The following is a 112,824-nucleotide window of genomic DNA, read 5'->3' on the forward strand; positions in this document are numbered from 1 at the left end:
GCCGAGAAGGCGGGCCCGCTGCAGCGCTACGCCGCCACGATCCAGAGCCAGCGAGGCGACTACAACGGCAAGGTCCTCTCGATCCGTCAGGACGACCTGCGCACGCTTGCCGTCATCTACGACCAGTCCCCCTCGGTGCTGACCGAGCAGCTCATCAGCTGGGGTGTGCTCGACGCCGACGCACGGCGTGCGGTGCAGCACGAGGACGCCTGACCCTCGTCGGTCACCGACCGGGCCCGCACGGGCCCGTCCAGCACCTCTGCAGAAACGTGCCGCCGCCGCGGGCGGAACCCTTATGGGTCCCGCTCCGGCGGCGGTTTCGCTTTTCCGGGGCGGTGCAGCTCGCTGTTGGTTCGCCTGCCGGCGGTTCATCCGGCTCCACCGCTCGCGGCCCCCACTCCCCCCAAAAAAATGCGACCGGGCCCGGAGCGCAGTGCGCTCCGGGCCTGGTGACGGCCGTACGGCGGCGGGGCTACGCCCTGCGCAGCGACGGCTTGAGCTCCTTGAGACGGCCCAGCAGGCCGTTCACAAAGGCCGGGGAGTCATCGGTGGAGAACTCCTTGGCGAGCTGCACCGCCTCGTCGATCACCACCGCGTCCGGGACCTCGTCCTCCCAGATCAGCTCGTGGGCGCCGAGCCGCAGAATGTTGCGGTCCACCACGGGCATCCGGTCGAGCGTCCAGCCGACCGCATAGGTGGCGATGAGTTCGTCGATCCGGTCCGCGTGCTCCGCGTACCCCTCGACCAGCTGCATCGTGTACTCGTTGACCGGCGGCTGCCGGTCGTCGGTCCGGGCCAGCCGCATCCAGTCCGCGAGCACGGTCTGCACGGACGTACCGCGCTGGTCGGACTCGAACAGGATCTGGAAGGCCCGTTTGCGGGCCTTGTTCCGGGCCGCCACGGTTACTTGTTCACCCGGCCGAGGTAATCGCCGGAACGGGTGTCGACCTTGATCTTCTCACCGGAGGTGATGAAGAGCGGGACAGCGATCTCGTAGCCGGTCTCCAGCCGGGCCGGCTTGCTGCCGCCGGTGGAGCGGTCACCCTGCACACCGGGCTCGGTGTACTCGATCACGAGCTCGACCGAGGCCGGGAGCTCGATGTAGAGCGGGGCGCCCTCGTACATGGCGACGACGGCCTCGAAGCCCTCGAGCAGGAAGCGGGCGGCGTCGCCCACGACCTCCGGCGTGATCTGGATCTGGTCGTAGGTCTCCGTGTCCATGAACACGAAGTCGCTGCCGTCCTTGTACGAGAACTGCATGCCGCGCTTGTCGACGTTGGCCGTTTCGACCTTCACGCCGGCGTTGAAGGTCTTGTCGACCACCTTGCCGGAGAGCACGTGCTTCAGCTTGGTGCGGACGAAGGCAGGGCCCTTGCCGGGCTTGACGTGCTGGAACTCGACAACGGACCAGAGCTGGCCCCCGTCGAGCTTGAGCACCATGCCGTTCTTGAGGTCGTTCGTGGATGCCACGGTTGCGGAATCTCCTGGACTGAAGCTGGTGGAACCAAAGGTGCGCGCCAGAACCCCGGGGCTCAGAGCGCGAGCAGCTCTTTGGTCGTGATGGTGAGTAGCTCGGGTCCGCCGTCCGCCTCGGGGCGGACGACGAGCGTGTCGTCGATCCGGACACCGCCCCGGCCCGGGAGGTGGACCCCCGGTTCGACGGTGACCGGCACACAAGCGTCCAGTTTACCCATGGCCGCGGGCGACAGCTCAGGGTCCTCGCGGTTTTCCAGTCCCACACCGTGTCCGGTCGACGGGGCGAGGTGCTCACCGTAACCGGCATCGAGCAGCATCTGCCGGGCCGCGCGGTCGACCTCGCAGTACGCGGCGCCTGGCGCGAGCGCCTCCCGTCCGGCCCGCTGAGCGGCGAAGACGAGGTCGTACAGCTCGATCTGCCAGGTCGCGGGGGTGCTGCCGATGACGAACGTCCGGCCCAGCTCGCTGCGGTAGCCGCGGTAGTTCGCGCCGAGGCAGACGCAGAGGAAGTCGCCCTCCTCGACGCGCCGGTCGGTGGGCAGGTGCCCGGCAGCGCCGGCGTGCGGCCCGGTGGCGACGGAGGTGGGAAAGGCCGGGCCGTCGGCACCGTGGTCGACCAGCCGGCGCTCCAGCTCCAGTGCGAGGTGCCGCTCGGTGCGCCCCACCAGGATCGACTCCAGCAGCTCCCCCAGCGCCTGGTCGGCGATCTCCGCCCCGATCCGCAGACAGGCGATCTCCTCGTCGTCCTTGATCAGCCGCTGCTGCTCCACGGCGGTGCCCAGATCGGTCAGCCGGAGCCGGGGCGCCACCGCCGCCAGGGCGCGGTGCCGCGCCACGGTGAGGTGGTGCTCCTCCAGCGCGAGGCTCTCGGCGCCCGCCGCGGCGGCGAGCCGTGCGGCGGCGACGGCGGCGTCCTCGCCGGGGGCGGGGAGCACGAGCAGCCGCAGGTCCTCGGTGACGCGGCCCTCGGCAGGGTCACCGGAGGGCGTGTCCGGGCAGAGCAGCACGTCCTCGGCGGGGCCCAGGAGCAGCGCCGCGGCGTGCGGCGCCCCACCGGCGAGGTAGCGCACGTTGGGGGGACGGGAGACGAGCACGGCGGCCCGGCCGACAGCGCACCGGTCGCGCAGCTTCGAGCGCCTGGCCGCGTGCACATCCGACATGATTCGAGCGTACGAGGAGACGGCGGCCCCGGCCGCTCCGGTGCGTCCGGACGGGCGGCACGGGCCCGGCCGCTCATGCGGAGGGGCGGAGCGGGGCCGAGCCGGTCGGGGCTGAGGATGCGGAGCGCGGCGGAGGCGGCCGGGCGGCGGAGGCGGATCGGGGGCCGAGCCGGGCTGAGCGGCGGAGCCGTCCGGGCGGAGCGGGCCCGAGCACGGCGAGGCCGGCCCCGCGGAACGCCGGCAGGCGGCGCGGACCGTCACGTACGGGGCCGTGCACGCGGTGCCGTCCCCGGCCCGGCCCCCGTCCCGTGCCGGCGGTGTCCGGGCCGCACCGAGCCCGGGGAGGACGGACCGCCCCGCCCCCGCCGTGGGCTACCAGCTCGGCGGGCTGGCGAGGCTCCGGGACAGGACGTCGTCCAGCAGGCGGGCCGTCGTGTCCACGTCGAGCTGGGAGTTGTCGATGATGGGCAGTCCCGAGCCGTACCAGCCGGCCATCTTGCCGTGGATCATGGCCACCTCCTCGTCGGAGAGCCTGCGGTTGCCGCTGCGCTCGGCGTTCCGCTCCAGGACGATCTCCAGGCCCGGCAGCAGGACGACCGGCAGGAGCCCGGGCCCCACATGCCGCTTCCAGCCGCCGAGGCCCACCGTGGGGCGGTCCGGGAAGACCGCGTCGTCGAGGATGCAGGAGATGCCGTTGGCGAGGAAGTTCCGGGCCGCGAAGCCGCAGGTGCGGCGGGCGAGACGGTACTGCGCCTCGGAGTTGTCGTTCCATCCGGACTGCGGGTCGGCGAAGCCGGAGCGGACCCATTCACGGACGTCGTCGAGGCTGATGTGCGCGGTCGGCACCCGGCGGGTGTCCGCCCAGTGGCGGGCCACCGTCGTCTTCCCGGCGCCGGCCGGACCTATGAGGAGGACCGCGACGGGCGCATGGGTCACATCGGCGACGGCGCTGCCGGCCGCCGGGCCGGGTATCGGCACCGGGGCGCCGGCGGGGAGCCGGATGTGCCCGGTGCTCTCGGGCGGCGGCACGGAGGCGTGCCGGGCCGGTGCCTGCGGTACCGGAGCGGGGGCCGCGGGCGGCTGCGGGACGGGCCCGCCGCCCGGCCAGCCCGGCTGCGGACCGGGCGCCGGATGGGGCGGCCCCTGCTCGGGGTGGGCCTGGCCCGGGTGCGGAGCGCCCGGATGGTGCGCACCCGGGTGCACCGGCCCGGCCTGCTCAGGGCCCTGCCCCGGCGGAACCGGCCCCCAGCCGGAGGCGGCAGGCGGGTGGGATCCGTGGGGCGGCGGCAGCGGAGCCCCCATCGTGTGCTGCATCCGCTGACTCTCCGTCTCGTGCAGGCAACTGGCGCGTGGTCGAGCGGCCTTGCGGGCCGCCCGGCCGGAACGCCGGGCGCAGAGCACCCGTGGATCCGGCCGGACGGACCGTGAACTGGTCGCCGGTGCCCCCGGTTTCCACCGGAAGCATCAGAACCGTACCCTCCCCGGCCGCTCGCCGGGTGAACGGCCGGGCACCCACGGGAGTGCCCGGACCTGCGGGCCGTCCGCCGGAACGAGCTCCCGGCCGCCGGACGGACGTGCCGTCAGCCGGACACTTCCTCCGCCAGCGCGCGCAGCGCCAGCCGGTACGAGCCGATGCCGAAGCCCGCGACGGTTCCCGAGGCGACGGCCGCGACGACCGAGGTGTGCCGGAACTCCTCGCGCGCGTACGGGTTCGAGATGTGCACCTCGACGAGCGGGGCGGTGCGCTGCGCCGCCGCGTCCCGCATCGCGTACGAATAGTGCGTGAAGGCGCCGGGGTTGAGCACCACGGGGACCGAGCCGTCCGCGGCCTCGTGCAGCCACCGGACCATCTCGCCCTCGTCGTTGGTCTCCCGCACCTCGACCGCGAAGCCCAGCTCCTTGCCGAGCCGCGAGCACTCCTCGACCAGCCCGGCGTAGGAGGTGGCGCCGTAGACGTCGGGCTCGCGGGAGCCCAGCCGGCCCAGGTTCGGGCCGTTGAGCACCAGTACCCGCCGGGTCACTTGGAGACCTCCGCGTAGGCGGCGGCCAGGACGGCCGGGTCCGGGCCCTCCAGGACGGTCGGCTTGCCGAGGCCGTCGAGGACGATGAAGCGCAGCAGGTCGCCGCGGGACTTCTTGTCGACCTTCATGGTCTCCAGCAGCTTGGGCCACTGGTCGCCGCGGTAGGCCAGCGGCAGTCCGACGGACTCCAGGACGGTGCGGTGCCGGTCGGCCGTGGCGTCGTCCAGGCGTCCGGCGAGACGGCCCAGCTCGGCCGCGAACACCATGCCGATGGAGACCGCCGCGCCGTGCCGCCAGTTGTAGCGCTCGTTCTTCTCGATCGCGTGCGCCAGGGTGTGGCCGTAGTTGAGGATCTCCCGCAGGCCGGACTCCTTGAGGTCGGAGGAGACCACGTCGGCCTTGACCCGGATCGACCGCTCGATGAGCTCGGCGGCGTGCGGGCCTCCGGGCGTACGGGCCGCGGCCGGGTCCTCCTCGATCAGGTCCAGGATCACCGGATCCGCGATGAACCCGGCCTTGATGATCTCGGCGAGCCCGCTGATGTAGTCGTTGACGGGCAGCGAGTCGAGGCTGGCGAGGTCGCACAGCACGCCGGACGGCGGGTGGAAGGCGCCGACCAGGTTCTTGCCCTCGGCGGTGTTGATGCCGGTCTTGCCGCCGACGGCGGCGTCGACCATGCCCAGCACCGTGGTCGGCACGGCGACCCAGCGCACCCCGCGCAGCCAGGTGGCCGCGACGAAGCCCGCGAGGTCGGTGGTGGCCCCGCCGCCGACGCCGACGATCACATCGGTGCGGGTGAAGCCGGTCTGCCCGAGCGCCTTCCAGCAGTACGCGGCGACCTCGACGGTCTTGGACTCCTCGGCGTTGGGCAGCTGGATGGCGATGGCCTCGTAGCCCTGGTTCGCCAGATCCTCGCGCAGCGCCTCGCCGGTGGCCGCCAGCGCCTCGGGGTGCAGCACCGCGACCCGCTTGGCGCCCCGCCCGATGAGCCCGGGGAGCTCACCGAGCAGCTGACGGCCGACCAGCACCTCGTAGGGGTCCGTCCCCGCGGTGCCGCCGACCTGGATACGCGTGGGGGTCTCGCTCATGCCTTCTTCTCCTGGCTGGGGGTCCGGGGAGTGCCCTCCGCGGGCTGCCGCAACTCCAGTGCGTCGAGCACCGCTTCGGCGACCTCCTCGGGGGTGCGGTCGTCCGTGCCCACGACCACGCGGGCGACTTCGGTGTACAGCGGGCGGCGCCGCTCCATCAGCTCGCGCCAGGTCTGCCGCGGATTGACGGCGAGCAGCGGGCGGGGGGCGTTGAGACCGACGCGCTTGACGGCCTCGCTCACCCCCACGTCGAGGAAGACGACGGGCAGTCCGGTGAGCAGGGCGCGCGTGCCCTCGTCCAGGACGGCGCCGCCGCCCAGTGCGAGGACGCCGCGGTGTTCGGCCACGGCCGTGCCGACGGCCGTCCGCTCCAGCGCGCGGAAGTGCGGCTCTCCGCTGTCGATGAAGATCTCCGGGATGGCGCGGCCCGCGGTCCGCTCGATGTCGTCGTCGGTGTCGCGGTAGCCGAGGCCGAGCCGGTCCGCGAGGATCCGGCCGACGGTCGACTTCCCGACGCCCATGGGGCCGACCAGGACGACGGCCGGGCCCGGCGCCGCGGTCCCGCTCACCGGATCGCCAGGTGGTCGAGGAAGTTCTGGACATTGCGGCGGGTCTCGGTCACCGAGTCGCCGCCGAACTTCTCCGCCACCGCGTCGGCCAGGACCAGGGCCACCATCGCCTCGGCGACGATGCCCGCCGCCGGGACGGCGCAGACGTCCGAGCGCTGGTGGTGGGCCTGGGTGGCCTCACCGGTGGCGACGTCGACGGTGGCCAGCGCCCGCGGCACGGTGGCGATGGGCTTCATCGCCGCCCGGACCCGCAGCAGTTCGCCGGTGGTCAGGCCGCCCTCGGTGCCGCCGGAGCGGCCCGTGGTGCGCCGGATGCCGTCCTCGGTGCCGACGATCTCGTCGTGGGCCTGGGAGCCGGGGACGCGCGCCAGGTCGAAGCCGTCGCCGACCTCGACGCCCTTGATGGCCTGGATGCCCATCAGCGCGCCGGCCAGCCGGGCGTCGAGCCGGCGGTCCCAGTGCACGTGCGAGCCCAGGCCGACGGGAACGCCGTAGGCCAGCACCTCGACGACGCCGCCGAGGGTGTCACCGTCCTTGTGGGCCTGGTCGATCTCGGCGACCATCGCCTCGCTCGCGGCCGCGTCGAGGCAGCGCACCGGGTCGGCGTCCAGCTTCTCCACGTCGGCGGGGACCGGCAGCACGCCGTAGGGGGCCTTGGCCGCGGCCAGCTCCACGACATGGCTGACGATCTCGATGCCCGCGGTCTCCTTGAGGTAGGACCGGGCGACCGTGCCGAGGGCGACGCGGGCGGCGGTCTCCCGGGCGGAGGCCCGCTCCAGGATGGGCCGCGCCTCGTCGAAGCCGTACTTCTGCATGCCCGCCAGGTCGGCGTGGCCGGGACGGGGCCGGGTGAGCGGGGCGTTGCGGGCCAGCTCCGCGAGCTCGGCGGGGTCGACCGGGTCGGCCGCCATGACCTTCTCCCACTTGGGCCACTCGGTGTTGCCCACCATGACCGCGACCGGGGAACCGAGGGTGAGGCCGTGCCGGACACCGCCGATGAACGTGACCTCGTCGCGCTCGAACTTCATCCGCGCGCCGCGCCCATAGCCGAGCCGCCGCCGGGCCAGCGCGTCCGCCACCATCTCCGTGGTGATCGGTACGCCGGCGGGGAGACCCTCCAGTGTCGCGACGAGTGCGGGGCCGTGCGACTCCCCCGCGGTCAGCCAGCGCAACCTGCTCAACGATGCTCCTCATGCCCGTGCCTCGGTGTGCGGCGCGGCCGGGGGCGGCTCACCCAGCGTGGCTGGTGGTACCCGGTCCCCGGTACGCCACCTCCGATCCTCCCACGTCGGCGGCCCCGGGCCGGACGCCGGTCCACCAGGCGGACCACGGGTGACCACCGGCACGACCCGGCACCCGGGCCCCGGACGGAGGCGGAACGGTTCAGTCCCCGGGGGTCTCCGGCCGGGCGGCAAGGGCCTGCTCCCCGGCGGCGCGCATCGCGGCCAGCGGCGCCGGCACCTGGCCCGTCATCCGCTGGACCTGGAGAACGGCCTGGTGGACGAGGAGGTCCAGGCCGCCGACGACCTCGCCGCCGCGGGCCGACCAAGAAGCGGCGAGCGCGGTCGGCCAGGGCTCGTAGAGCACGTCGAACAGGGTGCCGGGACGGTCGGGTACGGCCGCGGCCAGGGCGTCGGTGGCACCGGCCGGGGTGGTGGCCACGACCAGCGGCGCACCGAGGCCCTCGGCCGCGCGGGACCAGTCCGCCGTCCGCAGGTCCACGCCCAGCCGCTCGCCCCAGCGCCGCATCTCGGCCGCCCGGGCCTCGCTGCGCACATACGCGGTGACCTCGCCGAGGCAGATCCGGGAGAGCGCCGCGAGCGCGGAGGAGGCGGTGGCTCCGGCGCCGAGCACCGACGCCCGCTCCACCTTCTCCACCCCGTGTTCGCGCAACGCCGCCAGCATGCCGGGGATGTCGGTGTTGTCGCCGTGCCGACGGCCGTCCGCGCCGAAGACCACCGTGTTGACGGCCTCGACGGAGGCGGCCGTCTCACTGATGTCGTCCAGCAGCGGGATGACCACCCGCTTGAGCGGCATGGTCAGGGACAGCCCGGCCCAGTCGCCCTCCGGGAGCTCGTCCAGGAAGGCGGCGAGCCCGAGCTCGGCCACCTCGAAGCGGTCGTACGTCCAGCCGTCGAGGCCCAGGGCCTCGTAGGCGGCACGGTGCAGGACCGGGGAGAGCGAGTGCGCGACCGGCGAGCCGAGGACCGCGGCGCGCCGGCCCGTCGGACGGTCAGCCACGGCCGGCCGCCTTGTCCTCGCGCCGGCTCTGGTTGAACTCCTCGACCAGCCGGTTGTGTTCCTCCAGTGTGCTGGCGAACTTCGTCTTCCCCTTGATGGCGACGAAGTAGTACCAGTCGCCGGACTCGGGGTTGAGCGCCGCGTTCAGGGCCTCGATCCCGGGGTTCCCGATCGGACCGGGCGTCAGACCCTTGTAGAAGTAGGTGTTGTACGGGTCGTCGTACCTGCGGAGCTCCGCGGGGTCCAGGTCGAGCTTGCTCTGGCCCTTCAGGTAGTTGTAGGTGGAGTCGAACTCCAGCCGCCCGTTGGTCTCGGTGTTGCCCGGCTTCAGCCGGTTGTAGACCACGCGCGACATCTTGCGGAAGTCGGCGTCGGTCTTGCCCTCGGCCTGGACCAGGCTGGCCACGGTGACGACGTCCAGCGGCGACTTGAGCCCCAGCTTCCGGGCGTCGCCCGCCAGGTCGTGCTTGGCGTACTCCTTCTTGGCGCGGCTCACCATCTGCCGCAGCACGTCCACCGGCTCGGTGCCCTCGGCCGCGCTGTACCGGGAGGGGTAGAGGAAGCCTTCGAGGGGGTCCTTGATGTCCGGGTCGTCGTCGGCCCACTCGGGGAGTCCGAGCTTGTCGGCCTGCTTCGCGGCGACCTTCTTGGTGGTACCGGCCGGCACGTCGAGCTTCTTGTCGACGGCCGCGTAGATCGCGGGGGCCCGGCTGCCCTCGGGGACGATGAGCGCGTTGAAGCTCGCCGGGTCCGTCATCATCTTCACGGCTTCGGAGCCGGACATCTTCTTGTGCAGCACGTAGACGCCGGGCTGGATGTGATTGCCCTTGGGGTTCCCCTCCTGCGCCTCGACGAAGGCGCCGGCGCTCTTCACGACACCCGCCTTCTGCAGGATGCCGCCCATCTCCTGGCCGAGCGCGCCCTCCGGGATCTCGACCTGCACCGTGCCGGTGCCCTGGCCCGAGTAGTCCGGTGCCGGGCCGAAGTGCTCCTGCCAGAAGTCGTAGCCCAGATAGCCGACGCCGCCGAGCACGCCCACCAGGATCACCCCGGTGAGCAGGCAGGCCGTCCCGCTGCGGCGTTTGGGACGGTCACGGCGGTCGGGGTCCTCGGAGTCCGCGTCACCGGGCTCGTCGTCGCCCTCGACGTACCGGCCCCGGCCGCGCTCCCGGCCCTCCTGCCCGGCGAAGAACGGGTGCTCCTCCCGCGGCTCGGGCGCCGGCTCGGCGTCCGGTCCGGGCTCCGCCGCGGTGTCCGGCCCCGGGCCGTCGGCTCGCTGGGGCTCCAGGGACTGGGTATCGAACGGCTGGGTCTCGTGCGGCTGTCCCGGGTACTGCTGAGGCCCGCCGTACTGCTCCTCCGGGTACGGCTGCCCGTCCGGGTACGGCCGGCCGGGGTGCCCCGGCTCCCCGTAGGGCGGCCGCCCCGGGTGACCGGGCTGCTGCGGTGGCGGGTAGGCGCCGGGAGTGCCGTAGAGATCGGGGCGCTCGCCCGGGTACGGGCCGGACGGCGCGGGGCCGTACGGGTCACCCTGGTCGCCGCCGTAGGCCATGCCCGTCGTCCGCGCCGGGTCCCACCCGTACTGCTGATCGCCGTACGGCTGCTGGGCGTACTGCTGCTGCCCCGCGCCCTGACCGTACTGCTGCGCGCCGTCGTCCCACTGCGGCTGCTGCTGGTAGTGCTGCCCGCCGTCGTACGGCCCCGGGGCACCGCCCTGGGGCTGCTGCCCGTTCCACCCGTCCCCGTACAGCGGGTCGTCGGGGTGCCAGGGTTCGGAGCCTGGGCCCCGGCCGTACTCAGTCATCGATCCCCTTGCGCCGCGAGACGGCTCCCGGTGCGCCTTCTGCGCGGGCGTCCGGTCCGCCTCTTATCCGTGGCGGCCATGGAGCGCCGCCGCGTCGCGCGGAACGTTACCGTATCGCGATCAGATGACCACTTCGACGCCCTCCCCCGGGGCCTCACCCGAGGTCCGCTCGGTCTCCAGCGCGTTCTGCAGGATGATCACGGCGGCGGCCTGGTCGACGACCTTGCGGCCCTTCTTGGAGCTGACGCCCGAGGCCCGGAGCCCCTGGGCGGCCGTCACCGTGGTCATCCGCTCGTCCACCAGGCGTACCGCCACCGGGGCGATCCGCCGCGCCAGGTCCTGGGCGAAGGCTCTGACCTTGGCGGCGGCCGGGCCCTCCCCGCCGCTGAGCGAACGGGGAAGGCCCACCACGACCTCGATCGGCTCGTACTCCTCTACGATCGCCGCGAGCCGCCGCTGGGCGGCCGGGATGTCGCGCCCCGGAACGGTCTCCACCGGGGTGGCGAGGACCCCGTCGGGGTCGCACGAGGCGACCCCGATCCGGGCGTCCCCGACATCGACGGCGATCCGCCGGCCGCGGCGCATGGCCCGAGTCTCCGTCATGCCGCTTCCGCCACCCGTCCCGTCAGGCCTTCTCGGCGACGAGGCGCTCGACGGCGGCCACGGCGTCGTCGACGGCGGCCGGGTTCTGCCCACCGCCCTGGGCCACGTCCGGCTTGCCGCCGCCTCCGCCGCCGAGCGTCTTGGCAGCGGTGCGGACCAGGTCGCCGGCCTTCAGACCGCGCTCGCGGGCGGCCTCGTTGGTGGCGATCACGGTCAGCGGGCGGCCGTTCGCCACGGTGAACAGGGCGACCACGGCCGGGCGGCCGCCGCTGATGCGCTGCCGCACGTCGAGGACGAGCTTGCGCAGGTCGTCCGCGCCGGTGCCGTCGGGCACCCGCCCGGCGGCCAGGGCCACGCCCCGGACGTCCTTGGCGCCCTCGGCGAGACCGGCGGCGGCCTGGAGGACCTTCTCCGCGCGGAACCGCTCGATCTCCTTCTCGGCGTCCTTGAGCTTGGCGAGCATCCCGGAGATCTTCTCCGGCAGCTCCTCCGGACGGCCCTTCACCAGGTCGGTGAGCCGGGAGACGACCGTGTGCTCGCGGGCGAGGAAGTTGTAGGCGTCGACGCCGACGAGGGCCTCGACCCGGCGCACACCGGAACCGATGGACGACTCACCGAGCAGCTTCACCAGCCCCAGCTGGGCGGTGTTGTGGACGTGGGTGCCGCCGCACAGCTCCTTGGAGAAGTCGCCGATGGTGACCACGCGGACGCGCTCGCCGTACTTCTCGCCGAACTCGGCGATGGCGCCCTGCTTCTTGGCGTCGGACATGCTCATCACCTCGGCGCTGACGTCGAGTTCGCGCGAGAGCACCTCGTTGATCCGCTGCTCGACATCGGTCAGGACGGTGCCGGGCACGGCGGCCGGCGAGCCGAAGTCGAAGCGGAAGCGGCCCGGGGCGTTCTCCGAACCGGCCTGCGCGGCGGTGGGCCCGAGGGCGTCCCGCAGCGCCTGGTGGGTGAGGTGGGTGGCGCTGTGGGCGCGGGCGATGGCCCGGCGGCGGGTGACGTCGATGTGGGCGTAGGCCGCGGAGCCGACCGTGACCTCGCCGACCTGGACGACGCCCTTGTGCACGCTGACGCCCGGCACCGGCTGCTGGACGTCGCGGATCTCCACCACGGCGCCCGTGTCCAGCTTGAGCCGCCCGGTGTCGGCCTGCTGGCCGCCGCCCTCGGCGTAGAACGGCGTGCGGTCCAGCACGACCTCGACCTCGTCGCCCTCGTGGGCGGCCGGGGAGGCGACGCCGTCCACCAGCAGGCCCACCACGGTGGACTCGCCCTCGGTGTCGGTGTAGCCGGTGAAGACGGTGGCACCGGAGCTGTCGGCCACCTCGCGGTAGGCGGACAGGTCGGCATGGCCCTGCTTCTTGGCCTTGGCGTCGGCCTTGGCGCGCTCCCGCTGCTCCTTCATCAGGCGCCGGAAGCCGTCCTCGTCCACGGTCAGGCCCTGCTCGGCGGCCATCTCCAGGGTGAGGTCGATCGGGAAGCCCCAGGTGTCGTGGAGCAGGAACGCCTTGTCGCCGGGGAGCACCGTGCCGCCCGCGGACTTGGTGTCGGAGACGGCGGTGTCCAGGATGTTGGTGCCGGTCTTGAGGGTCTTGAGGAAGGCGGCCTCCTCGCCCAGCGCGACCGTCTCGACGCGCTTGCGGTCCTCGAGAAGCTCCGGGTACTGCTCGCCCATGGTCCTGACGACCACGTCGACCAGCTCGCCGACGACCGGATCGGTGGCGCCCAGCAGACGCATGTTCCGGATGGCGCGGCGCATGATGCGGCGCAGGACGTAGCCGCGGCCCTCGTTGCCGGGGGTGACACCGTCGCCGATCAGCATCACGGAGGTGCGGATGTGGTCGGCGACGACGCGCAGCGACACGTCCGAGCCGTGGTCGTCGCCGTAGCGGACACCGGTGAGTTCGGTGGCCTTGTCCATGACCACGCGCAGGGTGTCGGTCTCGTACATGTTCCGCACGCCCTGCAGGATCATCGCCAGGCGCTCGAGGCCGAGGCCGGTGTCGATGTTCTTGCTGGGCAGCTCGCCGAGGATCGGGAAGCTGTCCTTGCCCGAGCCCTCGCCGCGCTCGTACTGCATGAAGACCAGGTTCCAGATCTCCACGTAGCGCTCGTCGTTGACGGCCGGGCCGCCCTCGACGCCGAACTCCGGGCCGCGGTCGTAGTTGATCTCGGAGCACGGTCCGCACGGGCCGGGCACGCCCATGGACCAGTAGTTCTCCTTCATCCCGAGCCGCTGGATGCGCTCGGCCGGGACGCCGATCACGTCGCGCCAGATCTGCTCGGCCTCGTCGTCGTCCCGGTAGACGGTGATCCACAGGCGCTCGGGGTCCAGGCCGTAGCCGCCGTCGGCCACCGAGGAGGTCAGCAGCTCCCAGGCGAACCTGATGGCGCCTTCCTTGAAGTAGTCGCCGAAGGAGAAGTTGCCGCACATCTGGAAGAACGTGCCGTGCCGGGTGGTCTTGCCGACCTCTTCGATGTCGGGCGTGCGGACACACTTCTGCACGCTCGTGGCGCGGTCGAAGGGGGGCTTCACCTCGCCCAGGAAGTAGGGCTTGAACGGCACCATGCCCGCCGGGACCAGCAGCAGCGTCGGGTCGTCCGCGATCAGCGACGCCGACGGCACGACGGTGTGCCCTCGCTGCTCGAAGAAGCGCAGCCAGCGGCGACGGATTTCAGCCGACTCCATCAGTGGTCCTCATTCCGGTTGTACGGGTTCTTCCGTCCCAGCGCCGCCGGCCGGCGGGGCGCGGGCAGTTCTCGGTGGTCGTCCCGGGACTCGATGCCCAGGGCGTCGTTCAGTTCGGTCTCGCGCTGCGCCATGCCGTCGCGGACATCGAGCGCGAACTCCTTGAGCCGGTGCCCCGCCTCGACGGCCTTGTCGGCCGCCTGGGCGGCGAGGCTCTCCGGAGTCAGGCTGCGGAGCTTGCGGTTGACCTTGGTGGTGGCCCACACGCCGGCGGCTGCGCCCGCGGTGAACCAGAAGGTGCGGCGGAACATATGCGTCAGGCCTTTCCGCCGCGGTTGCGCCGGCGCGCTCGCCGGGCCGACGGCACGGTGCGTCCTACGATCACGGTACGGCGGCTCTCCGGCGCCTGCGGATCCTTCCGGCCCATCGCCCGGCGCACGGCGTAGCCGAAGGAGGCGACCTTGACCAGCGGACCGCCGAAGGTGGATGCGACGGTCGAGGAGAGCGCCGAGGCGTTGGAGGTGACCTCCTGGACGTCGCTCGCGATGGCGTCGACCCGGTTGAGCTGGGTCTGCGCGGAGCGCACGGTCGCCGATGCCTCGCCGAGCAGCGGGACGGCCTGTTCGGAGACGTCCGCCACCAGTTTGGTGGTCGCTCTGAGCACCTGGGCGAGCCTCACCAGCACGACGGCGAGGAAGGACACCAGGATGGCCCAGAAGACGGCCACGAGGATCCCGGCCACCTCTCCACCGGACACAATGCACCGCTTCCCTGTTGGACGAATCCTGTGAACGATTCGGTCGCCGCCCGTCCCGGTCGCCCCCGGCCTGCGGGGACATGGGGCGGCAGATGTCGACCTTATCGCGCCGCACCCCCGGACCCGTACCGGGTTTACCCGCCGGTCGGACACCGGACGGCCCGGCCGATTGTACGGTCCGCACAGCTCCGAGTACGCTCCGTGTTCCATGCGACGCCCCTTGCGCCCCGGCAACGCCCTCGAACTCCCTCCCTCCCCCGGCAATCTCCCCGTCGAGCTGAACCGCTTCGTCGGCCGGAAGGCGGAACTGGCCGAACTCGGCCGTCGGCTGGACTGCTCCCGGCTGGTCACCGTCACGGGCGTGGGCGGGGTCGGGAAGACCCGCATCACCCTGCGCGCCGCGCACCTGATGCAGGAACGCTTCCTCGACGGGGCCTGGCTGGTGGACCTGTCCAGCCTGCACGAACCGGATCTGCTGGAGCACGCGTTCACCGAGGGGCTGGGCCTCGCCGACCATCTGGGGCGCCGGCCGCGCAGAGCGCTCGCCGAGCAACTGGCGGAACGGCGGCTGCTGATCGTCCTGGACGGCTTCGAGCACATCGTGGAGGAGTGCGCCTCCCTCGTCCGCGAGCTGCTGTGCCGGGTGCCCGGCCTGCAGGTGCTGGCGGCGGGCCGGCGGCTGCTCGGCCTGCCGGGCGAGCAGGCGGTCCCACTGTCCCCGATGCCCGCGCCGGCGCCGGCCCGCTCCCCCCGGGGGCCGCGGGCGCTCGTCGGGGACGCCGCGGTGCTGCTCGCCGACCGCGCCTCGGCGGTGCTGCCGGGATTCACGATCACCGACGACAACCGCTGGGCCGTGGCGGAGCTCTGCCACCGGCTCGACGGGATCCCGCTCGCGCTGGAGCTGGCCGCCGGACGGCTGCGCGCCCTCTCCGTGGATCAGCTGCTGCACCGGCTCGACGACCGCTTCCGGCTGCTCACCGGCGGCAGCCGCGGCGCGCTGCCCCGCCACCAGACGCTGCGGACGGCCATCGGCTGGAGCCATGAGCTGTGCACCCCCCGGGAGCGGCTGCTGTGGGCGCGGCTGTCGGTCTTCGCGGGCCACTTCGACCTGGAGGCCGTGGAATACGTCTGCTCGGGGCCGGACCTGCCCGCGGACGATGTGCTCGACGTGGTGACCGAGTTGGTGGCGCAGTCGGTGGTGGTGTGCGAGGACGCCCCGGGCGGCACCCCGCCCGCCGGAGACTCCGCGGGGGCGCACGTCCGCTACCGGATGCTGGACACCGTACGGGCCTACGGCGCGTGCTGGCTCGACGCGCTGGACGACACCGCCCGGATGCGGCGCCGGCACCGCGACTGGTACATGGGCCTGGCCACCTGGTGCGAACTGGACTGGTTCAGTCCGCGGCAGGCCGAGGTGGCCGCACGGATCGACACCGAGCTGCCCAATCTGCGGGTGGCCCTGGAGTTCAGCCTGGAGGGCGGCGAGGAGGCGCACATCGGGCAGTACCTCGCGGGCACCCTGTGGTTCTTCTGGATCGGCTGCGGCCGGCTCGCGGAGGGCCGGCACTGGCTGGACCGGGCGCTGGAGCTGGACGGCGACAACGACGAGGCACGGCTGAAGGCGCTGTGGGTCGCCGGCTACGTGGCGGTGCTGCAGGGCGACACGGTCGGGGCGATCGCGGCGCTCCGGGAGTGCAGCGAGGAGGCGGAGCGCGCCGGCAGCGCCCTGGCCGCGGCCTGCGCGCTGCACCGCACCGGCTGCCTTGCGCTGGTCTCCGACGACATGCCGCGCGCGGAACAGCTGATCCGCTCGGCGCTGGAGCGGTACCGGGAGATCGGCGAGCTGAACAGCAACGTCCTGACCGGGCAGGTCGAACTGGCCATGGCGCTGGCCTTCCAGGGCGACCTGTCCGGCGCGGTCGCGCTGTGCGAGAGCGTGCGGGAGATCTGCGAGGAGCACGGGGAGCGCTGGACGCTCTCCTACGCGCTGTACGTGCTGGGCTTCGCCGCCTGGACCCGGGGAGACGCCCGGGAGGCCCGCAAGCTGCTGGAGGAGTCCCTCGCCATCCATCACGCCTTCCACGACCTGGTCGGCACGGTGCTCACCTTGGAGCTGCTCGCGTTGCTCACCGCGTGCGAGGGCGCCCCGGAGGAGGCGGCCGTGCTGCAGGGGGCCGCCGGGCACCTCTGGCGGTCGGTGGGGCTGCCGCGGTTCGGCTCGCAGAGCTTCGACACCCCGCACCAGCTGTGCGAGCGGCGGACCCGCGAGGAGCTGGGCGGGGAGCGGTACGAGGAGTGCCTGCGCGAGGGGGCCCGGCTCGATCTGGACGGAGCCGCGCTGCGAGCGCTGCGGGGCGCGGGGCGCGCCGCGCCGCTGCCGGGACCGCGCGGTGAGCTGCCGACGGTGGAACCGGCCGCCACGCACGAACCCGCCGCCTCCCCCACCGCGAGCGGCGGGGAGACGGCGGGCTGAGTGGCGCCTACTGCGTCCGCGTCAGCGTGCGTAGTACTCGACGACCAGCTGCTCGTCGCAGATCACCGGGATCTCCTTGCGGTTCGGGTCCCGGTCGAGCCGGAAGGCGAGCGCCTTCAGGTTGACCTGCAGGTAACGGGGGGTCTCACCCTCCGTGTCGTAGCCGCCCTCGCGCGCAACCTGGAACGGGTGCTTCTCACGGCTGCGCTCGCGGACCATGACGACGTCGTCCGGGCTCACCCGGAAGGACGGCTTGTCGACCTTGCGGCCGTTGACCTCGATGTGGCCGTGAACGACCATCTGGCGGGCCTGGTAGATCGTGCGGGCGATTCCCGACCGCAGGACGAGCGCGTCCAGACGGCGCTCAAGCTCGATGATCAGGGCTTCGCCCGTCTTGCCTTCGACCTTCCGAGCGCGGTCGTAGGCACGGGCCATCTGACGCTCACTGATGTCGTACTGAGCGCGCAGACGCTGCTTCTCCAGCAGACGGACCTTGTAGTCACTGTTCTGCTTCCGCCCACGACCGTGCTCGCCGGGCGGGTAGGGACGGGCCTCGAAGTACTTGACTGCCTTCGGCGTCAGGGCGATGCCGAGTGCACGCGACTTCTTGACCTTGGGACGCGACTGGTTCACGTGAACCGAACCTCCGTGTAAGTTAGGTGAGGCTTACCTTAGCGGAGGAGAACGCATGTTTCGACCTGGGAGCCCCCTGCCCGGCACCGGCCGCGCTGCGGAATCAGCAGCGGACAGCGCTCGGGTGGGTCAGCCGCGCCCCTTGGACGACACCCGGCAGCCGACGGCTGCCGAGCGTGTACGAACCCTCGTGGAGTCGGACGCCTCGGCCGCATTGTGCATTCCGGGTGCGGACCTCGACGAACTGGGCGCCGCGGCGCCCGCAGCCCGTACCGTCACACCGGACGGAGACGTGCTGTTGCTGGTGCGTGGAGACTCCCCCACGGCTCGCGCCGCGGCCCACGCACAGGACGACGAGCTGACAGCAGTGATCGAAATTACTGATGTCGCGCCGGTCGCCGTACCCCATCGTATCCGGGGCCGCGGGTGGATTGCCGGGTGGCTGGCTCCTGTACCCGACGAAGAGCGCCCCGCGTGCGCGATGCTGCTGGCGAAACGGCACCCCGTGGGCGAGATCCTGGGCCTCGACGAAGCCCGGAAAAACGCTCTGACCAGCGATGATACCGTCCGGCCCGACTGGCTGCTGCTGCGGCTGGAGGTCGGTGAGGCATGTGTCGAAGACCTCTGGGGATCCGAGTCCGTCGAGCCGGACGATCTTGCCTCGGCGCACGCGGATCCGCTGGTCGGACACGAGACCGAACTGCTCCAGCACCTCGCCTCGGCCCACTCGGACCAGGTCCGCGGTCTGTGCACGCTGCTCGGGGACCGGATGTGCGGGGTCGGCGACCGGGCCGTACCGGTCTCCCTGGACCGCTTCGGGCTGCGGGTCCGCTTCACGGACGAGGACGACCACTCCTTCGACGCGCGCTTCGACTTCCCGGAGCCCGTGAGCGACGTCGTGGGGCTGCGCCGCGCGATGCACACGCTCTTCGAGGCGGCGCTCGAAAGCGAGTGACCGCCCGGGGCGGATCCGCCGGGGCAGGCACACGCTCTTCGAGGCGGCGCTCGAAAGCGAGTGACCGCCCGGGGCGGATCCGCCGGGGCAGTTCCGCGTGCCTGCCCGGAGCAGGTCCGCGGTGGCCACGCGGCGGCGGCCCGGGGTGGCTGCGCGGCAACGGCCCGGGGTGGCCACGCGGCGGCGGCCCGGGGTGGCTGCGCGGCAACGGCCCGGGGCGGCTGCCCGGCGCCGGGTGAGCGATGACGGATGAGCGGTGACCTTCACGGGCGCCGGGACACGGGGACGCCTCAGTCGCCGCCGGGGCCCGGGGGCGCCTCAGCCGGCCTCCTGGTCGCCTTGCGCGGTCGCCCGGCCGTCCCCGTCGGAGGCGCCACCACCCGGCTGCGAGGCGGGCTCCTGCGCGGCCTCGCGGCTCGGGGAGCCAGGCTCCCCCGCGGCCTCCCTGCCCGGTTCCTCCGCGGTCGCGGGGGCCGGCTCTTCGGTGAGCGACGACGCCGCCGGCTCAGGGGACGCATCCGGCCGGGAGCCGGGACGCGTCGGACCGGGGCCCTTTGACCCGGAGTCCACCGCCGCCCCCTGCTCCTGCTTCGGCGCCTTCGCGGGCCGCTCCGCCTGCTGCGGCGCCTTCACTACGGACTGCTGCGCCGCGGACTGCTGGGCCGCGGGCTGCTGGGCCGCGGGCTGCTGGGCCGGCTTCGCGGGCTGCCGCGGCGGGTCCGCCGGGCGCGGCTGCTCGCCGCGCAGCCGGCTGCGCACCCGCTCCGCGACGTCCGCGTACCGCGCCTCGGCGCCGTAGCGCGTCGGCTCGTAGTAGCGCTTGCCGTGCACCGCGTCGGGTGCGTACTGCTGGGCCGCGATACCGCCCGGCACATCGTGCGGGTACACATAGCCCTGGGCGTGGCCCAGCTTCTTGGCGCCCTGGTAGTGGCCGTCCCGCAGGTGCGCGGGCACCGGGCCCGCCAGTCCCGCCCGGACGTCCGCCAGGGCGGCGCCGATCGCCGTGGTGGCGGCGTTGGACTTCGGGGCCAGCGCGAGGGCGATGGTGGCGTGGCTGAGCGTGAGCGCGGCCTCCGGGAAGCCGATCATGGCCACCGCCTGCGCGGCGGCCACCGCGGTCTGCAGCGCCGTCGGGTCGGCCATCCCGATGTCCTCGCTGGCCGAGATCATCAGCCGCCGCGCGATGAACCGCGGGTCCTCCCCCGCCTCGATCATCCGCGCCAGGTAGTGCAGCGCGGCGTCCACGTCCGAGCCGCGGATGGACTTGATCAGCGCGCTGGCGACGTCGTAGTGCTGGTCGCCGTTGCGGTCGTACTTCACCGCCGCCCGGTCGACGGCTTCCTCCAGGGACTGCAGGGTGACCTCGTCCTCGCCCTTCGCGAGGGCGGAGCCGGCCCCGGCCTCCAGCGCTGTGAGCGCCCGCCGGGCGTCACCGCCCGCGATCCGCAGCAGATGTCCCTCGGCGTCCTCCGGGAGCCGCACCGCACCGCCCAGGCCGCGCTCGTCGGTGAGCGCCCGGTGGACGAGCCCGCGCAGGTCGTCGTCGGTGAGCGGCTCCAGGGTGAGCAGCAGCGAGCGGGACAGCAGCGGGGAGATGACCGAGAAGTACGGGTTCTCGGTGGTGGCGGCGATCAGGGTGACCCAGCGGTTCTCCACCGCGGGCAGCAGGGAGTCCTGCTGGGCCTTGCTGAAGCGGTGGATCTCGTCGAGGAAGAGGACGGTCTCCTTGCCGTATCCGCCCGAGGCGCGGCGCGCGCCGTCGATGACCGCCCGCACCTCCTTGACCCCGGCGGTGATCGCGGAGAGCTCCACGAAGCGCTTGTTGGTGGCCTGGCTGACGACGTAGGCGAGGGTCGTCTTACCGGTGCCGGGCGGCCCCCAGAGGATCACCGAGGACGGCCCCGCGGGCCCGCCGCCGCCCTCGCCGACGAGTCTGCGCAGCGGTGAGCCGGGCCGCAGCAGATGCTGCTGCCCGACGACTTCGTCGAGGGTGCGGGGACGCATCCGCACGGCCAGCGGGCTGCTGGCCGGATCCTTCTCTCGGCGGTCCTCTTCGGCGGCGGTGAACAGGTCGGGCTCCACGTCGGGAAGCCTATGACACCCCACTGACAGTGCCCCGGGCGCGGAGCCCGGGGCACTGTCAGTGAGATGTCACCGCCGGATCGAGCGGGGAACCGGCGGCGCGATGCCCGTAGCCGGTGGTCACCCGACGAAGACGCTCCACCAGCGGGTCAGGACGAGCATGCCGATGATGCCGATCCAGAGCACTGGCGGCACCCAGTGGAACTCCAGCAGGCCGTTGCGCAGGCCCTCCGGCGCCGGGAGGAACCGGTTTCGGATGTTGTGCAGCGTGACGTAGCAGAACATCACGATGGTGGCGACCCAGGCGAGGCAGCACCACACGCAGAGCGAGCCGATGACGTACAGCGACTGGTACTGCAGCCAGGTGCAGAATCCGACGCCGAAGAGCGTCCCGGCGTTCAGCCCGAGCCAGAACCAACGCGGGTAGCGGGCCCCCGCGACCAGCCCCATGCCGATGGCGATCACCATGCCGTAGGTGACCAGGCCGAGCATCGGGTTGGGGAAGCCGAAGGCCGAGGCCTGATCGCTCTCCATGATGCTGCCGCAGGAGACAATCGAGTTGAAGTTGCACCCGGGCTGGAACTCCGGGTTCTTCAAGAGCTCAATCTTGTCGAGCGTGACGACCCACGCCGCGAGCAGTCCGGCGGCGCCGGTGATCACCAGCAGCCAGGCGAGGGCGCGGCTGCTGCCGACCGCTCCCCCGCTGGGGTGCTCCGGGTCGTGCTCGTCGGTGGACACGTCGTCAACCACTGTCGTCGCCATATCGCCGTTCATCGCTCCCGAGGAATTGCGCCCTGCCGGACACGGCACATTGTGCCCCAATAAGGGCCGTCGGCGGACCGTCTCCACCGGACGAGGGACCCTGATCGGCCATCCTCGTCCGGTGGGCGTTCGACCGGCGTAAGAAAGCCCGTGTCAGGCCCGCCTGCCGCGCAGTTCGTCGACGATCCGGTCGGGCGCGACCGGCGACTGTTCGCCCGTCTCCAGGTCCTTCAGCTGGACGACGCCCTCGGCGAGGTCCCGCTCGCCCGCGACGACCGCGAAGCGCGCGCCCGAACGGTTCGCGGACTTCATCGCGTTCTTCAGGCCCTTGCCGCCGAAGGCGAAGTCCGTGGCGATCCCGGCCCGGCGCAGCTCGGTGACCACGCCGAACAGCGCGCGCCGAGCCTCTTCCCCGAGCGGCACCGCGAACACCTCGGTGGCGGAGGGCAGTTCCAGCTCCACGCCCTCGGCCCTGAGGGCCAGGACCGTGCGGTCGACGCCGAGCGCCCAGCCGACCGACGGGAGCGCCGGGCCGCCGATCATCTCGGAGAGGCCGTCGTAGCGGCCGCCGCCGCCGACCGCGGACTGCGAGCCGAGGCCGTCGTGGACGAACTCGAAGGTGGTGCGGGTGTAGTAGTCCAGGCCGCGCACCAGCTTGGGGTCGTCCTCGAAGGCGACGCCGGCCGCGGTCAGCAGCTCGCGCACCTGCTCGTGGTAGGCCTTGCAGGCCTCGCACAGGTGGTCGCGCATCATCGGCGCGCCCACGAGCTGCTTCTGGACGGCGTCCCGCTTGTCGTCGAGCACCCGCAGCGGGTTGATGTCGATCCGCTTGCGGGTGTCCTCGTCGAGGTCGAGGCCCCGCAGGAAGTCCTGGAGCGCGGCCCGGTAGACCGGACGGCACTCCTTGTCGCCCAGTGAGTTGAGCAGCAGGCGGAAGTTCTTCAGGCCCAGGGACCGGTAGGCGTCGACCGCGAGGATGATCAACTCGGCGTCGAGCGCGGGGTCCTCGGAGCCGATCGCCTCGGCGCCGACCTGGGAGAAGTGCCGGTAGCGCCCGGCCTGCGGCCGCTCGTAGCGGTAGTAGGAGCCGGAGTACCAGAGCTTGACCGGCAGGTTGCCCAGCCGGTGGAGGTTGTTCTCCAGCGCCGCGCGCAGCACGGAGGCGGTGCCCTCGGGGCGCAGCGCCAGCTGGTCACCGCCCTTGGTGGTGAGCGTGTACATCTCCTTGGTGACGATGTCGGTGGACTCGCCGACACCGCGGGAGAAGAGCTCCACGCTCTCGAAACCGGGGGTCTCGATGTAGCCGTACCCGGCGCGCCGCAGCGGTCCGGAGATCGCCTCGCGCACCGCGAGATAGGTCGCGGAGTCCGGCGGGATCAGGTCGTACGTGCCCTTGGGGGCCTGGAAGGTGGTCACGGGAGAAGTCTCGTCACATTCCTCGTCGCGGAGCGGCGCGGTCGGCGGCTCCGAGGCCGGCGGCCACATCCCGGAGGTACGGGTTGGTGGCGCGCTCGCGGCCGATGGTCGTCTGGGGGCCGTGGCCGGACAGCACCACGGTCGAGTCGTCGAGCGGCAGGCACACTCGGGCCAGCGAGTCGAGGATCTCGGCGTGGTCGCCACCGGGCAGGTCGGTGCGTCCGATGGAGCCGGCGAAGAGCAGATCGCCCGAGAAGAACACCGACGGGATGTCGTCGCTCTCGGGCATCCGGAAGGTCACCGACCCCTTGGTATGGCCGGGCGCATGCGCGACGCCGAACTCCAGCCCCGCGAGTTCGAGCTTCGCACCGTCGGTGAGCTCGTGCAGGTCGTCCGGTTCGCCCACGGTCAGGTCACCCATCAGCTGCATGCCGATGGAGCGTCCCAGAGCCTTCTCCGGGTCGCTCAGCATGTAGCGGTCATCGGGGTGGATCCAGGCGGGTACGTCGTGCGCGCCGCAGACCGGCACGACCGACGCGACGTGGTCGATGTGCCCATGGGTGAGCACCACGGCGACGGGCTTGAGACGGTGCTTCTTCAGTGCCTCTTCGACTCCGGGGGCCGCTTCGTGGCCCGGGTCGATGATCACGCACTCCTCGCCGGCGGCGGGGGCGACCAGGTAGCAGTTGGTCCCCCAGGCCCCGGCGGGGAACCCGGCAATGAGCACGATCGTCCTTAAAAGTCGTCCGGCACAAGAATCTGAGCAGTTCAGAGCCTACCGGCGACGGTCCCGCCACAGCGAACCCGTATACGGTACGGCTCGAGTGTCCGGGGGACATCAGACGAGACGGCTCAAGGGAGACCACCGGTGGCCACGAGGGACCAGCGGCGACGGCAACTCGCCCGGGAGAAGTTCGCACGGCAGCAGCAGCGGCGCGCCGAGCGGCACGGCAGGACACGGCGCCGGACCACGGTGCTGGTGGTGGGCCTCGCCGCCGTCCTCGCCGCGGGTGCGGCGGTGTACGCGAGCGTGGGGCTCAGCGGCGACGGGCGGGAGGACGCGGCCGCGCCGGCCCCCTCCGCCACGAGCAGGGCCCCGGACCCGTGCCGCAAGGCCGCGCCGGGCAAGCCGGGCACCCGGCAGTGGACGAAGGAGCCGGCGCTCTCCGTCGACCGTTCCGCCGGCTACACGATGGAGCTGCGGACGACCTGCGGGGACATCGAGGTCGCGCTGGACACGGCGAAGGCGCCGCACACCGTCAACTCGTTCAACTTCCTGGCGGGCCGGGGCTACTTCGACCACACCCGGTGCCACCGGCTGACCGAGGGCGGCATCTTCGTACTGCAGTGCGGCGATCCCCGGGGCACCGGCGAGGGCGGCCCCGGGTACACCATCCCGGACGAGAACCTGAAGGACTCCCGGCTCAAGGGCGGCGTCTATCCGGCCGGGACGGTCGCCATGGCGAACCGGTACCAGGCGGGGACCGGCAAGGGCCGGGACACCGGGGGCAGCCAGTTCTTCCTGGTGTACCGGGACAGTCAGTTGCCGCCGGACTACACGCCGTTCGGCAGGATCACCGGCGGCACGGACGTGCTGAAGAAGATCGCCGACGCGGGCGCGGCCCCGCCGGACGGCAACGACAACACCGCGCCCAACGCCACCGTCGTGATCGACAAGGCGGTCGTGCGGAAGTCCTGAGCCGGGCGACGGTGAAATTTCGGTCGCGCTGGGCGGACAGCCGGCCTGCGGGTCGCCTATGTTTGCGTATGGCAGGGTGCCTGCTCCGACGGCTGCCGCCCTGCCCCGCGAGGGCGGGAAATGAGCAGCGTGTCGGACCGGCTCGGGCGCGGCCCGGTCCGGGCCCCTCCTCCCCGAAGGGGGCGAGGAGGGAGAACTGTGGACGATGCCCACGGGCTGCGCGCCCGTGTCGGCATCATGTGGAGGAGGCGCTGTGAGCAGCGACCCGTGGGGCCGCGTCGATGAGACGGGGACCGTGTACGTGCGTACCGCCGAGGGCGAACAGGTCGTCGGATCGTGGCAGGCGGGGACTCCCGAGGAGGCCCTGGCCTACTTCGAGCGCAAGTACGACGGCCTGGTCGTCGAGATCGGCCTCCTCGAACGCCGGGTGCGGACCACCGACCTGTCGGCCAAGGACGCGACGACGGCGATCGACCATCTGCGGCAGCAGCTCGACGAGCACCATGTCGTCGGTGACCTGGACTCGCTGCGCAAGCGGCTCGACGCGCTGGTCGGCGAGGTCGAGAAGCGCCGTGAGGAGCGCAAGGCGGCCAAGGCGAAGCAGTCCGACGAGGCCCGGCACGCCAAGGAGGCGCTGGTCACCGAGGCCGAGGAGCTGGCCGCGAGCGACCACTGGCGGGCCGCGGGCGAGCGGCTGCGGGCCCTGGTCGACACCTGGAAGGGTCTGCCCCGGCTGGACCGGAAGACGGACGACGAGCTGTGGCACCGCTTCTCGCACGCCCGTTCGGCGTTCTCCAAGCGGCGGAAGGCGCACTTCGCGTCGCTGGACGCGCAGCGTGAGGAGGCCCGGAAGACCAAGGAGAAGCTGGTCACGGAGGCCGAGGCGCTGTCCGGCTCCACCGACTGGGGTCCGACGGCCGCCCGGTACCGCGATCTGATGTCGGAGTGGAAGGCCGCGGGCCGCGCCCAGCGCGAGGCCGAGGAGGACCTGTGGAACCGCTTCCGCGGGGCCCAGGACGTGTTCTTCCAGGCGCGCGGCGAGGTCTTCGCCGAGCGGGATGCCGAGCAGCGGGAGAACCTGACCCGTAAGGAGGAGCTGGCGGTCGAGGCCGAGAAGCTCCTTCCGGTCTCGGACCTGAAGGCGGCCCGTTCGGCCTTCCGTTCGATCAACGAGCGGTGGGAGGCCGTCGGTCATGTGCCGCGGGACGCCCGCCCGAAGATCGAGGGGCGGATGCACGCGGTCGAGCGCGCGATCCAGGAGGCCGAGGAGGCCGAGTGGCGGCGGACGAACCCGGAGGCGCGGGCCCGTGCCGCGGGTCTGACCGGGCAGCTCGAAGCGGCGGTCGACAAGCTGCGCTCGCAGATCGACGCGGCCCGTGCCGCGGGCAACAACGCCAAGGCCGACAAGCTGGCGAAGGAGCTCGAGGGCCGTCAGGCGCTGCTGGACCAGGCGCTCAAGGGCCTTGAGGAGTTCGGCGGCTGACCTTCCCGGTCCGCTGCGCGAAGCGGCCCCGGTGCTCGTCCGCACCGGGGCCGCTTCGTGTGGTCCACCGCTACGGCTTCGTGTCTGCTGCCGCTTCGGCTTCGTGTCTTCTGCCGCTACGAGGGCCGGCGGGCCGACGTCACACGGTAGACGTCGTAGACGCCCTCCACCCCGCGCACCGCCTTCAGCACATGGCCCAGGTGCTTGGGGTCGCCCATCTCGAAGGTGAAGCGGGAGGTCGCCACCCGGTCACGGGAGGTCTGGACGGCCGCGGACAGGATGTTGACGTGCTGGTCGGACAGCACGCGGGTGACGTCCGAGAGCAGCCGGGAGCGGTCCAGTGCCTCGACCTGGATGGCGACGAGGAAGACCGAGGACTGGGTGGGAGCCCATTCGACTTCGAGGATCCGCTCGGGCTGCTTGGAGAGCGAGTCGACGTTGACGCAGTCCTGGCGGTGCACCGAGACGCCGTTGCCACGGGTGACGAAGCCCATGATCGGGTCGCCGGGCACGGGGGTGCAGCAGCGGGCCAGCTTCACCCAGACGTCGTCGACGCCCTTGACGACGACACCCGGGTCGGCGCTGGAACGCCGCTTGGTGCGGCGCTGGATCGGCGGAGTGGTCTCGGCGATGTCCTCGTTGGCCGCGTCCTCGCCGCCGAGCGCCTGCACGAGCTTCTGCACGACGTTCTGCGCGGAGACGTGGTTCTCGCCGATGGCCGCGTAGAGCGAGGAGATGTCCGGGTAGCGCATCTCGTGCGCCAGGGTCACCAGCGAGTCGCCGGTGAGGATGCGCTGGATGGGCAGGTTCTGCTTGCGCATGGCCCGGACGATGGCGTCCTTGCCCTGCTCTATGGCCTCGTCGCGGCGCTCCTTGGAGAAGTGCGCGCGGATCTTGTTGCGGGCGCGGGGGGACTTGACGAAGCCGAGCCAGTCGCGGGACGGGCCGGCCCCGGCGGCCTTGGAGGTGAAGACCTCCACCAAGTCACCGTTGTCCAGGGTGGATTCGAGCGGCACCAGCCGTCCGTTGACCCGGGCGCCGATGGTGCGGTGGCCGACCTCGGTGTGCACGGCGTACGCGAAGTCGACGGGGGTGGCTCCGGCCGGCAGCGCTATGACGTCGCCCTTGGGCGTGAAGACGAAGACCTCGTTGCGGGAGAGGTCGAAGCGCAGCGACTCCAGGAACTCGCCCGGGTCCTCCGTCTCCTTCTGCCAGTCCAGCAACTGGCGCAGCCACGCCATGTCGTTGACGGTGTCCTGGCCACCGCCCTTGCCGGCGTTGCGCGGCACATCCGTGCGGACCTTGGAGGCGCCCGCGACGGCTTCCTGCTTGTACTTCCAGTGCGCGGCGATGCCGTACTCGGCGCGGCGGTGCATGTCGAAGGTGCGGATCTGGAGTTCGACGGGCTTGCCGCTGGGCCCGATGACCGTCGTGTGCAGCGACTGGTACATGTTGAACTTGGGCATCGCGATGTAGTCCTTGAACCGCCCGGGCACCGGGTTCCACCGTGCGTGGATGGTGCCGAGTGCCGCATAGCAGTCGCGGACGGTGTCGACGAGGACGCGGATGCCCACCAGGTCGTAGATCTCCGCGAAGTCCCGGCCGCGGACGATCATCTTCTGGTAGACGGAGTAGTAGTGCTTCGGCCGTCCGGTGACGGTGGCCTTGATGCGGGCGGCGCGCAGGTCGCCCTGCACCTGGTCGGTGACGACCGCAAGATACTCGTCCCGCTTGGGCGCCCGCTCGGCGACCAGCCGCACGATCTCGTCGTACATCTTGGGGTAGAGGATCGCGAAGGCGAGGTCCTCCAGCTCCCACTTGATGGTGTTCATGCCCAGCCGGTGCGCCAGCGGGGCGTAGATCTCCAGTGTCTCGCGGGCCTTCTTCTCCTGCTTCTCCCGCTTGAGGTAGCGCATGGTGCGCATGTTGTGCAGGCGGTCGGCGAGCTTGATGACCAGGACGCGCGGGTCCTTGGCCATGGCGACGACCATCTTGCGCACGGTCTCGGCCTGGGCGGCCTCGCCGAACTTGACCTTGTCGAGCTTGGTGACGCCGTCGACCAGCAGGGCGACCTGGTCACCGAAGTCGCGGCGCAGGGTGTCGAGCCCGTACTCGGTGTCCTCGACGGTGTCGTGCAGCAGGCCGGCCATCAGGGTCGCCGGGTCCATGCCGAGCTCGGCGAGGATCGTGGTGACGGCGAGCGGGTGGGTGATGTACGGGTCGCCGCTCTTGCGCTTCTGGCCGCGGTGCCAGCGCTCGGCCACCTGGTACGCCTTCTCGATCTGGCGCAGCGTGGTGGATTCGATCTTGGGGTCGTTGCTCCGGACGATCCGCAGCAGCGGCTCCAGGACCGGGTTGTACGGGCTGGAGCGCTGCACTCCGAGGCGGGCGAGCCGGGCGCGTACCCGGTTGGAGGAGGCGGAGCGGGGTGCCGGGCCGTTCTGCGGGGGCCGGGCCACGGACGCACCGGTGGTGCCCGGGGTGCCGGCCGGACGGTCGGCGGGGGCCTTCGGCCGGGACTCAGGGGTGGCCTTCACCGCGTCGGACGCCTTCTTGGCAGGCGTGTCTCCGGCCGCGGCCTCGGCCGAGGCCTTCTGCTGTCGCGCGGCTGGGGTTCCCTCCGGACTCCGTCCGGGGGAGAGCGGCTGGGCCTCGTCTGGCAAGAGCACTCCTCGTGATGGCCCTCCGTGCCGCAGGCGGACAGGGAGGGAGGTCCGGCCCCCCGATCAGGTCCGGACTGCCCATGGTATCGAGGACCCGCCGGGAACCGCGGGGCCGGGGCACGACGGAGGGGCGGGCCCCGGTCGTCGCCGGTGGCCCGCCCCTCGCGTACGCGGTGCCTCAGATGGTGATCAGGGCGTCCAGCGGAGCGCCCTGCAGGGCGGACTCGATGCGCCGGCGGCCGGCCAGGAAGCCCAGCTCCATGAGCACGGCCACCCCGGCGACCTGCGCCTTCGCCCGCCGGACGAGCTCCAGCGAGGCATGGCCGGTGCCACCGGTGGCGAGGACGTCGTCGATGACCATGACGCGGTCCTCGGGCGTCAGGTCCTCGGCGTGCACCTCGATCTCGGCGTTGCCGTACTCCAGCTCGTACGCCTGCGACAGGGTCGCCCCGGGCAGCTTGCCCGCCTTGCGGACGGGGACGAAGCCGAGGCCCGCCCGTATGGCCGCGGGGGCGGCGAGGATGAAGCCGCGCGCCTCCAGGCCCATGACCTTGGTGGCGCCGTTGCGGACGCAGAGCTCCGCGAGGGCCTCGGTCAGGGCGGAGAACGCCGCCGGATCGGCGAGGAGCGGGGTGATGTCCTTGAACATCACGCCCGGCTTCGGATAGTCCGGTACGTCCCTGATCCGGGAGAGCAGCAGCTCCCGCAGCTCCGGCGTGGCGCTCATCGGCGCCCGCCCGAGGGACGGTTCCGGCCGCCGCGGTCGCCGGACGCCGGCTGGGTGCGCTGGCCGACGACACCGGCGGCCTCGCCGGCCCCGTGCGCCTCGTCCTCCGCCAGTGCGTCCCCGCCCTTGGCGGCGGCCGCGGCGCGCTTGGCCCGCACCCGCTTGGCCAGGGCCTTCATCTTCGGGTCGCGCTCCTTGAGGTCGGCCACCAGCGGGGTCGCGATGAAGATCGAGGAGTACGCACCGGCCGCCAGACCGACGAACAGCGACAGCGAGATGTCGTTCAGCATGCCGGCGCCGAGGAAGCCGCCGCCGATGAAGAGCAGACCGGCCACCGGGAGCAGGGCCACGACCGTGGTGTTGATGGAACGGACCAGGGTGGCGTTGAGGCTGCGGTTGGCGATCTCGCTGTAGGTCCAGCGGGTCTGCTTGGTGATGCCCCTGCTGGCTTCCTTCAGACCGTCGAACACGACGACGGTGTCGTAGAGGGAGTAGCCGAGGATGGTGAGCAGACCGATGACGGTGCCCGGGGTGACCTCGAAGCCGACGAGGGCGTAGATGCCGACGGTGATCGTGAGGTCGTGGACCAGGGCGATGAGCGCGGCGACGGCCATGCGCCACTCGAAGGCGATGGCGAGATAGACCACCACCAGGGCCATGAAGATACCGAGGCCCAACCAGGCCTTGTTGGCGATCTGCTCGCCCCAGCTCGGTCCGACCAGTTCGGCGTTGATGGACTGCGAGGAGAGCTTGAAGTCCTTGGCCAGCTCCTCGCGGATCTGGTCGGACTTCTCGGTGCCGACGTCGGTGATCTGGATCCGCAGACCGCCGTTGCCCAGCTTCTGGACGATGGCGTCGTGGCCGGACGCCTTCTCCGCCTCCTCCTGGGCGTGGGCGGCGGAGACGGTGGTCTTCGGGGTGGTGAAGACCGCGCCGCCGGAGAACTCGATGCCCATGTTCAGACCACGCACCGCCAGGCCCACGATGGCCACGATGGTGATCAGGATGGAGACGCCGTACCAGATCTTGCGCTTGGCGACGAAGTCGTAGCCGACCTCACCGCGGTACAGCCTGGCGCCGATGTTGCCCAGTCGCGACATCTCACGCCTCCTTCGGGTGGTCGGTACGGGCGGCGGTGCGACGGCTGCGGCGCAACGGCGGCTTGGCGCCGAGGCGTTCCGGATCCAGACCGGACCAGGGGTGGCCGCTGGCGAAGAACTTGCGCTTGGCGAGGATCGTCATCAGCGGCTTGGTGAAGAGGAAGACCACGACGACGTCGAGCAGGGTGGTGAGACCCAGGGTGAACGCGAAGCCCTGCACCTTGCCGACCGTGACGGCGAACAGCACCGCGGCGGCGAGGAACGACACGAAGTCGGAGACCAGGATGGTGCGGCGGGCCCGGGGCCAGCCGCGCTCGACCGCGGGGCGGAGCGTCCGGCCCTCGCGGATCTCGTCCCGGATCCGTTCGAAGTACACGATGAACGAGTCGGCGGTGATACCGATCGCGACGATGGCGCCGCAGACGGCCGGGAGGTTCAGCGCGAAGCCGATGGCCGGGCCGAGCAGCGTCATGATCGTGTAGGTGAGGATCGCCGAGGCCAGGAGGCTCAGGATCGCGATCATCGACAGACCGCGGTAGTAGACCACCAGGTAGAGGACGACCAGGGCCAGACCGATGGCGCCGGCGATCAGACCCGCCTGCAGCTGCTCGCCGCCGAGCGCGGCGGAGACGGTGGTGACGCTGGATTCCTCGAACGTCAGCGGCAGCGCACCGTAGGAGAGGACGTTGGCCAGGTCCTCGGCGGTCTGCTGGGTGAAGCTGCCGGAGATCTCCGCGTTGCCGCCGGTGATGGACTGGCTGACGCTCGGCGCGGAGACGACCTGGCCGTCGAGCACGATGGCGAACTGGTTCTGCGGCATCTGCTGGCCGGCGAGCTTGCCGGTGGAGGCGGCGAACTGCTTCGAGCCCTTGTCGTTGAAGTCGAGCTGGACCAGCCAGCCGCTGCCCCGCTGGTTGTCGTAACCGGCCTTGGCGTCGGTGACTTCGGTGCCCGCGACGTCGGACGGGCCGAGGACGTACTTCTGCTTGCCGTCGTCGCTGCACGCGATGGTGGGCTCGGAGGCCTGGACGCCCTGTCCGGCCTGGGCGCGCTCCATGGGCTTGGTGCAGTCCACCGAGGCGAGCTTCTTCTGCAGCGCGGGCGGCACGTTCGCACCGGGCTGCGGCTGCGGCACCGGGGGCGTGGAGGGCTGGGGCTTGCCGGAGGGCTTGCCGGAAGGAGTGGCCTTCGGCGTGGCGTCGGCCTTCAGCGCGTCGGTGACGGCGCGGCCCTGGGTGGTCGGGCTCGCCGACGGGGACGCGGACTTCTCGGCCCCGTCACCGGTGGCGGGCTTGTCCCGGCCGGACGCCTTGTCCTTCGCGGAGGGGCTCGGAGTGGGGGCCGGGGTCTTCCCGCCGGGGGCGATCGTCAGCACGGGGCGGAAGAACAGCTGGGCGGTGGTGCCCACCTGCTTCCGGGCCTGCTTCTCGTTCGTTCCCCGGGGGATGTTGACGATGATGTTCTCTTTGCCCTGGGTCTGAACCTCGGACTCGGTGACGCCCAGGCCGTTGACACGGCGGTCGATGACATTGACCGCGGTGTTCATGTTGGTCTGGTTGATCGCGTTCTTCTGGCCCGGCTGGTTCTTCGCCGTGAGCGTGATGCTCGTGCCACCCGCGAGGTCGATGCCCAGACGCGGTGTGGTGTGCCCGGAGATGAACATGCCTCCGGTCAGCGCCACCATGGCGATCAGGATGAAGGCCAGGGCACGCCCCGGCCTGCCCTGGCCCCCGGAGGGCTTCCGGCCCTTCTTCGGTGCTGCCACCTTCTCGATTCTCCCTGTCCAACCGCCCCGCAGGTCATTCGCGGGCGGCCACGAAGTGTGTGTGGGGACGTACCCCCCGCCGGAGCCTAAACCGTCCGGGGGCCGCGTTGCGCGCACAGGAGGATGCCGCCCTCGGCGGGGCGGTTCCCCTGCGGGGCGCGGCGCGGCCCGCCGGAGGGCTTACTTCGCGTCGGCGTCGCCGTCCGCCTTGGTGTCCTTCGGCTCGCCCTGCTCGGCGTCCTGCGCCTTCGCGTCGGCGGCGTCGGACTTGCCCAGGTCGATCTTGGCCGAGTCGGCGCCGGTCGTGGCGGGCGCGTCACCGTCGGTCAGCGTGGAGGCGTCGTCCGGGACGAACGGGCCGTCGACCTTGAGGTCGCCCTCGGGCTCGATGCCGTGGACGATCCGGTTGTACTCGGCGTCCTCGAGGACCGCGCCGACGGAGTTCTTGGCGTAGACGGCGTGGACGCCGGGAGCGACCTCGAGGAGGACGGTGTCGTCGCCGACCTCCTTGACGGTGGCGTACATGCCGCCGATCGTGCGGACGCCGGTACCCGGCTGCATCTGGTCGCGCATCTGCGCGGCCTGGCGCTGCTTGTTCTTCGCCGACCGGGTCATCAGGAACATGGCCCCGATGAGCACGATGAACGGGAGGAGAGTCACGATATTCACGGGCCGGAAATCCTTCGCACGACCGCGCGCCTACGGCGGCCTGGTCTTCGGGGATGGTTTTCGCCGTCCGATCCGGACGGCATCGGCGGAGTCTAGGCGAGTCCGCACCGGTGGAACAACGCACAGCATGTCACCGGGGTTCCCCCCGCGGCGAGTCTCCGCGCCGTCACGGCGTGGTCACGCTCCGAACAACCCCTGCTGTCCCTGGCCGGCGCCGCCCTGCTGCGGCGGCGTCAGCCCGAGGTGCGCCCAGGCCGCGGGGGTCGCGACCCTGCCGCGGGGCGTCCGGGCGAGCAGCCCCTCGCGGACGAGGAACGGCTCGGCGACCTCCTCCACCGTCTCACGCTCCTCCCCCACCGCGACGGCGAGCGTGGACAGGCCGACGGGGCCTCCGCCGAACAGCTTGAGCAGGGCGGAGAGAACGGCGCGGTCGAGGCGGTCCAGGCCGCGGCCGTCGACCTCGTACACCCCGAGGGCCGCGGCGGCCACCTCCCGGGTCACCACGCCGTCCTCCTTGACCTGCGCGTAGTCCCGGACGCGGCGGAGCAGACGGTTGGCGATGCGGGGGGTGCCGCGGGACCGGCCGGCGATCTCCGCGGCTCCCTCGGGCTCTATGCCGACCTCCAGCAGCCGGGCGGAGCGGTGGATGACGCGCTCCAGTTCGACCGGCTCGTAGAACTCCATGTGGCCGGTGAAGCCGAAGCGGTCCCGCAGCGGGGGCGGCAGCAGCCCGGCCCGGGTGGTGGCGCCGACCAGGGTGAAGTGCGGCAGTTCGAGGGGGATGGCGGTGGCGCCCGGGCCCTTGCCGACGATCACGTCGACCCGGAAGTCCTCCATCGCCATGTAGAGCATCTCCTCGGCGGGGCGGGACATCCGGTGGATCTCGTCGAGGAACAGCACCTCCCCCTCGGTGAGCGAGGAGAGGATCGCGGCGAGGTCGCCCGCGTGCTGGATGGCGGGGCCGGAGGTGATGCGGATCGGGGCGCCCATCTCCGCGGCGATGATCATGGAGAGCGTCGTCTTGCCGAGGCCGGGGGCGCCGGAGAGCAGGACGTGGTCGGCGGTGGCGCCGCGCTGCCGGGCCGCCCGCAGCACCAGGTCGAGCTGTTCGCGGACCCGCTCCTGGCCGACGAACTCCGTCAGGTCCTTGGGCCGCAGCGCGGCCTCGATGGCCTGGTCCTCACCGTCGGCGACGGCCTCGACCAGTCGCTCCGGTGCCTCGGGGGTGGTGTCGTCCCAGTTCACTGCGGTTCGCCTCGCGATGTGGTTCGGATCTGTCGACGGTGGTCGGCGCACGGGTGCCAGGGGGCGCTCCGGTGAATCCTGCCGGGCTCGCGGCGCGCCCGGTGCTCCTGGGAGGTCTTCCCTGCACCGTAGGCCGCGCGCCGATCCGGCCTGATCCGCACGCCGGGCCCCTAGCGGCTGCGGTTGAGGGTCTGCAGGGCGGCGCGCAACAGCTGCGGCACGGGCGGGGCGGTTCCCTCGGCGGTGGCCGCCTCGGCCTGCGGGGCGACGGCGTCCACCGCTTCGTCCGCCTCGCGGGTGGCGTAGCCCAGGCCGATCAGCGCGGCGTGCAGCTGGTCGCGCCAGGAGGAGGTGACGGGGCTGCCCACGCCGCGGGCCGCGGCGGGGGCGCCTAGCGGCTCGCCGAGCCGGTCCTTGAGCTCCAGCAGCAGCCGCTGTGCACCCTTCTTACCGATGCCGGGCACCGCGGTGAGCGCCTTCTCGTCGCCGGTGGAGACGGCCCGGCGCAGCGCGTCCGGGGCATGCACGGCGAGCATCGCCTGGGCGAGGCGGGGGCCCACGCCGCTGGCGGTCTGCAGCAGTTCGAAGATCTGCCGGGCGTCGTCGTCCGGGAAGCCGTACAGCGTGAGGGAGTCCTCGCGGACCACCAACGAGGTGGCGATCCGGGCCTCCTGGCCGACGCGCAGTCCGGACAGGGTGTCCGGGGTGCACTGGACCACCATGCCGACGCCGCCGACCTCGACGACGGCGGAGTCCGGGGCGAGCGCGGCGACCGGGCCGCTGACGAAGGCGATCATCGGGTGGTGCCCTTCTGGGGTGCCCGGGACCGGAGGCCGGGGTGCTGGACGGAGGCGCGGCGGGCGGCCGCGTGCGCCTGCTGGAGGCGGTTGACGGCGGGAGCGCGCCAGATGTGGCAGATGGCGAGCGCCAGGGCGTCGGCGGCGTCGGCCGGCTTGGGCGGTGCGTCGAGCCGCAGCAGCCGGGTGACCATGGCCCCGACCTGTGCCTTGTCGGCCCGGCCGCTGCCGGTGACGGCGGCCTTGACCTCGCTGGGCGTGTGCAGGGCCACGGGCAGCCCGCGCCGGGACGCGCAGAGCATGGCGACCGCGCTGGCCTGGGCGGTGCCCATCACCGTCCGCACGTTGTGCTGGCTGAACACCCGCTCCACGGCGACGTATTCGGGGCGGTGCTCGTCCAGCCACTGCTCGATGCCCTGCTCGATGAGGACCAGGCGCTGCCCGATCTCGGCGTCGGCCGGGGTGCGGACCACACCGACGCCGAGCATCCGCAGCGGGCGGCCCGCAACGCCGTCGACGACGCCGATTCCGCACCTGGTCAGCCCCGGGTCCACGCCCAGCACCCGCATCGCGGCCCCTCCCCTCCGGCCGTCGCTCCCGGCCTCGTTCATGTGTTCCCGCAGGTTATCGGTCGGCTCGGACAACGGCCGCGCAACAACGCCGACGGGCCGACGGGGTGTGTCCCCGTCGGCCCGTCGCCGGATGCGGAAGTGACCGGCCGTCAGGCGTCGACCTTGGCCATGACGTCGTCGGACACATCGAAGTTGGCGAAGACGTTCTGCACGTCGTCGCTGTCCTCCAGCGCGTCGATCAGCTTGAAGATCTTGCGCGCGCCGTCCTCGTCGAGCTCGACCTGCATGGTCGGGACGAAGTTGGCGTCGGCCGAGTCGTAGTCGATCTCGGCGCCCTGGAGGGCGGTGCGGACCGCGACGAGGTCGGTGGCCTCGCTGATCACCTCGAAGCTCTCACCGAGGTCGTTGACCTCCTCGGCACCGGCGTCGAGGACCGCGCCGAGCACGTCGTCCTCGGCCAGCTCGCCCTTGGGGACGATCACGACGCCCTTGCGGTTGAAGAGGTAGGAGACGGAGCCCGGGTCGGCCATCGAACCGCCGTTGCGGGTCATGGCGACGCGGACGTCCGAGGCGGCCCGGTTGCGGTTGTCGGTGAGGCACTCGATGAGCACCGCGACACCGTTCGGCCCGTAGCCCTCGTACATGATCGTCTCGTAGTCGGCGCCGCCGGCCTCGAGGCCCGCTCCGCGCTTGACCGCGCTGTCGATGTTCTTGTTCGGGACCGAGCTCTTCTTCGCCTTCTGAATGGCGTCGTAGAGCGTGGGGTTGCCGTCCGGGTCACCGCCGCCGGTGCGGGCCGCGACCTCGATGTTCTTGATCAGCTTCGCGAAGAGCTTGCCGCGCTTGGCATCGATCACGGCCTTCTTGTGCTTCGTCGTAGCCCATTTAGAGTGGCCGGACATCCGCCTGTCTCCTTCACGTAACCCATGTTGAACGAACCCCTGTGATCCTACCGGGATCCGCTCGTCTCCTCGTGCGCGCCGCCCGCCGCGGCCGGGGCCGGACCGGGCGCCGCTCCGGGCAGGACAGCCCAGGCGCCGCGGACCACGTCAACGGAGCCTAGGCGCCGCGGACCATGTCAACGAACAGCCGGTGAACGCGGTGGTCGCCGGTGAGCTCCGGGTGGAAGGACGTGGCGAGCACCTGGCCCTGCCGCACGGCGACCATGTGGTCCTCGTGCGTGGCCAGCACCTCGACGTCGCCACCGACCGACTCCACCCAGGGCGCCCGGATGAAGACGCCCTCGACCGGGCCGCCGTCGACGCCGGTGAAGTCCACCGCGGCCTCGAACGACTCGTTCTGCCGCCCGAACGCGTTCCGGCGCACGATCATGTCGATGCCGCCGACGGTCTCCTGGTCCTCGCGGCCGTCCAGGATCTTGTTCGCCAGCATGATCATGCCGGCGCAGGTGCCGTACGTCGGCAGGCCCGCGCGCACCCGCTCGCGCAGCGGCTCCAGCACGCCGAAGGCGACCGCCAGCTTGGACATGGTGGTCGACTCGCCACCGGGGATCACCAGGCCGTCGACCTCGGCGAGTTCCTCGGCACGGCGGACGGGACGGGCCTGGGCGTCGGCCTCGGCGAGCGCCACGAGGTGCTCCCGGACGTCGCCCTGGAGGGCGAGGACGCCGATGACTGGGGTGGACACGGTGGGCCTCTCAAGCGATGCGTGGGGTGGACGGCCGATGGACGGCCCGCGGGCGCCGCGGGCCGTCCATCGGGGAGTCGGTGGGACCGCGGCGCGGCCGCGAACCGGCTGTCACCAACCGCGGTTGGCGTAGCGCTCCGTCTCGGGGAGGGTGTCGCAGTTGATGCCGACCATGGCCTCGCCCAGGCCGCGGGAGGCATCGGCGACGATCTTCGGGTCGTCGTAGAAGGTGGTGGCCTTCACGATCGCGGCGGCGCGCTTCGCCGGGTCGCCGGACTTGAAGATGCCGGAGCCGACGAAGACGCCCTCGGCGCCGAGCTGGCGCATCAGCGCGGCGTCGGCCGGGGTGGCGACGCCACCGGCGGAGAACAGCACGACCGGCAGCTTGCCCAGCTCCGCGACCTCCTTGACCAGCTCGTACGGGGCGCGCAGCTCCTTGGCGGCGGCGTACAGCTCGTTGTTGTCGTAGGCGCGCAGCCTGCCGATCTCGTTCTTGATCTGGCGGAGGTGGCGGACGGCCTCCACGACGTTGCCGGTGCCGGCCTCGCCCTTGGAGCGGATCATGGCCGCGCCCTCGGCGATGCGGCGCAGGGCCTCGCCCAGGTTGGTGGCACCACAGACGAACGGGGTGGTGAAGGCGAACTTGTCGCTGTGGTTGACCTCGTCGGCCGGGGTGAGGACCTCGGACTCGTCGATGTAGTCCACACCGAGCGCCTGGAGGATCTGGGCCTCGACGAAGTGGCCGATCCGGGACTTGGCCATCACCGGGATGGAGACGGCGTTGATGATGCCGTCGATCATGTCCGGGTCGGACATCCGGGCCACGCCGCCGTCCTTGCGGATGTCGGCGGGCACCCGCTCCAGGGCCATGACCGCCACGGCACCGGCGTCCTCGGCGATCTTCGCCTGCTCCGGCGTGACGACGTCCATGATCACGCCGCCCTTGAGCTGCTCGGCCATGCCGCGCTTGACGCGCGCGGTGCCGGTCTCGGGAGTCCCGCTGGAGGCGTTGGCGGACGTGCTGGTGGGCGTGGTGGACACGGTTTGACCTCACTCGATGACGAATGTGCGATGGGCCCATCGTAGGCCCGTTCGAACCCGCCTCGGACCGGCCATCCGGTTCCGGGCGGGCCGCCGCACTGCTGCACGGACGAGACAACCCTGCCGCGCGGGTCCGCGACAAGGGCCAATCGTCCGCCGGTGGCCCGCAGGGGCCGGGGGCGTGGCCGCGGTGGGGGTACGGGGCGGGCCCGGCGTGCGGCCGCCGGGCCGGTCAGCAGGGGCGGGCGTCCTTCGCGGACGGCCCCGCGCCGCTCAGGACGGGCGGTCCGCGAGGGCCGCCGGCGGCTCGTCGTCCATCTCGAAGGCCAGCGGGAACGGCGCGTGTCCGGCCAGCCGGAACCAGCGCACGGTGCGGTGCCGCCGCAGCGCCCGCGCGGCCCGTACGGCGTCGTTGTGGAAGCGCCGGGCCATCGGGACGCGGCGGACGGCGGCGGCCAGCTCCCCGGCCGCCTCCTCGCCACCCGGAGCCTCGCGTACCGCCTCGACCTGCTGGGTCTCCGCGAACACCGCCCGCAGCGCCTGGCTGAGCTCGCTCTCGGCGACCTCGCGGTGCTCCTCCTCCGCCTGGCGGGCGGAGTGCGCGGCCTCGTAGAGCACGATCGACGCGGCCGGGTCGAGCACCCCGGCCGTGGCCAGTTCCTGGGCCACCGAGGCGCGGCGCAGCAGTTGGGCGTCGAGCGCGGCCCGGGCGGCGTCGATCCGGGCGTGCAGCCGGTCGAGGCGGCCGGCCGTCCAGCTGAGGTAGACGCCGACGAGGAGCAGGGCGACTGCGATCCAGATCAAGGTGCTCACGCCGGGTCACAGTACCGGCCGCCACGGGGCGCAACCGCACGCGGCAGCCGGCCCTAGCACCCGGGGCGGGCCGAGCGACAGCGGATCGTGAGGTGCGGGCTCCGCCTCCGGGCCGCCGCGCACGCACGCGGGCTCCGCCTCCGGGCCGCCGCACACGCAAGCGGGCTCCGCCTCCGGGCACGCCGCGGCACGCACGCGCGCAGCAGCGGCCCGAACGGGGCGGCCGAGCCGCGGCGGATCCGCGGGGTGCGGACCCCCGGGCACCACCTCCGGGCACAGGACCGGCGGGGGCCGCGGGAACGGAGTCAGCCGCGGGCGAGCCCCAGCCGGGCGCGCAGCCCCGAGGTGCGGTCGTCGGCCGCCACCGAGGCCGCGCCGTCGGTCACCGTCTCGTAGACCGCCAGGATGTCCGCGCCGACCGTCCCCCAGTCGAACCGCCGGACGTGCCGGCTGCCCAGCTCGCGCAGCTCGGCCAGGCGTGCCGGGTCGCCCAGCAGCCGCACCGCGGTGCGGGCCAGCGCGTCCGCGTCCTCGTTGGTGAACAGCTCCCCGGCCTCTCCCCCGTCGAGCACCTGGGCGAACGCGTCCAGATCGCTGGCGAGCACCGGGGCGCCCGCGCTCATGGCCTCGACGAGAATGATCCCGAAGCTCTCGCCGCCGGTGTTCGGCGCCACGTAGAGGTCGACGCTGCGGAGCAGCCGCGCCTTGTCCTCGTCGCTGACCATGCCGAGGAACTCCACCCGGTCCCGGAACTCGGCGGGGAGCCCCGCGACGGCCTCCTCCTCGTCGCCCCGCCCGGCGACCAGCAGCCGGGTCTCCGGGCGTTCGGCGAGGATCCCGGGCAGCGCCCGCATCAACACCGGCAGGCCCTTGCGGGGTTCGTCGATCCGGCCGATGAAGCCGATCGTCCGGCCCTCGCCCGCGGCCGGCGCGGGCCCGTCGGTGTCGCCGTCGGCCTGCCGCGCGGCGGCGCGGGCGGTGTCGCCCTGCCATTCGGGCTTGGGCTCGGCGCCGGCGAAGAAGTCCACCTCGACGCCGTTGGGAATCACGACCGCGTCCCCGCCCAGGTGCTCGACGAGGGTCCGCCGGGCGTACTCGCTCACCGCGATGCGCGCGCTGATCTTCTCCAGCGCGGGCTGCAGGATCGGATACGCGGCGATCATGGCGCGGGAGCGCGGGTTCGAGGTGTGGAAGGTCGCCACGATCGGTCCCTGCGCAGCCCAGCAGGAGAGCAGCCCCAGCGACGGCGAGGTGGGCTCGTGGATGTGCAGCACCTCGAAGTCGCCGTCGTGCAGCCAGCGGCGCACCCGCGCGGCGGAGAGGAAGCCGAAGTTCAGCCGGGCCACGGAGCCGTTGTACGGCACCGGGACGGCCCGTCCGGCGGAGACGACGTACGGCGGCAGCGGCGTCTCGTCGTCCGCCGGGGCCAGGACGGACACCTCGTGGCCCAGCCGGATCAGGTGCTCGGCCAGGTCACGGATGTGGAACTGGACGCCGCCCGGTACGTCCCACGAGTACGGGCAGACGATGCCGATCCTCACGCTGTCTCCGTTCCGGTCTCTGCCGTTCCGGGGGCGGCCGTTCCGGGGGCCGCCGGGCGGTCGGTGCGGGGCTCGAGGTCCTTGATCCACAGCCGCTGGAGCATGTGCCAGTCCTCGGGGTGCTCGGCGATGCCCGCGGCGAACACATCGGCCAGGACCTGGGTCATCGTGGCGGTGCGCGAGGTGCGGTCGCCGCCCTCCGGCACCTCGACCGCCGGGTGGATGCGGCCGCGCATGACCGGCGTCCCGTCGTACCAGAGGGTGACGGGCAGCAGCAGCGCGCCGGTCTGCTGGGCGAGGATCGCGGGGCCGGCGGGCATCCGGGCCGCGTCGCCGAAGAACGCGACCTCGACGCCGGAGGCGGACAGGTCCCGGTCGGCGACCAGGCAGACCAGCCCGCCGGCGCGCAGCCGCCGGGCGAGGGTGCCGAACGCGCTGCCGCCGCTGTGCGGCAGCACCTCCATGCCCAGTCCCTCGCGGTAGGCGACGAACCGGTCGTAGAGCGTCGTGGGCTCCAGCCGCTCGGCGACCGTGGTGAAGGGCACCCCGAGCGCGGTGGTGACCCAGGCGCCGGCGAGGTCCCAGTTGGCCAGGTGGGGCAGCGCGAGTATCACCCCGCGGCCGCTCGCCAGCCCCTCCTCCAGCAGGTGCACGTCCTTGACCTCGAAGCCGCCCGCCACCCGCTCCTTGCTCCAGGCCGGCAGCCGGAAGGACTCCATCCAGTAGCGCAGGTATGAGCGCATACCGGCCCGGGACAGCTCCGCGAGGCGCTGCGGGCCCGCGTCCGGGACGACCCGGGCGAGGTTGGACTCCAGCCGCAGCACGCCCTTGCCGCGGCGCTTCCAGACGGTGTCGGCGATCCGCCGGCCGAGCGCCGTGGCCACCGGCTCCGGCAGGTGCTTGACCGTGCCCCAGCCGAGCCCGTACAGCGCGTCGGTGATCCGGTGCTTCATGTCGCCTCACTCCCCTGCGCGGCGGCCGCGCCGTCGGCCTCCGCGGCCTCGCGGCGCACGGTGACCATGCGCTGCCCGAGCGTGACCAGACTGCCCACGGCGACGATCCACAACGCGATCGGCAACAGGATGTCGATGTGCGGCACACCGAACGTGTGCAGCCCGGCGAGTCCGGCCGCGACCAGCGTGATCACCAGCCGTTCGGCCCGCTCCACCAGGCCGTTGACGTTCACCGGCAGGCCGATGCTCTCGCCCCGCGCCTTGGTGTAGGAGACGACCTGCCCGCTGGCCAGGCAGAAGATCGTGACGGCGCAGAGCATCAGGTCGTCCCCGCGGCCCGCGTACCAGAGCGCGAGCCCGCCGAAGATCGCGGCGTCCGCGACCCGGTCGAGCGTGGAGTCCAGGAAGGCACCCCACCGGCTCGACCTGCCCAACTGCCGGGCCATGTTGCCGTCCACCAGGTCCGAGAAGACGAACAGGGTGATCACAATGGTGCCCCAGAAGAGCTCTCCGCGGGGGAAGAAGACCAGGGCACCCGCCACCACGCCGGTGGTCCCGGCGAGGGTCACCGCGTCCGGACTGACCCCCAGGCGCAACAGCAGCGCGGCGAACGGTGTGAGAACACGCGTGAAAAACGCACGCGCGTACTTGTTCAGCATGGCCTTCCCGGAGGGTAGGGGGCGCCGCGCGGCCCCAGTGGCCACCGGTGACCCCATCGTAGCCAGGCCCGCACCGGCGCACTGCGGGGCACCCGCGCCCGCTGCCGCGGGTACGACGTATGGACGCATCGTGACGGGGGTGGAAAGCTCGAAGAACGCAACAGGTGCAGACCGGGAGGCGACGCACATGGGCGACAAGACGAACACCCACCCCGGGGCCGCCGGCAGGGCGGCGACGGCCGACCGGCCCTCCGCCATTCGGAATGTGGTGCTGGTCGGCCACAGCGGCTCCGGAAAGACGACGCTGGTGGAAGCCCTCGCCCTCGCGGCGGGCGCGGTGAACCGGGCGGGCCGGGTCGAGGACGGCAGCACACTCTCCGACTACGACGAGATCGAACACCGCCAGCAGCGTTCGGTACAGCTCTCCCTCGTTCCGGTGGAATGGGGCGGAGTCAAGATCAATATTCTGGACACCCCCGGATACGCCGATTTCGTCGGGGAGTTGAGGGCCGGTCTGCGGGCAGCGGACGCGGCCCTCTTCGTCGTCTCGGCGGCGGACGGCGTGGACGGCTCGACCCGCATGGTGTGGGAGGAGTGCGCCGCGGTGGGCATGCCGCGGGCGATCGTGGTGACCCACCTGGAGTCGGCGCGCGCCGACTTCGAGGGGATGACGGCGGTGTGCGGCCAGGCCTTCGGGGGCGATGACCCGGACGCGGTGCTGCCGCTCTACCTCCCGCTGCACGGCGCGGAGGGCCCGGACGGGCACGCGCCGGTGGCCGGACTGATCGGCCTGCTCTCGCAGCGGGTCTTCGACTACTCCTCGGGGGAACGGACCGAGCAGGCGCCGGACCCCGAGCACCTGCCGCTTATCGAGGAGGCCCGCAACCGGCTCATCGAGGGGATCATCGCCGAGAGCGAGGACGAGACCCTGATGGACCGCTACCTCGGCGGCGAGGAGATCGACGTCAAGACGCTGATCCAGGACCTGGAACGGGCGGTCGCCCGCGGGACGTTCTACCCGGTGCTGGCCGCCGCCCCCGCGGCCGAGGGCAGTCGGCAGGGCATCGGCACGGTGGAGCTCCTGGAGCTGATCACCGGCGGGTTCCCGACGCCACCGGAGCGCGAGGCCCCCGCCGTCACCACCCCCGACGGCGCGCCCCGGCCCGCCCTGACCTGCGATCCGGACGGGCCGCTGGCCGCGGAGGTGGTCCGGACCACCTCCGACCCCTACGTGGGCCGGATCAGTCTGGTCCGGGTGTTCTCCGGGACGCTGCGCCCCGACGAGACGGTGCATGTGTCCGGCCACGGCCTGGAGGACCGCGGCCACGAGGACCACGACGTGGACGAGCGCATCGGCGCGCTCTCCGCCCCGTTCGGCAAGCAGCAGCGGGTGCTGCCCCAGGCGATCGCGGGCGACCTGGCCTGTGTGGCGAAACTGAGCCGCGCCGAGACCGGCGACACCCTGTCGGCCAAGGACGATCCGCTGCTGATGGAGCCGTGGGTGATGCCCGACCCGCTGCTGCCGGTGGCGATCGAGGCGCACAGCAAGCCGGACGAGGACAAGCTCTCCCAGGGGCTGTCCCGGCTGGTCGCCGAGGACCCGACGATGCGGCTGGAGCAGAATCCCGACACCCACCAGGTGGTGCTGTGGTGCCTGGGCGAGGCGCATGTGGATGTGGCGCTGGAACGGCTGCGCAGCCGGTACGGCGTCCGGGTCGACGCCGTACCGCACCGGGTGTCGCTGCGCGAGACGTTCGGCGAACGGTCCGCCGGGCGCGGCCGGCACGTCAAACAGTCCGGCGGGCACGGGCAGTACGCGATCTGCGAGATCGAGGTGGAGCCGATGCCGGCGGGCTCCGGCATCGAGTTCGTGGACAAGGTCGTCGGCGGTGCCGTGCCGCGGCAATTCATCCCTTCGGTGGAGAAGGGTGTCCGGGCCCAGGCCCTCCGCGGGGTCGCCGCCGGGTACGAACTGGTGGACGTCCGGGTCACCCTGCTGGATGGCAAGGCGCACTCGGTCGACTCCTCCGACGCCGCTTTTCAGACGGCGGGCGCACTGGCGCTGCGCGAGGCGGCGGCCGAGGCCCACATCCATCTGCTGGAGCCGTACGCCGAGGTCAAGGTGCTGGTCGCGGACGAGTACGTCGGCCCGGTCATGAGCGACCTCTCGGGCCGCCGGGGCCGCGTGGTCGGCACCGAACAGGCCGGGGCGGGGCGCACCCTCGTCCGGGCCGAGATCCCCGAGATCGAGATCGGCCGGTACGCGGTGGACCTGCGGTCCCTGTCGCACGGCACCGGGCGGTTCGGCCGTGCGTACTCGCGGCACGAACCGATGCCGCCGCAGCTCGCCGCCAAGATCCGTGAACAGGCGGGATCCGGCGCATAGTTGCCCTGCCGCCCGCCTCAACTGCCGTGCGGCGGGCGGCTCACCGCGGATACGCTGAGATGCAGTTCAGAAGGTGTGCGGGGCGTTGCTGCCGGGAAGAGCCGCAGCAGCGGATACCGAGCGGTGTTGGGGGCGGTAGTGACAGAGGGCAGTTTCGACTTCAGTCCCGGGGCGCAGATCCCGCTGTCCGGCTCCGACGGGCAGACGGCGGCGACCAGCGCCCTGGCCTCCGCCGCGTACCGGGACAGCCCGGTCGCGGAGGTGCTGAAGGCGAACAACGAGTGGCACAAGTCCAAGATCACGGCGCCGAAACTGTCCCTGTTCGAGCCAAACCTCGGTGAGGCCTTCTCCCGTGCCGTCCAGGTGCGGATGCTGGGCGGCGCCCGGCCCGCGCTGATCCAGTCCTTCGGCACCGAACCGCAGGCCGTCGTCGAGCACTGCCTGGCCGCCAACCGCATCCGCAAGGAGCGCGACGCCCGGCTGACCGTGGTGATGGCGGTCTTCGGGCTGCTGTTCCTGCCGGGCATGCTGGTGTGGCTCTCCGCGTTCCAGCTGCGCCGGACGCTGTCCGGGGGGCAGAAGTCGGGTGCGGGGGCGCTGGGGAGCGTCGTGCTGGTGGCGGTGGGCGGCCTGGCCGTGATGCTGCTGCTGAAGCCGCCGATGACCGGCGCGCTCTCGCTCTACCTGCGGTTCGTCATGCTCGTCCCGGTGATCGGCTGGCTGGTGGCCAAGCGGATCTGCGAGAGCACCGCGAGGGACCTCCGGGAGCGCTGGGAGGGGCTGCTGTCGGGCGGCGGCATCGGGGCGAAGATCCCCGAGGCGGTGCCGGGCAACCCGAACGAGACCAGCGCCGAACGGCTCCGGCAGGGCCTGGCCATGCTGAGCGCCGAGCAGCGCAGCAACCTGGTCTTCTACGCCGGCCCCAAGGGGATACTCGGCATGGGCACCCGCTGGGGCAGCTGGCACCTGGCGGAGGAGCTGGTCTCCAGCGACCCCGACAAGGACATCAACCCGTTCCGCAGCTGGGACGTCATCCGCGCGGTCCACGACCAGCTGCGGCTGCTGGAGCGCGGACCGCTGCACACCGGCGGCTTCCCGACCCCCTCGGTGACGCACTGGGTGGTGTCGCCGATCGGGGAGAACGCCGGCGAGGTGTCCCGGCCGAACGGCGCGGAGACCGACCACTTCCAGATCAAGAGCGCCGAGATACAGCGCATCTGCAACGAACAGCAGTTCGGCAGCGGCAACCGGCACTACCTGGGCGTCCAGTTCGTCCTGTGGGACGGCCAGCTGGTGATCACCCTGCTGGTCACCGTCACCGTGCTGCACCACACGCTGCGGATCGAGGTGACGGGCCACGCGCTGGGGCCGGTGCACCCGCTGTTCACCACCAAGCCCGCGGCGAAGACCAAGGAGGTCTCCAAGAGCGTCAAGTTCTGGGAGACCCGGACGGTGAACCTGCCGCTGGTGGACCCCCGGGAGGTGGTGCGGCTCTCCGCGCGTGCCCCGCTCACCTGGTTCCCGTCGGTCCTCGACTACCTCGGCGGGAAGCTGTCGCTGCCGGAGCCGTTCGGCCTGCGGCACGCCTGGGCGGACCAGCCGTGGCGGCACCGCTTCATGGCCGACGACGCACTGCGCGCGGCCACCCCGGTGCTGCGGGTGGTGCACTCGGCGGCGCTCAAGGTGCTGGCGGAGAACGGCGTGGACACCGAGAACTTCGGCACCCGCTCGACCTTCCTCAGCGGCGCGGTGCAGGGCGCGGAGCCGCGGCAGGCCGACGTCTACAACGCGTAGCCGCCCGGCAGCGGCACGAAGAGCACGAGGGCCCGTGGGGAGCGATCCCCACGGGCCCTCGTGCTGCGGATTCGGACCCGTCCGCGGGTCGGCCCGTCGCCCGTTCAGGTGGCCGGCCAGGCCTCCGCCAGCATCCGGCGGGTGTCGGCGAGGAGCTGCGGCAGCACCTTGGTGTGGCCGACGACCGGCATGAAGTTGGTGTCCCCGCCCCAGCGCGGCACCACGTGCTGGTGCAGATGCGCGGCGATCCCGGCGCCGGCGACGGTGCCCTGGTTCATCCCGATGTTGAAGCCGTGGGCCCCGGACGCGGTGCGCAGCGCCCGCATGGCCGCCTTGGTGAACTCGCCGAGTTCGGCGGTCTCCGCGGCGTCGAGGTCGGTGTAGTCGGCGACGTGCCGGAACGGGACGACCATGAGGTGTCCGCCGTTGTACGGGTACAGGTTCAGCACCGCGTAGACGTGCTCGCCCCGGGCGAGGACGAGGCCGTCCTCGTCGGACTTCTCCGGGATGGTGCAGAACGGGCAGCCGTCCCCGGCGCCCGGCCCCGTCGGCTTGTTCTCCCCCTGGATGTAAGCCATCCGGTGGGGCGTCCAGAGGCGCTGGAACGCGTCCTGCGTCCCCACTCCGATCTGCTGTTCCGGCTCACTCGTCATGGTGTGCAGCATATGACTTCGCCCGTTCGCGGCGTGTCGCCGGGGCGGATGCCGCGGCCCCGGCCGGGATGCTGAACCGATGGACGACAACAGCCGGGTGCAGCGGTGGGAGCGGCACGCAGAGTTCCCGCTGCTCCTGGCATCCCTGCTGTACCTCACGGCGTACTCGGTGCATGTACTGGTCCCCGGCCTGTCACCGGGCTGGCACGACTTCTGGCTCTCGGTGACCGTCGGGACGTGGGTGGTCTTCGGCATCGACTACTTCGGCCGGCTGGCGCTCAGCAGCCGGCCCCGCCGGGACTTCGTCCGGCGCCGCTGGCTGGATCTGCTGGTGCTGCTGCTGCCGCTGCTGCGCCCGCTGCGGATGGTGTACGCCTACGCGGCGGCGCAGACCCGCCACCGGGAATCGCGCATGAGCCTGGAGGGCCAGGTCATGTCGCTGACCCTGCTGACCGCGCTGCTGCTGGGCTACTCCGCCAGCCTGGCCGTCTACCGGGTGGAGCGCCACGCCCCCGGGGCCACGATCACGACCTTCGGTGACGCGGTGTGGTGGGCCTGTGTGACGCTCTCCACCACCGGTTACGGCGACGCGGTGCCCGTGACGCCGCTCGGCAGGGTCGTGGCGGCCGTCCTGATGGCCGTCGGCGTCGGGCTGATCGGCGCGGTGGTCGGGGTGTTCTCCTCCTGGCTCGTGCAGAGCTACCGGGAGCGGGTGGAGGAGGCGCGCCGGCTCCCGGAGAGCAGCCCGCCCCCGGAGAGCGGCGGAACGGGTCCGGACTCCGGGGGCGGGCGCGGCTGATCAGACCTGGACGCGGTCCTCGACGGCCCGCAGGATCTCGGCGACGGCCTCGTCGACCGGCACGCCGTTCTTCTGCTCGCCGTTGCGGTAGCGGAAGGAGACCGCGCCCTTGGAGACGTCGTCGTCGCCCGCGATCAGCATGAACGGGACCTTCGACTTCTGGGCGTTGCGGATCTTCTTCTGCATCCGGTCGGAGGAGCCGTCCACCTCGATGCGGATGCCCTTGGCCCGGAGCTTGGCGGCGACCTCCTTCAGGTACGGGACGTGGTCGTCGCCGATCGGGATGCCGACGACCTGGACCGGGGCGAGCCAGGCCGGGAAGGCACCCGCGTAGTGCTCCAGCAGCACCGCGAAGAACCGCTCGATGGAGCCGAACAGCGCGCGGTGGATCATCACCGGACGCTGCCGGGAGCCGTCGGCGGCGGTGTACTCGAGGTCGAACCGGTCGGGCAGGTTGAAGTCGACCTGGATGGTGGACATCTGCCAGGTGCGGCCGATGGCGTCCTTCGCCTGGACGGAGATCTTCGGGCCGTAGAAGGCGGCGCCGCCCGGGTCCATGACCAGGTCCAGGCCCTGCTTCTCGGCGGCCTCGCGGAGCGCCTGGGTGGCCTGCTCCCAGTTCTCGTCCGAGCCGATGAACTTCTCCGGGTCCTTGGTGGAGAGCTCCAGGTAGAAGTCCTCCAGGCCGTAGTCGCGCAGCAGGTTCAGCACGAAGGTGAGCAGCGAGTCCAGCTCGTCCGCCATCTGCTCACGGGTGCAGTAGATGTGCGCGTCGTCCTGGGTGAAGCCGCGGGCCCGGGTCAGGCCGTGCACGACGCCCGACTTCTCGTAGCGGTAGACCGTGCCGAACTCGAAGAGCCGCAGCGGCAGTTCACGGTACGAGCGGCCCCGCGCGTCGAAGATCAGGTTGTGCATGGGGCAGTTCATGGGCTTGAGGTAGTAGTCCACGCCCTCGTCGAGCTGCATGGGCGGGTACATGCCGTCGGCGTACCAGTCCAGGTGGCCCGACTTCTCGAACAGCTTCCCCTTGGTGGCGTGCGGGGTGTAGACGAACTCGTAGTCCGCCTCCTCGTGCCGCTTGCGGGAGTAGTCCTCCATGACCCGGCGGATGATGCCGCCCTTGGGGTGGAAGACCGCGAGGCCGGAGCCGATGTCCTCGGGGATGGAGAAGAGGTCCAGCTCGGAGCCGAGCTTGCGGTGGTCGCGCTTCTCGGCCTCGGCGAGGAAGTCCAGGTGCGCCTTCAGCTCGTCCTTGGACGGCCAGGCGGTGCCGTAGATCCGCTGGAGCTGCTTGTTCTTCTCGCTGCCGCGCCAGTAGGCGGCGGCGGAGCGCATCAGCTTGAACGCCGGGACGAACCGGGTGGTCGGCAGGTGCGGACCGCGGCAGAGGTCCTTCCAGCACAGGTCGCCGGTCTTCGGGTCGAGGTTGTCGTACATGGTGAGCTCACCGGCGCCGACCTCGGCGGAAGCGCCCTCGGCGGCCTCGGCCGCGGAGCCCTTGAGGCCGATCAGCTCCAGCTTGTACGGCTCCTCGGCCAGCTCCTCGCGGGCGGCGTCGTCGGAGACGGCACGCCGCGCGAAGCGCTGCCCGCGCTTGACGATCTCCTGCATCTTCTTCTCGACGCGCTTGAGGTCGTCCGGCTGGAACGGCTGCTCGACGTCGAAGTCGTAGTAGAAGCCGTCCTTGATGGGCGGGCCGATGCCCAGCTTGGCCTCGGGGAAGAGCTCCTGCACGGCCTGCGCCATGACGTGCGCGGTGGAGTGCCGCAGGATGTTCAGGCCGTCCGGGGAGCCGATCAGCACCGGCTCGACCTCGTCGCCCTCGGCGACCTCGTACGCCAGGTCCTTGAGCCGGCCGCCCACCCGCGCCGCGACGATGCTGCGGTCGCCGCCCAGGAGTTCCGCCGCCGTGGTGCCCGTGGTCACCACGCGCTCTTCCCGCTCGGAATCGCGTTGGATGATCACACGGACGTCTGACACCGGTCTCTCCTGACTCATGGGGGGCGACAGCGGACGCTGCGCGCCCTGAATCGTACCGAGCCGGACGGGCCGACCGCTAAAGGGTGGCGCACCACCGGGCCGGGCACCGGCCCGGTGCGCCGGGGAGGCGCCGTCGCAGGCCGTAGCGTGGCGGCATGGCAATCGACTGGAACGAGCAACTGGTCGAGCAGCTCGACCTGCACTGGCGGAACCAGCTGCGCCCGCGCCTGGACGGGCTCTCCGACGACGAGTACTTCTGGGAGCCGGTCCCCGGTTGCTGGAGCGTGCGGCCCCGGGGCGAGAGCACGGCGCCGATCACCGCCGGCGCGGGCGACCTCACGATCGAATACGCCGTCCCCGAGCCCGATCCACCGCGGGTGACGACGGTCGCCTGGCGGCTGGCCCATCTGATCGTCGGGGTGTTCGGGGCGCGGGTCGCCTCGCACTTCGGCGGTCCGCCCGTGGACTACCGGAGCTTCACGTATGCGGCGACGGCCGAGGAGGCCCTCGCGCAGCTCGACACGGCGTACGCGGCGTGGACGGCGGGGGCTCGCCGCCTCGGCGAGGAGGAGCTGGCCCGGCCCTGCGGCCCGGCCGAGGGGCCGTACGCCGAGGTGCCGATGGCCACACTGGTGCTGCACATCAACCGCGAGGCCATCCATCACGGCGCGGAGATCGCGCTGCTGCGGGACCTCTACCGGCACCGGAAGTCGCAGATCTTCTGAGCGGCACGGCCGAGTGGCACGGCCTCGCCGTGGGCGGCGCTGCCGCGGCGGGGCCGTGCCGCTGCGCACCCACACGGTCCGCCCCAGCCGCCACGCCCGGCACCGTACGGCTCCGGCTGCGGCGGCGGCCCCGGGCTCCGGCTCGGGCTCGGGCTGGGATCCGGCTCTCGGGGCCCAGTCCCCGGCTCCGGGGCCGGCGTACTGACGGCCGCCCGGGCACGGCCGGGGAACGGGGTTGACTCCCCGGCCGCGGCTTCGCCGCACGGCGGCGGCGCCCTCGGGAGCGGACCCCTGTCGGCCGGCTCCCCGCCCGGGCCTCAGGCGTCAGTCGTCGCCTCCGCAGGCCTCCTCGAAGAAGCCGAGGTTCTCCTGCAGGGACTTCATCAGCCGGTCCCGCTCGGCCTCGTCCGCCGGGACGGGCACCACCCCCGAGGCCCCGGTGAGCCGGCGGAAGCCGCTGCGACTCTCCAGCCGTCCGCTGACCCGGACCGGCAGACCGATCAGGTGGGCCTGCCCGGCGATCCGGTACGCGTCCTCGTCGAGCACCACCCGGACCTGGGCGACATCGGCCCCGGCGAGCACCCGCAGCCTTACCGTGCCGGGCCCCGAGGGGGCCGAGCGGCGCATCCGTACCACCGCGCCGGTGACGCGCACCGGGACGGAGGGCTCGTCCCGGGCGTACCGCGCTCCGGCCTCGCGGAGCGCCGGCAGGTCCCCGGGGGAGAACTCCACCGGCTCGGGCCGGCGGGCGAAGCCCTCCGGCACACCGGCCGCGGGCGACCAGTCCAGCGTCACCCGCAGCCCCTCGGAGCCCCGGACGAGAGCCACGATCGACTCGGCCAGCTCGTGGCACATGCCCATCCCGACGGCCGCGTCGAAGGCCTCCATTCCGCCCGTCGCGCGCTGGTAGTCGGCCGCGTCACGGGCGGCCTGCAGGGCGCGCAGCAGGGTGGTGACGGTGGCCCGGCCGCCGCCGGCCGGTACGAACGCCGTGAGCCGGCGCCCGTCACCCGGGCCGGCCCCGACGAGCACCGGTTCCAGGGCCGCTTCGGCCTGCGCCCGGTGGCGCGCCCCGTGGTAGCCGGCCCGGCCGCGGGCGGCGAGCGCACCGGCGAGGAGCATCGCCCGGGCCCCGGCCCGCAGCCGCTCGTGGGCGGGCCACGGCGCGGCACCGCCGCCGCCCTCCGGCCCCTGGCGCCACCAGCGGATCTCGTCGCTGGGCACGGAGAGTCCGACGAGGACGTCGCGGGCGGAGGGGGCGGGGCTGCGGGACAGGGCGGTGAGGGCTTCGGCCAGCAGGTCGGCGCTGTCGGGGAAGGCGCGGTGCTCCGGCACCAGCAGGCTGGTGCCGGTACCGGGCCCGGGCGGCGTCCAGCGGCTGTAGCGGCCGGCCGCGCCGCCCCGCCGCCGCCAGCCGTGCCGGGCCAGCAGTGCGGCGAGGACGGCGGGGTCCAGCTGTTCGGGGTCGAGGGAGGCGCCGCCGGGCGGCGGTCCCCCGGCGTCCCCTTGCTGCGGTCGTACGGGCTCGTCGGCCGGCCGGTGCATCAAGGTCTCCCTCCCACCCCGACGCGGGTCATGATCTCGCAGAGCGCACGGTCGTCGAAGATCCGTGCGGTCGGGATCCGGACAGTGGTCCTGCGCCGGCCCGTCACGGGGTGGCCGGCGAGGTTGATCCAGTAGCAGCAGTGCCGCAGTTCGAGGCAGTCGTGGGAGGCGCGCAGCCACTCCTCGGGCCGTCGCGGCGCCAGCATCACGACGAGGATCTTGTGCACCGCCACCGGGGTGCGGGCCAGCTTCACCAGGTGGTCGTTGTCCAGGGTGAAGGAGAAGGCGGGCCCGGCCGGGCGCGGGGCCGTCTGATAGGTGCACTTGAGCTGCACCTTGATCGTCACTTCGTCGTCGACGGCATGGCCGGGGGCGCCGTGGCTGACGTGCCAGTCGATCCCGTTGTCCGGGAACGGCTGGGCGAGCGAGCACCCGGCCGCCGCCGCGACCGCGTGGAGGTATCCCACCTGCAGGGTCTCCATGCAGGCGGTCGTGGCGAGTGAACCGCGCAGCGGTGCGATCCGCTCCGGCAGCGGCCCCGACCCGTGAGCGGCACGGGATATGCCCCCGGGTTCGGGCTGGGCGAGCGCCATGTCCGAAGAGCCTTCCGGGCCTTGCCGGTCCCCTGTCCGAGCAGTGGGCCCGAGCAGCGGGCCGAGCAGCGGGCCGAGCAGTGGACCGAGCAGTGGACCGATATTTCCGAACGATCCGTCATATGTGTTGTCTCCGCCCGGCGTACGGAACAAACGGCCCGGGTATCACCCGGTCGGGTGGGGGCCGTTGTTCATCTGCCGGTGCTCATCGGCCGGGTTCGCGAGAGGAGTTGTGACATGCCGTGCTGGTTCGACGGACCACTCGCCGCGTTCGACACCGAGACCACCGGGGTCGACGTCGAGCACGACCGGATCGTCTCCGCGGCACTGGTGCTGCAGAGCGCGCCCGGCTCGATGCCGCTGGTGACCCGTTGGCTCGTCAATCCGGGTGTGCCGGTACCCGAGGGGGCCACGGCGGTGCACGGGCTGACCGACGACCATCTCCAGCGGCACGGCCGGTGGCCCGCGCCGGTGATGGAGGAGGTGGCGCGCGCCCTGGCGACCCAGTGCGCGGCCGGGACGCCGCTGGTGGTGATGAACGCCCCGTTCGATCTGACCCTGCTGGACCGGGAGTTGAAGCGGCACCGCGCCTCGTCGCTGGCCGGCTATCTGGGGGGCGCCTCGCTGTGCGTCCTGGACCCGCGGGTGCTCGACAAGCACCTGGACCGCTACCGCAAGGGCCGCCGGACGCTCACCGACCTGTGCGAGCACTACGGCGTGACCCTGACCGGCGCCCATGACGCGGCGGCCGACGCCGTGGCCGCACTGGAGGTCGTACGGACGGTGGGGCGCCGTTTCGCCGCACGGCTGGAACGGCTGAGCGCGGCCGAGATGCACGCCCGGCAGGCCGTCTGGCATGCGGCTCAGGCACGGGGGCTGCAGGAGTGGTTCGCACACAACGGCACACCCGAAGCGGTCGACCCGGCGTGGCCGCTGCGCCCCGCGATGCCCGCCGCGGCCTGAGCCGCCACGCCCGGACGCCGGACCGGGCGGCCCCCACCCGAGCGTTCGGCCACCCGCCCGGCGTGCGGAGCATGAGCGGCCAACGGTTCGACGGGCCTTCGGCGCATCTTCCGCCGAATCGAATGAACCGGACATTTCCGAACTCCGAGAGCCCCAGACCGGGAGCCCCGAGCCCGGGATCCACGGCAGACGCACCCGCGCATCAACGGCGAAGGCCGGGCCGCCTGTTGGCGTCCCGGCCTGCTGGGGGTGGGCGATACTGGGTTCGAACCAGTGACCTCTTCGGTGTGAACGAAGCGCTCTCCCACTGAGCTAATCGCCCCCTTGTGCCGTGAGCTGCGCTCTCGGCACGGCCTGAACAATACAGTGCTCGGGAGAGTTCGTTCAAACGGCATCCGCGGACAGCGGCGCAGGCCGGGGCGGTCCTCGACCTCCCGGCGCCCCGGCGCGCGCGGAGGGCGGAACGGACGCCCTCCCTCCACCGGATCCGTCGCCGGTGCGGCGCGGTACTCAGCCGGGGTGAGTACGGATACCCATGTCCCGGCCGGGACCGCGGCACCAGACTCGCCTGCCATGGACAATCCGTCACCCGCTGCCGCCCCGGACCCGCAGGGGAACCCGCTCGCGCCCGTCAGCCCGGCGGAGTCCGAACGGGCGGGCCTGGAGAACGAACTGCGCCGACTCGACCTCGCCCTGGCCCGGGTGGAGGGGGAACGCTCCCGGCTGCTCGCGCTCCGCGGCCAACTGCTGGCGCGGCTGCACCGGATGGGTCCGGTTCCGGCCTGGGGCGTTCCGGCCGCCGCGGGCCCGGCCCGTACGCGCGGCGAGACGCAGCCGCCGACGGTGCAGAACCTGCTGCTGGGGCTGGGCGGTGTGCTGCTCGCCATCGCGGTGACCGCCTTCACGGTCGTCAGCTGGGGGCACTTGGGCATCGGCGGCCGGTCCGCCGTCCTGGGCGCCCTGACGCTGACGGCGCTGGGCGCGCCGGCGCTGCTGCTGCGCCGGTCCCTGGCCTCGACCGCCGAGTCGGTGGCCTGCCTGGCGCTGGTGCTCCTGGCCCTGGACGCGTACGCGCTCCACCGGGTGGCGCTGCCCGGAACCGACGGGACCGGCTACACGGCCGTGGTGACCGGGGTGCTGGCGGCGGGCTGGGCGGCCTACGGCCGGTGGCTCGGCGGGCCCGCTGCCGGGCCCGCCGCCGGGCTCCGGCTGCCGTCCGCGGTCGCGGTCGCGCTGGCCCAGCTGCCGCTGCCGCTGTGGGCGGTGGCGGACGCCGGCCCGTTCGGCCTCGGTGCCGCCCTGCTGGCTACGGCGGCCCTCGACCTGGTGCTCGCGCGGCGCTTCCACGCCCCCGGGGCGCGGCCGGTCGCGGCCGTGTCCGGTGCGGTGACGGGCGGCGTGGGGGCGCTCCTGGCCGGCGCCCTGTCGGTCACCGCCCCCACCGCCGGTACCGCGGTGCGGGCCGCCGGGCTCCTGCTGGTGGGCGCGGCCCTGGGGCTGGGCGCGGCCTGGCGGCGCCCGTCCCCCGGTGCCGGATCCCGGGCAGCGGTGTGCCCGGCGGCGGCGAGCGGCCTGTGCGCGGTGGTGGCCACCGGCGGGGTGCTGCGGTTCGCACTGCCGGGGCAGTGGGCGGTCCTGGGTCCTGTGCTCGCAGCGGCCCTGCTGGCGTCGGCGGCCCGCGCGCTGCCGCGGCAGCGCGCGGTGGCGGCGGGGCTCACCGGTACCGCCGCCGCGGTGCACACGGCGGCGGTGCTCTGGACGCTGCCCGTGGTGGCCGCGGTCGCCCTCGGACCGCTGGGCAGGCTCGACCGGGTGTGGGCGGGCGCGCCGGAGGGGGCCCGGGCCGCGGTCGGCGGCGGATCCCCGTGGCAGGTCACACTCGCCGTCCCGACCGTGCTCGCGGCGGTCGCGGCCGTGGCCCTCGGAGTGCGCCGCGCGGTGGCGGCGGAGCCCCGGCGGGCGGCGCTGTCCGGCGCTGCGGTGGCACTGCTCGCTGCGGCGGGGACGGTGCTGCCGGTCGCCCTCGACCTGCCGTATCCGGTCGCGGTGGCGCTGCTCGTGGCCCAGGCCGCGGTGCTGCTGATCGCCTCGGCGACGCTCGGCCGCGTTCCCTCCGCGCCGGCCGCACTGGTCTGCGCGGTCGTCACCGGCCTCGTCGCCGTGGGCTGGGGGCTGGCGGACGAGTCGGTGACGCTCGGCGTGCTCGGCTCGCTGCTGGTCGCCCTCACGGCCGCCGCGGCGCCGCCCGGGCGTCCGCGGCAGCCGGTGACGGCGACCGCCGCGGTGGTGTGCGCGGCGGGGCTCTCCGTCGCCCTGGGCGCCGCGGCGGGGCTGCCGGCCCCTCGGACGGCGTTCGCCGTGCTGGGGGTGGCGGCCGTCGCCGCGGCCGTCGCAGCGCGGCTGCGCGCCCTCCCGGCGGGGCTGCCCGTGGAGTGCGCGGCCTACGCCACCGCGCTCCTGGCCGTCGGTCTCGCGGCGGGTGACGCGCCGGCCCTCGCCGCGGTCCTCGCGCTGGCCGGCCTGCTGACCGCCGGGACCGCACTGCGGCCGGACCGCCGCGCCGCCGCCCACGCGACCGCCGCGCTGCTGGTGTGCGCGACCTGGGTGCGGCTGGCGGCGTACGGCGTCGCGACCCCGGAGGCGTACGCGCTCCCGGTGACCGTCCCCGCGCTCGCCCTGGGGCTTCTCCGGCGCCGCCGGGACCCGTCGGTGTCCTCCTGGGCGGCGTACGGCCCCGGGCTGGCGGCGACGCTGCTGCCGAGCCTCGCCGCCGCCTGGAGCGACCCGCACTGGCTGCGCCCGCTGCTGCTGGGACTGGCCGCGCTGGGCGTCACCCTCGCCGGCGCGCGGTGGCGGCTCCGGGCGCCGCTGCTGCTCGGCGGGACGGTCCTGGGCCTGGTCGCACTGCACGAGCTGGCCCCGTACATCGTCCAGGTGGTCGACGCGCTCCCCCGCTGGCTGCCGCCCGCGGTCGCGGGCCTGCTGCTGCTCGCCGTCGGCGCGACGTACGAGCAGCGGCTGCGGGACGCCCGGCGCGTGCGGGACAGCCTGGGGCGGATGCGCTGACCGGTCCGCGCCTCCGGGTGGGCCGGACGGCCTGCCCGGAGGGCCCGGCAGCGAAAAGACCGAGGGCCCGAAGGCTTGAAGCCTTCGGACCCTCGGCCGGTGGTGGGCGATACTGGGTTCGAACCAGTGACCTCTTCGGTGTGAACGAAGCGCTCTCCCGCTGAGCTAATCGCCCGGGCGCAGAGGAAACATTACCGCATGTCAACGGATGCTCCTGACCACCCCGAGGTCAGCCGACGCTCACTGACCGACCTTCCACGGCATCTCGAAACCGAATTTCGAGACGTAGATCGCCACGCCGACCGCGATGATCGCCAGACCTATGGCGGTGAGTGCCATATTGCGTCGGCGCACCCGCGGATCGAGCGCCTTGTGCGCCGCCTCGGTCACTTTCCGTTTCGTCCAGCGCAGCACGAGCTGTGCCCAGACGAACTCGGTGGCCCAGATCGCCATGCCACCGAAGATCACCAGCCAGCCCGGACCGGGCAGCGGCAGCATGATCACGCCGCCTGCCACGACCGCCAGGCCGACCAGGAAAACACCCACCTGCCAGCTCAGATGCAGCGGCTTGGAGGCTTTGATGAACTGCGGCGCCCGGGAGCCGAGTGCCGGCTCCTCGTGCGCGCCGTCCACCTTCTCGACGTCCCCCTGCGTACCGTCCCCCGCAGCGCCGGCGTCCGCCGGGCCGGCGACCTTCCGTCGCTCGTCACTCTCCGCATTCATGCGGCCCAACCTACCCGACCGGAAAGCGTCACCGGAATGGGCGCTGAGGATGACACGCGACTCCGCCGTACGGGGTACCTGAACGGTCTCAAAACGGTCAGAGGGGTTTACAACGACACCGTAGGTGGCATGTCGATTTCGCCGACGTGCGAATCCCCGAGCGCACACTGAGCGAAAGGCCTTGGCGCTTATGAACACCACGGTCAGCTGCGAGCTGCACCTGCGCCTCGTTGTGTCGAGCGAATCCTCCCTGCCCGTTCCGGCGGGCCTGCGGTATGACACGGCCGATCCCTACGCCGTGCACGCCACCTTCCACACCGGAGCCGAGGAGACCGTCGAGTGGGTGTTCGCCCGCGACCTCCTCGCCGAGGGCCTGCACCGGCCCACCGGTACCGGCGATGTCCGGGTGTGGCCGTCCCGCAGTCACGGCCAGGGCGTGGTGTGCATCGCCCTGAGCTCCCCGGAGGGCGAAGCCTTGCTCGAGGCCCCGGCGCGGGCCCTGGAATCGTTCCTCAAGCGGACGGACGCAGCGGTGCCACCGGGCACCGAGCACCGTCACTTCGATCTCGACACCGAGCTCTCCCACATCCTGGCCGAAAGCTGAGCCGGCCTCCGTCCGAAAGGTGACGCAGGGAACCACCACCCGACACGCTCACCGCTCGTAGCCGTCCGACTCGGGGCGACGGCACGGGCCCGGAACACCGCAGGGCGCAGACACCGGCGCCTTCGTCGCGCGGCACACCGCGGCGAAGGCGCCGGTGCGCTGCGGGGCGATAGGGTCGGCCGATGTACGGGGCCGCCGACGCAGCCGCCCGACCACCGGCCAGGGAGCGACCGTGCTGATCAACCACGACACCCGGTGTGCCCTGGACGCCGTCGTCGACCTGGTGAACACCGCGCCGGAGGACGGCGGGCCCGACACTCTGGCCGACACCGCCGCGCTGCGCCGGTTCGTCGACGAGCACGACATCAGCGACGCGGGCGCCCTCGGGGAAGAGGATCTGGCGGCCGTGCGCGAGGTCCGCGACCGCTTCGCCGAGGTCTTCGCGGCCACCGACACCCACGGCACGGTGAAGCTGCTGAACGCGATGGTCGCCGCCGCGGGCACCACGCCCCGGCTCACCGACCACGACGGCTACGACTGGCATGTGCACTACTTCGCCCCCGGGGCCTCCCTGGCCGACCACCTCGCGGCGGACGGCGGCATGGCGCTGGCCTTCCTGGTGGTCGACGGCGAGCGGGAACGGCTGCGGCGCTGCGAGGCGCCGGACTGCCGGCGCGCGTTCGTGGACCTGTCGCGGAACCGGTCCCGCCGCTACTGCGACAGCCGCACCTGCGGCAACCGGCTGCATGTCGCCGCCTACCGGGCGCGGCGCCGGGAGGCCGGGGACTGACCCGGTCAGTTGAGGTCGTAGAGCGCCCCGAACAGCAGCAGCGTGCCGATCACTGTCAGGAACAGCATCAGGGGCGGCTGGGAGAGGGCGAAGAGGCAGCCGCGTGTCTCGGCGGCGGGGCTCCCGGCGGGCGGGGCCAGCGGGTCGGTGCCCGCGGAGGCGAGGTCGTCGTTCATCTCGCGCAGATGATGGCGCAGCCGCCCGACCCCATGAGCGCCAACACGCTCGTATGGGTGGGGAGTTCGTCAAATGCCGTGCTTTTTGAGGATGGCTTCGATATCGGCGAAGTCGTCCCCCTTCTTCGGCGCGGCCTTGCCGCCGGGGCGTGTCGCGGGGCGCCCGGAGCCCGGTGACGGGGCGGGTTCGACCGCTCCGGCGGACCGGGGGCGCGCGACGGCGTCGGGCTCCGCGGAGCCCTTGCGGCGCCGGCCGACGAGGCGGACGGTCACGAAGAGCACGGCCGACAGGGCCAGGACCGCGAAGCCCGCCCACACCTGGGGCTCGAAGACCAGGCCCGCGGCCCAGTCGCCGATGGCGGTGCCGATGTCGGCCAGCAGATCCGCCAGCCCGGCCATGGCCAGGCCCACCGGGATCAGCGCGAAGGCGGCGATCCGTGTCGCGCGGAGGAACCGGCGGCGGTACGCGGTGAGGATCGCGACGGCGAGACCCGCCGCGGACAGCGCCACACAGACGGTCGTGGTCAGCATCGTGTGCTCCCGCCGGACGTGACGATCATGTCCACTCCTCCCCGTGGAACGGCACCCCGACTCCATCGTGCACCGCCTGCCGAGGCCCGTGCCATGCCCCGGGGCCGGTCTCCGGGAGATCTCAGGGGTGCCGTCCGGCTTCCGGGGGACGGCTGCCCCTCAGGTCAGGCGGCGGGCCGCGGGGTGCCCGGTCCCGGGGCGGTTCCCGGCGCCGGTGCGTGCGCCGGGCCGGTTCCGGGCCCGTCCCGCCCTTCGCCGGACGCACGGCGCGGGCCTCCTCCCGGCCCTCCCCCGGTCCGCGGCTCCCCGAGGGCGCGGCTCCCCCGAGGGCGCGGCTTGCCGAGGCGCGGCTTGCCGAGGGCGCGGCTGACGGGCGGGGCCCGGTGACCCGGGTCCGGGGCGTCCGCCGTGGCTGGGAGACTGGCGTCATGAGCCTCACCACCCCCGCCCGCGCGACCCTCGACATCTGGTGCGAGCTGCAGTGCCCCGACTGCCGCACCGCCCTGGAGGACCTCCGGGCCCTCCGCGCCCGCTACGGCGACGCCCTGGAGGTGCGGCTGCGGCACTTCCCGCTGGAACGGCACAAGCACGCCTACGCCGCCGCACAGGCGGCCGAGGAGGCCGCCGAGCAGGGCAGCGGCTGGGCGTACATCGAGGCCGTCCTGGAGCGCACCGAGGAGCTGGCGCGCCGGGGCGAGCCGCTGCTCGTCGAGATCGCCGGCGAACTCGGCCTGGACGCCGAGGAGATGGACACCGCCCTGATCGACGGCCGCCACCTGCTGATCGTGGACGCCGACCAGGCGGAGGGGAAGGCGATCGGTGTCACCGGCACTCCGACGTATGTGATCGACGGCGAGCGGCTGGACGGCGGGAAGAGCCAGGACGGCCTGCGGGAGCGGATCGCGGAGATCGCCGACCGGCTGCTGGCCCGGCAGGGCTGACCGGCCCGGCAGGGCTGACCGGCCCGGCAGGGCTGACCGGCCCGGCCGGGCCGACAGGACAGGCCGGGCCGACAGGACAGGCCGGGCCGCCGCGTGGCGCCGACGGCCGGGTTCAGAGCAGCGTCTTGGCCAGGTGGTGGCCGGTCGGCGCGTAGCCGAGGGACTCGTAGAGCCGGAGCGCGGGGGTGTTGTCCACGAAGACGTTGAGCCCCAGCCGGGCGGCTCCGGCGGCCCGGCACTCCCGCTCGGCCAGCAGCATCAGGGAACGCCCGTGCCCCTGCCCGCGGTGCTCAGCGGCCACCTCGACGTCGAAGACGAAGGCATCCGTGCCGTCGGGCAGGCGCTCACCGAGCGAGAGCCAGAGGGTGCCCACTTCGGTGCCGCGGTGGGACAGGACGCGGACGACAGCACCGGCGGTGTCCAGGCCGTCCGGGAGCAGAGCGGCCTCGTCGGCCTCGGACTTGGCCCACGCCTGCTCCGCGGGCACGCCCCGCGCGATCCACTCCTCCGCGTAGCCGCGCTTCCCGGCCTCCCGCCAGGCCGGGTACTCCGCGGCGGACATCGGGCGGGCCGCGCTCCCCGCGGGGAGCGACGGCGGCCGTTCCGGGAGCTGCTTCGCCATGCCGCGGTTGCGCTCGGTGTAGCCCAGGGCGGCGGCCAGCGCGACGGCGGCCCCGGCACCAGCACCAGCACCAGCACCAGCACCAGCACCAGCGGGGACGCTCACCTCGGCCCGGCGGCAGCCCCAGCCGCGCAGCACCTCCTCGGCGGCGAGGGCGGCGACGGTGGCCCGGCCGCGCCGCCGGTCCGCCTCGTCGATCCGCAGCTCCCGGATCCGGCCGACGGACGGACCGAAGCGCTCGTCGGTGGAGAGGCGGACCGTGCCGACGGGACGCCCGTTGACGCACACCTCGTAGCCGCGGGCCCGCAGGCCGTCCGGACCGTGCTGTTCCGGCCCCGTGGGCCGCAGAGTGGTGGTCATGCGTGGGTTGTACCGGCTCGGCGCCGCGTCGTCATCCGATTTCCCCGAAGCCGCAGGCGGGACGGACCGGGACCGGCGGCGGGCGGGCCCGTCAGCGCGGGTCGAAGTCCGCGGCCGACCGCTCGTCGAAGATCCGCATGGCCTTGGCCGTCACCGGCCCCGGCGCGCCGGGCAGTTCGCGGTCGTCCACCCGGTGCACGGCCTGGACATCGCGGAGCGAGGACGTCAGGAAGACCTCGTCGGCCCGTTCCAGCACGTCCTGCGGCAGATCCCTCTCGGTGGCACCGGCCCAGTCCACGACGAGTGCCCGGGTGATACCCGCCAGCGGGCCGGCGGACAGCGGCGGGGTGTACAGCTCGCCGTCGAGCACGACGAAGACATTGGCGCCGGTGCCCTCGCAGAGCCGGCCCGCCGTGTTGGGCAGCAGCGCCTCGGAGGCGCCGTGCTCGCGGGCGCGGGCCAGGGCCACCACGTTCTCTCCGTAGGAGGTGGTCTTCAGGCCGGCCAGCGCGCCGCGTTCGTTGCGGGTCCAGGGCACGGTCACGACCGCGGTGGTGTCCGGCCGACGGGTCGTCTCCCCCAGCGCGACGACCAGCGTCGGCCCGCCGGTCCCCCGGTCCGAGCCGAGCGGCGACAGCCCGCCGGTGTAGGTGATCCGCAGCCGGCCGAGCGCCATCGGGTTGGCCGCCAGCACCGCCTCGCAGGCCCGGCGCACCTCGTCCCGGTCGGGGTCGGGCAGCCCGAGGCCGCGCGCGGAGCGGGCCAGCCGGTCGAGGTGGCGGGTGAGCGCGAAGGGGCGGCCCTCGACCGCCTTGATCGTCTCGAAGACGCCGTCCCCGACGGTCAGGCCGTGGTCGAAGACGGAGACCCGCGCCGAACCGGCGTCCTGCAGCTTTCCGTCGAGCCAGATCTTCACCGTACGATTCCTCCGGTTTCACGGTAAGCCCCCGACGCTACCGCGAGCAGCCGGGCGGCCTTCAGCTCGGTCTCCTCCCACTCTCTCTCAGGGTCGGAGCCCCAGGTGATCCCGGCTCCGGCACCGAACCGCAGCAGCGGGCCGCCGGGGGCCTCGCGGTCCACCCAGAAGGTCCGGATCCCCACGGCCAGCTCGGCGGTGCCGCGGTCGGCGTCCACCCAGCCGATGCCACCGCAGTACGGACCGCGGGGCGCGTTCTCCAGTGCCTCGATGATCCGCAGCGCGCTGCTCTTGGGGGCGCCGGTGACCGAGCCTGGCGGGAAGGCGGCCGCCAGCAGCTCCGGCCAGCCCGCGCCCTCGGCCAGCTCGCCCCGGACGGTGGAGACCAAGTGCACCAGGCCGGGGTGCTCCTCGACGGCGCAGAGTGCCGGGACGGTCACCGTGCCGGTGGCGCAGACGCGGCCCAGGTCGTTGCGGACCAGGTCCACGATCATCACGTTCTCGGCGCGGTCCTTCTCCAGCAGTTCGTCGGCGCTCCGCGCGGTGCCCTTGATGGGCCCGGACTCCACGGTCCGGCCGGAGCGGCGCAGGAAGAGCTCGGGCGAGGCGGTGGCGAGCTCCACGCCGTGCGCGGGCAGTCGGACCGTGCCCGCGTAGGGCGCCGGATTGCCGCGGGCCAGCAGCGCGGTCAGCGCGTCGACATCGGCCCCGGCCGGGTCGGGCAGCGGCGCGGACAGCACCCGGCAGAGGTTCGCCTGGTAGACCTCGCCGGCCGCTATGCACTCCCGTATCCGGTGGACCCCGGCCCGGTACGCGGTGCGGTCCAGGGAGGACGTCCAGTCGCCGGGCGCCGGACCGCTCCAGGCCCCGGGCACCACCTCGGGCACGGGTTCACGCCGTACGTCCGCGAACCGGGCGCAGATCAGGCGGCCCTCGAAGTCCGCGGTCACCGCCCAGAAACCGGCCGAGTCCAGAGCTGCGGGGTCGCTGGTGACGTCGCGCAGATCAGTGGCGACGAGAGAGCCGAAGCGAGCCAGAGGGGCGAGGTCGTACACGGCTGCGAGTCTATGGCGGGCGCCCCCGGCGTGCCCCGGGCGCGGTCAGTCGCGCGGTCCGGGCGGAGAGCAGCGCAGCACGCTGGGGAAACGGAATTTGAGCTGGCCCAGGAATCCGCTAGAGTTCAACACGTCGCCGGGACGCGGAAGCGCACCGGGGACAGCACCTCCCGGACACGTTCCGGGGGAGGCACCTGCGGACGTGGCTCAGTTGGTAGAGCATCACCTTGCCAAGGTGAGGGTCGCGAGTTCGAATCTCGTCGTCCGCTCGATGGGGGTCCTCGGACTCCCACGCTGGTGGAGTGGCCGAGAGGCGAGGCAACGGCCTGCAAAGCCGTCTACACGGGTTCAAATCCCGTCTCCACCTCGGACGATTAGCTCAGCGGGAGAGCGCTTCCCTGACACGGAAGAGGTCACTGGTTCAATCCCAGTATCGTCCACTGGGCCCGTAAGGGCCGCCTGCATCACCCGCGGTATCTTTCGATGCCGCACCCACCCGCGCGATTAGCTCAGCGGGAGAGCGCTTCCCTGACACGGAAGAGGTCACTGGTTCAATCCCAGTATCGCGCACGCATCACCTGCACCACCGAGGACGATTAGCTCAGCGGGAGAGCGCTTCCCTGACACGGAAGAGGTCACTGGTTCAATCCCAGTATCGTCCACGCATCACGCACAGAGGCCGAGGGCCGGAGCTTCGAGCTCCGGCCCTCGGCTGTTTGCCGTTGCCCCGGCCGCGTTGCGTGTCGCCCACCCGCGTCTCGTGAGGTGCGGCCGTACGCAGGGCCGGGGGCGCGTGGGTTCCTGTGGTGCGCAGGCTCCCGTGCTGGACAGACTCCTGTGGTGCGGATGTTCCGGGCGTAATTGACGTCCGGGGCTCGACCTGGACATCCCAGGCGCGTCCAGGGCCTACCGGGACATAGCGCTCAGGAGGAGAAGAGCATCCGGCCGAAGCTCTTGTGACCGTGATGACCATGGTGACCGTGGTGGCCGTGATGCCCGTGGTGCGGAGCGCCCCAGGCCGGAGCGGCCGGGGCCGGGTACGCCTGCGGCGGCGCCGGCGGGGGCGGGGCCTGCTGCGCCCACTGCGACTCCAGCCGGGTCAGCGACTCCAGCTCGCCGTAGTCGAGGAATATCCCCCGGCAGCCGCTGCACTGCTCGATCTGGACACCGTTGCGGTTGTACGTGTGCATCGGCGCACGGCACTTGGGACACTGCATCGTCGTTCAGCTCCTTGCCAGTCCATCGGACGTCGCCGGAAGTCTGCCCGGCGACGGCGACTTCACCCTACGGCGTGCGGTCGCACTCTCCACCGGGGAGCGCGAGGATCCGGGCGCAGGCGTCGACCAGGGCCTGTTCCACCTCGTCCGGGGCACGGCGCTCCCCGGCTGCCCTGACCAGCGCCAGCGCGGCGGACTGGACCGTCAGCGCGCGGGCGGGCACGTCGAGTTCCGGCCAGGGGTCGCCCTCGGGGCACACCGCGGGGCCACCACCGGCGCGGTAGGCGGTGAGGAACCGCTGCCAGACGTCGGGGGCGAGCAGTCCGGTGGCGTACCAGGCCGCGGGGCGGGCCAGGTCCCAGGCGGGGTCGCCGAGCCCGAGGTCGTCCACGTCGATCAGCAGCCACGGGCCGTCCGTTGCGGGGTGCCTGACGAGCTGCCCGAGGTGCAGATCACCGTGGCAGAGGAACCCGGTCCGAGGTGAGGCTCCCCGGGGCGGGGCGGCCTCGGCTCGGAGCGGGGCCGGCCCCGTTCGGGGCGGGGTGGCCCGGGGCGGTGCGGCTTCTGCACGGATCGGGTGCTCTTGGGGAGGGTGCGGTGCGGCACCGGCTCGGAGCGGGGCTGTCGGGGGCCGGGGCGGTGCAGCCTCGCCGTGAGCCCACGGCGGCAGTCCGGACGCGGCCCGCAGCACGGTGGCGGCGGCCGTTCCGGGGGCGCCGGCCGCGCGCAGCCGGCGCAGGGCCCTGGCCACCTTCGCCGGGCCGCGCATCGGCGGTATCGGGCCAGGCAGTTCGGCCACCGGTACGGAGTGCAGCCGGGCGAGGAGGGCCGCGGCCTCCTCCCAGGGCGCGGCGTCCGGGTCGTCCGGCGCCACGGGCGCCCCGAGCGGCCAGAGGCTGGCCGGGCGGCCGTCGGCGTCCAGCAGCCGGCCGTCACCGAGGGGCGCGAGGAGGATCCCGGCGAGCAGCGGGTCGCGGGCGACAGCGATCCGGGCGGCCAGGTCACCCCGGTCGCTGTCCGGGGCATGGGCTTTGGACACCACGGGGCCGACACGGACGACGGTGCCGTCGGGCCGGTCGGCGAGCACGACCGCCCGGCCGTCGGGCGAGGCCCCCCGCCCGAGCGCGGCCAGCCGGTCGGTCAGCGGCGTGCCCATGGTGTCCCCACTCCTTGTGGCCGGTGGACCCGCATGTACGGTGCAGATCCCCCAGCGGCCCCGGGGCGCATCGTACGGGCCGGACGCGCGCTGGACGGGGTATCGGCGGTCCTGGTCGGTCTCAGCCGCCCGGTGGGCGTTCACCACACGCAGGGGACGCAAAGCGCCCCGCCACCGTCCCTGCCGGCGGTGGGGCGCCTCGTCATTCCGCCCTCATCAGGCGTCGAATTCACCGTCGGCAACCCCCGCGACGAACGCCTGCCACTCCCCCGTGGAGAACGTCAGCGCCGGCCCACTGCGATCCTTGGTGTCGCGCGTCCTGACGGCCTCAGCCTCGATCAGCACCTCAACGCAGTTGGCGTTCTGGTTGCTGTAGCTCGACTTGAACCACTCACCATGCGTGCGATCAGACCTGTTCATGTTTCCCTGCCGTGTCGGAGATGAGGCGCCGTGACGCCTGCTCGTCGAGCGATGCTTTCCACATGTTGTCGAACGCAGCCTCGTAGCCCTGCACCTCATGGGGTTTGTCCAGATACAGACTCCCTGTGTAGCCGTCCGCATACACAGTCGGCGGCTCCGTGTCGGTGCCATCACCGTTCACAGGGAACCGAAGGACGACGAACGGCCCTGACACCACCCCGTGGTGCAGACCAGCAGCGAAGGGGACGACTCGGATCATGACATTGGGCAGCGTGGAGGCCTCGACCAGGTGAGCCAACTGCTCCGCCATGACCGACCGCCCTCCCACCGGGCGCAGAAGCACTGCCTCATTGAGCACCAAGCGCAACAACGGTGGCGATGTCCGGCGAGTGAGTAGCGTCTGCCGCTCGATCCGCAGGCGGACCATTCGCTCGATCTCTTCGTCAGTGTCCTGCTCGCCCGCATGAGCGCGGATGATCGCCCGGGCGTACCCCTCGGTTTGGAGCAGGCCAGGCACAAGTTCACTCTCATACGAGGCGAGGCCCGCCGCCGCTTCTTCCAAACCGATGTACAGGTCGAATCCCTCTGGGATCACATCACCATAGGCGTGCCACCAGCCCTTCGATTTCGTCTCCTTGGCGAGCCCCATCAGCGCTTCGGTGAGGTCCGTCGACGCCCCGTACGCCGCGCACATGGCCTTCACGTCCAGACTTCGCAAGGACGTTTGACCAGTCTCGATGCGCCACATCTTCGCCTCGGACCACTCGAGTTCACGGGCAGCGGCCCGCACCGTGAGACGGCTCTTGCTTCGTAGATCGCGTAAATACCGGCCCAGTTGGCGCCTTGGCACCGTAGAACCGGTTGAGTGTTCGACCACCTGCCACCCCTCCACTACCTCACCGTGAAGCACTCCCAACGCCCAAAATGAAAGCATCAGACCCCTACATTCGCAATGCATTCCACCATTTGGGTTACTCATTACGAATTCTCGAAATGAAGTCTTGCAGATTTCAGCACCCAAGCGTCAGGCTGAGCCATCAGATCGCTCTGCGCATCAACATCGCTACGCAGATGGTCTGTTGATGTCACGTCATGCCTGCGCAGGAACGCGCAGGAGGCAGGAGCGCCCGCACTATGGCCACGTCCCATGACCGGCTACCTACCGACCGGATCTCGCTTCCAACGGACCCGCCACCGCAGGTCCTCTACGCCAGCGAACCGGCATCCGTCGGCCACGCCCGTGATTACGCGCGCGAGGTCGTCGAGCACGCCTTACCCGGCATCGATGACGAGTTCGTCCGCGACGTGCAACTCGTTGTGTCCGAGCTGGTCACCAACGCCGTCCGGTACGGCACCGAGCCGGACGACTTCCTCGCCCTGGTCGTCACCGTGACGGCAGGCCGGGTCCGCATCGAGGTGCACGACCCGGTCCGCAGGCGACCGCACTTCAAGCGGGAGTCCGAGGAGCGGCAGCGCGGGCGCGGGATGTTCATCGTGGACCACCTCGCGAAGTGGGGCGTGGACGACCGTCCGTTCGGCAAGGTCGTCTGGGCCGAGGTGAGCAGATGATCAGCCTGGCGCAACCGATGCCGAGCCGATCGCATGACAGCCGATGGGCCCGGGTCCCCTACGTTGTCGTCCCGCTGCGGCAGGCCCGACTCCGGTGTCTTGTCCCGAGCCACACCAGTGACCTGTTCAGGCAGGTCACAGGCCCGGACGGCGCGATGCCCGGACGGCTCCCCAGCCGTCCGGGCATTCGTGCCGTCCGTCGCACCCCCGTCCCCACGGGGCTGTTGACCGGATGCCTTACCGGGCCGCTCTCCCGGGAAGACGGAGCGCCGTTCAGCGCCCCAGGGCTCCGGCCATGGACGACGCCTGAGTGACGACGGCCTCCCAGCCGCCGAAGGTGACCGCCAGGAGCATCGCGAGGGGCAGCACCATGGCCGCGGCGACCAGGGGGTGACGCGTGCCGGACCTGCGGACGCCGATGGTGGCGACTGCCTTGAGTCCCCGCGACCGGCCGATGGTCCGTCCTGCCATGTCCGCCATTGCCCCCGCCTCCTGTGGTCTGTGGGGCGGCGGACGTCTGACCTCGGGGGACGAGTGATCCGTCCGCCGCTTGTGATCAACATTAGGGCCGCATCGGCTCGGGGTCGTCATGCCCTCGTACTGATTGCCGGGCATCCCCGAGGATGACGGTCAACCCGCCGGGATACTCCGCAGGGTGGAGATGCGCCCTCGCATGCAGGGGTTATCCCGGCCGGGTCCGGCGTCCGTGCGGGTCCCGCACCGGGCGTTCGGGCGCTCTCCGCCGGGGCGCTCCCCCGTGCGGCACCGGCCCCTCTCCCCGACCGTACCGGGGCGGCCGTCGGGGCGGGCGAGCAGCGGTGCGGCCCGACCGTGTGCGGCCGTCCCGCCCCTGCCGGGGCCGGGCGGCCGTTCGGGTACGGGGCAGAGGCCACGCACCTCCTGGACGGGTGGACGGGAGGTGACATCGCTCACGCGCCCCTCCCCCGGCCGCGGCGCGCCCCGGCTGCCGCGGGTGCGCCGGTGGATCCGTCCGCCGTCGCTCCGGCGGAGGACTCGGGCCCCGGGAGGCCGCCCGGCATGGGTCCTTCACCGTCTCAACTGGCCTGTCACAAAAGGAAGTTGATCTTCCGTGCGGCCCCGGCGGGGGCGGGCCGGGCCTTGTCCCGACCGCTCGTTCCGGATTCCTGTCCGGTACTGACACTCCGTCTGACGACGCATGCGCGGCCTATGAGCACACCGGGCCGTCAATCCGTAAGCTGTGCCACGTCAGACGGACGGGCAGCGGAGTGGGGCCTCCCCACCAGAGGTAGGGGGCGGGTTCTCCCCACCGGAGGTAGCGGTGGGGCACCCCCACCGGAGGCAGAGGTGGGGCACCCCCACCGGAGGCAGAGGTGGGGGCATCCCCACCGGAGGTAGGCGTGGGGTATCCCCACCGGAGGTAGGGGACGGACATGGCGATGATGCGGCTCCGGCGCGAGGACCCGCGTGTCGTCGGCTCGTTCAGGCTGCACCGGCGGCTGGGTGCCGGCGGGATGGGCGTGGTCTACCTCGGCTCGGACCGGCGCGGTCAGCGGGTGGCGCTGAAGGTGATCCGGCCGGACCTGGCGGAGGATCAGGAGTTCCGGTCGCGGTTCGCCCGTGAGGTGTCGGCGGCCCGGCGCATCCGCGGCGGCTGCACCGCCCGGCTCGTGGCGGCCGACCTGGACGCCGACCGGCCCTGGTTCGCCACCCAGTACGTACCGGGCCCTTCGCTGCACGACAAGGTCGGCGAGGACGGTCCGCTCTCCGCGGCCCGGACCGCATCCATCGGCGCCGCGCTGTCGGAGGGGCTGGTGGCGGTGCACGAGGCGGGAGTTGTCCACCGCGACCTCAAGCCGTCGAACATCCTGCTCTCCCCCAAGGGCCCCCGCATCATCGACTTCGGTATCGCCTGGGCGACCGGAGCCAGCACGCTCACCCATGTGGGCACCGCCGTCGGCTCCCCCGGCTTCCTCGCCCCGGAGCAGGTGCGGGGCGCGGCCGTCACCCCGGCGACCGATGTCTTCGCCCTGGGCGCGACGCTCGCCTACTGCGCGACGGCGGATTCGCCGTTCGGGCAGGGCAGTTCGGAAGTGATGCTCTACCGGGTGGTGCACGAGGAGCCGCAGCTGCACGGTGTGCCCGACGCGCTGGCGCCGCTGATCCAGGCGTGCCTGGCGAAGAACCCGGAGGAGCGGCCGACCACGCTGCAGCTGTCGATGCGGCTCAAGGAGATCGCGACGCGCGAGGCCCACGGCCGGGACCCGGAACGAGCGCCGGTGGCTCTCGCCGACGACTACCCGCGGCAGCGCGCGGAGCGGCGACCGGCGGTGGGGCAGGGCTCCCGCGACCGCTCCACGCGCCCCTTGCCGCCGCGGACCGGTCCCCAGTCCGGACCGCACTCGGGACCGCACTCCGGGCGGCGCACGCCGCCGCCGCGCAACGGAACCCGCCCCAGCGGCCGGAGGCCTGCGCGCCCCACGGGGCCGGGACGCCGTCCCGGACCGGACCGGCGGCTGCTGCGGCAGCGGCTCATCGTGTTCGTCACGGTGACCCTGCTGGTGGCACTGGGCATCGCGGCGGCACAGGGGTGCCAGGGTCCGGCGCGGAGCCTGGGGCTGATCGACCGGCCGGGGCAGAGCACCCTGCGCTGATCCGGGTGCGGTTGCGCGGCGCCTGCCGCCACGGACCCCGATGCTGCCGACGCGTGCCGTCGGCAGCAGGCTCGGTCGGTTCTCTCAGGGAAGGTGCCGCCACCACGACGACCAGGGCGTCCGGCCGTCAGGGCGCACCCGGGCCGCCTCCGGGCCGTCTCAGTCCCGCGGCCGGCCGGTGGCGACGGCGTAGAACGCGACGGCGGCCGCGGCGCCCACATTGAGTGAGTCGACGCCGTGGGCCATCGGGATCCGGACCCATTCGTCCGCGGCGACCAGCGCCTGGGTGGACAGCCCGTCGCCCTCGGCGCCCAGCATCAGGGCCACCCGGTCCAGCCGGTGCGGAGCGGTCTCGTCGATGGCGGAGGCCTTCGGGTCCGGGGTCAGGGCGAGCAGGGAGTACCCGGCTTCGCGCACCGACTCCAGGCCGCGCGGCCAGTTCTCCAGCCGGGCGTAGGGGACGGAGAAGACGGCGCCCATCGAGACCTTGACCGACCGCCGGTAGAGCGGATCGGCGCAGTCCGGGGAGAGGAGCACCGCGTCCATCCCCAGCGCGGCGGCGCTGCGGAATATGGCCCCGATGTTGGTGTGGTCGTTGACGGATTCCAGCACGACGACCCGGCGGGCCCCGGCCAGCAGTTCGTCGGCGGTGGGCAGCGGCTTGCGCTGCATGGAGGCCAGGGCGCCGCGGTGCACGTGGTAGCCCGTGACCTGTTCGGCGAGTTCGGGGCTGACCGCGTAGACGGGCGCCGGGACCTCGTCGATCACATCCCGCATCACGTCGACCCACTTGGCCGACAGCAGCATGGAGCGCATCTCGTACCCGGCGTGGCGTGCGCGCCGGATCACCTTCTCGCCCTCCGCGATGAACAGGCCTTCCGCGGGCTCCCGCTTCCGCCGGAGTTCGACGTCCGTCAGGCCCGTGTAGTCGCGCAGCCGGGGATCGCCCGGGTCGTCGACCGTGATGAGATCAGCCACAGGGTGATCCTGCCTTGTCCCGACCGCGGTGCCAACGGTGGGGGGTCACGCGCGCCCGGCCGGGCCGACGCCGACGACATCGCCCACGACCACGACGGCCGGCGGCCGGATGCCCTCGGCCCGCACCTTCGCGGCGACGTCGGCCAGGGTGCCGTCCACCCGCCGCTGGGCGGCCGTGGTGCCCTCCTGGATGACGGCGACCGGGGTGTCCGCGGGCCGGCCGTGCTCGACGAGCGCGGCGGCGATGGACTCGATGCGTTCGACGGCCATCAGCAGCACCAGGGTGCCCCGCAGCCGGGCGAGGGCCTGCCAGTCGACGAGCGAGCGCGGGTCGTCCGGGGCGACGTGTCCGCTGGCCACGGTGAACTCATGGGCCACACCGCGGTGCGTGACCGGGATCCCGGCGGCGGCGGGGACGCTGATGGAGCTGGAGATGCCCGGCACGACGGTGCACGGAATCCCGGCCTCCGCCAGTGCCTCGGCCTCCTCCATGCCGCGGCCGAAGACGAACGGGTCCCCGCCCTTCAGCCGGACGACGGCCTTTCCGGCCTTGGCGTGCTCGATGAGCGCGTTGTTGATGGCCTCCTGGGCCATGAACCGGCCGTACGGGATCTTCGCCGCGTCGATCACCTCGACGTGCGGCGGGAGTTCGTCGAGCAGGTCCCGCGGGCCCAGCCGGTCGGCGATCACCACGTCCGCCTCGGCGAGCAGCCGCCGTCCGCGCACGGTGATCAGGTCCGGGTCGCCGGGGCCGCCGCCGACGAGCGCGACGCCGGAGCTGTGCGCCCGGTGGTGCGGGGCGGCGAGCGTGCCGTCGCGCAGGCCCTCGACCACGGCGTCGCGCACCGCGGCCGACCGGCGCGGGTCGCGGCCGGTGAGCACCGCGACGGTCACGCCCTCGCTGCGGCCGGTGGCCGGGGTCCAGGCCGTGGCGGCCTCGGCGTCGTCGCTGCGGACGCACCAGATGCGGCGGGCCTCCGCCTCGGCGGACGCCGTGGCGTTGGCCTCGGGGTCGTCGGTGGTGATCACCACGTACCAGGCCTCCGCGAGGTCGCCCTCGAGGTAGCGCCGCCGCTCCCAGCGCAGTTCGCCGGCCTCGGCCATCGCCTCCACCGACGGGGTGGCGGACGGCGAGACCAGCAGCACGTCCGCTCCGGCGGCGAGCAGTCCCGGCAGCCGCCGCTGGGCCACCTCGCCGGCGCCGAGCACGACGACGCGGCGTCCGGCGAGACGCAGTCCGACTGGGTAGGCGGTGGCGGCGTTCTCGGTCATGGCGGTGGGGCTCCTCATACGGGGAGAAGGGAGTGGCGCCGCTGCGACCCTGGAGCGGCGGAAAGGGGTGCCCTGCTGCGGACACCCTACGGGGCGACTCCGCCCGCGGCACAGGAGATCATCGCAGGCCCGGGGCCCGCGACGGCGGCCGGGTGCCCGTCCGGGGCTTCTCGGCGCCGGGCGGGGCGGCGGAGGGGCCGACACCGGTACGGGGCGGCGGCGTTCCGGTGACGGGACCGAGCGGAGACCCGGCAGGGGCGCGGGGGCAGGTCTCCGAGCAGGGTGGAGCCGAGTCGGGGCAGCGCCGAGGTGAGCCCGAGAGCCGCAAGCTCTTGATCTTGGCGGGTGTGGTGGCCGGTCAGCTCAACGCAGGCCGGCGGCCGGGAGTGCGTCGACGCGGACGGGGCCGACCGTTCCGCTCCCCGTTGTGGTGGTCGCATTCGACCCCGGCTGTCAGCAAACCCTGTCATCAGCCGTCATTGGATTCGATGGGATCGGCGCCTCCGCCGGGCCCGGGAAAGTCCCGGGTTCATTGGATGCCCGCCGCGCCTGTCGTCATTCATTCCTTGACGACTTCAATGACGCGGAGACCGAAGACCGGCGGATCCAGGTTGGGCAGGGCCGGGTCGGATGGTCCGGGCACGGACGAGTCTTCCTCCGGCGTCACGGCGGCGAACGGGGTGAGAATTCACCGATCCGTTCTCTGTGTCGGCCGCGACCGACGGCGGCGTGGTGCTGCGGTCCCGAGACGGGCCGTCGGCACAGGTCGGGCAGCGGTGGACCGGTCGGGGGCTTGGCCTATTCCGCGCTCGCCTCCTCGGTCGGGTCGCCGGACGAAGCGACCAGATGCCCTGGCAGTGAGCTCGACGGCGCCGGCCGCCTCGCCGGACCTTCCGCCTTCCCGAGCACGGCAGAACATCGCCGGCATCCGAGGGCGGGCTCGCCCATAAGGCAGAAGGGCATCCGGAGCGCAATCAGCGATATACGGAATGGCGGAATGCATGATACGCCACAGGGTCAGCCGTCATGGATTCCGTCACAGGGCCATGACTTCACCAAGTAAGTCAAGACTTATCTTGAGGGCACTTCGACCGTATGGTGTGGCTCGAATCGAAGGAGCCCCCTGTTGTCGAAAATGAATGATCCCGCTGTGCGTGCGCTTGAATCGGAGCGGGATTATGTGTCCTCCTTGTATGAGTTGCTCACCGAGCGGCTTTCCGAGGCGCGAGAAAACCGAGCGAGTGTGCTGAAGGCCCCGGCGGACGGCGCCGGTGAGGCATACGAGAGAGAAAACGCCGCCGAGCGTCTGGCCAAGGAAATCGGCCGGCTGGAGGGTGCCGAAAAGGGGCTGGTCTTCGGGCGCATCGACTGGACGGATGGTACGGCCCTGCGCATCGGGCGGATCGGACTGCACACGGAGGAGGACGACCTGCCTCTGCTCGTGGACTGGCGCGCGAACGCGGCGCGGCCCTTCTACGAGGCGACACCGGTCCACCCCATGGACCTGCGGCGGCGCCGGCACCTGCGCCTCGAGGAGCGCACGGTCATCTCGGTGAGCGACGAACTGCTGGACGGGACCGCCCCGACCGACGAGGACGTCGTGGGGGACGGCCCGTTGACCGAGGCTCTGTCGGCGCGGCGTACGGGCAGGATGCACGCGGCCGTCGCGACGCTGCAGGCCGAGCAGGACGAGATCGTCCGCTCCGCCCACCGCGGGGTGACCGTGGTGCAGGGCGGGCCCGGCACCGGCAAGACGGTGGTCGCCCTGCACCGGGCGGCCTATGTCCTGTACGCGTTCCCGCGCGCCGCGGAGGAGGGTGTCCTGGTGGTGGGCCCGAACGCCCGGTTCCTCGACTACATCTCCCAGGTCCTTCCCTCACTCGGGGAGAACGACGTCGTTCTGGCGACCTGCCGGGAACTGGCCGGAGTGTCCACGGACACGGTGGACCCGTTCGATACGGCGCGCCTCAAGGGCGGCTCCGACCTCGCCGACGCCTTGGCCGGCCTGCTGCGCGTCCACCAAGCCCCCGCGGGTGACTTCACCGTGCGGGTCGGACAGGAACCGGTTCACCTCTCCGGCGAGGAAGTCGCCACGGCACGCGACACCGCCGTGGCAGCCGCACCGGGGCACAACCCCGCGCGCCGGGTGTTCAAAGAGCTCCTGGTCGACGCCGTCACCGACGCGATGCAACGGGACATGGGCGACCTCGTGGAGCAGATCGACGTCGATGCCGAAAAAATGACGGGCATGAACCTCGACCGGTTCACGGGAGTCGCACAGCGCCGTGCCGAAGGTGCGGCCGACCCGGGTCCGGTCCACGAGCTGGACCTGGACGCCATCCGGGCCGATCTCCTCGACGACGCCGGCGTCGACCGAGCGGTCGAGGTGTTGTGGCCGCGGCTGGTACCCGGTGACCTCGTGAAGGCGCTCCTGACGAACGCCCGCGCTCTCGCCGAGCGCCTCCCCCGCCTGACCGCGCAGGAGCGGTCCCTTCTGCTGCGCGGTCCGGACGCCCCGTGGACCGATGCCGATGTGCCGTTGCTGGACGAGGCGGCGAGCCTGGTCGACGGTCCCCCCGAGCGGACGTACGGACACGTCGTCGTCGACGAGGCGCAGGAACTGACCGCCATGCAGTGGCGGATGATCGTCCGCCGCTGCCCGGCAAGGGCGATGACGCTGGTGGGCGACTTCGCCCAGGCAGGCCCGGTCGCGACAGCACGCGACTGGAAGGAAGCACTGAGCCCCCACGTCGGACCGCGGTTCGCACTGCACCACCTGACCGTCAGCTACCGCACCACGCAGGAGATCCTGGAGAGCGTCCGGGATCTGCTCACGCGGATCGCTCCGGACCAGAAGCCCACACGGTCACTGCGAAGCGGTGAGAGCCCTCGCACCGTGACCACACCTCCGGACGGGTTGGTCACCGCCGTCGTTCAGGAACTCCGCGGCCAGAGCGCCGCGCACCCGGGCGAGCTTCTGGGAGTGATCTGCGCGGACACCAGGGTGAGCGAGCTGACAGCCCAGGGCATCGCTCACCACGCACGCATCGTGCCGGCGTCCGAAGCGCGCGGCCTGGAATTCGACGGGGTCGTCGTCATGGACCCCGAGGAAATCATCACGGCCCGCCCCGGTGGGGAAAGGGACTTGTACGTGGCCCTGACCCGAGCCACCAAGCGCCTCTGCACCATCACCGTCCAGCCCGCCTGACGACCTCGGCGCCCGCGCGGTGGGTCCGAGCCGGGGCGGAGGATATTTCGGGCCGGGGCGAGGGCGGTTGCGGTGGCGGCCTGTGCCGACGTCGCCTCCGCTCGGCCCGTCGCACGCTTCGGAGCCCGACGGACTCTTCGGCCCCGAGGACCGTTCCGGCGGCTGGGGAGCGCCCGGTGGCCGCTCCCCCGCCGCCGGTGCGGCTACGCCTTCTCCGTGACGCCGGCCGCGTCGAAGGTCGCCACCTCGTGCATCGCCCGTGCGGCGCTCTGCACCAGGGGCAGCGCCAGCAGCGCGCCCGTGCCCTCGCCCAGCCGCAGGTCGAGATCGACCAGCGGCCGCAGCCCGAGCTTGGTCAGCGCCGCGACGTGGCCCGGCTCGGCACTCCGGTGGCCGGCGATGCAGGCCGCCAGCACCTCCGGCGCGATGGCCCGGGCCACCAGGGCCGCGGCGCCGGCGCTGACGCCGTCCAGGATGACGGGCGTGCGCAGGGAGGCGGCGCCCAGCAGCAGGCCGACGATCGCCGCGTGCTCCAGGCCGCCGATCGCGGCCAGCACACCGACCGGGTCGGACGGGTCCGGCTGGTGCAGTTCCAGGGCCCGCCGGACGACGTCGACCTTCCGGGCGTGCGTCTCGTCGTTGATACCGGTGCCCCGGCCGGTGACCTCACCGGCGTCCACGCCGGTGTAGACGGAGATGAGCGCGGCGGAGACGGTGGTGTTCGCGATGCCCATCTCGCCGGTCAGCAGGGCCTTGTTGCCGGCCGCGACCAGGTCACGGGCGGTCTCGATGCCGACCTCCATGGCGCGCAGCACGTCCTCGCGGGACAGCGCCGGCCCGGCGGTGAAGTCGTCCGTACCGGCCCGCACCTTGCGCGGCAGCAGCCCCGGGGTCTTCGGCAGCTCACCGGCGACGCCGACGTCCACCACGCACACCTCGGCCCCCACCTGATTCGCGAAGGCGTTGCAGACGGCGCCTCCGCCCAGGAAGTTGGCGACCATCTGCGCGGTGACCTCCTGCGGCCACGGGGTGACGCCCTGGGCGTGCACACCGTGGTCGCCGGCGAAGATCGCCACGGCCGCGGGCTCCGGAATCGGCGGCGGGCACTGCCGGGACAGGCCGCTGAGCTGCGCGGAGATGATCTCCAGCATGCCGAGGGCGCCCGCGGGCTTGGTCATCCGCTTCTGCCGCTCCCACGCCTCGCCCAGGGCCTTGGCGTCGAGCGGACGGATGCCCTGGAGCGTCTCGGCGAGCAGGTCGTGCGGGTCCTCCCCGGGGAGGGCGCGGCGGCCGTACGTCTCCTCGTGGACGACCCAGGACAGCGGGCGGCGCTTGGACCAGCCCGCCTGCAGCAGTTCGGGCTCGTCGGGGAACTCGTCGACGTAGCCGACGCACAGGTAGGCGACGACCTCCAGGTGCTCCGGGAGGCCGAGCGTGCGGACCATCTCCCGCTCGTCGAAGAAGCTCACCCAGCCCACGCCCAGGCCCTCGGCGCGTGCCGCAAGCCAGAGGTTCTCCACGGCGAGCGCGGAGGAGTAGGGGGCCATCTGGGGCTGTGTGTGGCGGCCCAGGGTGTGGCGGCCGCCGCGGGTCGGGTCCGCGGTGACGACGATGTTGACCGGGGTCTCGAGGATCGCCTCGATCTTCAGTTCCTTGAACTGCTTCGCCCGTCCCTTGGGAAGGGACTTCGCATAGGCCTCCCGCTGACGGACGGCCAGTTCGTGCATGGCCTGCCGGGTCTCGGCGGACCGGATGACCACGAAGTCCCAGGGCTGGGAGTGTCCGACGCTGGGCGCGGTGTGCGCGGCTTCGAGGACGCGCAGCAGGACGTCGTGCGGGACCGGGTCGGTGCGGAATCCGTTGCGGATGTCGCGGCGCTCGCGCATGACCCGGAGCACGGCCTCGCGCTCGGCCTCGTCGTATCCGGCCGCGGCGGTTCCGGGCATGACGGCGAGGTCGTCCACGGCCTCCGGGGTGTCGTCGGATCCCTCGGTCACGCTCTCCGCCTCCGCCTCCGGCTCCGCGGCGTCCGGCGCCGGTCCCGCGGAGTTCGCGCCCGATGCGTCGGAATCCGGCGCCGGGTCCGCGTCGTTCACGGGCGTCCCGGCATCGTCGGCGGGCGTTCCGGCCTCGTCGGCCGTTCCGGCGTCGTCGGCGGCCGGGGTGCCGGTGGGCTGGTCCGCGGTCGGCTCGGCGGTCGGTTCGGCTGCCCGGGCCGGGTCCGCCGGGGTCTGCTCCGTGGGCTGCTCCTCCTGGGCCGCGGCAGCGGCCGGTGTCCCGGAATCCGGCTCCGCGGCAGCGGCCGGTTCCGCGTCGGCATCCGGCTCCGCGGCGGGGTCCGGCACCGCCTCGGCGGCGGCCTGATCGGTCTCAGTCCCGGGGGCAGGGGCCTGCTCGGGCTCGGCCTCCGGCGCTTCGGTCCCGCTGACCGCCTCCGCACCGGCCGCAGCCGCGGCCTCCGGCGAGGCGTCCGCCGTGGTCTCCGCCGTGGCGTCCGCAGCGGCCTCGGCCGGCTCCGGCTCCACCGCGGCCTCGGCGTCGGCGCCCGATGCGGCGTCCGCCTCGGCTCCGGCCTCGGCCTCGGATGCGGGGTCCGCCGTGGGTGCGGGATCCGCCCCCGGGGCCGACTGCGGCCGGACGAGCGCGTCGGCCAGCACGAATCCCTGCCCGACGGTTCCCTGTCCGGCCGTTCCCTGTCCGGCCGTGGGTACGGCGTCGGCGGCCTCGGACGCCCGGTCCTCGGCCGTCGCCTCCCCCGGCACCGGCGCGCCGTCGGACTGCGGGTCGGCATCGCCCTCGCCCACCGGCGCCTGCGGGGGCGCCGCGGCGTCCGGGGCCGTCGCCCCGTCGTCGCCTCCGGAGGTCCCACCTTCCGGAATGCCCCCCTCCGCACCGTCGGACGGCACGGCTGCCTCCGCACCGGCCGCTGCGGCCTGCGGGTCGTCGGAGCCCCCCGGGCCTGCCGGGGCCGCGGACTCGGCGCCGGGCAGCCCCTCCGGGGCCTCGACAGCCGGGCTCTCCGTGGCGGGCTCGGCCGCGCCCGGAGCGGGCTGCTCACCGGACGGCGCGCCCGCGGCGGGCTCGGCTCCGGGAGTTGCCGACACCTCGGGCGCCGGGACGGTCCCGGGCGCCGCCAGGGCCTCGGCCGCCGTCGGGAGTTCCGCCCCGGGGCCGGGCTCCCCGGCCGCGGGGGCCGGACCGGCCGCGTCCACCGGGGTCCCGGCGGGCGGGGTGGCCGTACCCGGCTGAGCCTCCGCCGTGGCGGCGGCCTGTGCCGCGCCGGCCTGCGGGGAGTCCGCCGCGGGCCCCTCCCAGGGCGTGTGCTGCGACGGGATCTCGCCGAGCTGCGGGCCGGGCAGTGACGCCGCGGGCTGCTCCGCGTAGAGCGGTACGGAGGGAGCGTCCTCACGCGGGACGTCCAGGTACTCCGGCCCCACCGTGGCGGGCCCGGCCGTGCGCGGCGCCGGCGCCCCGGCCGGTCCGCGGTCGGCGAGGGAGCGGACGACCCCGCCGGAGGTCTCGGGAACCGGAGGTCCCATGTGGAGCGGCCGCCGGGAGGGCGTGGCCGGAGCCGTCGGAGCGGCGGAGGAGGAGGCGGAAGGGGCGGACTGCGGGGAGGCCGGGTGCGGGATCCGCACCGAGCCGTAGTCGACCGAGCCGGTGTCGCGGCCGCCGGTCTCGTGCGTGCCGGACCGGTCCGCCGCGGCCTCCGAGTGCTGCCCGGCCAGGCCGTGCGCCCCGGGCTGCGGGGGGATTCCGGCCGGATGTATCGCGGGGTCGTACCCGCCCTGGTCCGGCATCCCGGCGCCGTGGTGGGGCTGGTGCGGCTGCGCCTGGTGCGGCAGGTGCACCTGCGGCGGGACCTGTCCGGCGAAGGAGGGGTCACCGTGCTGCGCGGGGTCCGCGTAGACCGAGTGCTCGGTCTGCACGGAGTGTTCGGCCTGCATGGAATGCCCGGTCTGCCCGGGATGAGGGGTGTGGACCCCGTAGTCCGGCGCGCCCGGGTAGGGGACCTGCGGCGGCTGGTCGCTCCAGGCGCCCTGCGCCCCGGGCATCAGCAGTTCGTCGTCCCCGGCGCCGGTGCGGCCGGGGTAGGCGTACGCGTCGGGGCCCGGCATGGGACCCGGCTGTTCCGACGGGCCGGCACCCGCGGGGGCGGAGGGAGTCGCATACTGCGGCATCTCCTGCTGTCCGCCTGCGTTCTCCGGCAGTCCCTCGCCCGGGACCTGGCCGGTGTCAGTCATGCGTACCCCTCGCCCATTGGTAGTGATCCTTCCCACCGCTCGTCCGGCGCGCCCGACCACGGCGCGGCGACCGCCCGTAGGGACAACGAGCGTATGCGCAGCGCGGCACGTCGCGCGTCCCCCGATCGTCGTACCCGCTCACCTCAAACCGGGGGTGTTTTCGGGACATTGGCGAACGAAGCGCCGAACGCCGCGCGGCAGTACAACGGTCCGCCAGCCTACCCCGCGCGGGCAGGTCCACAGGTCAGGGGGCGAATGCCGGAAGACCGGCTCAGAGCCGGGGAATGCGGTGGCCGCACAGCAGGAAGGCGACCGCGCGCTCCCGTTCGGACCACGCCGAGGGGCCCGACGTGTCCAACTCCACAGACTGGATCAGGGCGCATTCCACCGCGTATCCCGCATCGGAGAGCGCGCGGCCGATGGCCTCCGCGGCGTCCCGGGTCGGGGCGTGGGCGACGATCCGTTCCGGCCGCCGCGCGGCACACGCCGCGACGACGGGTGCTCCCCCGCCGCCGACCCGGACGACGTCCGGCTCGGGGAGGTCCTCCAGGATCTGCGGTGCCACACCGTGCACCAGCTCGAGTTGGACGCCGAAGCGGCGGGCCACGGCGGCGGTGCGGCCGCAGGCGTCGGGGTCCCGGTCGACGGCGATGACGGCGGCGCCGAGGCGGGCGGCCTCGACGGCGGCCGCGCCGCTGCCCGACCCGATGTCCCAGAGCAGATCGCCGACGCGGGGCCCGAGCCGTGCCAGTTGAGCGGCTCTGAGCTGCGGGGACTCCCCTTCGCCGAGTTCGACGGAGCCGTAGTCGTAGGAGGGCAGGGCCCAGCCGCGCACCGCGGGCGGGGGCACCGGGTCCCGGCCGGCTATCCAGCCGCCGCCCTGGCCGGCCGCGCCGGGCACGAGCCGGGAGCCGCCGATGGAGATGACGACGTTGGGGTCGCGCCAGGTGTGGTCGGGGACCTTGTCGGAGGTGAGGACGGTGACCTGTTCCCGGTCGGTGCCGAGTTCCTCGCAGATGACGAAGGTGCGGTGCACCCGGCCGAGCAGCAGAGCGAGTTCGGCGGGGCCGGCGCCGGGTGAGGTGAGGACGGCGACCTTGGTGTGGGCCCGGCAGACGTTGACCGCGCGGCGCAGGTCCCGGCCGTGGGCGACGACCACCTGGGCGTCGTCCCAGGGCATGCCGGCCCGCGCGAAGGCGGCGGCCACGGAGGAGACCGCCGGGACGACCTCGACCTCGAGCCCGTACTCGGGGGTGCGCAGGGTGCGGACGACGCCGAAGAAGCCGGGGTCCCCGTCGGCGAGGACGACCGCGCTGCCCCGGTGGGCGGCGATCCGGCGGGCCGCGAGGCCGACACTGCCCAGCCGGATGCGTTCGGCCGTGGGCGGCACTTCCGGCAGCGCCAAGTGGTGCGCGGCTCCGGCCACCAGCGTGGCCGCGCCGAGCGCGGAGCGGGCAGCGGTGGTCAGCGGCGAGCCGTCCCATCCGATCACCGTGACCCGGTCGGACATCGTCGTCAGTCTCCTGGGAGGTCTCAGGTGGTGCCCGCGGGTGTGCGAGCGGGGCACCCGGGGTGCGGGGGTTCGCCCCGGGGCTGCACAGTACCGGGCAGGTCCAGGCCTGTGCGCTGCGGGTGTGCGGCTCGACGCGCGGGGGCGGGCCCGCCGGCGGGGCCGCCGTCCGGGTCCGGGCTCTCAGTTCCAGTCGGGGTACGCGGGGTAGCCGCTCGCGTCCGTCAGAGCGCCCGAGAGGTCTTCCAGGTCCTCCGGCAGGAGGCTCCACACGATCAGGTCGGTGCGCATGTCCGTCCAGCTGCCGTCCGTACCGTTTTCCACCTTGCTGCGGCATATACCCGCGTTGCGCAGTACGCCCTCGCTGATGCAGCCGATCCTCTGGGCGACCTGCTGGGAGGCGGTGTTGTCGGCGGCGGTGCGCAGTTCCATCCGCTCGAACTTCTGGTCCCGGAACAGCCAGAGCGCGACGGCCTGCATCGACTCGCAGGCGTAGCCCTCGCCGCGGGCCCAGGGGGCGGTGATGTAGCCGGCCTCGGTGGACAGGCAGTGCCAGTCGGTGTTCCGCAGGTTCACGGTGCCGACGAGCCGCTGGGTGAGGAACTCGGTGACGGCGAAGACGACACCGCGGCCCTCGGTGCGCTGGGCGGGGGCGAGGCGGGTGGCCCAGTCGCGGGCGTCGGTGGCGGTGTACGGCTGGGGGACGGGCGTCCAGGCGGTCACCAGTTCGTCGTTCATCATGTCCGTGAGCGCGGGCACGTCCGCTTCCTCGAACGGGCGCAGCACCAGCCGTTCGGTGCTGATGGTGATGTCCGGGAAGGTGGATGTCATGCGCCGCTCCGTAGCCAGGGACCTGCCAGAAAGCCCAGCATGCAGCATCGGCCTGCGAAAACGCAGCCTGGGGGTCATCTCGCAGGGTGGGAACGGGAGATGACGGAGTGCCGGGAGTGGCCGAAAGCGATGGTTCCGCACTCCCGGCCGGGGGTGCGGAACCATCGCCTCACTGTTCGAACGGCAGCCGTGTCCGGGGGCCGGGGCGCGGTGTCCGTATCCGGTCCGACACCCCGGCGTCACCTCGGTGTTCGGGGACGACCGGATGTTCCGGTTCGGCCGGGTGCCGTCCGGAGCCGACCAGCGCGGGGGCCGGGCCTGCGGGTTCCGGTACCGGCAGTCCGCCGGGGGTGTACGGAGAACCGTCGGGGCCGGGTGCGGAATCCCGTCGGGGACGCCGCCACCCGGCCCCGGCGGGGTCCGGCCGGACGGGGAATCAGAACGACGCGGTGACGGAGCCGTCGTACTTGTCCTCGATGAACTTCTTGACCTCGGGGCTGGTGAGGAGCTTGGCGAGCTTCTTCACCCGCGGGTCCTTCTCGTTGCCCTTCTTCACGGCCAGGAAGTTGCCGTAGGGGTTGTTCTTGGGCGACTCCAGGACCAGCGCGTCCTTGGCCGGCTTGAGCTTCGCGTCGATGGCGTAGTTGCCGTTGATCACCGAGGCGTCGACATCGTCGAGGGAGCGGGGCAGCTGGGCGGCCTCCAGCTCCTTGAACTTCAGCTTCTTGGGGTTCTTCGCGATGTCCCGCGGGGTGGCCTCGTTGCCGGCGCCCTTCTTGAGCTCGATGATGCCGTTGGCGTCCAGCAGCTTCAGCGCGCGGGCCTCGTTGACGGTGTCGTTGGGTATGGCGACGGTGGCGCCGCTCCGCAGGCCGTCGGCCTTCTTCACCTTGTGCGAGTACAGGCCCAGGGGCTCCAGGTGCACGGTGACGACGGGCACGATGGTGGTGCCCTTCTTCTTGTTGAAGTCGTCGAGGTAGGGCTGGTTCTGGAAGTAGTTGGCGTCGACCGAGCCGTCCTGGGTGGCGGTGTTCGGCGTCACGTAGTCGGTGAAGGGCTGCACCTCGAGTTCGAGGTTCGCCTTCTTCGCCAGGTGGGTCTTGACGTAGTCCAGGATCTCCGCGTGGGGGACCTGGCTCGCGGCGACCTTGAGCGGGGCGTTCGCGTCGGCCTTGGCGGAGCCGGATCCGGTTCCGCAGGCGGAGAGCCCCAGGGTGAGGGCTCCCGCGGCGAGGACGGACGTTGCGATCTTGGCAGTGTTACGCACGAAAAGTGCCTTTCTCCATGGGTGGTACGCCCTGCTGGGGGTGGTGCAGGGAGATCAGGGGTTGAGGGTCGTCGCGCCCGGCGCGGGCCGGCTGAGGATCCGCCACCGGGTGGCCGCCGAGACCGACCGGCCGCGCTTGGACAGGCGGCGAGCGGCCAGGTCACCGGTCAGCTGGACCGCGGTCACGATCACGACCAGGACGCCGACGGTGATGAGCATCAGGTCCGTCTCGAACCGCTGGTAGCCGTAGCGGATGGCCACGTCGCCCAGGCCGCCGGCGCCGACGGCCCCGGCCATCGCCGAGTAGCCGATGAGGGCGATGACGGTGGTGGTGAGCCCGGCGACGACGGAGGGCAGCGACTCCGGCAGCAGGGCCTTGCGGACGACGGTCCAGGTGCTGCCGCCCATCGCCTGGACGGCCTCGACCAGCCCGTGGTCGACCTCGCGCACGGAGGTCTCGACGAGCCGTGCGAAGAACGGGATCGCGCCGACGGCGAGGGAGACGATCGCCGCCTCCGGGCCGATGGTGGTGCCGACGATCGAGCGGGTGAAGGGGATCAGCGCGACCATGAGGATGATGAACGGCAGCGAGCGGCCGATGTTCACGACCACGCCGACGACCTTGTTCACCACGATGTTCTGCAGCAGTCCGCCACGGTCGGTCAGGACCAGCAGCACGCCGAGCGGCAGCCCGCCGACGACCGCGAGCAGGGTGGACCAGCCGACCATGTAGAGGGTGTCCCAACAGGCCTGCGACAGCAGGGGCTGCATCTCCGGCCAGGTCACTTGGCGCCCTCCTTGGCGAGCTCGACGGCGGCCTCGGGGCCGGCGACGTCCACTTGCAGTCCGTGTTCGCGCAGGAAGCCGATCGGGACGACGTTCTCCTCGAAGCGTCCGGGCAGTTCGATGCGCATCCGGCCCACCTGCCGGCCGCCGACGGTGTCCATGGCGGCGCCGAGGATGGAGATGTCGATGTTGTAGGTGCGCGAGAGCTGCGAGATCACCGGCTGGGTGGCGGCCTCGCCGTGGAAGGTGAGGTCGACGACCGTACGGTCCGGGCCGGAGGCCTCACCGCCGACGGGGAACAGCTCGTCCGCCAGCTCGGAGCCGGGGGTGGCGAGGATGTCGGAGACGGTGCCCGACTCCACGATCCGGCCGCCCTTCATCAGCGCGGCGGAGTCGCAGACCGACTTGATCACGTCCATCTCGTGCGTGATGAGCAGCACGGTGAGGCCGAGCTGCCGGTTGAGGTCGCGCAGCAGCTGCAGGATCGAGCGGGTGGTCTCGGGGTCGAGCGCCGAGGTGGCCTCGTCGGAGAGCAGCACCTTCGGGTCGCCGGCCAGGGCGCGGGCGATGCCGACGCGCTGCTTCTGGCCGCCGGAGAGCTGCGCCGGGTAGGCCTTGGCCTTGTCGGCGAGGCCGACCAGGTCGAGCAGTTCCAGGGCCTTGCGCGAGCGCTCCCGCCCGGAGACACCGAGGATCTCCAACGGCAGTTCCACATTGTCCTGCACGGTACGCGAGGACAGCAGGTTGAAGTGCTGGAAGACCATGCCGATGTGGCTGCGCGCCTGGCGCAGTGCGGCGCCCGCGCGGCTGCCGCCGGGGAGGATCCCGGGGCCGCGGCCGGTGAGGGCGGTGAGGTCCCGGCCGTCCACGGTGACCGTGCCGGAGCTGGGGCGCTCCAGCAGGTTCACACAGCGGATGAGGGTGGACTTGCCGGCGCCGCTCCGGCCCACGACGCCGTACACCTCGCCCTCGCGGACGTGCAGGTCGACGCCGTCCAGGGCGGTGACCTCACGGCCTCGTGAGCGGTAGACCTTGGTCAGGCCCGTTGTGGTGATCACAGGGGGTTTCCATTGCTTCGAGTGCGCGGCGGGATCGCCACCGGGCACGGGGGCATTCGTCTCGGGGCGCGTCACGGTGCGGGGGGGGTGGTCCGGACGGGCCGGAGGGAACGTGACGCGGGAGGACGCGGTCCGCAACGTCAGTGCGTGCGGAGCAGCGGGGCTCTCTCCTGCCGGATCGGGCAGGGGGAAGCGGTCTCGCTTCGGGGCGCGAGGCTCAGGCGGGGGCCCTCAGCGGTCACACATTCGACACAGGCAACGAGCACCGGGCGTCGTCATCGCCTCGGTCGCAGGGGTGCGGCAGCTCGTCGTGGTCATGCGGGCCAGTAAAGCAGACACCTGTGCGGGCCGATCAAATGCGTCCACATGGCGGACGCATTTGATCACCCTTTGAAACATCGCAGCTCAGAGGCGTACGGAGAGCTCGATTCCGGAGTCCGTGGGACGTGCGGAGACCGCGGAGAGGTCGGTGACGAGCGTGTCCGCGCGCAGTTCCGCGGGCTCGTGTGTGGTGGCCAGCGCCACGGTGTGCATCCCGGCGGCGCGGCCCGCGGCCAGCCCGGCCGGAGCGTCCTCGAAGACGACGCAGCGCTCCGGAGCGGCGCCCAGCTTCTCCGCGGCGAGCAGGAACGGCTCCGGGTCCGGCTTCCCGCGGGTGATGTCGTCGGCCGCGACGAGCAGCGGCGGACGGATCCCGGCCTCGGCCAGCCGCGCCTCGGCGAGCCGGCGGGTGGCGGAGGTGACGACGGCCCAGCCGCCGTCGGGCAGCGAGGAGAGCAGGTCCCGGGTGCCGGGGAGGATCACGACGCCGCCGCGCGCGTCCTCGACCTCCAGCTGCTCGATCCGGGCCAGCGCCCCGGGGATCCGCTCCGCGGGCAGCAGATCGGCGATGATCTCGGCCGCGGGGCGGCCGTGCAGCGGGATCCGGGCGAACTCCTCGGCGGATATGCCGTGCTCCCGTGCCCAGCGGGTCCAGCACCGCAGCACCGACTCCATCGAGGAGATCAGGGTTCCGTCCATGTCGAACAGCAGCGCGTCAGCGGAGATCTTCATGGGGCGGGAGCCTACGTTCCGGTTCCGGGGGCGCGCGCAGCCGGGCGTTTCGGGCGCATTAGAGTCGTCCCATGCTTGTCAACCGCTTGACCGCGCGCGCCCGGGGGCCGCGCCGCTCCACGGTGAGGTCCCGGTGATCGACGCGCTGACGATCGTGGTCGGCGGGACCGCGCTCGCCCTCGCCGCGTGGTGCGGATTCGCCTTCCACCGTGACCAGCCGACCAAGGACTGGCACTTCATCGGCATGGCCGTGGTGACCCTGCTCGTCGTCGTCCAGCTCGCCGTCGGTCTCGTGCGGTTGGCAGGCGGGGAGAAGCCGCACGAGGGCACCGCCATCTTCGTCGCGTATCTGCTGGGCGCCGCCGCCGCCGTGCCCGCGGCCGGATTCCTCTCACTGTCCGAACGGACCCGGTGGGGGTCGGCGACGGTGTCGGCCGGTGCCGTGGTCCTGGCCGTGCTCGAGGTGCGGCTGTTCGACATCTGGGGAGGCTCCGGTGCCTGAGTCCGCCGCGTCACGTGAGTCCACCACCGCGCCGGAGTCCGCCGCGGCACGCGAGTCCGCCGCTGCCCAGGAGCCCGCCGCCCAGGAGTCCACTGCGGCGCCGGACTCCGCGACCGCGCGGGAGTCCGTCGTCGGTCCCCGCGGCCCGGCGGACAGTGGGCCGGAACCGGCCCCCGGAATCCGCGCCGGGCGGCTCGGTGAAGGACCCGGCCGGCTGCTGGTGCTGCTCTACGGCGTCTTCACGGTGGGCGCCACGTCCCGTTCCGTGGTCCAGATGCTCATGAAGTTCGACGAGGCGCCGCTGGCGTACGTGCTCTCGGCCGTCGCCGCGCTGGTCTACGCGTTCATCCTGGTCTCGCTGGTCCGGGGCGGCGAGCGGGCCCGCCGGCTGGCGATGGTGTGCTGTGCCGCCGAACTCATCGGCGTCCTCACCGTGGGCACCTGGACCCTGGCCGAGCCGTCGGCGTTCCCGGACGCCACCGTCTGGTCCGACTACGGCATGGGCTATCTCTTCCTGCCGCTGGTGCTGCCGGTGACCGGACTCCTCTGGCTGCGCCGGGCCCGCCGGGCGTGACCGCCCGACGGGCCCGTGCCCATGCCCATGCCCATGCCCGGGCCCGGGGAACGCTCAGGCGCTGGCGACGAGGTCCGGTACCACATCCTTTTCCAGGGTGACCGTCTTCTCCAGGGTGACCATGCTCAGCTTCCGGGAGATCTGCTCGGTGGAGACGGGCGCGTAGCCGCAACGGCGGTAGAGCCGCAGATTCCCCTCGCTGCGGTGGCCGGTGAGGAGCCGGTACCGCTTGGCCTCCAGTTCCCCGGAGAGCCGCTGCTCGATCGCCCGGAGCAGCCGTCCGCCCAGACCGTGGCGCTGCATCCGCGGATGCACGATCAGATGGGCGATGCCCGCCGTGCCGTCCCCGTCGACCGTGCCGCGCACCGAGCCGACGACCTCCTCGCCGAGCCGGGCCACGAGCACGCAGCCCCGGCCCAGTTCGGCCCGCAGGGCGTCCAGGGACTGGGTCAGGGGTTCGAGGGTGTAGTCGCCGTAAAGTGCCGCCTCGCTCTGGTAGCAGAGGTACTGGAGCTTGAGAATCTGCTCGGCGTCGTGCTCGGTCGCCGCAGAGATGGTCACGCTCATGCCCATGTGCGCATGCCTCCCCTAGTCGGTCCGTCCGGGCGCGATGAGGGTGGTTGGCCGCGCCCGGGCCGTTGGCCCTTCCGTGGAGCCGCCGTGGGGTGCACGCCGCCTCCGTGGCGCCGGTCGGCTAACGCTCCTTTCCCCGAAGTTCGGGAGCCGCAACCTCCGCCAGGAGCATTCTGCGCAAACATCCAAGGCATCGGGAACGCGTCGGCCCCAAACTCCCTTGTGAGATACCCAACTCACCTGCGACTTCGCGGTACGTGGGGTCTTTCGGCGACAACATCGCAGCCAGCAGCCCCGGGCAGCGCCCGGGGAGCCGGGCCACGGCCGTACGCACCGCCCGGCATGTCTCGGCCACCAGCACTCGGTCCTCGACCCCGGGGGACGGGTCCGCCGCCCGCTCCACGGCGGGCCCGCCGGTGCCGGCGACCCGGTGTCCGGCGGGAGCGGCCGCCCCGTACGGGACCTCGTGCAGCGCCCGTCGCCGGGCGAGCCGTCCCTCGGTGCGCACGGCGGCCCGCAGCCACGCGGCCGGGGCGGCGGGCGGCCCGGCCTGCCGGCTGCGCTCCAGCAGCCGTACCCAGACGCTCTGTTCGAGATCCGCCGGCTCGACTCCGGTGCCGTACGCCTCGGCCGCGGCCTCGGCGGCGAGCAGCGGGCGCAGGGCGATGAGCAGATCGCTGGATGTCATACCGGGCGGGACATCCGGGGCGTGCGCGCCGGTTTCACCGCGCGGACCGGCTCACCCGTCCGTGTCGGGGCCCGGTGTCGTACGCAGGGCTTCCAGGGGACGGTCACGTTCCGGCGAGGGGCGGCTGTTCCGGGAGAGACCGGAGGAAGGCGCACCGCCACCGGGCCCCGAGGACAGCGCGGTCCTCGGGGCCCGGTTCCGGTGGTGACCGGTTCCGGTGGTGACCGGTGGCCGTGGTGACCGGTGGCCGTGGTGACCGGTGGCCGTGGTGACCGGTGGCCGTGGTGACCGGTGCCGGATGGTGACGTCCGACGCGGCGGGTGACCTCCGGCAGGGTGCCGGGCCACGGGCGCCGAGGGCCCGCGGACCGGGGCGGCAACCGGATTCCGGTTGTCCCCGGTGGCCCCCGCCGCCCCGTGGCGCCCGTCGGCACTGCCCCCCGGGTCAGCTCTTGCCGAGGAAGGCGTCCCGGGCGAGCAGCGCCGTGTCGCAGTTGTCGGAGAAGATGCCGTCGATCCCGGTCTCGAAGTACCGCTTGAACGCCCCGAACGCGTCCCCGTAGGCGTTGGGGTCCGTGCCGCGCCGGAAGTCGGCGGGCAGGAAGCTGTTCTCGTTGCGCATGGTGTACGGGTGCAGCAGCAGCCCGGCCGCGTGCGCGTCCTTGACCAGCGTCGTCTCCTTGCCGAGGTTGCCCTTGGCGTCCTGAGGAATGATCAGGTTCAGCCAGGGGCCGATGCCGTCGGTGAAGCCGGCCATCCACTTCAGGCCCTCGGGCTTGACCAGGTCGGCGACGGTGCGGGGGTCGCCCGCCTCGACGAAGTCGTACGGCCGGGTGTCCGCGGCGTCCAGCAGCACGATGCTCGGGGTGGACACCAGCTTGCGCAGCCGCTGGATGCTGCTCGGCTCGAAGGACTGCAGGAAGGTCGGCGAGTCCTTCCGGTGCCGGCCGTGCGCCCGGAGCAGCTTGGCGAGCCGCTCCTCCAGACCGAGGCCCAGCTTCCGGAAGTAGGTGGGGTGCTTGGTCTCGACGTAGAGCCACACCGGCCGGCCGCGGCGCCGGCCCTGCTCGTCGGCCCAGCGAAGGACCTCCTGGAAGGTCGGTACGGCCCAGCGTCCGTCGTAGAGGGTGTTGTGCTGGCGCGTCTTGGGGATGCGCTCCTTGGCGCGCAGGGTCTTCAGCTCGGCGAGGGTGAAGTCCTCGGTGAACCACCCGGTGAGGCTCTTGCCGTCGACCTTCTTGGTCGCCTTGCGCGAGGCGAACTCGGGGTGGTCGGCGACATCCGTGGTGGCGGTGATGTCGTTCTCGTGCCGGCAGACGAGGTGCCCGTCCTTGGTGGGCACCAGGTCCTGCTCGATGATGTCCGCCCCCAGGTCCAGCGCGAGCTGGTACGAGCCGAGGGTGTGCTCCGGACGGTAGCCGCTGGCGCCCCGGTGGCCGATGACCGTGGGCACCGGGAGACCGCGGACGCCGCGGTCCGTCGCCCGTCCGTCGGCCGCGGCGGTCCCGGCTCCGCCCAGAACGGCCGCTCCCGCGCCGAGGGCCGCGACCCCCAGGAGGGCGCGCCGCCCCGGCTGCATCTCCTGCTGCATGAGCACTCCTCGATGTGATCGGCTGCGATCAAGTCCTTACGGAAAAACTTCGGATGATCGTATGCGGCACCGCACTTCGCAGGGGAGGCACCCCGCAGAACGCAGGAGTAACAGACGTCAACAACACGTATCAGTCGGGTGAACCCGACGTGCGATCGTGGTTGACCCGCGAGTATCGTCCTCACCTGCGCACTCGTACGGTGAACTGGTTCCCCGTGGGTGCACCAGCCGACCACCACGACCGGAGGGCCCGTTGTCCCGCATCATGCTCAAGGCGTTTCTCGGATTGCTCATGCGCGTCCTGTTCCGCCCGAAGGTCGAGGGCATGGAGCACATCCCGGAGTCGGGTCCGGTGATCCTCGCCGGCAACCACGTCACCTTCATCGACTCCATGTTCCTGGCCCTCACCGTGAAGCGGCAGGTCTTCTTCATCGGCAAGGACGAGTACGTCAAGGGCAAGGGCGTCAAGGGCCGGCTGATGGCGTGGTTCTTCACCACCTCCGGCATGATCCCGGTCGACCGGGACGGCGGGCGCGGCGGCGTCGCGGCGCTGATGACCGGCCGCCGGGTCCTGGAGGAGGGCAAGGTCTTCGGCATCTACCCGGAGGGCACCCGCTCCCCCGACGGCCGCCTCTACCGCGGCCGGACGGGCGTCTCCCGGCTGGCGCTGATGACCGGTGCCCCGGTGGTCCCGTTCGCGATGATCGGCATGGACAAGGTGCAGCCCGGCGGCAAGGGCCTGCCCCGGATCAGCCCGGTGACCGTCCGCTTCGGCGAGCCGCTGGACTTCGCCCGCTACGACGGCATGGACCGCGACCGCTATGTGCTGCGGGCCGTGACCGACGAGGTGATGAGCGAGGTCATGCGGCTGTCGGGCCAGGAGTACGTGGACATCTACGCCACCAAGGCGAAGGCCGCGTAGCCTCCGCGCGCGGCAGCCGGAGCGCCGACGGCCCGTCAGGGCCCGTCCCGACTCCGCGCCGCGGTCCCGGCCGCGGCACCGACACCTGACCGGCCCCCGCCCGAGGCGGGGGCCTCGTCGTGTACGGACCCGTGTCGCACTCCGGCCCGCGTCGCATACCGGCCGGGGCACGCACCTCGCCGCCCGGCGCACCGGCCGCCCCGTCGTATCCCGGCGCCGGCCCCGCCCCACGGCGGGGCGGCCGCTCCCCTACTCCTCGGCGCCCTTGCGGGTGCCGGCGATGCGCTGTGCGTAGTGCTGCACGATCTGGGTCTCCGCGTCCTGCAGATACGCGGCCAGCAGCTGCTCCGCCTTGACCGGGTTGCCGGTGCGGAGGGCGCCGAGGATCTGCCGGTTGCGTGCCAGGTACGGCTCGTGGAAGCTGCGCTGGTTGTCCATCATGTGGAAGACCAGGCGCAGTTCGGCCAGGATGCCCTGCATCAGCTCGTCGGTGCGCGGGCTGTTGGCGAGGGCCACCAGGTCGCGGTGGAAGTGGATGTTGGCGGTGCCCAGGTCGAGCCAGGACCCGGCCTCGGCGGCCCGCTCCCCCTCGGCGACGGCGGCCTCGGCCGCCTTGAGCTGGTACGGCGGGGCACCCAGGTTCCGGATCACCGCGCACTCCACGAGCGTGCGCACCCGGAAGATGTCGACGACTTCCTTGACCGCCGGGATCCGGACGAAGACACCCCGGTTGAGTTCGTGGGTGAGCAGCCGCTCGTGGGTGAGCAGCCGGAACGCCTCGCGGAGGGTGTTGCGGGAGATGCCCAGGGCTCCGCCGATGGCCTCCTCGGAGAGCTTGCTGCCCGGTGGCAGAAGACCTTCGGCGATCCGCGTCCGCAGGATGTCCGCCACGCGTTCGGCGGTGCTGGTGCGGCCCAGCAGGGCACGGTCACCGGCGAGCGCCGCCGGATCGACCTCGGTTCCCACGGTCTGTTCCTCTCGGAGAGGGCCCATTCGTCACCGGTGCGGTCCACACCGCTCCGCTGCGCATTCTAGGTGGCCCGGGTGAGAACAAGGCAACAGACTTCTTGTCGGATCGTTCAACGATAACTACCATGAGATGCGGCTGCCGACCACGGCGGCATCCTCACCTCGCGCCCGACCCCGGGCCGGTGACCTGCCAGCCGTTACAGCCCGGCGGACCGGTACCGGGCCCGGGCCGCCTCCGGACCGCACCGCGGACCGACGGCGGCACCCCGGGCAACGGCCGTGTCCTTCCGAGAGGCCGTGCCCTTCCGAGAGCAGAGGAACGTGATGACCGCTATCGCCGCCCCCGGAGCACTCACGCCGGAACGGGCCCGCGCCCTCTTCCGGGACGGCGCGGCCGCGCCCACCACTGGCTGGTCGACCGGGTACACGCAGGTCAACCTGGTCTCCCTCCCCCAGGACTGGGCGGACGAGTTCCTGCTGTTCTGCCGGCGCAACCCCACCGCCTGCCCGGTCCTCGACGTCACGGACCCGGGAGGCCACTCCACACCGCTCGCGCCCGGAGCCGACCTGCGCACCGATCTGCCGCGCTACCGCGTCTGGGAGCACGGCGAACTCGTCGACGAGCCGGACCGGGTCGTGGACCGGTGGCGGCCGGACCTGGTCACCTTCCTCATCGGGTGCAGCTTCACCTTCGAGTCGGCGCTGGCCGAGGCGGGGGTGCCGCTGCGCCATGTGGAACAGGGGCGGAACGTCCCGATGTTCCGGACCACGGTGGAGTGCCGTCCGGCGGGGCGGCTGCGCGGCCCGATGGTGGTCAGCATGCGGCCGGTGCCCGCGGATCTGGTGGACACCGCGGTCCGCGCGACCGCGCTGATGCCCGGGGTGCACGGTGCCCCGGTGCACACCGGCGACCCGGCGGCCCTGGGCATCGACGCCCTGGACCGGCCGCACTTCGGCGATCCGGTCTCCGCCGCGCCGGGCGACGTCCCGGTCTTCTGGGGCTGCGGGGTCACCCCGCAGGCCGTACTGATGGCCTCCCGCCCGCCGTTCGCCATCACTCACGCACCCGGGTACATGTTCATCACCGACGCACGGGACACGGACTACCGCATAGCGTGACCGGTCGTGAGGACCGGTCCGAGACCCTCGGGAGAACGAAAAGCGATGTCAGGCACAGTCGTCGACCTCAACGCCGACCTGGGTGAGAACTTCGGACGGTGGACTCTCACCGACGACGCGGCCCTGCTGTCGATCGTCAGCAGCGCCAATGTCGCCACCGGGTTCCACGCGGGCGATCCCAGCACCATCCGGCGGGTCTGCGATCTCGCCGCAGAGCGCGGCGTACGCATCGGGGCCCAGGTCTCCTACCGGGATCTGGCCGGGTTCGGCCGGCGGGCGATGGACGTGCCGCCGGACGAGCTCGCCGACGAGATCACCTACCAGATCGGCGCCCTCCAGGTGTTCGCCCGGGCCGCCGGTGCGGACGTCGTCTACGTCAAGCCGCACGGCGCGCTGTACAACCGGGTCGTCACCGACCGGGAGCAGGCAGCCGCCGTCGTCGCGGGGATGCGGCACGCCGATCCGACGCTGCCGGTGCTCGGCCTGCCCGGCTCGGCCCTGCACGCCGCCGCGGAGGAGGCGGGCCTGCGGACCTTCGCCGAGGCGTTCGTCGACCGGGCCTACACCGCCGAGGGCACCCTGGTGTCCCGGCGGCAGCCGGGGGCCGTCGTCACCGATCCGGACCGGATCACCGCGACGGCGCTCTCCCTGGCCCTCGACGGCAGGACGAGCGCCCTCGACGGGACCGATGTCGCGGTCCGGGCCCGGTCCCTGTGCGTGCACGGGGACACCCCCGGAGCCGTCGCCCTCACCCGCCGGGTCCGGCAGGCGCTGGAGGAGGCCGGGGTCAGGGTGGAGGCCTTCGCATGAGGGTGATCCCGGTCGGGGAGGACTCGCTGCTGGTCGACCTCGATGGCGCGGAGCAGGCGCAGGCGCTGTACGCGGAGCTGCGGCGGCGCGGCGCGGAGGGAGAGCTGACCGGCGTCCGGGAGATCGTGCCCGCCGCGCAGACGGTGCTGCTCCGGGGCGTCGACGCCCCGGACGGGCTCGCGGCCGAGCTCCCGCGGTGGCAGGTACCGCCGCTGACCCTGGACGAGGGCCCGCTGGTGGAGATCCCCGTGCGCTACGACGGTGCGGACCTCGCCACCGTCGCCGCGCTGTGGGGGGTGGCGCCGGAGGAGGTGCCGGAGGTGCACGCGAGCCATGAACACCGGGTCGCCTTCTGCGGGTTCGCGCCAGGCTTCGGCTACATGACCGGGCTTCCCGAGCAGTACCACGTGCCCCGTCGGGACACCCCGCGCACCTCCGTCCCCGCCGGGTCCGTCGCCCTCGCGGGGCCGTACACCAGCGTCTATCCCAGCTCCTCCCCCGGCGGCTGGCAGTTGATCGGCACCACCGGGCTCCGGCTGTGGGACGTCAGCCGTGACCCGGCGGCGCTGCTGACGCCCGGTACCCGGGTGCGGTTCGTCCCGGAGGACCCGGCGCGGCCGGGTGCGGAATCCGGGGCCGCGCGGTCGCCCGCGCGGACTGCGGGGCCGTCATGACGGGGGCCGGGCTCGACGTTCTCCGGGCGGGTGCCCTCACCACCGTCCAGGACTTGGGGCGCTTCGGTCACGCGGCCCTCGGAGTGCCGCGGTCCGGCGCCCTGGACCAGCCCGCGCACCGGCTCGCCAACCGGCTGGTGGGCAACGACCCCGGGGCGGCGACCCTGGAGACGACCATGACCGGGGTCGCCCTGCGCACCACCCGTCCCGTCATGGCCGCCGTGACCGGGGCTCCGGCGCCGGTACGGGTCGACGGCCGGCCGGTGCCCTGGGCGGCTCCGGTGCGGCTGCCGGCCGGAGCGGTGCTGGAGGTCGGCGCCGCGTCGGCGGGGCTGCGCAGCTATGTGGCGGTCAGCGGCGGCATCGCGGTGGAACCGGTGCTGGGCAGCAGGTCCACCGATCTGCTCTCCGGTACCGGCCCGCCGCCGCTCGCGGACGGGGACACCCTGCCCCTGGGCGGGCCGTTCGGGCATCCCGTCCCCGCCGACATCGCCCTGTGGCAGGCGCCGCCGCGTGAGCTGGTGCTGCCGGTCCTGCCGGGGCCGCGCGACGACTGGTTCACCCCGGCCGCGTGGCACACCTTCACCTCGGTGCGCTTCACCGTCTCCTCGCGCAGCAACCGGATCGGGCTGCGCACCGAGGGGCCGGCGCTGGAACGGGCGCGGCCCGGCGAACTCCCCAGCGAGGGCATGGTGCTGGGCGCGGTCCAGGTGCCGCCCGACGGCAAGCCCGTGGTCTTTCTCGCCGATTGCCCGACGACCGGCGGCTATCCGGTCATCGGGGTGGTTCCCGAGGCGCATCTCGCCGCCGCCGCGCAGGCCGTACCGGGGTTGCCCGTGCGCTTCGTGACGGCGTCACGGCGCCGGCCGTCGGCCGCGCCCCGAACGGCGTCCGCTGCGGCGGGGCGGGGCTGAGGGGACCGGACCGAGGGGACCCCGACGACGCAACAGACATGAGGCCCGGGGGCCACGGGTGAGACCGCGGCCCACCGGGCCGGTGGATTTCTCCGGCCGGTGGATTTCTCCGGCCGGTGATTCCTCCGGTGCGGCGCCGACTCCCCGGCTCAGCACGGGATTTCAGCACACGTTGTCGCGTGCCGTGTCATGTCGCACGCCGTCGCAGACCTTCCGTGGACGGAAGGCCTGCGACGTGCCTGCGGTGGGAGGCGCCGGCCCCGGTGAGGAGTCCGAGCGGGCTCCGGCTCCTACGCTTCGAGTTCCTGGCCCCGGGTCTCGGGCAGGCCCAGCAGGGCCACCAGCGCGATCACATAGCCGATCGCTCCGTAGACCAGGGCACCGCCCACCCCCGCGCTGCCCGCGGAGAATCCGACGGCCGTGGGGAAGAACGCGCCGACCGCGCGGCCCACGTTGTACGTGAAGCTCTGCCCGGTGCCGCGGACCGTGCCGGGGTACAGCTCGGCGAGGAAGGAGCCGAAGCCGGAGAAGATGGCCGACGAGCAGAAGCCCAGCGGGAACCCGAGGAACAGCAGCAGGGTGTTGGAGCCCGCGGGGATGTTGATGTAGGCCATCAGCAGACCCGCGCTGAGGACCGCGAACAGCGCGAAGGACTTCTTGCGGCCCAGGAAGTCGGTGACGTACCCGCCGGTCAGATAGCCGCAGAACGCACCGGTGATGAGCAGGAAGAGGTAGCTGCCGGTGCCGACGACCGTGAGGCCCCGCTCGGCCTTGAGGTAGGTCGGCAGCCAGGTGGCGATGGTGTAGTACCCGCCCTGGACACCGGTGGCGAGGAGCGAGGCGAAGAACGTCTTGCGGGCCAGGTCGCCCTGGAAGATCGCCGACAGCGGGAGGCGGGTCTTCTCCTTGGCCAGGCGCTCGGCCACCGCGGGGGCGTCCTTGACGTTGCGGCGCAGGTAGAGCAGCAGCAGGGCCGGCAGCGCGCCGGTGAAGAACATGACCCGCCAGGCGAGATCGGGCGCGACGGTGTCCATCACGACCGTCGAGACGATGACGGCGAGGCCCCAGCCGACCGCCCAGGAGCTCTGGATGAAGGCCAGCACCCTGCCCCGGTATCGCGCTCGGGCGTACTCCGCCACCAGGACCGCGCCGGCCGCCCATTCACCGCCGAAGCCGAGCCCCTGGAAGGCCCGGCAGACCAGCAGCATCGGGTAGTTGACCGCGAAGCCGCACAGCACGGTGAAGACGGCGTAGGTGCCCACCGTGATCATCAGCGTCCGGACCCGGCCGACCCGGTCGATCAGGACCCCGGCGAGGATGCCGCCGAACGCGGACACCAGCAGGGTGACCGTGGTCAGCAGGCCCGTCTGCGCCTGTGTGAGGCCGAAGTAGGCCGCGATGGCGACCATGCTCAGCGGCAGCACCTGGAAGTCGTAGGAGTCCAGGGCGAATCCGCCGAAGGCCCCCTTGAAGGCGCGTCGGCCCTGGGGCGTGAAGGACCGGTACCACCCGAGGCGGCCGGTCACCTCGTCGGCGACGGGCGGGGAGCTGGTGGGTGTGGCTGTCACAGGGCACCTCACAGGGGAAGGACGGCAGTCCAGGACGGATGCCGCGCCGCGCCGACGAACGGACGGAGCGGACGCCGTGGCCCCGCCGACGCGGGACACCGGCGGCGGGCCGTCGACATGCATCCTGGCATGGGAGACAACGTAGATATCGTTGAACGATCCCTCAAGAGTTCGGGAGAGATTTCCTCGGCATCGGTTGTGTCACGGCCTCCGCAACGCGCCGGAAACGGGGAGCGCCCAGCCGGGGCCGACGAAGCCCCCGCGACGACCGGCACGGCGTCCGACCTGGCCCTTTGCGGCGCGGGAGAGGACGGGCGGCCCGAGTGGAAACGGCCCCGGCCGCCCCTCGATGCCTTGAGGGGCGGCCGGGGCCGCACTCCGTTTCCCGACTCCTGCTTCCCGACTCCCGCCGCCTGCGCAGCGAGCTCGGCACCCTCGGCGGGACGGTGCCGTCAGACCTCCGCTCCGGCGGCCGGAGCGGCTTCCGGCTCGTGGCCGTCGCCCTCGGTCGCGTCCCGCTCGCCGTCCTCGAGCTTCTGGCCCCGCAGCAGGAACCAGGCCGCCGCGGCGGTCGCCAGGAGCACCACGGCGCCGAGGCCGGCGGCGATCCGCAGTCCGTCGACGAAGGCCTCCTGCGCCGACGACAGCAGCGCACTCCGCACACCGCCCGGCAGCCCCGCGGCCACCTCCACGGCGCCGCCCAGCGACTCGTGGGCCGTGGCCGACACGGTCTCCGGCACCCCCGCCGGGGCGGTGAAGCCGCGGTAGACGCCGGTGACCACCGAGCCGAGGAGCGCGATCCCCAGGGCCGCGCCGAGCTCGTACGCCGTCTCGGAGACGGCCGACGCCGCGCCCGCCTGCTCCTTGGGCACGCTGGAGAGGATCACGTCCGCGGTGACGGTGAAGGAGAAGCCCGCACCGATGCCCACCACCAGCAGCGCCGCGCCGAGCATCGGGTAGCCCGCCCGCACGTCCAGCAGGGTCAGCACGGCGAGCGCGAGGCCCACCGCGGCCAGCCCGCCCGCGACCACGATCCGCACCGAGAAGCGCCGGGCGAGGGTTCCGGCGACGAGTCCCGCGGACACCGCTCCCACCGCGGCGGGCAGTTCGGCGAGCCCAGCCTCCAACGGCCCCCGCATCTGCACGAGCTGGAAGAACTGCGAGAGGAAGAAGACCAGACCGGAGAGGCCCAGGACGGTGAGCAGGTCCGCCAGCACCGCGCCGGAGAATCCCCGGTTCCGGAAGAGCCGCATGTCCAGCAGCGGCGCACGGAGGGTGAGCTGGCGCCGGGCGAACACCACCAGGGCCAGGACCCCGACGAGCCCCGCGGCCACACCGTCCCAGCGGAGCCCGTGGGCCGCCAGCTCCTTGACGCAGTACACGACGCCGACCATGCCGACGAGGGACAGCGCGACACTGAGCAGGTCCCAGGGGCCGGGGTCGGGGTTCCGGGACTCGGGCAGCAGCTTGGCTCCGACCAGCACCAGGACGGCCATCACCGGAAGGTTGATCAGGAAGACCGAGCCCCACCAGAAGTGCTCCAGCAGGAATCCGCCGACCACCGGCCCGACGGCCGCGCCCGCGGACGCCATGGCGCCCCAGATGCCGACGGCGAGGCTGCGCTCCCGGGGGTCCGGGAAGAGGTTGCGGATCAGCGCCAGGGTCGCCGGCATCAGCGTCGCGCCGGCGACGCCCATGAGGCCCCGGGCCACGATCATCATCTCGGGCGAGGTGGCGTACGCGGCCAGCGCCGAGAGCCCGCCGAACGCCACCGCACCGATCAGCAGCAGCTTCTTGCGCCCGACCCGGTCGCCGAGGCTGCCCATGGAGACCAGGAGTCCGGCGATGACGAAGGAGTAGACGTCCCCGATCCACAGCAACTGGGTGCCGGACGGGCGGAGGTCCTCGCTGAGGAACGGCGTGGCCAGACCCAGGACGGTCGCGTCGACCGCCACCAGCAGCACGGCAAGCACCAGGACGGCGAGCGCGATCCAGCGTCCGGGCGCTCCGCCCGGTATCGCGCCTCCCCCTCGCTTCCGGCCGGTCGTACCCGAGGCCGACAGACGCTCGGCGGTCTCGCTGCTCACTGCTCCACTCTCCGAATCATTCCGCCGAGCAGGAGCTCGGCGACCAGGTAACCGGCGTCCTTGGACGCCACTCTGCCCTCCTGGACGGTCCAGGCCGAGGCGGCGATCAGGGCGTAGAGCGCCTCGGTCAGCCAGGCGGGGGTCAGGTCGATACGGAACAGGCCCTGCTCCTGCCCGCGCCGGAAGAGGGCGCCGACCCGCTCGTCGATCCGGTTCCAGCCCTCGTCCATGAGCTCGGGCTCGAACAGCTGGTTCTCGCTGTAGAGGAAGGCCAGGAATCCGGAGACCGGAACGGCCTCCGCGACGAGCCGGCGCACCGCCTCGACCGGGTCCCCCTCCTCGATCCGGGCCGCCGTCACACAGGCCTCCACCTGCCGCACACCGAGCCCGCCGAGCGCCTTGACCAGGGCGTCCCGCCCGGCGAAGTGCCGGTGGAGGGTGGCCCGGCTGATGCCGGCGGCCTTGGCGATCTCGTCCATGGAGGCGGTCGCCTTGCGGCTGAGGAGGGCGGCAGCGTCCCGCAGCACCCGTTCACGATCGACTGACATGAGACAACTCTAACCCGAATGAGACATCATTGTCTCACTCGATACTCAAAAGGCTCCGATGAGGCAGCAGTGTGTGACGTTCGGCTGACGGAAGGTGCCGTCGGGGCGGCGCATGAGGCCGCAGCTCTCACGGCCGGGCGCAACCTCAGGTGATGACGTGCGGAGGCGTCCGCAGGTTGCCCGGGGCCCGTCGTCAGGTACGAGCGCGCGGCCGGGCGGAGGTCGTCGCCGCGCTTCGGCCCGGCGCCGGCGGGGACGACCGGTATCCGGCAGGGGCGCCCCCGGAACTCCTCCGAGCACCGGGCACCACCGCGGCGGGCTTCCGCCTCAGCCGAGGACTTCGAGCGGAGCGGCGGCGAGTTCGGCCGGAGCGCCCTCGTGGACGCGGCGGCCGGCGCCGGGGATCAGGTCCACGGCAGCCGGGACCGGTGCCGCCAGTACGCGGCGGGCTCGTCCGAGATCCCGGCGAGCGCGGCGATGTCGCCGTCGTCCAGCCGGAGTTCGGCGGCGGCGAGGTTGGAGGCGAGCTGGCCGGGGGTGGCCGCGCCGGACAGGACGGTTCCGGCCCACGGCTCGTGCAGCACCGCCGCCAGCGCCACCGTGTCGCACCCCACCCCCTGCCGCTCGGCGATGCGGGTCACCTCGGACGGCGCAACCTCGGGTGCGGCCAGCCGGCCGTTGGCCATGGACTCCTTGACGATGACGTGGAGGCCCGCGTCCCGCGCCTCGGCGAGCGCCGGGCCGGCTGAGCTCTCCAGCACGTTGTAGGTGGACTGCACGCTGCGGAAGAGCCGTTCGCCGTCCACCGTCACCTCCAGGGCCGCGCGGATCGCGTCGGCCTGGGCGGGTCCGCTGGTGGACAGGCCGACCGTGACGCCCTCCGCCGCCAGGCGGGCCAGGCGCTCATGGAGTCCGCGGTCGGTCAGGGCCGGGCTCTCCGGCGTGACGGAGTGGATCTGGTACACGTCGAGCCGGTCCCCCAGGACCGCCCGGGTCTCGGCGTACTGGCGGTCGAACGCCGCCGCGCTGTGGTCCTTGACCTCGTGCACCTCGGCGTCGGTGCGCCAGTCGGCGGTGTAGGTGTAGCCCCACTTGCTGCCGACCACCACGTCCCGGACATCGGGGCGACGGCGCAGCCAGTCGGCGAGGAACTCCTCGGACCGGCCGTAGGAGCGCGCCGCGTCGTAATAGCGCACGCCGCGGGCGTACGCGGCGTCCAGCAGGGCGTGGGTGTGCTCGCGCAGGGCGTCGACCGTGCGCTCCGCCGGAAGGTCGCGGTCGCGCCCGAGGTTGATGTACCCGGGCCGGCCCACGGCGGCGAGGCCGAGTCCGATACGGGCCGTCGGCGCGGTCTCTCCCGCACCTCCGGCACGGCGGGCGAATGCCATTCCGGCTCCCTGACGTGCTGTCCGACGGTGGGTTCGCCCGTCACGTTAACCGATGGCGGCGCCCTCCCCCGCAGGTGGCGGGCCGTTCCGCGGGGTCGCAGCAGGAGCGGGGAACCCGGGCGCGGGCGCCCGAGTGGCGCCGCTCGGGGGCGACTCCGCCCCGGCGCCGCACCTCCCACGCGGCGATATTCCGAAGCGCTGCGCGACCGAGCCGCCGAGCCGCGCGACCGACGCCGTCGAGGGGAGGGAGCCGGCCGGTGGTGGCACCGGCCCCCTGGTGCGTGATGTCCCGGATGGTCACACTGCACCCCGGAGCGCTCGCAAAAATCACGTGTGGTAGGCGTTCGCCCCATGAGACGCTGGCGGCCGGTCCGCCACGGACGGTCGCCGGGCGTTCCACCGGGGCCGACGGCACGGCGCGGACGGCCACTCGGCTCTCGCGGCTGGGGAGTTCGGCGCCCGCCGCCGACGAACCTCGCCGTCGATGAGCGGTGACGCCCGGCAGAAGAAAGGGCTTTCCGTTGTCATTGCGATGCGCTCGCTATTTCCGCACCGAATTCGATCGCGCAACGCGCCCCTTTCCCGGAGCATGGTGCGCCACCGACGGAAAGACTCTCAGCCTTTTCGATTCGCACCATGCGCAGGGGCGTCACGCACCATGCCCGGACCCCTCGGGAAGAAATGGAGAAGCCCCCGGAAGGCCCTCGATCCCGGGCCGTCCAGGAGGCTTCATTTCCCCCTCGCCATGCGGCTTGTCACGAAAGGCCGCCCACCCCGTCGGTGAGTCGGCAGCCCTGCCACACCTCACGTCCTCAGCACCGGCCCGCCGAGCATTCGACCGCTCTGCAGAGCCATGGCCTGCACCGACGCCCCGGCGAGCGCGGCGAACGACGCGTGGTGGTCATCGGCCGCCGCCGCGGCCGCCGGGAACAGTGCCCGCGCCGCCGCACCCCCGGACAGCCCGCCTCTCAGCAGCCGCGCAACGGCCGTGCGACCGAAAAGCCTTTCCATGACTCCCCCTTCGAGAATTCCCTGAACAGTGACCGTGTATCCCGTCCTCATTACTGTCTCCCCCCCATACATGACGACTCCGGCAACGGACACACTTCTCCCCCGTCCGCACCGGACACGGGCGTTGGCATTCCGCCCGTGGCGCTGCCGTGCTCAACTGGTATTCACTCTAAGGGGAGGCACTGACAATGGGCCCCCCAATTCCGCGGGCGGCGGGCTCGGGGGGCTGTGCGTGCGGGTGACCGGGCGGCGACATGCCCGGAATGGGGAGGGGGCGCAAGCAGCACCGCCGTGGTCCGCCCGGAGTCGTGGGCGGACCGGACGGAGGCGGGCCGTCCGGGCTGAGCGGGTCTCTGACCAGGCAATTCCGCGCGGAGCAACGGTCCGTGGGGGTACCGGGGCGCACAGCACCCCGGCCGGAGCGGAGCCCTCCGGGGCAGGTCCGGAAGTGCCGTGCGGACCGTGCGTAACAGAACAGGAACAGAAGAGAACGGACGGGCGGGAGCACGAGCAGCCGGCCCGGCGAAAGACGTACGGGAGGGTGCCGCGCAGAACGCCGCGCGGTCCGGAACCGGTGGACGGAACGGGCCCCGTTCCGGGCGGTCGTACCGCTCGGAACGGGGCCCTGCGGCCGTCACCGGCCGCGTGACGCGGCCGGTCAGCCCTTGGCCGCGGCCCACTCCTGCTGCCGGGTCAGATCGGCCTTGACCTCGGCGAGTTGTGCGGCCACCGCCGACGGCGCCGTGCCGCCGCGGCCGCTGCGCGCGGCGAGCGCGCCCGGCACATTGAGCACCGTGCGGACCTCGGGCGTCAGGTGCGGGGAGATCCCGGCGAACTGTTCGTCCGTCAGCTGGTCGAGCTCGATGCCGTGCGCCTCGCACTCCTTGACGCACTCACCCGCGACCTCGTGCGCCACCCGGAACGGCACGCCCTGCCGGACCAGCCACTCGGCGATGTCCGTGGCGAGGGAGAAGCCCGCGGGCGCCAGTTCCTCCATGCGCTCCCGGTTGACGGTGAGCGTGGCCATCATGCCGGTGAACGCGGGGAGCAGCACCTCGAGGGTGTCGCAGGAGTCGAAGACCGGCTCCTTGTCCTCCTGGAGGTCGCGGTTGTAGGCGAGCGGCAGCGCCTTGAGCGTGGCCAGCAGACCGGTGAGATTGCCGATCAGGCGGCCGGACTTGCCACGCGCCAGCTCGGCGATGTCCGGGTTCTTCTTCTGCGGCATGATCGACGACCCGGTGGAGAAGGCGTCGTGGAGGGTGACGAAGGAGAACTCCTTCGTGTTCCAGATGATGATCTCCTCGGCGATCTTCGAGAGATCGATGCCGATCATGGCGGTGATGAAGGCGAACTCGGCGACGAAGTCCCGGGACGCGGTGCCGTCGATGGAGTTCCCGGCGGAGCCGCGCTCGAAGCCCAGGTCGGCGGCGACGGCCTCCGGGTCGAGACCGAGCGAGGACCCGGCGAGGGCGCCCGACCCGTAGGGCGACACCGCGGTGCGCTCGTCCCACTGCCGCAGCCGCTCGGCGTCCCGGCCCAGCGCCTGGACGTGCGCGAGGACGTGGTGGGCGAAGAGCACCGGCTGGGCGTGCTGGAGGTGGGTGCGGCCGGGCATGGCGACGTCCGGGTGGGCCTCGGCCAGGCCGATCAGCGCCGCCTGGAGGTCGGCGACCAGGCCGCCGATGATCCGGGCGTGGTCGCGGAGGTACATCCGGAAGAGGGTCGCGACCTGGTCGTTGCGGGAGCGGCCGGCGCGGAGCTTGCCGCCGAGGTCGGGGCCGAGCCGCTCCAGCAGGCCGCGCTCCAGGGCGGTGTGCACGTCCTCGTCGGCGATGGTTCCGGTGAACGAGCCGTCGGCGACATCGGCTTCGAGCCGGTCGAGCCCGGCGAGCATGCGCTCCAGCTCGTCGGCGGTCAGCAGCCCGGCCTTGTGCAGCACCCGGGCGTGCGCCCGCGACCCGGCGATGTCGTACGGGGCGAGCCGCCAGTCGAAGTGGACGGACGCCGACAGCTTGGCCAGGGCCTCGGCGGGTCCGTCGGCGAACCGGCCGCCCCAGAGCCGGACGTCACCGGACGCCTTCTCCTGCGACTCCTGCGACTGCGCGCCGTTGCTCAACTCTCTGCTCCTCGTGGCTGGGATAGACGCCCGCCTCCCCACCGGGGGCGGGGAGGCGGGCGGTGGTACGGACGGTACCGCGGGGCGGCGTGGATCCCCGTCAGGCCAGGTCGCGCTTGGCGGCGATCTTCGAAGAGAGACCGAAGATGTCGATGAAGCCCTGCGCCTTGGACTGGTCGAAGGTGTCGCCCGAGTCGTAGGTGGCCAGGTTGAAGTCGTACAGCGACTCCTCGGAGCGCCGGCCGGTGACGACGGCCCGGCCGCCGTGCAGGGTCATCCGGATCTCGCCCGACACATGGGCGTTGGCCTCGGCGATGAACCCGTCCAGCGCGCGCTTCAGGGGCGAGAACCACAGGCCGTCGTAGACGAGCTCGCTCCACCGCTGCTCGACCTGCCGCTTGTAGCGGGCCAGCTCGCGCTCGACGGTGACGTTCTCCAGCTCCTGGTGGGCGGTGATCAGCGCGATCGCGCCCGGGGCCTCGTAGATCTCCCGGGACTTGATGCCCACGAGCCGGTCCTCGACCATGTCGATCCGGCCGATGCCCTGGGCGCCCGCCCGCTCGTTGAGCTGCTGGATCGCCTGGAGGACGGTGACCGGCTTGCCGTCGATGGCGACCGGGACACCCGCCTGGAAGGTGATGATCACCTCGTCGGCCTCGCGGGGCGTGGCCGGGTTCTGGGTGTACTCGTAGACGTCCTCGATCGGCGCGTTCCAGATGTCCTCCAGGAAGCCCGTCTCGACGGCGCGCCCGAAGACGTTCTGGTCGATGGAGTACGGGGACTTCTTGGTGGTGGCGATCGGGAGGTTCTTCTGCTCGCAGAAGGCGATGGCCTTGTCCCGGGTCATCGCGTAGTCCCGGACCGGGGCGATGCACTTCAGGTCGGGCGCGAGGGAGGAGATGCCGGCCTCGAACCGCACCTGGTCGTTGCCCTTGCCGGTGCAGCCGTGGGCCACGATCGAGGCGTTGTGCTTGTGCGCGGCGGCGACGAGGTGCTTGACGATGGTCGGCCGGGAGAGGGCGGAGACCAGCGGGTAGCGGTCCATGTACAGGGCGTTGGCCTTGATCGCCGGGAGGCAGTACTCGTCGGCGAACTCGTCCTTGGCGTCGGCGACCTCGGCCTCGACGGCACCGCAGGCGAGCGCGCGCTTGCGGATGACGTCCAGGTCCTCGCCGCCCTGGCCGACGTCCACGGCAACGGCGATGACCTCGGCGCCCGTCTCCTCGGCGATCCAGCCGATGGCGACGGAGGTGTCCAGGCCGCCCGAGTAGGCGAGTACGACGCGCTCGGTCACGGGTTTCTCCTTACGGTGCAAACGCTGATGGGTATAAGTATGCAGCCCTCTGCATGATTCGTCAATGTCGGCCCGCGCGGAGTCGTACCGTCCGGTCGGCCCGCCCGGCGGACGCCCCGGCGGGCCCGTTCCCGGACCGCCGTCGGCCCGTTCCCGGACCGCCCTCGGGCCCGCCGGCCACCCGTAACCGGAACCGAATGAGCAACCCGGCCCGGAGTTGCGTACCAGTGGGCGAGCCCCGGCGCCTCGTAACCGTCCCGGGGTGATCCGGGAGGGCGGCACCGTGGCAACGATGCAGATGATTCAGGAGGGCGGCAGGGCCGCCAGACGACGGGCGGAAGCGCGGATGCGGCCACGCCGCTCCCCCGCCACACCCCTGTTGGCCGTGCTGTGGGCCGGGGTGGCGGGCGTGGTGGCGCTCTGGTGGCAGGGCACCAGCGCCGTGACGGCCACCGCCGACTGGCTCACCGGAGCCGGGCGGATCACCGGACTGCTGGCGGGCTACTCCACCGCCGTGGTGATCGCGCTGATGGCCCGGGTCCCCGCGCTGGAGCGGCGTATCGGCTCCGACCGGGTGGCCCGCTGGCACGCGATGGCGGGCCGCTACACGGTGTTCCTGGTCCTCGCCCACTTCCTGCTGATCCTGGGGGGCTACGCCGTCGAGGCGGGCACCGGCCTGGTGGAACAGACCGTCACCGTGGTCCTGGAGTACCCCGACATGATCGAGGCCACGATCGGGACGGTCCTGCTGCTGGTCATCGGCGGTGTCTCGGCCGCCGCCGTCCGCCGGCGGCTGCGCTACGAGACCTGGTACTACCTGCACCTGCTGACCTACGCCGCGGTGTACCTGGCCTTCTGGCACCAGCTGTCCACCGGCTCCGAGTTCGCCGCCGTCCCCCCCGCGCAGACCGCCTGGTACGCGCTGTACGGCACGGTCACCGCGCTGGTGCTGTGGTACCGGGTCCTCGTCCCCGTCCGGCTCAATCTCCGGCACCGGCTGCGGGTGGAGTCCACCGTCCAGGAGGCGCCGGGGATCGTCTCCGTCATCATCCGCGGCGAACGGCTGGACCGACTCGACGCGCAGGCCGGACAGTTCTTCCGCTGGCGCTTCCTGGCCCCCGAGCTGCGCTGGACCTCCAACCCGTACTCGCTGTCCGCGCCGCCCGCCTCGGGCCTGCTGCGGATCACCGTCAAAGAGGCCGGGGACCACAGCGCGGCCCTGGCCGGCCTGAGCCCGGGCACCCGGGTGTGGGCGGAGGGCCCCTACGGAGCCCTCACGGCGGCCCGCCGGCAGCGCGGCCGGGGCACCAAGGTCCTGCTGATCGCCGGTGGCGCAGGCATCACCCCGATGCGGGCCCTCTTCGAGACGATCCCCGCGGGCCCCGGCGACCTGACCCTGCTGTACCGGGCGCGCAGCCAGGAGGACCTGGCGCTGTGGGGCGAGCTCCAGGCCATCGCCCGGACGCGCAAGGCACGGCTGCTGTACGCCGTCAACGGCCCGGACGGCGAACGGCCGGAGATCAGCTCCGAGTCCCTGACCCGCGTACTGCCCGACATCGAACGGCACGACGTCTACCTGTGCGGACCTCCCGGCCTGGCCGAGGAGTCCTATGCGGCACTGCGCGAGGCCGGAGTCCCGGCCCGCCGAATCCACCACGAGTCCTTCGAATTGTGAGCCCATGAGAACGCACCCGATCCGCCGCATTCTGCTGACCAGTGCGGCCACCGTGTCCGGCGTCGTCCTGCTGCTGGCCCTCAAGGCCCCCGGACTGCCGGGGTCCTCCGCGGAGGCGGGAGCCCCCGCCGCGCAGGCGAGCGCCCCGGCGCAGCCCGGGAACGCCGGGGGCCAGGAGGCCGGGCAGGCCCCGCCGTCGTCCGGAGGGGAGAGCGGCGCCCGGACGGTCACCGGGAAGGCCGTGCGCACCGACTACGGGCCGGTCCAGGTCCGGATCACCCTCTCGGGCGGCCGGATCACCGCGGCGACCGCCGCGCAGGCCCCGTCGTCCAGCCCGAAGTCGAAACAGATCACCGCCAAGGCGGTGCCCCGGCTGGGTGAGGAGGCCGTGGCGGCGCAGAGCGCGGAGATCGACGCCGTCTCGGGCGCCACGTACACCAGCCAGGGCTACCGGCAATCCCTGCAGAGCGCCCTGGACGAGGCCCGATGACCGACCTCCGGCGCGTGCGCCGGGTCGAACACGCCATGGGGACGGTCTTCTCCTTCGACATCCGCGGGGAGGGCGCGGCCCAGGCCGGAGCGGCCGTGGAGGCGGCGGCGCGCTGGCTGCACCGGGTGGACGAGCTCTTCTCCACCTACCGGCCGGAGAGCGAGCTGAGCCGGCTGTCCCGGGGCGAGCTGACCCAGGCCGAGTGCGATCCGCTGATCGCGGAGGTGCTGTCGCTCTGCGAGTCCGCGGAGGCGCGCAGCCACGGCTGGTTCAACGCCCGCTACGGGGGCCGCCTCGATCCGACGGGGCTGGTCAAGGGGTGGGCGGTGGAGCGCGCCTCGCTGCTGCTGACCGCGGCCGGGGTGACCGACACCTGCATCAACGGCGGCGGGGACATCCAGTTGAGCGGCCGGCGCGAACCGGGCGGCCCCTGGCGGGTGGGGATCAGCGACCCGCTCCAGCCGGGCCGGTTCGTGACCGTGGTGGAGGGCGAGGGCGAACTCGCCGTGGCCACGTCCGGCACGGCGGAGCGCGGCTGTCACATCCTGGATCCGTACACCGGCTCCCCGCCCCGGCACGGGCTCGTCTCGGTCACGGTGCTCGCCCGCGGACTGACCGCGGCGGACGCCTGGGCGACGGCGGCGTTCGCCTGGGGCCCGGGATCCCGCGAGTGGCTGGAGGAACTGCCGGACGTGGAGGCCTTCGCCGTCACCGCGGACGGGAGCACCTGGTGCACCGCGGGGTTCGGGCAGTTCGCGCCCGTCGCCTGAGGGCGTGCGAGGGCGTGACGCGCGCGGTCCACGGTCCGCGGCACGGAGGCCCGCGAGGCCGGGGACGCGCAGGGCGTGCCCCCGGCGGGCCGTCGACGGCCGGCGCTCAGCGGGCCTTCTGAGCCAGGCTCAGCAGGTGGTCGGCGAGCGCCTGCCCGCCGTCCGGGTCCCGGCTGATGAGGAGCAGGGTGTCGTCCCCGGCGATGGTGCCGAGGATGACGTGCAGCTCCGCCTGGTCGATCGCGGAGGCGAGGAACTGGGCCGCCCCCGGCGGGGTGCGCAGCACGACGAGGTTGGCGGACGCCTCGGCGGAGATCAGGAGTTCACCGGCGAGCCGGCGCATCCGCTCCTCCTTGGCCGACTCACCGAGCGGCGCCTGCGGGGTGCGGAAGCCGCCCTCGCTCGGCACGGCGTAGATCAGCTCGCCGCCGGTGTTGCGGATCTTCACCGCGCCGAGCTCGTCCAGGTCGCGGGAGAGCGTCGCCTGCGTGACGGAGAGACCGTCGTCGGAGAGGAGCTTCGCGAGCTGGCTCTGCGAGCGCACCGGCTGCCGGTTGAGGATGTCGACGATCCGCCGGTGGCGGGCGGTGCGGGTCTGGGGCACGGCCGGCCCTCCCCCGGACTCCGTCCGGGGGGCCTGCCAGTTCTCCGTGTCCTGCGCCTCGGTCATCGTCGTCATTCTCCGGATCGTCGGTCCCCGTGTGCGGCGTCGAGGACGGCCGGGAGGGCCCGGAGGAACGCGTCCGCCTCGTCGTCGCCGAGGATGAGCGGCGGTGCCAGCCGCACCACATCGGGTGCGATCGCGTTCACCAGGAGACCGGCGTCCTGTGCCGCCCGCTGCACCTGCGGCGCAGCGGACTCGGTGAGCACGATACCCAGCAACAGGCCCGCGCCGCGGACCTGGCCGACGAGCGGGTGGCCGAGCGCCTCGATGCCGGAGCGCAGCCGCTCGCCCGTCCGCTTCACCCGGTCGAGGATGCCCTCGTCGCGGATGGTGTCGAGGACGGCGAGCGCGGCGGCGCAGGCGACCGGGTTCCCGCCGAAGGTGGAGCCGTGCTGACCGGGTGTCAGCAGCTCCGCGGCCGGCCCGAACGCGACGGTCGCGCCGATCGGCAGGCCGCCGCCGAGGCCCTTGGCCAGGGTCACGATGTCGGGCTCGACGCCCTGGGCCCGGTGCTCGAACCAGTGGCCGGTGCGGCCGATGCCGGTCTGGATCTCGTCGATCACCAGGAGCGTTCCGGTGGCCCGGGTGATCTCCCGTGCCGCGGCCAGATAGCCGCGCGGCGGCACGATCACGCCGTTCTCGCCCTGGACGGGCTCGATGATCACCAACGCGGTGTCGGTGGTGACGGCGTCCCGCAGCGCGTCGGCGTCCCCGTACGGCACATGGGTGACGTCGCCCGGCAGCGGCCGGAAGGGGTCCTGCTTGGCGGGCTGGCCGGTCAGGGCGAGGGCACCCATGGTGCGGCCGTGGAAACCACCGGTGGTGGCGACCATCCCGGTCCGGCCGGTCCGGCGGCCGATCTTGATCGCGGCTTCGACCGCCTCGGCACCGGAGTTGGAGAAGTAGACCCGCCCGGGGCGGCCGAAGAGCTCGATCAGCCGCTCCGCCAGGTCGACCACCGGTTCGGCGACGAAGAGGTTGGAGACATGGCCCAGGGTGGCGATCTGGTCGGAGACGGCCTGGACGACCGCGGGGTGGGCGTGTCCGAGGGCGTTGACGGCGATGCCGCCGACGAAGTCGGTGTAGGCCGTGCCGTCGGCGTCCCAGACGGTGGCCCCCTCGCCGCGGACCAGCGGCACGCGCGGGGTGCCGTAGTTGTCCATCAGGGCGCCCTGCCAGCGCTGGGTGAGCTCCTGGTTGGTCATGACGCCCCCTCGGCCTCGGTGTCGTCGGTGGTGCCGTCCGGCACGACCATGGTGCCGATGCCCTCGTCGGTGAAGATCTCCAGCAGGATCGAGTGCGGCACCCGGCCGTCGATCACCCGGGCGGTGTTGACGCCGTTGCGCACGGCGTGCAGACAGCCCTCCATCTTCGGGACCATGCCGCTCGCCAGGTCGGGCAGCAGCTTCTCCAGCTCGGCGGCGTCGATCCGGCTGATGACGTCGTCGCTGTTCGGCCAGTCCTCGTAGAGGCCCTCGACATCGGTGAGGACCATCAGGGTCTCGGCCTTCAGCGCGGCGGCCAGCGCCGCGGCGGCGGTGTCGGCGTTGACGTTGTAGACGTGGCCGTCGTCGGCGCTGCGGGCGACGGAGGAGACGACGGGGATCCGGCCGTCCTCCAGGAGCGCCCGGATGGCTCCGGTGTCGGTGTCGGCGATCTCCCCGACGCGGCCGATGTCCACCTGCTCGCCGTCGATGTCGGCGTACCGCTTGGTGGCGGTCATGGTGTGGGCGTCCTCGCCGGTGATGCCGACGGCGAGCGGGCCGTGCTGGTTGAGCAGGCCCACCAGCTCCCGCTGCACCTGGCCGGCGAGGACCATCCGGACGACGTCCATCGCCTCGGGCGTGGTGACCCGCAGCCCGGCCTTGAACTCGGAGACCAGGCCCAGCCGGTCGAGGTGGGCGCTGATCTGCGGTCCGCCGCCGTGGACGACCACGGGCTTGAGCCCGGCGTGCCGCAGGAAGACGACGTCCTGCGCGAAGGCGGCCTTCAGCTCCTCGTTGACCATGGCATTGCCGCCGAACTTGATGACGACGGTCTTGCCGTGGTGCCGGGTGAGCCAGGGCAGCGCTTCGATGAGGATCTGCGCCTTGGGCAGTGCGGTGTGCTTGCGTGCGGTCATGAGGAGTACGCGCTGTTCTCGTGGACGTAGTCGGCGGTCAGGTCGTTGGCCCAGATGACCGCGGACGCGGTGCCCTCGGCCAGGTCGGCGGTGATGCGCACCTCGCGGTAGCGCATGTCGACCAGGTCGCGGTCCTCGCCGACCGAGCCGTTGCGGCAGACCCAGACGTCGTTGATGGCGACGTTGAGCCGGTCCGGGTCGAAGGCCGCGGAGGTTGTGCCGATGGCGGACAGCACCCGGCCCCAGTTGGGGTCCTCGCCGTGGATGGCGCACTTGAGGAGGTTGTTGCGCGCGATGGACCGACCGACCTCGACGGCGTCGTCCTCGGTGGCGGCGCCCACGACCTCGATGCGGATGTCCTTGGAGGCGCCCTCGGCGTCGCCGATGAGCTGGCGTGCGAGATCGTCGCAGACGGCGCGCACCGCTTCGGCGAACTCGTCCTGCCCCGGGGTGACCGCGGAGGCTCCGGAGGCGAGCAGCAGCACGGTGTCGTTGGTGGACATGCAGCCGTCGGAGTCGATCCGGTCGAAGGTCGTCCGGGTCGCGTCGCGCAGCGCCCGGTCGAGGCCGGGGGCCTCGACGTCGGCGTCCGTGGTGAGCACGACGAGCATGGTGGCCAGGCCGGGCGCGAGCATGCCGGCGCCCTTCGCCATGCCGCCGACGGTCCAGCCGTCCGCGGACTCGACGACGGCCGTCTTGTGCACGGAGTCGGTGGTCTTGATGGCGATGGCGGCCTTCTCGCCGCCGTGTGCGGAGAGTTCCGCCGCGGCCTTCTCGACGCCCGGCAGCAGCTTGTCCATCGGGAGCCGGATGCCGATCAGGCCGGTGGAGGCGACGGCGATCTCGCCCGCGCCGTGCCCTTCCGGATCGCTCCCGCTCAGGACGTCGGCCACCTTCTCGGCGGTGGCGTGGGTGTCCTGGAAGCCGAGCGGGCCGGTGCAGGCGTTGGCGCCGCCGGAGTTGAGGACCACCGCCGAGACCCTGCCCCCCTTCAGGACCTGCTCGGACCAGAGGACGGGGGCGGCCTTGACGCGGTTGGAGGTGAAGACGCCCGCGGCGGCCCGGCGCGGCCCGGTGTTGACGACGAGCGCCAGGTCCGCACCACCGTTCTCCTTGATTCCGGCGGCGATGCCCGCCGCCGTGAACCCCTGTGCTGCCGTGACGCTCACGGTGCGACTCCGATCATGGAAAGTCCCAGGTCCTCGGGGAGTCCGAGGGCGATGTTC

General features: G+C 72.7%; 100 protein-coding genes, 7 tRNA genes and 1 pseudogene (2 of these 108 running past the window's edge). 32 read left to right on the top strand and 76 right to left on the bottom strand.

The features are described 5' to 3' along the window. On the top strand, window positions 1-213 hold the 3' end of the coding sequence (gene bldD, locus AC3EQ1_RS01975; protein ID WP_004948690.1) for a transcriptional regulator BldD. The gene continues 288 nt to the left of window position 1, outside the view; the window shows 213 of its 501 coding nt (coding positions 289-501); its start codon lies beyond the left edge, outside the window; it ends in the stop codon at window positions 211-213. Window positions 214-472: 259 nt separating this feature from the next. On the opposite strand, the gene nusB is transcribed toward bldD, so the two are convergent. The 14 genes from nusB to AC3EQ1_RS02045 all read right to left on the bottom strand — a co-directional run bounded on the left by nusB (window position 473) and on the right by AC3EQ1_RS02045 (window position 14,411). After that, window positions 473-901 (bottom strand): transcription antitermination factor NusB, encoded by a 429-nt coding sequence (gene nusB / locus AC3EQ1_RS01980; protein ID WP_351509176.1) that lies wholly within the window; start codon window positions 899-901, stop codon window positions 473-475. Between the two features lie 2 nt (window positions 902-903). After that, complete coding sequence (gene efp / locus AC3EQ1_RS01985; protein ID WP_351509178.1) at window positions 904-1,470, bottom strand: elongation factor P; 567 nt, start codon at window positions 1,468-1,470, stop codon at window positions 904-906. Window positions 1,471-1,532: 62 nt separating this feature from the next. Continuing rightward, window positions 1,533-2,636 (bottom strand): M24 family metallopeptidase, encoded by a 1,104-nt coding sequence (locus tag AC3EQ1_RS01990; RefSeq protein ID WP_432092473.1) that lies wholly within the window; start codon window positions 2,634-2,636, stop codon window positions 1,533-1,535. A gap of 372 nt (window positions 2,637-3,008) precedes the next feature. After that, entirely contained in the window at window positions 3,009-3,950 is a 942-nt protein-coding gene (locus AC3EQ1_RS01995; protein ID WP_432092474.1) for an AAA family ATPase, read from the bottom strand. Window positions 3,951-4,216: 266 nt separating this feature from the next. After that, a complete protein-coding gene (gene aroQ, locus AC3EQ1_RS02000) occupies window positions 4,217-4,657 on the bottom strand; it encodes a type II 3-dehydroquinate dehydratase (protein WP_432092475.1) in 441 nt (146 codons plus the stop codon). Beyond that, on the bottom strand, window positions 4,654-5,745 hold the full coding sequence (aroB, locus tag AC3EQ1_RS02005) for a 3-dehydroquinate synthase (protein WP_432092476.1): 1,092 nt from the start codon (window positions 5,743-5,745) through the stop codon (window positions 4,654-4,656). The genes aroQ and aroB overlap by 4 nt, the downstream gene beginning before the upstream one ends. After that, window positions 5,742-6,266, bottom strand: a complete 525-nt coding sequence (locus AC3EQ1_RS02010; protein ID WP_432092628.1) for a shikimate kinase — start codon at window positions 6,264-6,266, stop codon at window positions 5,742-5,744. Before AC3EQ1_RS02010 ends, aroB begins: the two co-directional genes overlap by 4 nt. 44 nt (window positions 6,267-6,310) lie before the next feature. Beyond that, on the bottom strand, window positions 6,311-7,495 hold the full coding sequence (aroC, locus tag AC3EQ1_RS02015; RefSeq protein ID WP_388848214.1) for a chorismate synthase: 1,185 nt from the start codon (window positions 7,493-7,495) through the stop codon (window positions 6,311-6,313). Between the two features lie 202 nt (window positions 7,496-7,697). Next, on the bottom strand, window positions 7,698-8,555 hold the full coding sequence (locus AC3EQ1_RS02020) for a shikimate dehydrogenase (protein WP_432092477.1): 858 nt from the start codon (window positions 8,553-8,555) through the stop codon (window positions 7,698-7,700). Next, complete coding sequence (mltG, locus tag AC3EQ1_RS02025) at window positions 8,548-10,359, bottom strand: endolytic transglycosylase MltG (RefSeq protein ID WP_432092478.1); 1,812 nt, start codon at window positions 10,357-10,359, stop codon at window positions 8,548-8,550. Before mltG ends, AC3EQ1_RS02020 begins: the two co-directional genes overlap by 8 nt. A 120-nt stretch (window positions 10,360-10,479) precedes the next feature. Next, window positions 10,480-10,944, bottom strand: coding sequence for a Holliday junction resolvase RuvX (ruvX, locus tag AC3EQ1_RS02030; protein ID WP_351509374.1), 465 nt, complete (start codon window positions 10,942-10,944; stop codon window positions 10,480-10,482). Between the two features lie 40 nt (window positions 10,945-10,984). Further along, window positions 10,985-13,654 carry an alanine--tRNA ligase gene (gene alaS / locus AC3EQ1_RS02035; protein WP_432092479.1) on the bottom strand — a complete coding sequence of 890 codons (2,670 nt, stop codon included), beginning with the start codon at window positions 13,652-13,654 and terminating at the stop codon, window positions 10,985-10,987. After that, window positions 13,654-13,965: a DUF6167 family protein gene (locus AC3EQ1_RS02040; protein ID WP_351509197.1), complete on the bottom strand. Its 312-nt coding sequence runs from the start codon at window positions 13,963-13,965 to the stop codon at window positions 13,654-13,656. Before AC3EQ1_RS02040 ends, alaS begins: the two co-directional genes overlap by 1 nt. A gap of 5 nt (window positions 13,966-13,970) precedes the next feature. Then, on the bottom strand, window positions 13,971-14,411 hold the full coding sequence (locus tag AC3EQ1_RS02045; RefSeq protein ID WP_432092480.1) for a DUF948 domain-containing protein: 441 nt from the start codon (window positions 14,409-14,411) through the stop codon (window positions 13,971-13,973). Between the two features lie 208 nt (window positions 14,412-14,619). Between AC3EQ1_RS02045 and AC3EQ1_RS02050 the strand changes: the two genes are divergently transcribed. Further along, window positions 14,620-16,884 carry an ATP-binding protein gene (locus AC3EQ1_RS02050; RefSeq protein ID WP_432092481.1) on the top strand — a complete coding sequence of 755 codons (2,265 nt, stop codon included), beginning with the start codon at window positions 14,620-14,622 and terminating at the stop codon, window positions 16,882-16,884. 21 nt (window positions 16,885-16,905) lie between these two features. Here the strand turns inward: AC3EQ1_RS02050 and rpsD are convergent, their stop codons facing one another. Beyond that, window positions 16,906-17,517 carry a 30S ribosomal protein S4 gene (gene rpsD, locus AC3EQ1_RS02055; RefSeq protein WP_351509204.1) on the bottom strand — a complete coding sequence of 204 codons (612 nt, stop codon included), beginning with the start codon at window positions 17,515-17,517 and terminating at the stop codon, window positions 16,906-16,908. Window positions 17,518-17,572: 55 nt separating this feature from the next. Between rpsD and AC3EQ1_RS02060 the strand changes: the two genes are divergently transcribed. Continuing rightward, on the top strand, window positions 17,573-18,472 hold the full coding sequence (locus AC3EQ1_RS02060) for a DUF2470 domain-containing protein (protein ID WP_432092482.1): 900 nt from the start codon (window positions 17,573-17,575) through the stop codon (window positions 18,470-18,472). Between the two features lie 729 nt (window positions 18,473-19,201). On the opposite strand, the pseudogene AC3EQ1_RS02065 reads toward AC3EQ1_RS02060, so the two are convergent. The 4 genes and pseudogenes from AC3EQ1_RS02065 to AC3EQ1_RS02080 form a co-directional block, all read right to left on the bottom strand. Beyond that, window positions 19,202-20,554 (bottom strand): annotated as a pseudogene (locus AC3EQ1_RS02065) (replication-associated recombination protein A); the annotation flags it as partial. A 120-nt stretch (window positions 20,555-20,674) separates the two neighbouring features. After that, on the bottom strand, window positions 20,675-21,316 hold the full coding sequence (locus tag AC3EQ1_RS02070; RefSeq protein WP_432092483.1) for a vitamin K epoxide reductase family protein: 642 nt from the start codon (window positions 21,314-21,316) through the stop codon (window positions 20,675-20,677). A 153-nt stretch (window positions 21,317-21,469) separates the two neighbouring features. Then, entirely contained in the window at window positions 21,470-22,732 is a 1,263-nt protein-coding gene (hisS, locus tag AC3EQ1_RS02075; RefSeq protein WP_432092484.1) for a histidine--tRNA ligase, read from the bottom strand. 13 nt (window positions 22,733-22,745) lie between these two features. Beyond that, complete coding sequence (locus AC3EQ1_RS02080) at window positions 22,746-23,459, bottom strand: MBL fold metallo-hydrolase (protein WP_432092485.1); 714 nt, start codon at window positions 23,457-23,459, stop codon at window positions 22,746-22,748. Between the two features lie 141 nt (window positions 23,460-23,600). Here AC3EQ1_RS02080 and AC3EQ1_RS02085 point away from each other — a divergent pair, with 141 nt between their 5' ends. Together AC3EQ1_RS02085 and AC3EQ1_RS02090 are read left to right on the top strand one after the other, a co-directional pair. Beyond that, on the top strand, window positions 23,601-24,431 hold the full coding sequence (locus AC3EQ1_RS02085; protein ID WP_432092486.1) for a peptidylprolyl isomerase: 831 nt from the start codon (window positions 23,601-23,603) through the stop codon (window positions 24,429-24,431). A 253-nt stretch (window positions 24,432-24,684) separates the two neighbouring features. Beyond that, the gene (locus tag AC3EQ1_RS02090; RefSeq protein ID WP_432092487.1) at window positions 24,685-25,914 is read left to right on the top strand and encodes a DUF349 domain-containing protein; all 1,230 of its coding nucleotides are present in this window, start codon (window positions 24,685-24,687) and stop codon (window positions 25,912-25,914) included. Window positions 25,915-26,030: 116 nt separating this feature from the next. On the opposite strand, the gene AC3EQ1_RS02095 is transcribed toward AC3EQ1_RS02090, so the two are convergent. The 15 genes from AC3EQ1_RS02095 to pgsA form a co-directional block, all read right to left on the bottom strand. Then, window positions 26,031-28,577, bottom strand: a complete 2,547-nt coding sequence (locus AC3EQ1_RS02095; RefSeq protein WP_432092488.1) for a RelA/SpoT family protein — start codon at window positions 28,575-28,577, stop codon at window positions 26,031-26,033. 178 nt (window positions 28,578-28,755) lie between these two features. Beyond that, complete coding sequence (locus AC3EQ1_RS02100; RefSeq protein ID WP_432092489.1) at window positions 28,756-29,304, bottom strand: adenine phosphoribosyltransferase; 549 nt, start codon at window positions 29,302-29,304, stop codon at window positions 28,756-28,758. Next, window positions 29,301-30,404 (bottom strand): protein translocase subunit SecF, encoded by a 1,104-nt coding sequence (gene secF, locus AC3EQ1_RS02105; RefSeq protein ID WP_432092490.1) that lies wholly within the window; start codon window positions 30,402-30,404, stop codon window positions 29,301-29,303. Before secF ends, AC3EQ1_RS02100 begins: the two co-directional genes overlap by 4 nt. A 1-nt stretch (window position 30,405) precedes the next feature. Further along, on the bottom strand, window positions 30,406-32,169 hold the full coding sequence (secD, locus tag AC3EQ1_RS02110; RefSeq protein WP_432092491.1) for a protein translocase subunit SecD: 1,764 nt from the start codon (window positions 32,167-32,169) through the stop codon (window positions 30,406-30,408). Window positions 32,170-32,349: 180 nt separating this feature from the next. Further along, window positions 32,350-32,838, bottom strand: coding sequence for a preprotein translocase subunit YajC (gene yajC / locus AC3EQ1_RS02115; RefSeq protein ID WP_432092492.1), 489 nt, complete (start codon window positions 32,836-32,838; stop codon window positions 32,350-32,352). Window positions 32,839-33,015: 177 nt separating this feature from the next. Further along, the gene (ruvB, locus tag AC3EQ1_RS02120; protein WP_432092493.1) at window positions 33,016-34,083 is read right to left on the bottom strand and encodes a Holliday junction branch migration DNA helicase RuvB; all 1,068 of its coding nucleotides are present in this window, start codon (window positions 34,081-34,083) and stop codon (window positions 33,016-33,018) included. A 170-nt stretch (window positions 34,084-34,253) separates the two neighbouring features. Then, complete coding sequence (ruvA, locus tag AC3EQ1_RS02125) at window positions 34,254-34,880, bottom strand: Holliday junction branch migration protein RuvA (protein ID WP_432092494.1); 627 nt, start codon at window positions 34,878-34,880, stop codon at window positions 34,254-34,256. Next, entirely contained in the window at window positions 34,877-35,449 is a 573-nt protein-coding gene (gene ruvC / locus AC3EQ1_RS02130) for a crossover junction endodeoxyribonuclease RuvC (RefSeq protein WP_432092629.1), read from the bottom strand. Before ruvC ends, ruvA begins: the two co-directional genes overlap by 4 nt. Window positions 35,450-35,601: 152 nt before the next feature. Then, window positions 35,602-36,354, bottom strand: coding sequence for a YebC/PmpR family DNA-binding transcriptional regulator (locus AC3EQ1_RS02135; RefSeq protein WP_432092495.1), 753 nt, complete (start codon window positions 36,352-36,354; stop codon window positions 35,602-35,604). 157 nt (window positions 36,355-36,511) lie between these two features. Continuing rightward, complete coding sequence (gene pdxT / locus AC3EQ1_RS02140; RefSeq protein ID WP_432092496.1) at window positions 36,512-37,099, bottom strand: pyridoxal 5'-phosphate synthase glutaminase subunit PdxT; 588 nt, start codon at window positions 37,097-37,099, stop codon at window positions 36,512-36,514. Window positions 37,100-37,210: 111 nt separating this feature from the next. After that, a complete protein-coding gene (gene pdxS / locus AC3EQ1_RS02145) occupies window positions 37,211-38,140 on the bottom strand; it encodes a pyridoxal 5'-phosphate synthase lyase subunit PdxS (protein WP_432092497.1) in 930 nt (309 codons plus the stop codon). A 273-nt stretch (window positions 38,141-38,413) separates the two neighbouring features. After that, window positions 38,414-38,953, bottom strand: coding sequence for a LemA family protein (locus AC3EQ1_RS02150; protein WP_432092498.1), 540 nt, complete (start codon window positions 38,951-38,953; stop codon window positions 38,414-38,416). 305 nt (window positions 38,954-39,258) lie between these two features. Beyond that, on the bottom strand, window positions 39,259-40,494 hold the full coding sequence (locus AC3EQ1_RS02155) for a glycosyltransferase family 4 protein (protein WP_432092499.1): 1,236 nt from the start codon (window positions 40,492-40,494) through the stop codon (window positions 39,259-39,261). Beyond that, the gene (locus AC3EQ1_RS02160; protein ID WP_432092500.1) at window positions 40,491-41,447 is read right to left on the bottom strand and encodes a phosphatidylinositol mannoside acyltransferase; all 957 of its coding nucleotides are present in this window, start codon (window positions 41,445-41,447) and stop codon (window positions 40,491-40,493) included. The genes AC3EQ1_RS02155 and AC3EQ1_RS02160 overlap by 4 nt, the downstream gene beginning before the upstream one ends. Further along, on the bottom strand, window positions 41,444-42,163 hold the full coding sequence (pgsA, locus tag AC3EQ1_RS02165) for a phosphatidylinositol phosphate synthase (protein WP_432092501.1): 720 nt from the start codon (window positions 42,161-42,163) through the stop codon (window positions 41,444-41,446). The genes AC3EQ1_RS02160 and pgsA overlap by 4 nt, the downstream gene beginning before the upstream one ends. A 130-nt stretch (window positions 42,164-42,293) precedes the next feature. Between pgsA and AC3EQ1_RS02170 the strand changes: the two genes are divergently transcribed. Beyond that, on the top strand, window positions 42,294-44,492 hold the full coding sequence (locus AC3EQ1_RS02170; RefSeq protein WP_432092502.1) for an elongation factor G-like protein EF-G2: 2,199 nt from the start codon (window positions 42,294-42,296) through the stop codon (window positions 44,490-44,492). 138 nt (window positions 44,493-44,630) lie between these two features. Next, window positions 44,631-46,286 (top strand): hypothetical protein, encoded by a 1,656-nt coding sequence (locus AC3EQ1_RS02175; RefSeq protein WP_432092503.1) that lies wholly within the window; start codon window positions 44,631-44,633, stop codon window positions 46,284-46,286. A 104-nt stretch (window positions 46,287-46,390) separates the two neighbouring features. On the opposite strand, the gene AC3EQ1_RS02180 is transcribed toward AC3EQ1_RS02175, so the two are convergent. Then, entirely contained in the window at window positions 46,391-46,951 is a 561-nt protein-coding gene (locus AC3EQ1_RS02180) for an HIT family protein (protein WP_432092504.1), read from the bottom strand. A gap of 67 nt (window positions 46,952-47,018) precedes the next feature. Here AC3EQ1_RS02180 and AC3EQ1_RS02185 point away from each other — a divergent pair, with 67 nt between their 5' ends. Continuing rightward, entirely contained in the window at window positions 47,019-47,738 is a 720-nt protein-coding gene (locus tag AC3EQ1_RS02185; RefSeq protein WP_432092505.1) for a potassium channel family protein, read from the top strand. Here AC3EQ1_RS02185 and thrS read toward each other — a convergent pair whose 3' ends face one another. Then, on the bottom strand, window positions 47,739-49,718 hold the full coding sequence (gene thrS, locus AC3EQ1_RS02190; RefSeq protein ID WP_432092506.1) for a threonine--tRNA ligase: 1,980 nt from the start codon (window positions 49,716-49,718) through the stop codon (window positions 47,739-47,741). Between the two features lie 155 nt (window positions 49,719-49,873). Here thrS and AC3EQ1_RS02195 point away from each other — a divergent pair, with 155 nt between their 5' ends. Then, window positions 49,874-50,443 (top strand): DinB family protein, encoded by a 570-nt coding sequence (locus AC3EQ1_RS02195; protein WP_432092507.1) that lies wholly within the window; start codon window positions 49,874-49,876, stop codon window positions 50,441-50,443. A gap of 324 nt (window positions 50,444-50,767) precedes the next feature. Here AC3EQ1_RS02195 and AC3EQ1_RS02200 read toward each other — a convergent pair whose 3' ends face one another. Both AC3EQ1_RS02200 and AC3EQ1_RS02205 read right to left on the bottom strand, forming a co-directional pair. Continuing rightward, window positions 50,768-51,988, bottom strand: coding sequence for a hypothetical protein (locus AC3EQ1_RS02200; protein WP_432092508.1), 1,221 nt, complete (start codon window positions 51,986-51,988; stop codon window positions 50,768-50,770). Then, window positions 51,988-52,581, bottom strand: coding sequence for a DUF4365 domain-containing protein (locus AC3EQ1_RS02205; protein ID WP_432092509.1), 594 nt, complete (start codon window positions 52,579-52,581; stop codon window positions 51,988-51,990). Before AC3EQ1_RS02205 ends, AC3EQ1_RS02200 begins: the two co-directional genes overlap by 1 nt. Window positions 52,582-52,818: 237 nt before the next feature. Here AC3EQ1_RS02205 and AC3EQ1_RS02210 point away from each other — a divergent pair, with 237 nt between their 5' ends. Beyond that, window positions 52,819-53,544 (top strand): 3'-5' exonuclease, encoded by a 726-nt coding sequence (locus AC3EQ1_RS02210; protein ID WP_432092510.1) that lies wholly within the window; start codon window positions 52,819-52,821, stop codon window positions 53,542-53,544. Between the two features lie 250 nt (window positions 53,545-53,794). Here AC3EQ1_RS02210 and AC3EQ1_RS02215 read toward each other — a convergent pair. Continuing rightward, a tRNA-Val gene (locus AC3EQ1_RS02215) sits at window positions 53,795-53,866 on the bottom strand. 251 nt (window positions 53,867-54,117) lie between these two features. On the opposite strand from AC3EQ1_RS02215, the gene AC3EQ1_RS02220 reads away from it, so the two are divergent. Continuing rightward, window positions 54,118-56,610 carry an SCO7613 C-terminal domain-containing membrane protein gene (locus tag AC3EQ1_RS02220; RefSeq protein WP_432092511.1) on the top strand — a complete coding sequence of 831 codons (2,493 nt, stop codon included), beginning with the start codon at window positions 54,118-54,120 and terminating at the stop codon, window positions 56,608-56,610. 100 nt (window positions 56,611-56,710) lie between these two features. Here AC3EQ1_RS02220 and AC3EQ1_RS02225 read toward each other — a convergent pair. After that, window positions 56,711-56,785, bottom strand: a tRNA-Val gene (locus AC3EQ1_RS02225). A gap of 65 nt (window positions 56,786-56,850) precedes the next feature. Then, window positions 56,851-57,333, bottom strand: coding sequence for a TIGR02611 family protein (locus tag AC3EQ1_RS02230; RefSeq protein ID WP_432092512.1), 483 nt, complete (start codon window positions 57,331-57,333; stop codon window positions 56,851-56,853). A 190-nt stretch (window positions 57,334-57,523) separates the two neighbouring features. Here AC3EQ1_RS02230 and AC3EQ1_RS02235 point away from each other — a divergent pair, with 190 nt between their 5' ends. Together AC3EQ1_RS02235 and AC3EQ1_RS02240 are read left to right on the top strand one after the other, a co-directional pair. Next, window positions 57,524-57,937, top strand: a complete 414-nt coding sequence (locus AC3EQ1_RS02235; protein ID WP_003959770.1) for an SsgA family sporulation/cell division regulator — start codon at window positions 57,524-57,526, stop codon at window positions 57,935-57,937. Between the two features lie 232 nt (window positions 57,938-58,169). Further along, complete coding sequence (locus AC3EQ1_RS02240) at window positions 58,170-58,727, top strand: CGNR zinc finger domain-containing protein (protein ID WP_432092513.1); 558 nt, start codon at window positions 58,170-58,172, stop codon at window positions 58,725-58,727. 5 nt (window positions 58,728-58,732) lie between these two features. Here the strand turns inward: AC3EQ1_RS02240 and AC3EQ1_RS02245 are convergent, their stop codons facing one another. Next, window positions 58,733-58,903, bottom strand: a complete 171-nt coding sequence (locus AC3EQ1_RS02245; protein ID WP_351509266.1) for a hypothetical protein — start codon at window positions 58,901-58,903, stop codon at window positions 58,733-58,735. A 69-nt stretch (window positions 58,904-58,972) separates the two neighbouring features. Continuing rightward, on the bottom strand, window positions 58,973-59,434 hold the full coding sequence (locus tag AC3EQ1_RS02250; protein WP_432092514.1) for a hypothetical protein: 462 nt from the start codon (window positions 59,432-59,434) through the stop codon (window positions 58,973-58,975). Between the two features lie 428 nt (window positions 59,435-59,862). On the opposite strand from AC3EQ1_RS02250, the gene AC3EQ1_RS02255 reads away from it, so the two are divergent. Next, a complete protein-coding gene (locus AC3EQ1_RS02255; RefSeq protein ID WP_432092515.1) occupies window positions 59,863-60,375 on the top strand; it encodes a DsbA family protein in 513 nt (170 codons plus the stop codon). 112 nt (window positions 60,376-60,487) lie between these two features. On the opposite strand, the gene AC3EQ1_RS02260 is transcribed toward AC3EQ1_RS02255, so the two are convergent. From AC3EQ1_RS02260 to AC3EQ1_RS02270, 3 genes are all read right to left on the bottom strand, one after another. Continuing rightward, window positions 60,488-61,357, bottom strand: a complete 870-nt coding sequence (locus AC3EQ1_RS02260; protein WP_432092516.1) for a GNAT family N-acetyltransferase — start codon at window positions 61,355-61,357, stop codon at window positions 60,488-60,490. Window positions 61,358-61,448: 91 nt separating this feature from the next. Continuing rightward, window positions 61,449-62,273, bottom strand: coding sequence for an aminotransferase class IV (locus tag AC3EQ1_RS02265; RefSeq protein ID WP_432092517.1), 825 nt, complete (start codon window positions 62,271-62,273; stop codon window positions 61,449-61,451). Further along, entirely contained in the window at window positions 62,270-63,328 is a 1,059-nt protein-coding gene (locus AC3EQ1_RS02270) for a chorismate-binding protein (RefSeq protein WP_432092518.1), read from the bottom strand. Before AC3EQ1_RS02270 ends, AC3EQ1_RS02265 begins: the two co-directional genes overlap by 4 nt. 196 nt (window positions 63,329-63,524) lie before the next feature. Between AC3EQ1_RS02270 and AC3EQ1_RS02275 the strand changes: the two genes are divergently transcribed. The 5 genes from AC3EQ1_RS02275 (at window position 63,525) to AC3EQ1_RS02295 (ending at window position 63,990) form a co-directional block, all read left to right on the top strand. Then, a tRNA-Gly gene (locus tag AC3EQ1_RS02275) sits at window positions 63,525-63,597 on the top strand. Between the two features lie 27 nt (window positions 63,598-63,624). Continuing rightward, window positions 63,625-63,695: transfer RNA gene (locus AC3EQ1_RS02280), tRNA-Cys, on the top strand. 1 nt (window position 63,696) lies between these two features. After that, window positions 63,697-63,768, top strand: a tRNA-Val gene (locus AC3EQ1_RS02285). 58 nt (window positions 63,769-63,826) lie between these two features. Further along, a tRNA-Val gene (locus AC3EQ1_RS02290) sits at window positions 63,827-63,898 on the top strand. 20 nt (window positions 63,899-63,918) lie between these two features. Then, window positions 63,919-63,990, top strand: a tRNA-Val gene (locus tag AC3EQ1_RS02295). A gap of 261 nt (window positions 63,991-64,251) precedes the next feature. On the opposite strand, the gene AC3EQ1_RS02300 is transcribed toward AC3EQ1_RS02295, so the two are convergent. The 4 genes from AC3EQ1_RS02300 to AC3EQ1_RS02315 form a co-directional block, all read right to left on the bottom strand. After that, window positions 64,252-64,545 (bottom strand): TFIIB-type zinc ribbon-containing protein, encoded by a 294-nt coding sequence (locus AC3EQ1_RS02300; protein WP_351509277.1) that lies wholly within the window; start codon window positions 64,543-64,545, stop codon window positions 64,252-64,254. Window positions 64,546-64,612: 67 nt separating this feature from the next. After that, window positions 64,613-65,701: a phosphotransferase gene (locus AC3EQ1_RS02305; RefSeq protein ID WP_432092519.1), complete on the bottom strand. Its 1,089-nt coding sequence runs from the start codon at window positions 65,699-65,701 to the stop codon at window positions 64,613-64,615. Between the two features lie 216 nt (window positions 65,702-65,917). Continuing rightward, window positions 65,918-66,121 carry a DUF397 domain-containing protein gene (locus AC3EQ1_RS02310; RefSeq protein WP_432092520.1) on the bottom strand — a complete coding sequence of 68 codons (204 nt, stop codon included), beginning with the start codon at window positions 66,119-66,121 and terminating at the stop codon, window positions 65,918-65,920. Further along, complete coding sequence (locus AC3EQ1_RS02315; RefSeq protein ID WP_432092521.1) at window positions 66,108-66,998, bottom strand: helix-turn-helix domain-containing protein; 891 nt, start codon at window positions 66,996-66,998, stop codon at window positions 66,108-66,110. The genes AC3EQ1_RS02310 and AC3EQ1_RS02315 overlap by 14 nt, the downstream gene beginning before the upstream one ends. Before the next feature lie 257 nt (window positions 66,999-67,255). On the opposite strand from AC3EQ1_RS02315, the gene AC3EQ1_RS02320 reads away from it, so the two are divergent. Further along, window positions 67,256-67,690: an ATP-binding protein gene (locus AC3EQ1_RS02320; protein WP_432092522.1), complete on the top strand. Its 435-nt coding sequence runs from the start codon at window positions 67,256-67,258 to the stop codon at window positions 67,688-67,690. A gap of 273 nt (window positions 67,691-67,963) precedes the next feature. On the opposite strand, the gene AC3EQ1_RS02325 is transcribed toward AC3EQ1_RS02320, so the two are convergent. After that, window positions 67,964-68,170, bottom strand: a complete 207-nt coding sequence (locus tag AC3EQ1_RS02325) for a hypothetical protein (protein ID WP_432092523.1) — start codon at window positions 68,168-68,170, stop codon at window positions 67,964-67,966. 932 nt (window positions 68,171-69,102) lie between these two features. On the opposite strand from AC3EQ1_RS02325, the gene AC3EQ1_RS02330 reads away from it, so the two are divergent. Further along, entirely contained in the window at window positions 69,103-70,323 is a 1,221-nt protein-coding gene (locus AC3EQ1_RS02330; protein ID WP_432092524.1) for a serine/threonine-protein kinase, read from the top strand. 159 nt (window positions 70,324-70,482) lie between these two features. On the opposite strand, the gene AC3EQ1_RS02335 is transcribed toward AC3EQ1_RS02330, so the two are convergent. Continuing rightward, complete coding sequence (locus AC3EQ1_RS02335; protein WP_388848355.1) at window positions 70,483-71,301, bottom strand: TrmH family RNA methyltransferase; 819 nt, start codon at window positions 71,299-71,301, stop codon at window positions 70,483-70,485. Window positions 71,302-71,346: 45 nt separating this feature from the next. Then, window positions 71,347-72,573, bottom strand: a complete 1,227-nt coding sequence (gene cobA, locus AC3EQ1_RS02340) for a uroporphyrinogen-III C-methyltransferase (protein WP_432092525.1) — start codon at window positions 72,571-72,573, stop codon at window positions 71,347-71,349. Between the two features lie 1,135 nt (window positions 72,574-73,708). On the opposite strand from cobA, the gene AC3EQ1_RS02345 reads away from it, so the two are divergent. Then, a complete protein-coding gene (locus AC3EQ1_RS02345) occupies window positions 73,709-75,781 on the top strand; it encodes a HelD family protein (RefSeq protein ID WP_488187137.1) in 2,073 nt (690 codons plus the stop codon). 203 nt (window positions 75,782-75,984) lie between these two features. On the opposite strand, the gene cobT is transcribed toward AC3EQ1_RS02345, so the two are convergent. The 7 genes from cobT to AC3EQ1_RS02380 form a co-directional block, all read right to left on the bottom strand. Then, the gene (gene cobT / locus AC3EQ1_RS02350) at window positions 75,985-80,025 is read right to left on the bottom strand and encodes a nicotinate-nucleotide--dimethylbenzimidazole phosphoribosyltransferase (RefSeq protein WP_432092527.1); all 4,041 of its coding nucleotides are present in this window, start codon (window positions 80,023-80,025) and stop codon (window positions 75,985-75,987) included. Window positions 80,026-80,296: 271 nt separating this feature from the next. Next, window positions 80,297-81,535, bottom strand: coding sequence for a precorrin-6y C5,15-methyltransferase (decarboxylating) subunit CbiE (gene cbiE, locus AC3EQ1_RS02355; protein WP_432092528.1), 1,239 nt, complete (start codon window positions 81,533-81,535; stop codon window positions 80,297-80,299). A 183-nt stretch (window positions 81,536-81,718) separates the two neighbouring features. Beyond that, the gene (locus AC3EQ1_RS02360; protein ID WP_432092529.1) at window positions 81,719-82,366 is read right to left on the bottom strand and encodes a GNAT family N-acetyltransferase; all 648 of its coding nucleotides are present in this window, start codon (window positions 82,364-82,366) and stop codon (window positions 81,719-81,721) included. 436 nt (window positions 82,367-82,802) lie between these two features. Beyond that, window positions 82,803-83,633, bottom strand: coding sequence for a MetQ/NlpA family ABC transporter substrate-binding protein (locus AC3EQ1_RS02365; RefSeq protein WP_432092530.1), 831 nt, complete (start codon window positions 83,631-83,633; stop codon window positions 82,803-82,805). Between the two features lie 54 nt (window positions 83,634-83,687). Beyond that, window positions 83,688-84,419, bottom strand: a complete 732-nt coding sequence (locus AC3EQ1_RS02370; RefSeq protein ID WP_432092531.1) for a methionine ABC transporter permease — start codon at window positions 84,417-84,419, stop codon at window positions 83,688-83,690. Next, window positions 84,416-85,477: a methionine ABC transporter ATP-binding protein gene (locus AC3EQ1_RS02375; RefSeq protein ID WP_432092532.1), complete on the bottom strand. Its 1,062-nt coding sequence runs from the start codon at window positions 85,475-85,477 to the stop codon at window positions 84,416-84,418. The genes AC3EQ1_RS02370 and AC3EQ1_RS02375 overlap by 4 nt, the downstream gene beginning before the upstream one ends. 405 nt (window positions 85,478-85,882) lie before the next feature. Beyond that, entirely contained in the window at window positions 85,883-86,530 is a 648-nt protein-coding gene (locus AC3EQ1_RS02380) for an HAD-IA family hydrolase (protein ID WP_432092533.1), read from the bottom strand. Between the two features lie 133 nt (window positions 86,531-86,663). Between AC3EQ1_RS02380 and AC3EQ1_RS02385 the strand changes: the two genes are divergently transcribed. Then, a complete protein-coding gene (locus AC3EQ1_RS02385; RefSeq protein ID WP_432092534.1) occupies window positions 86,664-87,032 on the top strand; it encodes a hypothetical protein in 369 nt (122 codons plus the stop codon). Between the two features lie 178 nt (window positions 87,033-87,210). After that, window positions 87,211-87,606: a hypothetical protein gene (locus AC3EQ1_RS02390; protein WP_432092630.1), complete on the top strand. Its 396-nt coding sequence runs from the start codon at window positions 87,211-87,213 to the stop codon at window positions 87,604-87,606. Between the two features lie 54 nt (window positions 87,607-87,660). On the opposite strand, the gene AC3EQ1_RS02395 is transcribed toward AC3EQ1_RS02390, so the two are convergent. The 3 genes from AC3EQ1_RS02395 to AC3EQ1_RS02405 form a co-directional block, all read right to left on the bottom strand. Beyond that, a complete protein-coding gene (locus AC3EQ1_RS02395; protein ID WP_432092535.1) occupies window positions 87,661-88,179 on the bottom strand; it encodes a GNAT family N-acetyltransferase in 519 nt (172 codons plus the stop codon). A 121-nt stretch (window positions 88,180-88,300) separates the two neighbouring features. After that, entirely contained in the window at window positions 88,301-88,867 is a 567-nt protein-coding gene (locus AC3EQ1_RS02400) for a sigma-70 RNA polymerase sigma factor region 4 domain-containing protein (RefSeq protein WP_432092536.1), read from the bottom strand. A gap of 444 nt (window positions 88,868-89,311) precedes the next feature. Further along, a complete protein-coding gene (locus AC3EQ1_RS02405) occupies window positions 89,312-90,457 on the bottom strand; it encodes a glycerophosphodiester phosphodiesterase (RefSeq protein WP_432092537.1) in 1,146 nt (381 codons plus the stop codon). A 253-nt stretch (window positions 90,458-90,710) separates the two neighbouring features. On the opposite strand from AC3EQ1_RS02405, the gene AC3EQ1_RS02410 reads away from it, so the two are divergent. After that, window positions 90,711-91,379, top strand: a complete 669-nt coding sequence (locus AC3EQ1_RS02410; protein WP_351509316.1) for a lysophospholipid acyltransferase family protein — start codon at window positions 90,711-90,713, stop codon at window positions 91,377-91,379. A gap of 249 nt (window positions 91,380-91,628) precedes the next feature. Here the strand turns inward: AC3EQ1_RS02410 and AC3EQ1_RS02415 are convergent, their stop codons facing one another. Next, window positions 91,629-92,345: a GntR family transcriptional regulator gene (locus AC3EQ1_RS02415; RefSeq protein WP_432092538.1), complete on the bottom strand. Its 717-nt coding sequence runs from the start codon at window positions 92,343-92,345 to the stop codon at window positions 91,629-91,631. 327 nt (window positions 92,346-92,672) lie between these two features. On the opposite strand from AC3EQ1_RS02415, the gene AC3EQ1_RS02420 reads away from it, so the two are divergent. The 4 genes from AC3EQ1_RS02420 to AC3EQ1_RS02435 are packed head-to-tail and all read left to right on the top strand — an operon-like array spanning window position 92,673 to window position 95,865. Then, the gene (locus tag AC3EQ1_RS02420; protein ID WP_432092539.1) at window positions 92,673-93,467 is read left to right on the top strand and encodes a putative hydro-lyase; all 795 of its coding nucleotides are present in this window, start codon (window positions 92,673-92,675) and stop codon (window positions 93,465-93,467) included. A 45-nt stretch (window positions 93,468-93,512) separates the two neighbouring features. Further along, window positions 93,513-94,277 carry a LamB/YcsF family protein gene (locus tag AC3EQ1_RS02425; protein ID WP_432092540.1) on the top strand — a complete coding sequence of 255 codons (765 nt, stop codon included), beginning with the start codon at window positions 93,513-93,515 and terminating at the stop codon, window positions 94,275-94,277. Further along, window positions 94,274-94,951, top strand: a complete 678-nt coding sequence (locus AC3EQ1_RS02430; protein ID WP_432092541.1) for a 5-oxoprolinase subunit B family protein — start codon at window positions 94,274-94,276, stop codon at window positions 94,949-94,951. The genes AC3EQ1_RS02425 and AC3EQ1_RS02430 overlap by 4 nt, the downstream gene beginning before the upstream one ends. Next, complete coding sequence (locus AC3EQ1_RS02435) at window positions 94,948-95,865, top strand: 5-oxoprolinase subunit C family protein (protein ID WP_432092542.1); 918 nt, start codon at window positions 94,948-94,950, stop codon at window positions 95,863-95,865. Before AC3EQ1_RS02430 ends, AC3EQ1_RS02435 begins: the two co-directional genes overlap by 4 nt. A 290-nt stretch (window positions 95,866-96,155) precedes the next feature. On the opposite strand, the gene AC3EQ1_RS02440 is transcribed toward AC3EQ1_RS02435, so the two are convergent. The 7 genes from AC3EQ1_RS02440 to AC3EQ1_RS02470 form a co-directional block, all read right to left on the bottom strand. Beyond that, on the bottom strand, window positions 96,156-97,433 hold the full coding sequence (locus tag AC3EQ1_RS02440; RefSeq protein WP_432092543.1) for an MFS transporter: 1,278 nt from the start codon (window positions 97,431-97,433) through the stop codon (window positions 96,156-96,158). A 452-nt stretch (window positions 97,434-97,885) separates the two neighbouring features. After that, window positions 97,886-99,451 carry an MFS transporter gene (locus AC3EQ1_RS02445; RefSeq protein ID WP_432092631.1) on the bottom strand — a complete coding sequence of 522 codons (1,566 nt, stop codon included), beginning with the start codon at window positions 99,449-99,451 and terminating at the stop codon, window positions 97,886-97,888. 65 nt (window positions 99,452-99,516) lie between these two features. Further along, entirely contained in the window at window positions 99,517-100,068 is a 552-nt protein-coding gene (locus AC3EQ1_RS02450) for a TetR/AcrR family transcriptional regulator (protein ID WP_432092544.1), read from the bottom strand. A gap of 404 nt (window positions 100,069-100,472) precedes the next feature. Further along, window positions 100,473-101,456 (bottom strand): aldo/keto reductase, encoded by a 984-nt coding sequence (locus AC3EQ1_RS02455; protein ID WP_432092545.1) that lies wholly within the window; start codon window positions 101,454-101,456, stop codon window positions 100,473-100,475. Window positions 101,457-102,260: 804 nt separating this feature from the next. Further along, on the bottom strand, window positions 102,261-102,467 hold the full coding sequence (locus tag AC3EQ1_RS02460) for a hypothetical protein (RefSeq protein ID WP_432092546.1): 207 nt from the start codon (window positions 102,465-102,467) through the stop codon (window positions 102,261-102,263). A gap of 658 nt (window positions 102,468-103,125) precedes the next feature. Further along, complete coding sequence (gene argH, locus AC3EQ1_RS02465; protein ID WP_432092547.1) at window positions 103,126-104,583, bottom strand: argininosuccinate lyase; 1,458 nt, start codon at window positions 104,581-104,583, stop codon at window positions 103,126-103,128. A 100-nt stretch (window positions 104,584-104,683) separates the two neighbouring features. Next, entirely contained in the window at window positions 104,684-105,877 is a 1,194-nt protein-coding gene (locus AC3EQ1_RS02470; RefSeq protein ID WP_351509338.1) for an argininosuccinate synthase, read from the bottom strand. A 292-nt stretch (window positions 105,878-106,169) separates the two neighbouring features. Between AC3EQ1_RS02470 and AC3EQ1_RS02475 the strand changes: the two genes are divergently transcribed. From AC3EQ1_RS02475 to AC3EQ1_RS02485, 3 genes are read left to right on the top strand one after another with little or no spacing between them, the layout of a single operon-like run. Beyond that, window positions 106,170-107,552 carry a ferredoxin reductase family protein gene (locus AC3EQ1_RS02475; RefSeq protein WP_432092548.1) on the top strand — a complete coding sequence of 461 codons (1,383 nt, stop codon included), beginning with the start codon at window positions 106,170-106,172 and terminating at the stop codon, window positions 107,550-107,552. A 4-nt stretch (window positions 107,553-107,556) separates the two neighbouring features. Continuing rightward, window positions 107,557-108,042, top strand: a complete 486-nt coding sequence (locus tag AC3EQ1_RS02480; protein WP_432092549.1) for an FMN-binding protein — start codon at window positions 107,557-107,559, stop codon at window positions 108,040-108,042. Further along, window positions 108,039-108,812, top strand: coding sequence for an FAD:protein FMN transferase (locus AC3EQ1_RS02485; protein ID WP_432092550.1), 774 nt, complete (start codon window positions 108,039-108,041; stop codon window positions 108,810-108,812). The genes AC3EQ1_RS02480 and AC3EQ1_RS02485 overlap by 4 nt, the downstream gene beginning before the upstream one ends. A 106-nt stretch (window positions 108,813-108,918) precedes the next feature. On the opposite strand, the gene AC3EQ1_RS02490 is transcribed toward AC3EQ1_RS02485, so the two are convergent. The 5 genes in view from AC3EQ1_RS02490 to argC are tightly spaced (at most 5 nt apart) and all read right to left on the bottom strand, a layout consistent with a single transcriptional unit that may run on beyond the window. After that, window positions 108,919-109,482 carry an arginine repressor gene (locus AC3EQ1_RS02490; protein WP_432092632.1) on the bottom strand — a complete coding sequence of 188 codons (564 nt, stop codon included), beginning with the start codon at window positions 109,480-109,482 and terminating at the stop codon, window positions 108,919-108,921. A gap of 5 nt (window positions 109,483-109,487) precedes the next feature. Next, window positions 109,488-110,681: an acetylornithine transaminase gene (locus AC3EQ1_RS02495; protein ID WP_432092551.1), complete on the bottom strand. Its 1,194-nt coding sequence runs from the start codon at window positions 110,679-110,681 to the stop codon at window positions 109,488-109,490. Continuing rightward, window positions 110,678-111,598: an acetylglutamate kinase gene (gene argB, locus AC3EQ1_RS02500; protein ID WP_432092552.1), complete on the bottom strand. Its 921-nt coding sequence runs from the start codon at window positions 111,596-111,598 to the stop codon at window positions 110,678-110,680. The genes AC3EQ1_RS02495 and argB overlap by 4 nt, the downstream gene beginning before the upstream one ends. Continuing rightward, window positions 111,595-112,767 carry a bifunctional glutamate N-acetyltransferase/amino-acid acetyltransferase ArgJ gene (gene argJ / locus AC3EQ1_RS02505; protein WP_432092553.1) on the bottom strand — a complete coding sequence of 391 codons (1,173 nt, stop codon included), beginning with the start codon at window positions 112,765-112,767 and terminating at the stop codon, window positions 111,595-111,597. Before argJ ends, argB begins: the two co-directional genes overlap by 4 nt. Then, window positions 112,764-112,824, bottom strand: partial view of an N-acetyl-gamma-glutamyl-phosphate reductase gene (gene argC, locus AC3EQ1_RS02510; RefSeq protein WP_432092554.1) — the final stretch only. 968 nt of this gene lie beyond the right edge of the window; only the last 61 of its 1,029 coding nucleotides appear in the window; its start codon lies beyond the right edge, outside the window; its stop codon occupies window positions 112,764-112,766. The genes argJ and argC overlap by 4 nt, the downstream gene beginning before the upstream one ends.

The organism is Streptomyces sp. bgisy100 (assembly GCF_057709105.1).

Bases quoted from the DNA above. Each gene is read 5' to 3' on its own strand.
- AC3EQ1_RS01990 (WP_432092473.1), bottom strand. From the start codon at position 2,636: ATGTCGGATGTGCACGCGGCCAGGCGCTCGAAGCTGCGCGACCGGTGC.
- AC3EQ1_RS02305 (WP_432092519.1), bottom strand. From the start codon at position 65,701: ATGGGCACGCCGCTGACCGACCGGCTGGCCGCGCTCGGGCGGGGGGCC.
- AC3EQ1_RS02040 (WP_351509197.1), bottom strand. From the start codon at position 13,965: ATGTTCCGCCGCACCTTCTGGTTCACCGCGGGCGCAGCCGCCGGCGTG.
- AC3EQ1_RS02205 (WP_432092509.1), bottom strand. From the start codon at position 52,581: ATGGCGCTCGCCCAGCCCGAACCCGGGGGCATATCCCGTGCCGCTCAC.
- AC3EQ1_RS02210 (WP_432092510.1), top strand. From the start codon at position 52,819: ATGCCGTGCTGGTTCGACGGACCACTCGCCGCGTTCGACACCGAGACC.
- AC3EQ1_RS02400 (WP_432092536.1), bottom strand. From the start codon at position 88,867: ATGACATCCAGCGATCTGCTCATCGCCCTGCGCCCGCTGCTCGCCGCC.
- AC3EQ1_RS01995 (WP_432092474.1), bottom strand. From the start codon at position 3,950: ATGCAGCACACGATGGGGGCTCCGCTGCCGCCGCCCCACGGATCCCAC.
- cobA (WP_432092525.1), bottom strand. From the start codon at position 72,573: ATGACCGAGAACGCCGCCACCGCCTACCCAGTCGGACTGCGTCTCGCC.
- AC3EQ1_RS02200 (WP_432092508.1), bottom strand. From the start codon at position 51,988: ATGCACCGGCCGGCCGACGAGCCCGTACGACCGCAGCAAGGGGACGCC.
- AC3EQ1_RS02395 (WP_432092535.1), bottom strand. From the start codon at position 88,179: ATGGGCATGAGCGTGACCATCTCTGCGGCGACCGAGCACGACGCCGAG.
- cobT (WP_432092527.1), bottom strand. From the start codon at position 80,025: ATGACTGACACCGGCCAGGTCCCGGGCGAGGGACTGCCGGAGAACGCA.
- AC3EQ1_RS02490 (WP_432092632.1), bottom strand. From the start codon at position 109,482: ATGACCGAGGCGCAGGACACGGAGAACTGGCAGGCCCCCCGGACGGAG.
- AC3EQ1_RS02220 (WP_432092511.1), top strand. From the start codon at position 54,118: ATGGACAATCCGTCACCCGCTGCCGCCCCGGACCCGCAGGGGAACCCG.
- AC3EQ1_RS02100 (WP_432092489.1), bottom strand. From the start codon at position 29,304: ATGAGCGCCACGCCGGAGCTGCGGGAGCTGCTGCTCTCCCGGATCAGG.
- AC3EQ1_RS02255 (WP_432092515.1), top strand. From the start codon at position 59,863: ATGAGCCTCACCACCCCCGCCCGCGCGACCCTCGACATCTGGTGCGAG.
- AC3EQ1_RS02495 (WP_432092551.1), bottom strand. From the start codon at position 110,681: ATGACCAACCAGGAGCTCACCCAGCGCTGGCAGGGCGCCCTGATGGAC.
- AC3EQ1_RS02345 (WP_488187137.1), top strand. From the start codon at position 73,709: ATGAATGATCCCGCTGTGCGTGCGCTTGAATCGGAGCGGGATTATGTG.
- AC3EQ1_RS02380 (WP_432092533.1), bottom strand. From the start codon at position 86,530: ATGAAGATCTCCGCTGACGCGCTGCTGTTCGACATGGACGGAACCCTG.
- AC3EQ1_RS02460 (WP_432092546.1), bottom strand. From the start codon at position 102,467: ATGGAAAGGCTTTTCGGTCGCACGGCCGTTGCGCGGCTGCTGAGAGGC.
- ruvA (WP_432092494.1), bottom strand. From the start codon at position 34,880: ATGATCGCCTTCGTCAGCGGCCCGGTCGCCGCGCTCGCCCCGGACTCC.
- pgsA (WP_432092501.1), bottom strand. From the start codon at position 42,163: ATGGGGTCACCGGTGGCCACTGGGGCCGCGCGGCGCCCCCTACCCTCC.
- AC3EQ1_RS02325 (WP_432092523.1), bottom strand. From the start codon at position 68,170: ATGGCGGACATGGCAGGACGGACCATCGGCCGGTCGCGGGGACTCAAG.
- ruvX (WP_351509374.1), bottom strand. From the start codon at position 10,944: ATGCGCCGCGGCCGGCGGATCGCCGTCGATGTCGGGGACGCCCGGATC.
- AC3EQ1_RS02245 (WP_351509266.1), bottom strand. From the start codon at position 58,903: ATGAACGACGACCTCGCCTCCGCGGGCACCGACCCGCTGGCCCCGCCC.
- AC3EQ1_RS02300 (WP_351509277.1), bottom strand. From the start codon at position 64,545: ATGCAGTGTCCCAAGTGCCGTGCGCCGATGCACACGTACAACCGCAAC.
- cbiE (WP_432092528.1), bottom strand. From the start codon at position 81,535: ATGTCCGACCGGGTCACGGTGATCGGATGGGACGGCTCGCCGCTGACC.
- AC3EQ1_RS02405 (WP_432092537.1), bottom strand. From the start codon at position 90,457: ATGCAGCAGGAGATGCAGCCGGGGCGGCGCGCCCTCCTGGGGGTCGCG.
- AC3EQ1_RS02450 (WP_432092544.1), bottom strand. From the start codon at position 100,068: ATGTCAGTCGATCGTGAACGGGTGCTGCGGGACGCTGCCGCCCTCCTC.
- AC3EQ1_RS02230 (WP_432092512.1), bottom strand. From the start codon at position 57,333: ATGAATGCGGAGAGTGACGAGCGACGGAAGGTCGCCGGCCCGGCGGAC.
- AC3EQ1_RS02185 (WP_432092505.1), top strand. From the start codon at position 47,019: ATGGACGACAACAGCCGGGTGCAGCGGTGGGAGCGGCACGCAGAGTTC.
- AC3EQ1_RS02320 (WP_432092522.1), top strand. From the start codon at position 67,256: ATGGCCACGTCCCATGACCGGCTACCTACCGACCGGATCTCGCTTCCA.
- AC3EQ1_RS02310 (WP_432092520.1), bottom strand. From the start codon at position 66,121: ATGAACAGGTCTGATCGCACGCATGGTGAGTGGTTCAAGTCGAGCTAC.
- AC3EQ1_RS02430 (WP_432092541.1), top strand. From the start codon at position 94,274: ATGAGGGTGATCCCGGTCGGGGAGGACTCGCTGCTGGTCGACCTCGAT.
- AC3EQ1_RS02060 (WP_432092482.1), top strand. From the start codon at position 17,573: ATGTTTCGACCTGGGAGCCCCCTGCCCGGCACCGGCCGCGCTGCGGAA.
- AC3EQ1_RS02475 (WP_432092548.1), top strand. From the start codon at position 106,170: ATGCAGATGATTCAGGAGGGCGGCAGGGCCGCCAGACGACGGGCGGAA.
- AC3EQ1_RS02135 (WP_432092495.1), bottom strand. From the start codon at position 36,354: ATGTCCGGCCACTCTAAATGGGCTACGACGAAGCACAAGAAGGCCGTG.
- AC3EQ1_RS02050 (WP_432092481.1), top strand. From the start codon at position 14,620: ATGCGACGCCCCTTGCGCCCCGGCAACGCCCTCGAACTCCCTCCCTCC.
- AC3EQ1_RS02455 (WP_432092545.1), bottom strand. From the start codon at position 101,456: ATGGCATTCGCCCGCCGTGCCGGAGGTGCGGGAGAGACCGCGCCGACG.
- ruvC (WP_432092629.1), bottom strand. From the start codon at position 35,449: ATGCGGGTGCTGGGCGTGGACCCGGGGCTGACCAGGTGCGGAATCGGC.
- AC3EQ1_RS02070 (WP_432092483.1), bottom strand. From the start codon at position 21,316: ATGGCGACGACAGTGGTTGACGACGTGTCCACCGACGAGCACGACCCG.
- AC3EQ1_RS02160 (WP_432092500.1), bottom strand. From the start codon at position 41,447: ATGAAGCACCGGATCACCGACGCGCTGTACGGGCTCGGCTGGGGCACG.
- AC3EQ1_RS02170 (WP_432092502.1), top strand. From the start codon at position 42,294: ATGGGCGACAAGACGAACACCCACCCCGGGGCCGCCGGCAGGGCGGCG.
- AC3EQ1_RS02260 (WP_432092516.1), bottom strand. From the start codon at position 61,357: ATGACCACCACTCTGCGGCCCACGGGGCCGGAACAGCACGGTCCGGAC.
- AC3EQ1_RS02330 (WP_432092524.1), top strand. From the start codon at position 69,103: ATGGCGATGATGCGGCTCCGGCGCGAGGACCCGCGTGTCGTCGGCTCG.
- AC3EQ1_RS02425 (WP_432092540.1), top strand. From the start codon at position 93,513: ATGTCAGGCACAGTCGTCGACCTCAACGCCGACCTGGGTGAGAACTTC.
- aroB (WP_432092476.1), bottom strand. From the start codon at position 5,745: ATGAGCGAGACCCCCACGCGTATCCAGGTCGGCGGCACCGCGGGGACG.
- AC3EQ1_RS02180 (WP_432092504.1), bottom strand. From the start codon at position 46,951: ATGCTGCACACCATGACGAGTGAGCCGGAACAGCAGATCGGAGTGGGG.
- mltG (WP_432092478.1), bottom strand. From the start codon at position 10,359: ATGACTGAGTACGGCCGGGGCCCAGGCTCCGAACCCTGGCACCCCGAC.
- AC3EQ1_RS02360 (WP_432092529.1), bottom strand. From the start codon at position 82,366: ATGACATCCACCTTCCCGGACATCACCATCAGCACCGAACGGCTGGTG.
- AC3EQ1_RS02250 (WP_432092514.1), bottom strand. From the start codon at position 59,434: ATGCTGACCACGACCGTCTGTGTGGCGCTGTCCGCGGCGGGTCTCGCC.
- AC3EQ1_RS02235 (WP_003959770.1), top strand. From the start codon at position 57,524: ATGAACACCACGGTCAGCTGCGAGCTGCACCTGCGCCTCGTTGTGTCG.
- AC3EQ1_RS02480 (WP_432092549.1), top strand. From the start codon at position 107,557: ATGAGAACGCACCCGATCCGCCGCATTCTGCTGACCAGTGCGGCCACC.
- AC3EQ1_RS02195 (WP_432092507.1), top strand. From the start codon at position 49,874: ATGGCAATCGACTGGAACGAGCAACTGGTCGAGCAGCTCGACCTGCAC.
- AC3EQ1_RS02420 (WP_432092539.1), top strand. From the start codon at position 92,673: ATGACCGCTATCGCCGCCCCCGGAGCACTCACGCCGGAACGGGCCCGC.
- AC3EQ1_RS02010 (WP_432092628.1), bottom strand. From the start codon at position 6,266: ATGGGCGTCGGGAAGTCGACCGTCGGCCGGATCCTCGCGGACCGGCTC.
- AC3EQ1_RS02435 (WP_432092542.1), top strand. From the start codon at position 94,948: ATGACGGGGGCCGGGCTCGACGTTCTCCGGGCGGGTGCCCTCACCACC.
- argB (WP_432092552.1), bottom strand. From the start codon at position 111,598: ATGACCGCACGCAAGCACACCGCACTGCCCAAGGCGCAGATCCTCATC.
- secF (WP_432092490.1), bottom strand. From the start codon at position 30,404: ATGTCGCGACTGGGCAACATCGGCGCCAGGCTGTACCGCGGTGAGGTC.
- AC3EQ1_RS02485 (WP_432092550.1), top strand. From the start codon at position 108,039: ATGACCGACCTCCGGCGCGTGCGCCGGGTCGAACACGCCATGGGGACG.
- alaS (WP_432092479.1), bottom strand. From the start codon at position 13,654: ATGGAGTCGGCTGAAATCCGTCGCCGCTGGCTGCGCTTCTTCGAGCAG.